Source organism: Flavobacterium sp., from assembly GCF_027531705.1.
GTDB lineage: Bacteria > Bacteroidota > Bacteroidia > Flavobacteriales > Flavobacteriaceae > Flavobacterium.
In genome coordinates this window covers 230,687-315,859 of the sequence record NZ_JAPZSP010000004.1, presented here as the reverse complement: position 1 = coordinate 315,859, position 85,173 = coordinate 230,687, and the positions used below count along the sequence as shown (strand labels likewise).

Genomic DNA, 85,173 nt, shown 5'->3' with positions numbered 1-85,173 from the left:
AGACGATCAGTTAAAAGCTACTATCAAGCTTACACCAATTGAGCCAGTTATTACAGAAACAGAAATCATCTTACAACCAATTTACTTTGAGTACAACAAAAGCAACATCACCGAAGACGGCGCCTTTGAGTTAGACAAACTGGTAAAAGTAATGCAAGACAATCCAAAACTAGTAATCTTGGCCAAATCTCATACTGATAACAGAGGAAGTGATACGTACAACCTAAACTTATCAGACAGAAGAGCAAAATCAACGGTACAATACGTAATCTCTAAAGGAATCGACAGAGCTAGAATCTCAGGAAAAGGATTTGGAGAAACAGAACCAAAAGTTGACTGCGGACAAACTTGCACCGAAGAACAATACGCGCAAAACAGAAGAAGCGAGTTCTTGATTGTGAAGTAAATTATAATATTTTATAAATATAAAAGCCTCTATGTGTTTTCATATAGAGGCTTTTTCTAAAAATTCAAAATGAATTTGTTTCATAAATTAATAAATCATTTCGTTGGAAATATTGCAATTTGGATCTTTTATGGGGGCAAAAAAACAATTGATGAAGTTGCTAAAAATGACAACTCGTTTCTAGGATTTATAATTGTAATTATTTTAGCATTTATTCTCTTTTATTCGTTTAAATAAATCATCAACTTTCCTTAACTTTACAGTTCAAAAAATTTCTAAAATGGACTTTATATACCAAGATCCGTATCCTATTTTAAAAGACGATACACAGTACAAAAAAATCACTTCCGATTACGTAAAAGTGGAACAATTTGGAGATAGAGAAATTCTAACTGTTGACCCAAAAGGATTAGAATTGTTAGCACAAGAAGCAATGAATGACGTTTCTTTTATGTTGAGAACAGCGCATTTACAAAAATTAAACAACATCCTTAACGATCCAGAAGCTACCGATAACGACCGATTTGTTGCTTATAATTTATTGCAAAATGCTGTTGTAGCTGTCGAAGGGCAGTTGCCATCTTGCCAAGATACTGGAACGGCAATTGTAATGGCTAAAAAAGGTGAAAATGTTTATACGGGTGTTGATGATGCCGAGTGGTTATCAAAAGGAATTTTCAATACTTATCAAATGAAGAATTTGCGTTATTCGCAGATAGTTCCGATTTCGATGTTTGAAGAAAAAAATTCAGGTTCAAATTTGCCAGCTCAAATTGATATTTATGCCAAAAAAGGAGCTTCCTATGAATTTTTATTTTTAGCAAAAGGCGGTGGTTCTGCCAACAAAACGTTTTTGTATCAAAAAACAAAATCGCTATTGAATGAAAAATCAATGGAAGAATTTGTTCGCGAAAAAATTAAAGATTTAGGTACTTCTGCTTGTCCACCTTACCATTTAGCTTTGGTAATTGGAGGAACTTCTGCCGAAGCCAATTTAGCCGCTGTAAAAAAAGCCTCTGCTGGTTATTTTGACAATCTTCCAACTTCAGGAAATATGGCTGGTCAAGCTTTTCGTGATTTAGAATGGGAGAAAAAAGTACTTGAATATTGTCAAGAAAGTGCTATTGGAGCGCAATTTGGCGGAAAATATTTTGCTCACGATGTGCGCGTAATTCGTTTGCCACGACATGCTGCTTCTTGTCCAGTTGGTCTTGGTGTTTCGTGTTCGGCTGATAGAAATATTAAAGGAAAAATTACCAAAGAAGGAATTTTTGTAGAACAATTAGAAACCAATCCAAAGCAATTTTTACCTGAAATACCGCCACATATGGAAAAAGCGGTTGAAGTAGATTTGAACCGTCCAATGCCAGAAATTTTAGCAGAATTATCTAAATATCCAATCAAAACTAGATTAATTTTGAATGGAACTTTAATAGTTGCTAGAGACATTGCTCATGCTAAAATAAAAGAACTTTTAGATGCTGGTAAACCAATGCCAGAGTATTTCAAAAACCATCCCGTTTATTATGCTGGCCCAGCCAAAACACCTGAAGGAATGCCATCAGGAAGTTTTGGACCAACAACGGCTGGACGAATGGATGTTTATGTAGAAGAGTTCCAAAAAGCGGGTGGAAGTATGATTATGTTGGCAAAAGGAAACCGTACCAAAGAAGTGATGGAAGCTTGCAACAAATATGGCGGATTCTATTTAGGTTCGATAGGTGGACCAGCAGCAATTTTGGCACAAGAAAATATCCTAAAAGTGGAAGTAGTAGATTTTGAAGAATTAGGAATGGAAGCTGTTCGTAAAATAACAGTAAAAAACTTCCCAGCCTTTATTATTACAGATGATAAAGGGAATGATTTCTTTGCTAATTTATAAAAAAAGAAACACGAATTTTCACGAAGATTTGTTTGCGTATTTATTTCACTAATTTGTTTTTCGTGTAATTATTAAGCGAAATTAATTTGTGCAAATTTGTGTAATTTGTGTCAAAAAAAACAAAAATATGCCTTTTAAAGAAACATTTTCTGAATTTTATAACAAAGTCAAAACCAGTTTGGATGATGGAACTTTTGCCAAATTAACGTTAGCAAAAACCATTGGAAATACTGAATTGATGAATATTTATGTACGTCCGATAATGGATGAAAATGATTTGAAATTAGAATTGAAATACAAATTTCAAAAAGAAGAAATTTTCGAAATTCATACGATTGATTCCGCTTTTACTCGGTTATTGGAATTTATAAACAATCCGTTTTTATCGGCCATTTTATTTACTACCGAATTTGATTTGACTTACAAATTAAACAAAAAACGTGCGGTAAGTATGGTAGAGCAATTTCCAAGTTTTGCTCATGCATCGCCTGTGATTATAGAGTATTTAGAATCAAAAAATTAATTAAAAAAGCCACAGAACTCTATTGAATTTTGTGGCTTTCTTAAAAAAACTAGTTTATATTCATCTCAGGAATTTCTCCTTCAATAATTAATTCGGCTTCTGTTGAAGCTATGATGTGTTCAACAGAAACTCCAGGTGCGCGTTCTAGTAATTTAAAACCTTTTGGAGTGATTTCTAAAACTGCCAATTCGGTTACTATTTTTTTTACACATCCAACACCCGTTAGTGGCAATGAACATTTTTTAAGAATTTTACTTTCGCCCGCTTTGTTCACGTGCATCATGGCTACAATTATATTTTCGGCAGAAGCTACTAAATCCATTGCGCCACCCATGCCTTTTACCATTTTTCCCGGAATTTTCCAGTTGGCAATATCGCCGTTTTCTGAAACTTCCATGGCACCAAGAATGGTTAAGTCTACATGTTGACCACGAATCATCCCGAAACTAAAAGCCGAATCAAAGAAACTTGCACCAGGCAAAGTCGTGATGGTTTGTTTTCCAGCGTTGATTAAATCGGCATCTTCTTCGCCTTCAAATGGGAATGGACCCATTCCGAGAACACCATTTTCACTTTGAAATTCAACTGAAATATCAGTGCGAACATAGTTAGCAACCAGAGTTGGAATTCCAATTCCTAAGTTTACATAATAACCGTCTTTTACTTCTTTGGCTATTCGTCTTGCAATATCGTTTTTATCTAATGCCATGCTTTATAAATTTGAAATTAGGTAAGGTGATGTCCATGCTGTTCTTGCCCCATTTGAACAAACTGTTCTCATATAAAAATCATAAGTGTAACTTCTGTTTAAATTAACAACAGGCCAACCACTAGTTGAAGCAGTAAAGATTGTTCCTGAATTTGCTGATGCCCCGTGGAGCACAACAGTATATTCAAAATTAGTGTTACCATTGTATGCCCATTGCAAAGCAACATAAGCATATGTTGAATTTAATGATTCAATTTGATGGGATAAATTGGAAGGTAAATTACATGGCGAATTCCCATTTTGATAGTTTACAGGTTCAGACCACGGACTCCACATTTGAGAATCGTTACAAAACGTTCTAACATAAAACTCATAGTTTGTATTAGGAGTAAAAGTAAAACCTGAGTGGTTTTCTGTATTTCCAGCATTTATTGTTGTCCCAGTTCCCAATGTAAATCCGGCTGGTCCATACTGAATTTGTGCATTCATAGGATAATCATCGGTATTATCGGTCCATACTAAATAACCACCACCATAAGTAAGATTGGTTGGACTATTGCAATAACTACTAATGGTTAATGCCTTTGGTGAAGACCAGTCACTAGAACTTTCAGAAGAACAGATTGCTCTTATATAAAAAACGTAAGTTGCTGACTGAGAAATTGCCAATTCTGTAATTGTTTTGGTTGCAGTTAATCCATTAATAATAAATTTGCTACCATAATCTGCTACTGGTGTAGCACTAGCTTGCTGATAGGAAACTTCATAATATAATGGAGAAGAATCAGATACAATATTAAAAACTAAAGAACCTGATTGTTGAACTACAGTAAAGGAAGTTATACTTTTACAAGGATTTGCAGTGTTAGTAGGTTCATTTGTGCTACTATCTTTGCTGCAGGCATTAATAAATAAGGAAATTATTAAAATTCCAAAAATTATTTTTTTCATTCTATTCTTTTTTAAACTTTATGCTTTTTGTCTTACCGTTCTTTGTTCAATTCTTTTTTCAAATTTTTCTCCTTTGAAAATTCTTTGAATCAAAATGCCAGGAATATGAACTTGATTTGGATCTAAAGTTCCAGCAGGAACTAGTTCTTCTACTTCGGCGATGGTTATTTTTCCTGCTCCACACATACATGGGTTGAAGTTTCTGGCTGTTCCTTTGAAAATTAAATTTCCTGCTTCGTCGCCTTTCCATGCTTTTACTATTGAAAAATCGGCTTTGAATGCGTGTTCCATAACGTGCATTTTTCCGTTGAATTCGCGCGTTTCTTTTCCTATGGCAACTTCGGTTCCGAAACCAGCTGGTGTGAAGAATGCTGGAATTCCTGCTTGGGCTGCACGACAACGCTCGGCAAGAGTTCCTTGTGGAATTAATTCTACATCGAGTTCGCCAGAAAGCATTTGACGTTCAAATTCGGCATTTTCGCCAACGTAAGACGAAATCATTTTTTTGATTTGTTTTTGTTGCAATAATAAGCCTAAACCAAAATCGTCAACACCAGCATTGTTGGAAATACATGTTAGGTTTTTAGTTCCTTTTTTTACCAATTCGGCAATGCTGTTTTCTGGGATTCCACAAAGTCCGAAACCGCCTAGCATTATGGTCATATTGTCTTCAATACCTTGAAGTGCTTCTTGAACAGAGTTTACTTTTTTGTTAATCATATTTTTGAAACTATGTTTTTTATATTTTTCACTAACTTTTATTTGTACCTAACCATTCCGATAGTCTAGCCCTGATGGAAGCGGCATCCTTTTTATTGCTTTAAGATGGAGCCCTTCGACTGCGCTCAGGGTGACAAAAGCAATAAAAAGATATAGCGTACAGCAGGATTAGCTTCTAATTATTCAATTTGAAATTCATCAATATCTTGTTCGGCTTGAATGGTATCATTTTCTACTGGCGTGTAGGCTCTTGGTGTATAACAATCAACTTTTATGGATAGATTTTCGGGTTTTTCGAATTCTTCGGTGGAAACGTTTAGTTTTTCGTCGCCATAGCATTTTTTCATAAAAATACCCCAAATAGGTAAAGCAGCTGTTGCTCCTTGACCATAAGTAATGCTTTTGAAACGAGCCGAACGGTCTTCGCAACCAACCCAAACGCCTGTTACAAGATTAGGAACCATTCCCATAAACCAACCATCAGATTGATTTTGGGTTGTGCCTGTTTTTCCAGCAATAGGATTTTTTAGTACGTATGGATAACCTGTTACTCGGTTGTAACCATGACCACCACTATCGGTACGAAGTCTATCGCCAGAACCGCCTTCGGTAACACCTTCGAGCAATTTGATAACAGCAAAAGCAATGTCTTTGTTCAATACATCATGCGATTCAGGAATTGGTTCGTAGATTACAACACCGTTTTTATCTTCTATTCTTGAAATAAATTGTGGCTTGATATAAACACCTTGATTAGCAAATGTGCTGTAGGCAGCCACCATATCATGAACGGTAATATCAACGGCTCCTAGTGCAATAGACGGTTGAACAGGAATTTCGGATTTTACACCAAGTTTATGTGTAAGTTCGACAACAGCTTCTGGGCCAACTTTATCAATCAATTTAGCTGAAACGGTGTTGATAGAATTTGCCAAAGCTTTTTTGAGTGTAACCATTCCACGATAGCGTTGATCAGAATTACGAGGTTCCCAATCTTCGGTTACGTGATGACGCCCTTTTCTTATTATAAATGGACCATCGATTATGGTGTCACACGGCGAAGCACCTAATTGTTCGATAGCTGTTGCATACACAAAAGGTTTGAATGTTGATCCAACTTGACGTGCGCCTTGCCCTACGTGGTCGTATTGAAAATATTTGTAGTTGATTCCGCCAACCCATGCCTTGATATGACCAGTTTGTGGTTCCATAGCCATAACGCCCGATTGTAGAAAATGCTTATAATATCTTATAGAATCTGTTGGAGACATTATGGTATCTCTTTCGCCTTTCCATGTGAAAACTTTCATTTTGGTTTTGACTGCAAATGATTTGATAATATCGTCTTCGCTTTTTCCTTGCGCTTCCATTTGTTTCCATCTATCTGAATTTTTCATGGCTTGCATCATCAATTTTTTAGTTTCTGCATCAGAAATATTTACAAATGGAGCATTTTTATTGCCTTTTTGTTGGGCGTCAAATTCTTTTTGTAGATTGGTTAAATGGTCAGTAACAGCTTCTTCTGCATAGGTTTGCATGCGCGAATCGATAGTGGTGTAAATTTTCAAACCATCTTTGTATACATCGTAATCTGAACCATCTGGTTTTTTGTTTTCAGCCATCCATTTTTTCATAAAATCACGAAGGTATTCTCTGAAATAAGTTGCAATTCCTTCATGATGACTTTCTGGTTTGAAATGTAAAACGATAGGTTTTTTTTCTAGTTTAGTCTTGTCAGACTCTTTTAGAAATCCGTTTTTTACCATTTGACCTAACACTACATTTCTTCTGTTTTGTACTTTTTCTATTCGGCGAACAGGATTAAATAGAGAAGGATTTTTAAGCATTCCCACAAGCATTGCGCCTTCTTCGATTGTTAAATCGCGAGGTTCTTTTCCGAAATATACCTTGGCTGCCGAACGAATTCCAACAGCTGTATTAACAAAGTCAGCTTTATTGAAATACATTGCAATGATTTCATTTTTGGTATATTGTCTTTCTAAACGAATAGCAATAATCCATTCTTTTGCTTTTTGAATGATTCTAAAAGGTAAAAATTTTGAACCTTCTCCATGAAAAAGAAGTTTGGCTAATTGTTGTGTAAGTGTACTTGCTCCACCGTTGGTTCCTAAACTCATCATGGCTCTTAGCGTTCCACGACCGTCGATACCTGAATGCTCATAGAAACGCTCGTCTTCGGTAGAAACTAATGCATCTACAAGGTGTTTAGGCAAGTCGCTATATTTTATTGAAGTACGGTTTTCGTTGTAAAATTTACCAATAGTGACACCATCGGTAGAAATAATTTCGGTTGCCAAATTTGAATTAGGATTTTCTAAATCTTCAAATGACGGCATTGAACCAAAAAGTCCCCACGATGCAAAAAGAAAGAATAAAAAGATGCCTCCAAGTCCGTATAGGAAGATTTTCCAAAATTTCTTTTTATAGTAATTAATGTCTTTTACCTGATTTGCAGTATTAGATTTTGTTGTAGCCATACGAATTATTCTAATGTTTCTATTCTAAAACCTACTTCGGTTATTCCTTCTAATTTATTAATTCCAGCAACTTTTCCTGTCTGTCTTGCTGCTTGCTTGATGGTAACTTTATGTTTACCAGCTTTAAATTTAGCACGTTCTTTATAAACCAGTTTGCTTTCTTTTACATCTGAAAAACCATCGCCAAGCAAATTACCTTCTGCATCAGCCATTTCATATTCAAGAGTATCCACTTTGGTTACACCATCTGGGTAACTCATGCTAACAATTAGAAAAATATTATTAAACGGATAATCCTTGTTATCTCTCAAATTTAAGAACAAATTGTATTCCTTTTTTGGATCGAGTTTTGGCAAATCAAATGAAACCAAAGAATCTTTATCCCAAGAATTCCCAACTGATTTATAATCGTCAAAAACTCTTTTCTTATCACAAGAAAAAAGAAAAAAGACCATCAACATAAATAAAAAATTACTTTTTAGGCTCATTTTTGTTTACAGGAGTTATTTTGTTGTTTGGATTACGATGATTTTTGTTTGGATGCTTTTGATTTTGATTGCCATTTTGTTTTAGCTTCTCACTATTTTGATTCACTGGCTTTTGATTTTGATTTGCGTTTTGTTGTGGCTTATCACTATTTTGATTCACCGGCTTTTGATTTTGATTAGCGTTTTGTTGCTGTGGTCTATCGCCGTTAGATTTTCTATTCTTGTTTTTATTGTTTTTCTTTTTCTTAGGTTGGTCAAAACGAGTTAAACTTTCTTGACCCATTGCATTATTGAAGTCTTTTACTTCTTCTTGCGTAATTTCTAAAGCAAAATCTTCTAAAGAGGAAACACGTTTTTTCTCTTTATTTTGAGCAATAATTTCTCTTACTTGATCAATTTTTAAAACATGCCAATTAGCAAAATTATCGGTGTAAGCAAACCACATTAATCCTTTGAAAATATCTTGTTTTTGACAAATTGCGTCACCTTTTTCGGTGTGTAATTTGGTTTCAAATTCTGGAAAATCTTTTAAAGCGTCAAGATAAGTGTCTAATTCATAATTCAAACAACACTTCAATTTTCCGCATTGACCTGCTAGTTTTTGTGGATTTAACGACAATTGTTGGTAACGGGCTGCCGATGTATTGACGCTTCTAAAATCGGTTAACCATGTTGAACAACACAATTCTCTTCCACATGAACCAATTCCACCCAAACGAGAAGCTTCTTGACGAAAACCAACTTGTTTCATCTCGATTCTGGTTTTGAAAACCTGCGCAAATTCTTTAATCAATTGACGAAAATCAACTCTATCTTCAGCAGTGTAATAAAAAATAGCTTTTGAACCATCACCTTGAAATTCTATATCAGAAATCTTCATTTGTAACTTTAAAGCAATAGCAATTTCACGTGCTTTTACTTTCATTGGTTCTTCTTTATCGCGAGCATCACTCCAAATATCGATGTCTTTTTGAGAAGCTTTTCGGTACACTTTAGCAATTTCGTTGCTTGTATGATTCACGCCTTTTTTCTTCATTTGAATCTTTACCAATTCGCCTGTAAGTGTTACAATACCAATGTCATGACCAGGTGAAGCTTCGGTAGCAACAATATCGCCAATACTCAAAGTAAGTTTTTCAGTATTTCGGTAGAATTCTTTTCGTCCGTTTTTGAAACGAACTTCTACACAATCAAAAGGAGCTTCGCCATTGGGTAAACTCATATTAGCCAACCAATCAAAAACGGTTAATTTATTGCAGCTATCAGTGCCGCAAGTCCCATTATTTTTACAACCCTTAGGCGCACCGCCATCAGAAGTTGAACAACTTGTACATGCCATAATTATATATGTAGTATTGCCAAAAAGCAATTTAAGTTCATAAAACGATTAATTGGTAAAGATAGTATTTTTAAAAAATAAATTCCAATAAAAAAATCCCAAATTCCAAGTTTGAAAAAACAGTTGAAATTTGGGATTTTAAATAGTTGATTTTTAAAATAGTTACTCTAAAATCTTAAATAATTTATCGGATAATCTTACTCTAAATGGTAAAATAAAAGTGACTTTATCACCTATTTTAGCAACCGAATTTTCACTACCGTTTACCATCATTTTGTCTAAAATTACTTCTTCGTTTCCAGTTGTTGGACCTGAAATTAAGATTTTATCACCTACATTTAATTCGTTATTTTCGATGATAAATAATCCAACTTGTGGTTTTGGATAATAATGTTCAGCTTTACCAACAAGTACTTTTTTTACTTTTATTTTCTGACGAATATCTTTTGGTTTTTGAGCAATCGCTAAGGATTTATCAGATAGTTCACCTGAATGTTTAAATAATAGATTTTCTGATTTTCCTTTGCGGAAGACTTTATTTCCAACTTGTTTTCCTCTTCTCAATTTCACTTGTTCTACCAAGGGCAAATGAATGGTGTCTAAACATTCTTTTGAACAACAGTTTTCCATTGCAGCTTTACAATCATCACATTGAATGAATAATAAATGACAACCATCGTTTTCACAATTGGTGTGATTATCGCAAGGTTTTCCGCATTGATGGCATTGAGAAACAATATCATCGGTAATTCTCTCGCCGAGTCTATGGTCGAAAACAAAGTTCTTTCCTATGAATTTACTTTCGATGTTTTCTTCCTTTATTTGTTTGGCATAATTGATAATTCCGCCTTCTAATTGAAACACATTTTTAAAACCTTGGTGTTTAAAATAGGCTGATGCTTTCTCACATCGAATTCCTCCAGTGCAATACATCACTAGGTTTTTATCTTCTTTAAAATCTTTTAATTGCTCGTTGATAATCGGCAGACTTTCTCTAAAAGTTTCAACATCTGGAGTTATTGCACCTTTAAAATGGCCGATTTCACTTTCGTAGTGGTTTCTAAAATCGACTACAATTGTGTTTGGATCTTCTAAAATCTGATTGAATTCTTTGGCTTTCAAATGCACTCCGATATTGGTTACGTCAAACGTTTCGTCGTTCAATCCGTCGGCTACAATTTTGTCACGGACTTTTACGGTTAATTTCAAAAACGAATGATCATCGTGTTCTACAGCTACATTCAAACGAATTCCTCGCATAAATTCATAAGCTTCTAAAGTTTCTCTAAAAGCTTCAAAGTTTTCTGCTGGAACGCTCATTTGAGCATTAATTCCCTCTTTGGCTACATAGGTTCGGCCAAGAGCGTCGAGTTGGTTCCATTGGATAAATAAATCGTCGCGAAATTTTTTGGGATCTTCAATTTTGGCATACGCATAGAAAGATAATGTAAGACGTTGTTTTCCGGCTTCATCAATTAATTGAGCTCTTTCTTCTGCGCTTAAGGTGTTATACAGTTGCATGCTATAAACGTTTAAGTGAGAAATATGTTTTGAATTCTTAATGGAAGAATTCGGGTGCAAAGTTAAAAATTTTTATTTAACCACAAAGCACACAAAGAATGCACTAAGTTCACAAAGTATAAAAAAAGAAAAAGCACTAAATTAATAGTGCTCTTTGTGCCTTCTTTGCGAACTTAGTGGTTAGAAAACTAACAGAATTCTGCGTAAGCGTCTTTCAAGTTTTCTGCAATCATTTCTGCAGGACGACCTTCAATGTGGTGACGTTCTAGCATGTGAACTAATTCACCATTTTTGAACAAAGCCATACTAGGTGACGAAGGAGGAAAAGGAAACATTTCTTCTCTAGCAGCATCAACTGCTTCTTTGTCAACTCCTGCAAAAACCGTTACTAAATGATCTGGTTTTTTTGCTCCGTCCAAACTCATTTTTGCTCCTGGACGAGCGTTTCTAGCAGCGCAACCACAAACTGAGTTTACAACTACAAGCGTTGTACCTTCCGTTTTAATTGCATTTTTCACTTCTTCAGCGCTGTATAAATCTTGAAAACCTGCTTCAGAAAGTTCTGCTCGCATTGGTTTTACCATTTCTTCTGGATACATATTTTGTAATTTTAAATATTAGATATAAAATTTTAGATTTTGAAAATCTTTCGCAAAGATAAATAGAATTCTAATTTTTAGAATCAATTCAATCATAAACATTTGTTATTCTTTAATAGACTTAACAAATCCTTCAATCGATTCTCTACTCGTTCCATTATGATTCAAATGCTTAATAAAAGCACTTCCGATAATTGCTCCCGAACCAAATTCGCAAACCGTTTCAAAAGTCTTTTTATCATGAACACCAAAACCTATTAAATCCGGATTTTGCAACTTCATGTTCTGAATGCGTTGATAATAATCAGTTTGAAAAGTAATCGCGTTTGTGCTTCCTGTAATGCTATTAGACGAAACCAAATAAATAAATCCCGACGAATAACTATCCAATTGCCTAATGCGTTCTTCTGAGGTTTCTGGTGTTATCAACAACACATTTGAAACTTGATTTACTTCACACAATTCTTTAAAATTCGAAAGATAATAGTGCAATGGCATATCTGGAATGATAATTCCGTCAACACCAACTTGTGCACATTTTTCTATGAATTCTTTTTCACCAAATTGTAAAACTACATTCAAATAACCCATCAATACGATTGGCTTTTGAGTGATATTTCGTAGCGATTGCAATTGTTCAAATAAAAGATTTAAGGTCATTCCGTTTTCAATCGCTTGCCCACTGCTTTCTTGAATAACTGGTCCATCTGCCAAAGGATCAGAATACGGAAATCCAATTTCAATCATATCAACATCGCTTTCATCTAAATGTTTTAAAATGGTAAGCGTGTCGTTCAAATTTGGAAATCCTGCCGTAAAATACAACGACAAAATGTTCTCTTTTTTGGTTTCAAATAAGTTTTGGATTCTATTTTTCATCTGTTCTGTAATTTTGTAATGTTGCCAAATCTTTGTCGCCTCTTCCTGATAAATTTACTACCACAATATCGGTAGTTTTCAATTTCATTTTATGCAAATACGCCAAAGCATGTGCCGATTCAATGGCTGGAATAATTCCTTCTATTCGAGACAAATCGTAAGCCGCTTGCATCGCTTCTTCATCGGTAATCGAAACTACTTCTGCTTTATTAGTATCATGCAAATAGGAATGAATCGGACCAATTCCGGGATAATCTAATCCTGCCGAAATCGAATGTGGTTCTACAATTTGTCCGTCATCGGTTTGAATTAAGTAGGTTTTACTTCCGTGAATGATTCCTTTTTTACCCAAAGCAATGGTTGCAGCGGTTTTTCCTGAATGAACACCCAAACCGCCAGCTTCCACAGCAATTAATTGTGTTTTTCCATTGTCAATAAAATGATAGAAAGCACCGATGGCATTGCTTCCGCCACCAAGACAAGCTACCACGTAATCCGGATTTTCATCGCCTGTTTTTTCTTTCAATTGGATTTTGATTTCTTCGCTGATAACCGATTGAAATTGTGCCACCAAATCAGGATAAGGATGCGGACCAACAACCGAACCAATAATATAATGTGTTCCAACTGGATCATTTATCCAAGCTCGGATGGCTTCGTTTGTAGCATCTTTTAACGTTTTACTTCCGCTAGTTGCAGGTTGAATTTTCGCACCCAAAAGACGCATACGTTCTACATTTGGTTTTTGACGTTCGATGTCAATTTCGCCCATGTAAATCGTGCAATCTAAACCTAACAATGCACAAGCAGTAGCTGTAGCAACGCCATGTTGACCTGCGCCCGTTTCTGCAATAATTCGTTTTTTATTGAGTCGTTTTGCTAATAAAACTTGACCGATCGCATTGTTGATTTTGTGTGCGCCGGTGTGATTCAAATCTTCTCTTTTCAGATAAATTTGCGCTTGGAATTGTTCCGATAAATTCTTCGAAAAATACAATGGTGTTGGTCGTCCAACATAATCTTTCAGCAGCAATTTGAACTCTTTTTGAAAGTCTTCTGTTGCTATGATTTGTAAATAATTTTGTTGCAATTCCAATACGTTTGGATACAACATTTCGGGTACAAATGCACCGCCAAATTCGCCATAAAATCCGTTTTCATCAGGTTGTAAAGTCGTTTTCATCGTCTTCTTATTTTTTCTATTAATTCACTAACTTCTTCAGTAATTTTTTTAGTATTTGAATCTTCTAATCTGCTATTGAAATCCAATCCTGCTAACATCGGATACTTATCAAATTTAAGCTTACCGATAGTATGAATGCTTAATCCGCCACTTAAAATAAATGGTTTTGATAAAGTATAATTTTCTAATAATTCCCAATCAAATGTTTTTCCGCTTCCACCATATTTAGGTGTTTTAGTGTCAAATAAAAAGTAATCGCAAACCTTTTCATAAGCCGCAACTTCATTAAAATTGAAATAAGGATCTACCGAAAATACTTTGATCACATTGATATTATTTTCTTTCAAAACTTCACATTCGGCAACCGATTCATTTCCGTGTAATTGAATAAAATCAAACGAAAATTGCTTTTGAATTTCAATAATTCGATTAACATCTTCATTTACAAAAACAGCAACCTTTTTTATATTTTCAGGTAATTTTTCTAACGATTTAGATGAAAAATCTTCACCAACATAACGCTTCGATTTTGGATAAAAAATAAATCCCATATAATCGGGTTGCAAGGCGCCGACTTCAAGTATATTTTTCGGAAATTTCATTCCGCAAATCTTTATTTTCATAATAATTGTTGAATTAAATTTTTACATTTTTCTGCCGGATTTTCTTCTTTCATAAAATATTCTCCCATCAAAAATCCATTAAATCCATTGGCTTGCAAAAGCTGAATAGTTTCTAAAGAATTGATACCGCTTTCAGCAATTTTTATGCTCGATTTAGGTAACAATTGCGCCAATTTTATACTGTTTTCAACTGAAACTTCAAACGAATTTAGATTGCGATTGTTGATTCCGATTAAATCAAAATTCAAATCCATGTTTTCCAAAATTTCTTCTTCATTTTGGGTTTCTAGAAACACTTCCATTCCTAATTCGTGTGCTAAATTGGTATAAGATTGCATTTGTTTTTTGGTCAAAATTTTAGCAATCAACAAAATCACATCGGCACCCATTGCTTTCGATTGAATAATTTGGTATTCATCGACCATAAAATCCTTTCGCAACATCGGAATAGTATTGTTTTTTCGAGCCAATTCAAAGTCGTTAGTTCTTGCTCCGAAAAAATCTACATCTGTCAAAACCGATAATCCAGAAACGGTTGCATTGGCATAACCTTGCGTAACTTCAACCACATTGGCATCCAAATTAATGTTTCCTTTAGCAGGAGATTTTCGCTTGAATTCGGCAATAATTCCGCCAGTAACCGAACTTTCAATGGCTTTTCTCAAAGAATGTGTCGCCGAATTAAACAATGGTTGTTCTTCTAAAAATGAAATAGAAAATTGCGCTTTTAAATTGGCAACTTCTTTTAATTTTTGTGCTTTTATAGTATCTAAAATATTCATTGAATTTCTTTTAATCGGTTAAACGAATTCTTAGCTTTCAATCCGAAAAGTGATTCTTTTGCTTGATCAAATGCTTCTTCAAAATTCAGATTTGGATGATAGGTTTGAATCGCCAAAGCAGCATTTACTAAAACCACATTATTTTGCGATTCGGTTCCTTTTCCGTCAATAATTGTGGTAAAAATCGCTGCGGCTTCTTCCAAAGTTTCGCCGCCATACAATTCGGAAAAAGTTATGTTTTTTAAACCTAAATCTTTGGCTTCTATAAAACGTTCGCCGTTGTTAGTAATCAACTTGGTTTTGTCGGTCAACGTTACCTCGTCAAAACCATCCAAACCGTAAATTACAGTGTATTGACTGTTTTCTTCTTGCAACAAATACTGATACATTCGCGCTAATTCCAAACTAAAAACGCCAGTCATTTGTACTTTTGGAAACGCCGGATTCACTAATGGACCAAGCATGTTAAAGAAAGTTTTAATACCTAATTCTTTTCGAATTGGACCAACAGCTTTCATTGCAGGATGAAATAATGGCGCGTGCAAAAAACAAATGTTAGTTTCTTCAATTTGTTGTTTCAAAACAGTTTCATCGGTTTGAAAAACTACTCCTAAAGTTTCTAAAACATTGGACGAACCAGAAATTGAAGAAACCCCATAATTTCCATGTTTCGCCACTGGAATTCCTGCACCAGCAACTACAAAAGAAGTTAGTGTTGAAATGTTAAACGTGTTTTTTCCATCGCCGCCAGTTCCACAAACATCCATCGGATTGTAAGCTGACAAATCGATTTTATGACACAAGCTTAATAAAGCTTCTCTGAATCCTAAAAGTTCGTCCAGCGTAATATTTCGCATTATAAAAACCGTCAAAAAAGAAGCAATCTGACTTGGGTTATATTTCCCTAAAGCGATGTCGGTAAGCACTTGTTTGGCTTCGTCTTTCGTTAGGGTTTTATGTTTGAATAAAGGTTCTAATATTGTTTTCATTTTAATTATTTATCCAATTAGTAAGTATCGTTTTTCCGTTTTCTGTGAGAATTGATTCAGGATGAAATTGCAATCCGCAAACATCATATTTTTTGTGTTTTATTGCCATGATATTTCCCAATTCGTCTTTGGCAAGAATTTCTAAATCATTTGAAATTTCTTCAGAAACAACCCACGAATGATAATGTCCAATCTTAAAATTTTTCGGAAGATTTTCAAATAAATAATCCTCTTTTACAATTTCAATTTCAGAAGCAACTCCATGAAGTGGTTCTGATAAATTGATTAAATCGGTGCCAAAATGTTCTGCAATGGCTTGATGTCCGAGACAAATTCCGAGGATACTTTTCGTGGAAGCAAATTCAGATAATAATTGCGGCATCATTCCAGCATTTCTTGGAATTCCTGGTCCAGGCGAAAGCACAATTTTATCGTACTGATTGATATACGAAAAATCGAGTTGATCGTTTTTGACAACATCAATTTCTGCAACACCAATTTCATAAAGTAAATGCACAATATTGTACACAAACGAATCATAATTATCTACTACAAGTATTTTCATAATTATATATTTTGAGCTAATTGAATCGCTTTTCGAAGAGCAGAAAGTTTAGTTTCTACTTCATTCAATTCACTGTTAACCTCTGATTTTGTTACGATTCCGCAACCTGCTTGATACGTCAATTGATTATTTCTGCTGACGAACGAACGAATAAAAATCGCGTGATTAAATCCGCCATTGAGTCCTATTATTCCAACCGTTCCGCCGTAAAATCCGCGTGATTGTGGTTCGTATTGATCTATTAATTGCATCGCTTTGTGTTTTGGCGCGCCAGATAAAGTTCCAGCAGGATAAGTGTCGCCCAAAATTTGTATCGGATTGTATTCAGGTTGTAATTCGGCACTAACTTTCGAAACCATGTGAATAACGTGCGAGTAATATTCGATCTTTTTAAAACTTTCAACGACTACTTTTTTGCTCGATTTACTCAAATCATTTCGAGCCAAATCGACTAACATAATGTGTTCGGCATTTTCCTTTGGATCGGCCAAAAGTGCTTCGGCTAAAAGTACATCTTGCGCATCGTCGCCAGTTCGTTTGAACGTTCCAGCAATCGGATTGATGATGGCTTTTTGGTCGTTTATTGTCAGTTGTGCTTCGGGTGAAGAACCAAATAATTTAAAATTTCCGTAATCAAAATAAAATAAATACGGTGATGGATTGATAGAACGTAATGCTCTGTACACATTGAATTCGTCTCCTTTAAATTGCTGTTTGTATTTTCTAGAAAGTACAATTTGAAACACATCGCCCACAAAACAATGTTCTTGACCTTTTTTAATGGCGCCTAAAAAATCATCATTTGTAAAATTAGATTCTTCGTCATTTTGAAGTGAAAATTTAAACTGTGTCACCGAACGATTGTTGATTATCTCCTGAATTTTATCCAAATTGGAGGTTTCATTTTCTTGCAAATGTTCTAACAAAAATAGTTCGTTGTTGAAGTGATTGAAGACAATCGTATAACGAAATAAATGGTATTGAATTAGAGGCAAATCGAAATCAGTATTGGTAAAAGTAATGTCTTCAAACAACGGAATTGCATCATAACTCGTGTAGCCAAACAATCCTAATGTTTCAAATCCGAGGTTTAAATCGGACACGGAAAATGATTTTGAAAACTGATTTAATTCGGTTGCAATTTCAATTTCTGAAGTTTGTTTTACAACAGTTTTTTTATCAGGAAAAGTGATTGTAGTTTGATTTGCATCAGCAATAAAGGATGCAATTGGATCCAAACAAATATAAGAATAGCTGTTTTCTTTGCTTTTATAATCGGAACTTTCTAACAGAAAACTATTAGAAAACTGATCGCGAAGTTTTAAATACAAACCAACTGGCGTATGCGTGTCGCTCAGGGTTTTGATTACTTTGGTTTGAAAATTATATAACATGATAATTGATTTTTTTGAGAAAAATTAGACATAAAAAAAACCCACTTGGAAAAGTGGGTTTAACAATATTGTAGAGATTTACAAATAGCAGTTACCAACCAATTCCAAAGACGGAGTTAGTCATGTGCCACCAATTTGTATTTTGTATCTTGTTCATCATAATTGGTGCAAACTTATTGAATTATTTTGTTGCAATGGCATTATTTTTTAAATTTTAACATTTGTTCTATGAAATTATTTCTTCATTCTACGCATCAATTCTTGTTCGATATCATTTAATTTCAGATTTTTAGCTTGAAGCAAAATCAAATAATGAAACAACAAATCGGCTGCTTCGCCAATAAACAAATCTTGATTGTCGTCTTTGGCTTCAATTACTAATTCCACAGCTTCTTCACCAACTTTTTGAGCCATTTTGTTGATTCCTTTTTGATAAAGTGAAGCAACATACGATTCTGAACTTGGGTTTGCAATGCGATTTTCAATTACATTTTCCAATTCGTTAAGAAAAGAAACGTTAGGTTCTGTTGCAAAACAAGAAGTCGTTCCGTTGTGGCATGTTGGTCCGTTTGGGATAACTTGAATCAGCAACGCATCTTGATCGCAATCTTCTTTTATGGAGACAACTTTTAGAAAATTTCCAGACGTTTCACCTTTTGTCCACAATCGATTTTTGCTTCGGCTGAAAAAAGTCACAATATTTTCAGTTTGTGTTTTTTGCAACGCTTCTTCGTTCATGTAACCCAACATTAATACTTGTTGCGTTTCGTTATTTTGGATAATTACTGGAATTAATCCGTTGTTTTTTGAGAAATCTACATTCATCTGATGGGAATATTTTGAGTTTTTAAAACGTTTTTTAATTCGGAAATCGGCACTTCATTAAAGTGAAAAATACTTGCTGCCAATCCTGCGCTGACTTCAGTTTTGGTAAATAAATCTATGAAATGCTGCGAATTTCCTGCGCCACCAGAAGCAATAACTGGAATTGAAACCACTTTACTAATTTCATTTGTAATTTCTAGTGCAAATCCATCTTTGGAACCATCGTTATTCATTGAAGTTATAAGTAATTCTCCAGCGCCTAATTCTTCCATTTTTTTCGCCCAATCAATAGCTAATATTCCTGTGGATTCTGTTCCGCCTTTTATGAAAACAAACCAATCATTATCTAATTTTTTGATGTCAATGGCAACGACCAAACTCTGACTTCCAAAAGCGTCTGAAATTTGCGTAATCAATTCCGGATTCAAAACGGCTGCCGAATTGATACTCACTTTATCCGCGCCAGATTGCAATAACAATCGCGCATCTTCAACCGATTGAATGCCACCGCCAACGGTAAACGGAATATTGATTTCTTTTGACAATTGCGTTACCATTTCGGCTAATGTTTTTCGCTTTTCCAATGTTGCAGAAATATCTAAAAACACCAATTCGTCTGCTCCATTTTTAGAATAAAACGAAGCCAATTCCACAGGATTTCCAGCGTCTTTTAGTTCTAGAAATTGAACGCCTTTTACGACGCGTCCGTCTTTGATATCCAAGCACGGAATGATTCGTTTTTTTAACATAATTCGCTTAAGTTTTCGATTTTTATTGTGCCTTCATACAATGCTTTTCCGATGATGGCGCCTTCACAACCTATAGTTTTTAAAAGTTCTAAATCGGAAATCTTTGTAACGCCACCACTTGCAATTAAATTTACTTTTGTTTTTTCTAAAATATTCTGATACAATTCATTAGAAGTTCCTTGAAGCATTCCATCTTTTGAAATATCAGTACAAATAACTGTTGAAATTCCTTTGGAAACGTAATCAGAAATGTAATCTACAACATCCAATTCAGAAGTTTCTAACCAACCATGAGTGGCAATTTTTCTATTCAAACAATCGGCACCCAAAATGATTTTGTCGCTTCCAAATTCAGTCAACCATTCTAAAAATTCGATTGGATTTTTTGCAGCAATACTTCCACCAGTAATTTGATTGGCTCCGTTTTCAAAAGCAATTTCTAAATCATTTCGTTGTTTCAATCCACCACCAAAATCGATTTTCAAATTAGTTTTTGTTGCAATTTGATACAATACTTTGTGGTTGACAATTTGGTTGGATTTTGCTCCGTCCAAATCCACTAAATGCAAATATTGGATGCCGTTGTCTTCGAAATATTTGGCGACTTCCAATGGATTTTCGTTGTATATTTTTTGCGTGGCATAATCGCCTTTGGTCAATCGGACGCATTTTCCGTTGATGATGTCTATTGCTGGAATGATTCTCATAATTTCAAAAAGTTTAATAAAAGTTGTTCGCCTACGCTAGATGATTTTTCTGGATGAAATTGTGTGGCGTAGAAATTATTCTTTTGCATCGAAGCACTAAACGGAACGATATAATCGCAAACCGCTGTGGTTTCTTGACAGATTTCAGCATAAAAACTGTGTACAAAATAGAAATTTTCATCGGCTGAAATTCCGCTATACAATTCAGAATTTAACTTTGAAATGTTGTTCCATCCCATGTGTGGCACTTTTAATTTGGGTTCAAATTTCTTTACAGTTGCTTCAAAAATTCCTAAACATTCTGTGTTTCCTTCTTCCGAAAACTGACATAATAATTGTTGTCCAAGGCAAATTCCTAAAACAGGTTGTGTCAAGTTTTTGATTACTTCATCCAAACCTTTTTCTTTAAGATACTTCATCGCCGAACTTGCTTCGCCAACACCTGGGAAAATTACTTTTTCGGCTTGTTTCAAAATCGTTTCATCATCGGTTACGATGCAAGAATAACCTAATCTTTCAACTGCATTTTTTACTGAAGTAATATTGCCTGCGTTATATTTTACTATTGCTATCATAGGATTCCTTTTGTGCTTGGGATGCCGTTTGTTCCGTCTTTTTGTACTGCCATTTTTATCGCTTTTGCAAATGCTTTAAAAATGGATTCTATTTTGTGGTGTTCGTTTTCGCCTTCACTTTTGATGTTCAAATTGCATTTGGCACCATCACAAAACGATTTGAAAAAGTGTGAGAACATCTCGGTTGGCATTTCTCCGATTTTTTCTCTGCTGAATTTGGCATCCCAAACTAACCATGAACGTCCGCCAAAATCTAAGGCAACTTGTGATAAACAATCGTCCATTGGAAGCAGAAATCCGTAACGAGTAATGCCTTTTTTAGAACCCAAAGCTTGTGCAAAAACATCGCCCAAAGCAATTCCGACATCTTCAATCGTGTGGTGTTCATCCACATACAAATCGCCTTTTACGTTGATGTTCAAATCGATGTTTCCGTGTTTGGCAATTTGGTCTAACATGTGATCAAAAAATCCTAAACCGGTGCTGATGTTGCTTTTTCCGCTTCCATCCAAATTGATTTCTACTGCAATTTCGGTTTCTTTTGTTTTTCTAATTAATTCAGCTACGCGCGGTTGTTCCTTTAGAAATTGATAAATGGTTTCCCAAGAAGTCGTTGATAAAGTAGCTCGTTCATTTGCTGAAGCAGAAATAAAAATCGCCTGACTTCCTAAATTTTCCGCTAATTGAATATCGGTCACTCTATCTCCAATAACAAAGGAGTTTTTTAAATCGTAATTTCCTTTGATGTACTGTTGTAATAACGCAATTCCGGGTTTTCTGGTTGGCAAATTTTGCTCTGGAAACGAAACGTCAATAATAACATCCGAAAATTGAATTCCTTCGTTTTCAAACGCTTTCATCATTTTATTTTGTGCTGGCCAAAACGTGTTTTCTGGAAACGAATCGGTTCCCATTCCGTCCTGATTGGTTACCATAACCAACTCATAATCCAATTCTTTTGAAATGCGTGATAAATACTGAAAAACCTGTGGATAAAACTCCAATTTTTCTAAACTATCGACTTGAAAATCGATTGGTGGCTCGATGATTAATGTGCCGTCTCTATCTATAAATAAAACTTTTTTCATGACATAACTAAATTTAAAGCATACAATAATTGTTGGTTTTCTCTTGGTGTTCCAATGGTAATTCTAATCGTATTTTCAACTACTGAACTTCGGTTTCGAGTAATGATTTGTTGTTCGATTAAACTGTTGTAAATGGCTGTTGCGTTTTCCATTTCGACCAATAAAAAATTAGCATCTGAAGGATAAATTTTAGTTACAAAATCCAATGCTAAAAGTGATTGTTTTAGCAACTCACGTTCCGATTTTATAAGTTGTACATTCGATTTAAATTCGTCATCGCTAGCTAGTGATTGCACTGCCGCTTCTTGATTCAATTGACTCACATTATAAGGCGGTTTTACCTTATTCATTACTGAAATTATCGTTTCATTTGCATAAGCAATTCCAACTCGAACAGCTGCCAAACCTCGTGCTTTACTAAAGGTTTGTGAAACAATTAAATTTGGAAACTGTCTAATTTTGGAAACCAAAGAAGGTTGCTCACTAAAGTCGATGTATGCTTCGTCTAAAAACACAATTCCGTTGAAATTTTCAATGATGTATTCTAGATTTTCCAATGAATTTCCTGTCGGATTGTTAGGCGAACACAAGTATAAAATTTTGGCATTTTGTGCTAAAATCGCTTCGGCATTCAACTGAAAATCTTCGGTTAATGGAATCGAGATTATCTCTAAATTATTGATGTTCGCATACACTTCATACATTCCATATGTTGGTGGACAAATGATGATTTTATCTTCGTTGGGTTCGCAAAAAACACGTTGAACCAAATCAATGATTTCATCACTTCCGTTACCAATTAAGATGTTTTCAATTCCGACTTTCTTTTGACTGCTCAAAATTTGCTTCAAGCGCCATTGGTATGGATCAGGATAACGATTTAAATTCCCAAACGGATTTTCATTGGCATCCAAAAAGATACCTTGATTACTTTTGTACTCGTCGCGCGCACTCGAATAAGGCGTAAGCGAGAGAATATTTTTTCGAATTAAATTGGTGATATTATCCATTTTGTAATTTTTTTAATCGGATGGAAACAGCGTTTTTGTGTGCGTCTAATTGTTCGGCAGCAGCCATTATTTCTATTGTTGGTCCAAGATTTTGAATGCCTTGTGATGTTAATTTTTGAATCGTAATTTTCTTTACAAAACTGTCTAACGAAACGCCACTGTAATTCTTTGCATAACCATTGGTTGGCAAGGTGTGATTCGTTCCGCTAGCATAATCTCCAGCACTTTCACAACTATAATTTCCTAGGAAAATCGAACCTGCATTTTCGATTAAATTGATTTTATCTTCAGCGTTTTCAATAGCTAAAATCAAATGTTCTGGTGCGTAAAAATTACTAAATTCGATTGCTGTTTGAATGTCTTCAAATACCAAAGCACGACTGTTTTCTAATGCTTTTTCTACCGTTGCTTGTCTTGGTAAAATGGCTTTTTGATTTTCGATTGCTTCACTAACTTTCGCTACAATTTTTTCGGAATTTGTAACCAAAATTACTTGACTGTCACCACCGTGTTCCGCTTGCGAAAGTAAATCGGAAGCCACGAATTCTGGGTCGCAACTTGCATCGGCAATTACTAATAACTCACTTGGTCCAGCTGGCATATCGATAGCTAATCCTAATTGTTGCGCATATTGTTTGGCAGCAGTTACGTATTGATTTCCTGGTCCGAATATTTTAGAAACTTTCGGAATTTCATCGGTTCCAAAAGTTAATGCTGCAATTGCTTGAATACCTCCAACTTTATACATTTGCGTTACGCCTGTCAGTTGTGCGGCATACAAAATCGCTGGATTGATGTTGCCGTTTTTGTCTGGTGGCGAACATAAAATTATGTTTTTGCAACCTGCCAATTTTGCCGGAATTGCCAACATTAAAACCGTTGAAAAAAGTGGTGCTGTTCCACCTGGAATGTAAATTCCGATAGTATCGATGGCACGACTTTCTCTCCAACAAAAAACTCCCGAAGTAGTTTCAATTTTAGTCGGAATTTCTTTTTGTGAACTGTGAAATTTCGAAATATTATCAGCTGCAACTTGAATTGCATTTTTTAAATCAGATGGAATTTGGGCAACCGCATTTTCAATTTCTGATGGAGTTACTGCGAAATTTTCTATTGATACGCCATCAAAATAATTCGTGTATTTTTTTACAGCTTTGCTTCCGTTTTTTTGAATGTCATTAAAAACAGCTTTCACGGTTTCGTTTAAATCGGCAGTGGCAACGGTTTTGCGTTTTGCCAATTCGTTCCATTGTTCTGCATTTGGATTTATGTAAGTTTTCATAATTGTAACGTTGAATTATCGAATCATTTTTTCAATTGGAATAATTAGAATTCCTTCGGCGCCGAGATTTTTGAGTTGTTCAATAATTTCCCAATAATCGTCTTCTTTTATAACCGAGTGCAAACTGCTCCAATCTTTGTTTACTAGCGGTAAAATGGTTGGTGATTTCATTCCAGGTAACAACGAACAAATTCGTTCGATTGCAGAATTTGGTGCGTTTAGCAAAATATATTTGTTCTGTTTACCTTCTCGAACGGCTTGCATTCGGAACAATAATTTATCTAAAATGGCTTGATTTTCTGGCGTCAGATTTGGATTTGAAATTAAAACGGCTTCACTTTTTGTAACTGTTGCCACTTCTTTCAATCCGTTCATTAAAAGTGTACTTCCTGTACTTACAATATCGAAAACGGCATCGGCAAGTCCGATACTTGTTGCAATTTCAACGCTTCCGCTAATTTCTTCGATGAAAACGGTGATGTTGTTTTTGGCAAAAAAATCAATCAGAATTTTAGGATAACTTGTTGCAATACGTTTGCCTTGGAAATAGTTTAAATCGGTGTAAACTTCATCTTTTGGGATTGCTAATGACATTCTACAACCTGCAAAACCTAATTGTTGAATTATTTTTACTTCTTTGTCTTTTTCCCAAACTTCATTTTCACCAAGAATTCCGATATCTGCAACACCTTGTTCAACGTATTGCGGAATATCGTCATCACGTAAGAATAAAATTTCGATTGGAAAGTTTTGGGCAACGGCTTTTAGTTTACGTTCGCCATTAGAAATTTTGATACCACATTCTTCCAGAAGTTGAAGCGATTTTTCGCTTAGTCGGCCACTTTTTTGAACCGCAATTTTTAAAGTACTCATTTTTTAATTTAGAATAAAATCTGAGTATATCACGAAGTGTATAAATACAAAAAACCCGTCTTGATATACTCAGACGGGTTTTTAATTATGTTATTTGATTAGCTTCAATACATCATTAACTCGCCTGGTTGCAAGAATGATGATGATGTAATTGAGCGATAATCGTGTTCATTGTTTTATTTTGATGGGACAAAACTAGAGATAACTTTTGGATTGAAAACTATATTTTATAAAATTTAACATTTGTAGAAGTATGTTTTATTTGAATATTCTACCAAATAATGCTCTAATGAAAAGACCTTTTGGGCATTTCCAAATCACTTGTAAATCCTCCCAAAATGTAGTTTCTTCGTCTAAGAATTTGAATATTAATGTTGGATTTCCTTTTTTGAAAAGCGATGAAAATACTTTTGAACCTAGCTCATTATTTTTAAACAAGACATCAATAAACAACAAATCATAAATCCAAAATTTATCCATTTTGTGGAATTTTGTAAAACTTGTGCTGAGCGCAGTCGAAGTGTCAGTTTCCGAGGTAAGGAAGTTGACTAATGCTTTTGATTTTTTTGTGACATTTTTAAATGTAAATCCAGTGCTGGCTTTTGTCCAACCGCCAACCGAACCAATATTTATGATGTTTTTGGTGTTGTTTTTCCAAAATTTATAACTCGACATCGGGATATTTCCTTGTTCTTTTTCGACTATTTCATAGTCAGTAATTCCTAATTTTTGGATGTAAATTTGAATTTCGTTTTCATATTCTTCTTTTGAGAGTAAGTCTTTTGAAAACAGTGTATATTCTAACAACGCTTCCGTTGTAGACGTTGGAAGAACATACATAAATCGTGTATTTCCTCTTTGTTCGATAGAAAAATCCATAAAAGTTGCCACATCTGGATTGAAAACTGCTTCTTTCGATTTTATAAACCATCCTATAAAATGTTGTTGTAAAAGAGGATATTTCGATTGGCTTTTTACAAGATTTGGATTGTAAATCGAATTGAAAATTTTATTGCAAGCATAATTTTGATTTTCTGTTTTTACAATGCAATGATTTCCTAATTCTTCAAAATCGATTACTTTTTGATTTGCAAAATGTATATTATCTTGTTTAGAAATTAAATCGAAAATGAGATTGTAAAAATCCAATCCGCGAATCATTTTGTAACGATAGTGTTGCAACTCTAGATTTCTCTGAAAATGCTCGTCAGCATAAAGTGCAACAGGCCATTCTTTAGAAATTATTTTATCAAAAAGAGAAGAATTATCCCAAAAACACCACGTTCTATCATTGCTTTTTTTTGGATTTTCGTCTAATAATAAAATCGATTTATCATTAAATTTTTCAGATAAAATCATTTCATAAACGGTCATTAAAGCCGATAATCCAGAACCTGTGAAAATGTAGTGATAGTGTTGCATCTTAAATTCTGAATGAAAATCCCAATGCACAATAATAATCGGGAGCATTTTTAGAGATTCCAAATCCTGAAGACAAATCTACCATAAAATTATTGCTTATCAAATAGGTAATTCCGCCATCTATACTATGATTTGACTTTGTATTTTGTGGTATAAATCCAAAAATCTCGAAATAACTTCCCAATTTATCTGAAATAGAATATCCAATGGCATTGGTGTAAATAAAAGTTGGTTCGGCCGAAAATCCATCCCATTCTGCACCAAGATTATAACTGAATGATATTTTATCTGATAAAGTATGTTGCATTACAAATCGAAATTCAGGCGCAAAATACTCAGTTTTAAATTTGGTTGATGCCATATTTGGTAAAGAAATATGTCCTATAAAAGAAGTTTTAGGAACAATACCTTTTTCTTCAGCCAACTTCACTTTGAAACCAATATATATTGGAGATAAGCCGTTTATTTTTTCATTGTTTGTTTCCTCCGATGAAAATTCAGTTATTAATCGTAACTCGAAATTTTCATTTACACCATATTTCCATAAAGTTGAAGGTAAAGTAAATGATTTAGAAATGGCATCATTTTTCTGAAAAGTAAATCCGGTTTCTACTTGAAACATATCTTTTGGTACAATGGCTGGTGTTTCGGTTTGGTCTGGTCTGTCGGCTTGGATGGGTTCAATAGTTTGAGAATAAATTGAAGATGAGAAGAGTAGGGATAATAGTAATATTTTGTTTTTCATAAATTAATTTTTAGACAAAACTAAAAAATATTTTAAAATAAATTGAAATTAGTATTATATTTGTCAAAATATTGATTTTAAATGACCATTTCAGAAGAAAATTATATCAAAGTTATCTATCATTTATCGCTGGTTTCTCCAAAAGGAGTTAACACTAATGCTATTGCAGGAATGTTAGATACTAAGGCATCATCTGTAACTGATATGTTGAAGAAGTTATCTGAAAAAGAGTTGGTTTCTTATCAAAAATATCAAGGTGTTACTTTGACAGAAAAAGGTTTTCATTCAGCTAAAATGATTGTTAGAAAACACCGTTTGTGGGAAGTTTTTCTGGTAGAAAAGTTAAATTTTTCTTGGGATGAAGTACATGAAATTGCTGAAGAATTAGAACATATAAAATCGGAAAATTTAATAAATAAATTAGACGAGTTTTTAGATTTTCCATCGTTTGATCCGCATGGAGATCCAATTCCGAATGCTGACGGAGAAATTAAAAAAATCAACAAATTATTATTATCTGAAGCTTCATTAAATAAAGAATATCAGTGTGTTGGTGTGAAAGATTCTTCATCAGAATTTTTACAGTATTTAGACAAACAAAAAATTGCTTTAGGTTCAAAAATCTTTGTCATTGAAAGAGAAACTTTCGACGACACTTTACACGTCGAAATTGATTCAAGAAAAATGACTTTATCAAATAAAATTGCTAATAATTTATACGTAAAATAATATGTTTCAAACAATTTTAGATTATTTCGAAAGCATTGACCCAATTTTGGCAGCTTTGTATGCCACATTATTTACATGGTTTTTAACTGCATTTGGAGCGTCATTTGTGTTCTTTTTTAAGAACATGAATCGAGTAGTTCTTGACGGAATGCTTGGTTTTACAGGCGGAGTTATGATTGCAGCAAGTTTTTGGAGTTTACTCGCGCCAGCTATTGAAATGAGTAATGGTGAAGGATTTGTGAAAGTGATTCCTGCAGCAGTTGGATTTGGTTTAGGAGCACTTTTTATTTTTGGTTTAGATAAAATTCTTCCGCATTTACACATTAATTTTCAAGAAACAGAAGGAGTAAAATCACCTTGGCAACGAACTACTTTGTTGGTTTTGGCTATAACATTGCACAACATTCCTGAAGGTTTGGCTGTTGGAGTTCTTTTTGGTGGCGTTGCCGCGGGAATTCCAGAAGCTTCAATTGCTGGAGCTGTAACGTTAGCCATTGGAATTGGAATTCAAAATTTTCCAGAAGGAATCGCCGTTTCTATGCCATTGCGAAGAATGGGAATGAGTAGATGGAAAAGTTTCATGTACGGACAATCATCAGCTTTAGTGGAACCAATTGCTGGCGTTTTAGGTGCAGTTGCTGTAACTTTTTTTACACCGCTTTTGCCTTATGCTTTAGCATTTGCTGCTGGAGCGATGATATTCGTTGTTGTTGAAGAAGTAATTCCCGAAACACAACAAGATAAAAACACAGATATTGCCACTTTAGGATTGATAGGTGGATTTATTGTAATGATGACCCTTGATGTAGCTTTAGGCTAAAAATATGTATCTTTGATTGATGAAAAAACTATTTTTACTTTCAATGTTGTTTTTCAGTTTTTCGCTTTTTTCTCAAAATTTTGAAAAAATCACAACCAAAAAATGTATTCCCAAAAAAGGAATGTATCTCAAATTGAAAAGCGTTTTCAATGACTCAAGATGTCCACAAGGTGTTGAATGTATTTGGGCTGGAGAAGTTTCGGCAATTGTAGAAATTTACAAAGACAAAAAACTAGTAGAAGAAAAAACACTAACTTTTAATTCAAAAAACCGAGAAGAAAACAACAAATGGTTTGAGAATTATTTTCCTAAAAAAATAAAAATGGTTTCAGTTATGCCGATTAGAAAAGATGGCGAACAGGTTAACCTAAAGAAGTATTTTATCAATGTGGTTTTTAGTGATTAATTACATCCACAATCATCATCACCACAATTTTTCTTAGGCTTTTTTTTACCCAAAAACTTCTGATAAAGAAAAACTAAAGCAATTGCTACTGCAACATAAACCAATATTTCTTGTAATTTCATATTGTAAAGTTAAAAATAAATTCCGCCACCGAGCGAAATAAAATTATATGACGGAGTTGCAATTTTTAAATGTTCAAATCCTAACAAAAAAAAGTAGGTTTTGCGATGAAATTTACTCTGTAATTCAAAAGCATTCACAGGTTGCATATTGATTTTGCTCCATTTTCCCGACGCCATAAAACTAATGTGATTTCCTATGAAATATTCTGCATTTAGACCATACGAAAAACCAGCTTTTTTGACTTCATTTCCAACATAAGAAGCTCCAAGTGTCCATCCTAAGTTGAATTTTTCAAATCGAATTCGGTCATAACTTAGGTTGAAATGAAATAAAGAAAGACGACTATTAGTATTTTCAATTTTATCAAATTCGTACAATTGATGAAAATCGGATTGTAAATAAAAATACTGAAACGGACGAATTTTTGCTTTCAAATGATTACCAAACAAATCATTACTGCTATAAATAAAACTATTTTCGAAATCAAAACGCATCAAACTATTTTTCACACTATCACTTTCAACACCTTTATAATTTCCTGATTTTTCGTTGTAAAAAGGATATTTTGTCAAACTGCTTTGAAGATGATTTTCATTACTATAATCACCAATAAAACCATATTTGAAAACACCATAAGTGGCATACATAAAAATTTCTACAGCAATTTCACCAAAAAATGAATTTCCAATTTCTGAGGAAGATTTTGAGCTTGAACAATTACTATTTGGTCTCGATGTGTTTTTCACGCCTTCTTTAGCCGTTAATTCTTTTTTAGATTTATCAATTTTATTTTGTCCAAATGAAATTGTGAAGCAAAAAATCAGTAAAAAGGATAGTGTTTTTTTCATAAAAGCGTTTCTTTTCTTCTATCAAAAATTTAACCAATTATTTCAAAAACTGATAAGCCAAAAGTGCTGTTAAATAAGCAAAACCACTCATAAAAACCAGTTGAATGATTGGCCATTTCCACGAATTAGTTTCTTTTTTTACAATAGCCAATGTACTAACGCATTGCATCGCAAAGGCATAAAAAAGCAACAATGAAATTCCTGTTGGAAAGTTAAAAATCTTTGAACCATCGGCGTGAACTTCTGCTGCCATTCGATTTTTTATGGTGTCTTCTTCATCGCTATGGCTACCAACGCTGTAAATAGTTGCCAAAGTTCCAACAAAAACTTCTCTAGCGGCAAACGAACTCACAACGGCAATTCCGATTTTCCAATCGTATCCTAATGGTTTTATTACAGGCTCAATCGATTTTCCGATAATTCCAATAAATGAATTTTCTAGTTTGTAGGCACTCACTTGATCGTCTAAATATTTCTGACTATAAACAACATTTTTTGTGTCAAGTTGTTGTTTTACAATTTGCTCCGCATTTTTAAAGTTTTTCCCCAATCCGTGTGAACCCAAAAACCAAAGTACAATCGACAATGCTAAAATAATTTTTCCAGCACCAAAAACAAAAGCTCTCGTTTTTTCTAAAACATTTATAGCAACATTTTTGAACATCGGAATCTTATAACTTGGCATTTCAACCACAAAGTAAGATTTCGATTTTATATTCAGAATTTTATTTAAAATATAAGCTGAAAAAATGGCAACACCGAAACCTAAAAGATATAAAATCATCAACGTTAAACCCTGCAAACTCATAAATCCAAATAATTTTTCATCAGGAATTATTAGTGCTATCAAAATGGCGTAAACTGGTAATCTTGCCGAGCAAGTTATAAATGGCGTAACCAAAATAGTGATTAATCGTTCTTTCCAATTTTCGATATTTCGTGCGCTCATAATGGCAGGAATAGCACAAGCAGTTCCCGAAATTAGCGGCACAACACTTTTTCCAGAAAGGCCAAAACGACGCATAATTTTATCCATCAAAAAAACCACACGACTCATATAACCACTTTCTTCCAAGACAGAAATAAATAGAAATAGAAAGGCAATTTGTGGAATAAAAATCAAAATACCGCCAATTCCTGGTATAATTCCTTCGCTAATCAAGTTAGTAAATTCGCCAGCTGGAAGACTATTTTTTGCATACGAAGCCAAGTTGGCAAACGAACTATCAATAAAATCCATAGGGTATTTAGACCATTCAAAAATTGATTGAAATATTCCAAACAAAATCACAAAGAAAATCACGTAACCAAAGATTTTATGAGTCAAAACTCTATCTAATTTTGCTCGAAAATCAGATGCTTTTGAACGATCGATTTTTTGACCAATTTTTAAAGTGTCGTTTATAAATTGGTACCTTTTTATAGTTTCTTTTTGCTGTAATCTTTTCAAATCAGCATGCGATTTGGTAAACGAACTTTTTAATTCTTTTCGCTCTAAGTTCAAAAAATTCACGTCTTGTGTAATTACCAACCAAAGTTTGTAAAGAAGCTGATTTGGAAACGCTTTTCTGAGTTTGTCAAAATACTCAACATCAATACTGGAAGCATTTAAACAAGGTTCAGTCGAAAGATTTTGATAATTTAGAATCAGATTTTTAATCTTTTCAATTCCAATATTTTTGCGTGAACTAACTAATGCGATTGACGTTTTCAATTCACTTTCTAAAAATGGAATATCGAGTTCAATTCCTTTCAATTGCATTCGGTCACTCATATTGACAACCAAAAGCGTTGGCAATTCTAAATCTTTTATTTGAGTAAAAAGAAGCAAATTTCTTTTCAAATTTTCAACTTCAGTAACAACAACAACAACATCTGGAAAATTTTCATCGTTTCGATTCATCAGCAGTTCAATCACCACATTTTCGTCAATTGAACTGGCATTTAAGCTGTAAGTTCCGGGTAAATCAATTATAGTTGCTTTTACATCTTCCGAAAGTTTGCAAACCCCAATTTTCTTTTCAACCGTAATTCCAGGATAATTTCCAACCTGTTGATGCAAACCTGTAAGTTGGTTAAAAACCGAAGTTTTTCCCGTGTTTGGGTTACCAATTAGTGCAACTTTGATTTCTTTTTGTGCCATTAATTTTTAGTTTCAATGACCACATTTATCTCTTTTGCCATTTCCAATCTAATAGCCACATGCGAATCGTTTACATTAAAATATAACGGACAACCAAAAGGAGCAATTTGAATTAACTCAACAGAATTACCTGGTAGACAACCCATTTCGAGTAATTTCATAGGAATTTCATCGATATTAAAATCGACAATCGTTCCTTTTTGACCAATTTTTAATTGAGCAATTGTAGTTTGCAAAGCTTTATTTAGATTGAATTAAAATACAAAAGTAACTATTTACAAAGAATTTAGCATGATATTTATCATATTTTAAGATTTTCAGCGAATGGTTCGGGCATTATCAGTTATCCATATTCCCGCTTTCCGTTGCAATCTTTTCTTAAAAAAGAAAAGGATTTCCACTGCAATCAGGGCTATTTAGCCATTCATATACTTTTTGAAAACTATTTTTCTTCGTTACAAAGAAAGTTGATGTCTTCTAAAAGTTGGGTTACATTTTTAACTTTTGGATCATTTGTTGGCTGGTCAAGATTGGTGCCGTCATAAAATCCGCGAACTCTTCTTTTGGAGTCAATCAACACAAAATTTTCTGTATGAACCATATCGTATAGTTCTTCAGGTTTCCCAGTTTTTACAGCCAAATATGATTTTCTGGCTATATAATAAATATCTTTTTTGTCGCCAGTAACCAAGTTCCATTTGCCATCAATAACACCTTTTTCTATCGCATATTTTTTCAAAACAAGAACACTATCAATATCTGGAGTTACGCTGTGTGATAACAACATAACTTTAGGATTGTTTTTTATTTGACTTTGCAACCATGCCATATTTTTAGTCATTTTTGGGCAAATAGTTGGGCAAGTTGTAAAGAAAAAATCGGCTACATAAATTTTTCCCTCATAATCTTTTTCAGTAACAATTTTGTCATTTTGATTGGTAAAACTAAAATCGGGAATGGTGTGATTGGCAGCAATATGTTGCACGGTAGAATCAACCATTTCAGGATTTACATCGCTTGGCGTATAGATTGGTAAGATTTTCTTCGGATTTAATGCGCTATAAAAAAGGGAAATTGTGATAATTGAAAAAAGCACAAAAAAAAGAATGAACAATTTGTATTTTTTTAGAGCAGCAATCATGAATTTAGTATTTTATGCAAAGGTAGAAATTAAGTAAACATTTGAATCAAACAAAAGTTAAATATTGTTTCAATGAGTAAAATTTAATTAAATTTGAAAAAATTTACACAAAATGAAAAAAACACTACTTTTTTCTCTATTTATTACTAGTTTTATAGGATTTGGTCAATTTGTTCCATCTGCACCTTGGATGAAAGAAATTAACAGAAATAACAATCAAGAAATCTCTATTGATGAATTGACAAATGAGTTCAACAATTATTGGTTAAATCACGATAAAGATAAAAAAGGTAGTGGTTACAAACCTTACATGCGATGGGAAAATCACTGGAGAAATAAGACCAATTCGCAAGGATATTTGATAACGCCACAAGAAATGTGGGAAGCTTTCAACCTAAAAAAAGCGACAAAAAAAAATAGTTCTGCTTCTGTTCCAACAAGTATTTGGGAACCAGTTGGTCCGTTAAACCATATCAATACAGGTTCTTGGTCAAGCGGTCAAGGAAGAGTAAATGTTGTTTATGTCGATCCTTCTAATGAAAACACAATTTACATTGGTACTCCAGCTGGTGGAATATGGAAATCAACAACTGGTGGAACAAATTGGGTGCCGCTTTCAGATAATTTGCCACAAATTGGTGTTTCAGGAATTGCTGTTGACCCAACCAATTCAGATATTATTTATATAGCAACAGGCGATAAAGATGCATCAGATTCTTACTCTGTAGGAGTTATGAAATCGATAGATGGTGGTTTAACATGGAATACAACAGGATTGTCGTTTACAAACACCAATACTTTTGCAGGTGATATTGTGATTAATCCAACTAACGTAAATGAACTTTTGGTTGCAACTTCAAACGGAATTTACAAAACCTCAAATGCAGGAACAACTTGGAGTCAAGTAAGAACGGGAAGTTTTTCGCAAGGAAGCATCAGACTAAAACCAAACAATCCGAATACAGTTTATGCTGTTTCTGATAATCGTTTTGTTCGTTCAACTAATTTTGGTTCAACTTTTACTACCATAACAACAGGTTTACCATCAAGCTCAAGTAGAATGTTGCTAGATGTAACTCCAGCCGATGAAAATGTAATTTACATTTTGAGTGCCAATTCTTCTGCGGGATTTCAAGGTATGTATAAATCTACAAATGGTGGAAACTCTTTTACAGCAACAAACACAACTACAGATGTTTTTGAATCCAATCAAGCTTGGTATGATTTAGCGCTAGCCGTATCAACTACAAATGCTAATGAAGTTTACACAGGATGTTTAAATGTTTGGCGTTCCTTAAATGGCGGCACTAGTTTTACCAAAAGAAATAACTGGAGCAACCCAACAAGTCCAAGATATACGCATGCCGACATACATTATCTGGGCTATTTTGGAACCAAACTTTATTGTGGTAGTGATGGAGGTGTTTATGTTTCGACAGATAATTCTAATTCATTTACCGATCTTACCGCTTCTGCACAAATAAGTCAGTTTTATAAAATTGCTGTTTCTAAACAATCTGCCTCTAAAATGGTTGGTGGATTGCAAGATAACGGTGGTCACGCATTAAGTAACAATCAATGGAAAAATTACTATGGTGCTGACGGAATGGATACTGCAATTGACCCAAACAATAGTAATTTGTTTTATGGTTTTATTCAAAATGGCGGTTCTCTATATATAAGTACAAATGCAGGAAATTCTTCTTCTGGAGGAGTTGGTTCGCCTAATGGAGAAAGTGGAAATTGGGTAACACCATTGGTTACAAATTCAATAGGAGAAGTTTTTGCAGGTTATAGTAATTTGTATAAACTTGATTCAGGAAACTGGACGCAACAAAACACAACTTCGCTAGGAATAGGAAATATTGATTTGATTACAATTGATCCAAGCAATGACAACAATATATACATTTCTGGAAACGGTCAATTATTAAAAAGTATCGATAAAGGAGTAACATTTCAAAACATTTTTGATGCTAGTATTACTTCTATTGCTATTCACTCAACAAATAGCGATATTATTTACATTACAACACAAGGAACCAATGGAGAAGTCCTAAAATCGGTTGATGGCGGATTGGACTTTACTTCTATAAGTTCTGGATTACCCAATATTGGTAAAAATATAATTGTTCACCAAGGAAGAAATGCAACAAATCCTTTGTTTGTTGGAACAAGTTTGGGAGTTTATTACAAAGATGACACAATGTCGCTATGGCAACCGTTTGATTCTGGTTTACCAAATGTTTCAGTAACCGATTTAGAAATAAATTTAGAAGATCAAAAAATAATTGCCGCAACCTACGGAAGAGGAATTTGGCAAGCAGCTATTGAAGTTGAGGTACCTCAAAATGATGTTAAAGTTCTTGAAGTTTTGAACTTATCATCAACCAATGTTGAATGTTCAAGTAGTTTAGTTTCACCACAAATCGTTGTAAAAAATAGTGGTGCAACTTTAATTAATAATGTAACTTTTAACTACAGTTACAACAGCTCAAATTACCAATATAATTGGATAGGCACTTTAAATCCTAACCAAAGTATAACAGTTAGTTTACCCGAAATAAATTTACCAAAAGATTTATACAACTTTAGTGTAACAGCAATAGCAAACAATGATGAGGTTTCTGAAAACAATTCATCAAGCCAATCATTTGTATTGAATAATGTGGGGACATTGAATGAATTGAATACTTTTGAAGCAATCGAGGACAAACTTTTATCTTATGATGAGTCAGGGTTGTTTTCTACATGGCAAAGAGGAACATCTACGAGCGTTATAAATTCTGGAACTAACAATTTGTATGCTTCAAATCTAACCGGGAATTATGACGATAATAGAAAAGCCTTTTTGGTTTCTGAATGTTATGATTTTACTCAAATGGTGAATCCAGTTATGACTTTCAAAATGGCTCATGACTTAGAAGAAAATTGGGATATTTTATATTTACAATACACAACAGACAATGGTGCTAATTGGTATAGATTAGGAGAAATGGCTCCAAATTGGTACAATAGCGACAGAACTCCAGAAACAACAGGAAATGATTGTAATAATTGTATTGGTGGGCAATGGACAGGAACTAATACAACTCTTACAGAATATTCATATTCACTAAATTCATTCTCTGGATATCCAAATAAACTTATATTCCGATTTGTTTTCCATTCCGATGGTTCTGTGACTGGAGCAGGAGTTGTTGTTGATGATTTTTTAATTTCGGGAACAAATTTAGCAACAACCAATTTCGAGCTTGATAAACTTGCCATTTATCCAAATCCATCAAACGGAATTTTTAACATTTCTGTTGGTAACATTTCTATAGATTCTATCGACTTATACGATATGACAGGCAAAAAAATTGATTTTAAAACCAATAAAGAACAAACCGTTATCGATTTAAATGCTGTTTCAGATGGTGTTTATTTTGTCAAAATAACATCAAATAATCAGTCAACAACCAAGAAAATAATAAAAAAATAGTCAAAATGAAAGCATCAAAAATTATTAAAACAACTCTTTTTGTTGGGTTAATTACTGTTTTTAATACAGTAAATGCACAGCAAAAAACACATGGAATCAATCTAGATTTAATGGACAAATCTGTTAAACCTGGTGACGATTTTTTCAGATATGTAAACGGAACATGGTTTGATAAAACCGAAATTCCAGGAGATAGAGTGCGTTGGGGTAGTTTTGATGAACTAAGACAAAACACCGATATTGATGCTTTAGCAATTTTGAAAGAAGCAACAGCCAATAAAAAACTAGATCCAAATTCTGACCAAGCAAAAGCAGTAAATGTTTTTGTAACTTATATGGATACAATTTCTCGAAATAAATTAGGTATAAAACCAATCAAACCAACATTAGACAAAATCAACGCTATCAAAAATGTAGATGATTTAAACAAATTAATAATAGAATTGCAACCTGAAGGCGGAATTGGTTTTTACAGCATGTACATTGGTGCTGATGCTAAAAACAGTACTAAAAATATCGTAAATGTTACACTCGGAAGTTTAGGTTTGCCAGATAGAGATTACTACGTTTCTGACGATGCCGATTCAAAAGAAAAACGTGAAAAATATGTGCTTCATGTTGAAAAAATGCTACAATATGTTGGTGAAAAACCAGCACAAGCTAAAGAAAGTGCCAAGAAAGTAGTAGCATTAGAAACCGCTATGGCAACTCCTAGATTAGACAGAGTAGAACGCAGAGACAGAAGAAAAACATACAATATGATGTCGGTTGCTGATTTGCAAAAACTAACACCAGCTGTTAACTGGAATAATTATTTTACCAAATTAGGTATCACAAAATTAGATTCGCTAAATGTTTCACAACCCAAATATATGACAGCGCTTCAAACTATTTTTACCGAAAATAAAGTAGAAGATTGGAAAGCTTATTTGCGTTGGATGTTGATAGACAATGCTTCAGATGTTTTGACAACCGAAATTGAAAAAGCAAATTGGGATTTTTATAGCCAAACATTACAAGGTGCCAAAAAACAAAGACCACGCGAAGAAAGGGCACTTCAAGTTGTAAACGGTACCGTTGGAGAAGCATTAGGAAAATTATATGTTGAGAAAAAATTTCCAGCGGAAGCTAAAGAAAAAGCAAACAAAATGATCAAAAATGTTTTCTTGGCTTTTGAAAATAGAATCAACAAATTGCCTTGGATGACGCCAGAAACTAGAAAAGGAGCTATTGATAAATTAAGAAAATCAACAGTTAAAATTGGTTATCCTGATAAATGGAAAGATTATTCTAAATTGGTAATCAAAAGCAAAGAAAATGGCGGAACGTATTATGAAAACATGAAGAATGTTTCCAAATGGGGTTTCAACGAAAATATTGCGGACTTAAGCAAACCTGTTGACAAAACCCGTTGGGGAATGTCGCCACAAACGGTAAATGCTTATTACAATCCTTCTTATAACGAAATTGTGTTTCCAGCAGCAATTTTGCAACCACCATTTTATGATTACAAAGCGGACGAAGCGGTTAATTATGGCGGAATTGGAGCCGTAATTGGTCACGAAATCTCTCACGGATTTGACGATTCAGGTTCTCGTTATAATGCTGATGGAAACTTGGTAAACTGGTGGACAGAAGACGACTTGAAACAATTTACAGGACTAGGTGGCGCACTAGCGTCACAATACAGTGCATTAGAACCATTGCCAGGCACTTTCGTTGATGGAAAATTCACACTAGGTGAAAACATTGGTGATTTAGGTGGTGTAAACGCCGCTTACGACGGATTGCAATTGTACTTAAAAGAAAACGGGAATCCAGGATTAATTGATGGTTACACACCAGAACAACGTTTCTTTATTTCTTGGGGAACTATTTGGAGATCCAAAATGAGAGATGAAGCCATCAAAAACCAAGTAAAAACCGATCCGCACTCACCAGGAATGTATCGTGCTTACGTACCATTGCTAAACGTTGATGAATTTTACAAAGCTTTCAACATTTCAGAAACCGATAAGTTATTCGTAAAACCAGAGGATAGAGTTAGAATTTGGTAGAAATATAAAAGCCTTAAGGATTTTCTTTAAGGCATTTTTTTATGAATTAATAAACTAGTTCCGTAAATGTCTCAAGACGTTGCGGAATTTTTTATATTTGTTAAACAAGTTTAGAGCAAGAGTTTAATATGAAATGATAAAGTGTAAAGTCTGGAGACATTTGTGAGTATATCTGTAGATAAAAATTCAAATGGAAAAACATGAGTTGTATGGATCTGTTAGCTTTTAATAATTAATTAAGTATTATGAAATCAGAGTTAAGTAAAAAAAAAGAACTTTATTGTTGTTAATTTGTTTAATTCCACTTATTGGTGCTTTTGTTGGATTAGGATTAATAATTTTAGGGTATGATAAGCTAAAAAATAAAAATTTAATACGAATTGGTATATTTGGAATTATTGCGACAATAATTTCATATTCAACTTTTTATTTCATCACAAGAAAAATAGATAATAATGATAAGCAAATAATTGAGTTAACGAATAAGACTTTATCTAAACTAAAACTGTTAATAGAAGGTTACAAAGTTGAGTATGGTATATATCCGAAAGATTTAGAATCTTTGTCAAAAGTAAATGAAACAATTATGATTAATGATCCTATATTACTTTTTAAAATGGATAACTCAATAGAAACAACTTTTGAATATGTGACAGACGGTAATACTTTTAAAATATTCTCTGTTGGAGTTGATGGAATAGCAAATACAAAAGATGATATATATCCAAAGAAATAGTTTTAGCACCTGCTAGCGCGAGCTTCTAGCTCGTGCCCACAAATGGCAAAAAAGATTAAAGATAAATAGAATTACTTTTTTGGGAAATAGTTTTATACAAAATGAAGTGTTTTAAAGATGAACTTGATTGTTTTCACGAGCTAGAAACTCGTGCAAGCATGAGAAAAGCCACAAAACAATTCAATCATTCTTCTTTAAAACCTTAACCAATCCCAAAACACTTACCATTGCCCAAGTGGCTTCGAGGATGATAAAAGGCAAATAATTGATCAAAATAGAAGCATAGCAAGCAAGTGAAGCACCTATGATATTCATGACATAAAACAGAACACCATCTTTTTTTATAAAAGAAAAAATATTCATAAAATAGGCAATCAGAATGATTCCAACACCAATCGTTCCCACAATGTCATTATAACTCATAGTTGATTTTCTTTAAATTGATAACCTAAAAAATTTTCTATTTTTTCACTCAAAATCAATTTGCCAACAGATGGTTTTGAAGTATCAAATTCGGGTAACGGCAACTTTAGTTCCATTGCTTTTTGGGTGTAATAGTCTTTTCTTGTTGGATGAAACGGAGTTACAGCATTGAAAATTTCAGCATAAATTCCTTTAGAAATAATCGCTTCAATAATTCCAATACAATCTTTTTGATGAATAAAATTAATCAGAGCATCAGGATTTTCGATGTTTTTTCTTCCTGCCAAAAAATAAATAGGATGTCTATCTACGCCAATAAGTCCACCAAATCTAACAACCGTAGTTTTAAAATTTGAGTTAGAAAACAGCAATCTTTCTGATTCTAAAAGTTGTTTTCCAGATTCGGTTTCGGGTTGAGGTTTTGTGCTTTCAGTTATTTCAGAATTAGAATCGGCATAAACCGAAGTCGAACTTACAAAAATAACTTTTTTGACAGTTGATTTTTCAATAAATGGAATAAGATTTTTAATTTTTGAAACAAATGTCATGCTGAGCGCAGTCGAAGTATTCGAGAAACCACCTCTTAGCTTCGGCGGAATATCAATAATTAAAATTTCAGAGTTTTCTAAAAAAGCATTGAAGTCGCCAACAATTTCATTTTCAGTAACAGAAATTAAATAAGAAAGAATCCCAGCAGTTGAAAGAATAGAAAGTTTGTTTTCAGAAGTTGTAGAACCATTAACCGAAAAACCTTTTTCTACTAATGATTTAGCCAAAGGAAAACCCAACCAGCCGCAACCTAAAATGCTAATTTTCATAGTTGTTTTTCAAAAATTTCTACTAAACTTTCAACATCAATTTTACAAATCTTTTGCAATTCATCAACCGTTCCATGTTCCACAAAAGCATCAGGAATACCAAGTGTTTGGATAGTGTTTTTAAAATTATTTTCAGAAGCAAATTCAATTACTGCTGAACCAAATCCGCCTTTTATAGCGCCATCTTCAATAGTGATAATCTTAGAAAAGGTTTTGCAAATTTCATCTAATAAATCGGTATCAAGTGGCTTCACAAATCCAAAATCATAATGCGCAATAGCATCAGCATTTTTCATTTTATCCAAAGCCAAACTAACATTATTTCCAATAAATCCAGTCGATAAAACCGCCACTTTTGTTCCCTTTTTCAACAAATGCGCTTTACCAATTTCAATATTTAAAAATTTGAGATTTGGAATTTGGGATTTAAGATTTGGAATTTTCCCTCGACCTCGCGGATAACGTATAGCAATCGGATGTTTCAATCCTAAAGAAGCGGTATATAAAATATTTCGTAAATCAATTTCATCATTTGGCGCAAAAATAATTATGTTCGGAATACATCTCAAATACGCCAAATCAAACACGCCGTGATGCGTTGCGCCATCTTCGCCAACCAAACCAGCTCTGTCTAAACAGAAAATAACGGGTAAATTCTGTAAAGCCACGTCATGAATCACTTGGTCGTAAGCGCGTTGTAAAAAAGTGGAGTAAATATTGCAAAAAACCACCATTCCTTGTGTTGCCATTCCAGCGGCTAATGTAACCGCATGTTGTTCGGCAATTCCAACATCGAAAGCTCTTTCAGGAAATTTTTCCATCATAAACTTTAACGAACTTCCACTAGGCATTGCAGGTGTAATTCCGATAATTTTTGGATTTTTTTCGGCCAGTTCAACCAAAGTTAACCCAAAAACATCTTGAAATTTCATTGGTAAATTTTCTTCCGATTTAGGATGAATTTCACCTGTTTTGGCATCAAATTTTCCTGGTGCATGGTATTTTACTTGGTCTTCTTCTGCCAATTGTAATCCTTTCCCTTTGGTAGTAATTACATGAAGAAATTTTGGACCTTTTACCTTTTTGAGTCGTTCTAATTCCGAAATCAATTTGGGTAAATCATGACCGTCAATTGGACCTGAATAATCAAAATTCAACGACTTAATCATGTTGTTCTGCTTCGGATTTTTTCCTTCTTTTACCGAAGTTAAATAATTTTTTAAAGCACCAACACTTGGGTCAATTCCGATAGCATTATCATTCAAAATCACCAGTAAATTGGTATCAGTCACACCAGCATGATTCAATCCTTCAAATGCCATTCCGCTTGCAATAGAAGCATCACCAATCACCGCAATATGATGTTTGTTTTCGCCTTTAAGCTGCGAAGCAATCGCCATTCCCAAAGCTGCCGAAATCGAAGTTGAAGAATGTCCAACGCCAAAAGTATCATAAGCACTTTCGCTACGTTTTGGAAATCCAGAAATACCACCAAGTTGTCGATTAGTATGAAATTTTTCCTTTCTTTCGGTTAAAATTTTATGTCCGTATGCTTGATGGCCAACATCCCAAACCAATAAATCTTCAGGAGTATTAAAAACATAATGAAGTGCTATGGTTAGTTCAACAACACCAAGACTCGCACCCAAATGACCTTCTTTTTTAGAAATAATATCAATAATAAAATCGCGCAATTCCTTTGCAACTTGAGGCAATTGAGAAATTTCCAATTTTCGCAAATCGGTTGGAGAAACAATATGTTGAAGTAAATTTTCGGACATGTAGCAAATGTACAAATTGAATTCCTATTTTTGTGTAATGGAAAACATTTTCACCGACGAGTATTTTATGAAAAAAGCTTTGCAAGAAGCCGAAATCGCTTTTGAAAAAGGTGAAATCCCCGTTGGTGCTATTATTGTAATTGACAATAAAGTGATTGCCCGAAGCCATAACCTAACCGAAATGCTCAATGATGTTACGGCTCATGCCGAAATGCAATCTATAACAGCAGCAGCCAATTTTATTGGTGGCAAATATCTTAAAAACTGTACGTTGTATGTAACTCTTGAACCTTGCCAAATGTGTGCAGGTGCTTTGTACTGGAGTCAGATTTCTAAAATTGTTTTTGGTGCCAATGATGACCAACGAGGTTATCAAAAATTAGGAACGCAATTACACCCCAAAACTACAGTTGTTTATGGAGTTTTAGCTGAGGAATCTGCTAATTTAATAAAACGTTTTTTTGCTGATAAAAGAAATAAAAATTAAAGTAAAGTTGGTACATTTATTGTGCTATGTAAAATAAAAACAATTAAAATTATGGAAGACAACAGAGTTAAATCATCGATTATTATTGGATTAGCCGTAATAATTACAGCTTTTATTTTAGGAATGGCTTTTAAAAACAGAAATGAGAATTTAGATTCGATTTCGGTAATTGGTTTAGGAACTAAAGATTTTGTTTCTGACGAAATTCTTTGGTCAGGAAGTTTTACGACGAAGAGTTTTGATATTAAAGAATCGTATAACAAAATGATTTCTGATCAAAAGATTGTGTCTGATTTTTTTATTAAAAAAGGATTTAACCCAAATGAATTTTCTTTTGGAGCAGTTCAGTTTAACAAACGTTTTAGAGAAGTAAGAATTGAGAACGCCGAAAATGCTTATAACACCAAATACGAGCAAGTTTTTGACGGATATGAGGCAACACAAACAATTTCATTCTCGGCTAAGAAAAACCCCGATTTGATGAAGAGAATTGAAGCTGTTTCTAGCAAAACCTCTGAATTGATTAATTCTGGGATTGAGTTATCTTCAAATTCTATTCAATATACTTATTCAGATTTGCCGAGTTTAAAGCAGAGTTTGATTGAAAAAGCGACAAAAGATGCGAGTGAAAGAGCGAATAAAATTGTAAATACTGCAGATGGCGATTTAGGAAAGCTTAAAAACGCAAGTATGGGTGTTTTTCAAATAACAGGTCAAGGTTCTACAGAAGATGATAGTTATGGTGGAAATTTTGACACTTACAGCAAAAATAAAACCGCAAGAATTACTGTTCGATTAGAATATGAATTGGAATAAATAGAGTTTAAATTTATAAAAATAACCGCCTTTCGTGAGATTGGCGGTTTTTAATTTTGTTATAAAATGCTTCTTATAAACTAGAAGGAAATTGAATTCTATATTTACTAATATCAACTGGTTTTAGGTTAGAACCATATTTTTTGTTTATGGCATCCATAAATGCATTTGCAATTACAGCATAACCTCTTGGACTTGGATGAACACCATCCAATGAAAAAGCACCACCAGTTACAAATGTTGATTTTACAGTGTACCCATTTGAAGAAACGCCAGTAGTTGCAACTTTTGTAAGTAATTCATTTGCGTTAACAAATGCCAAACCTTTAGAGGTTGCAACTGATTCTATTGTAGCATTAAAGGCATCAGTTGCAGCTTTTAGTTCAGCTATTTCTGTAGGAACTAAAACATGTCTATCTTGTAAAGGATAGGTAATCCCATAGGCACCAAGACCTTGTTGTAAAAGAGAGATTGGAAGCGAAGTGTTTTGTGTGCCAATTACAGCTCTAGTTGTTAGTGGAATCAAATCACCTGTTTTAGTTTGACGTGCTTTACCATAAGTTGCTCCCAAATAACTTGCTAATGCAACAAGTGTTGGATTACCACTATTTGTAGCAGCAAAAACAATTGTAGGACCTTTATCTTCAAGAGATTCGTCTATAATAAGTAATGGATTATTCGATGTTGTAGATAGTAAACTAAATCTGTCAGGGACAATACTACTTAAAGCTCCCATAAGATTAGCGTTAATGGTATTGATTGTAGCTACATCACCTGCCGAGATAGGATATACAACTGAACAATTTGGTTCGTTTGTATCTGCAAAATAAGAATTTGGATTAACTGGTTTTACAGGAATGGTTGTAAACATTGGTATAGATGTTACATAAGGGATGTTTGCGACCACACCTTTGGCTCCATTTGCAGTTAATCCATCAACTATAGCATTATATGAAGCATCAAAACCTACACCAGGGGCACCAGCTGAAGGTGTAATTTGATCTAGCGTTGCATCACCACCATTTAAGGCATAACCTAAAACATCGTTATTTCCAATCCATAATGAGAAAAATGTTGGAGTTTGGGTTGTCGCATAATTTAATACTGTTTGAGTTGGACTTGTTGCAATTCTTCCGAAATAAGGATTAGCTGTTGCATAACCAGGAATTACTAAATGAATACATTTTGCTCCGGGAACTCCTGTATTATTATAGGGACCCGAGGTAGCAATTGATGCCCCTAAAACAGTTCCAGATATTCCAGACACATCAGCTGGACCACAGCCGTTAAAAAATTTTCTTACTCCAAGTGGAGCAGGTCCTTGATTACCACTGATTGAAAATCCACCTATGTTATCAGCCATGAATGGTATCTTGAATTCTCCACCACCAACTTTAGCAAATTGTTGTGCTAGTATATTAGTGTAAGAACCAGACTGCCCGTCTTTAAACAAAGCACCATCGCTAAAGCCAGCAGTTAATGAGTTTCCAACAGAAACAAATTTTGAAAAATCGGCACTACCTGCTGTTAGTGGTTCTTCAACTACGGTTGTTGTTTCATCATCACTCTCACATGCTATAAAGGTTGCTGCAACCAAAAATAGCCATTTGAAATTTTTTATCATATTTATAAAATATTATTTTTTAAGATTAATTAAGGATTGATTGTCCAAGAAGCAAAATATTGTTGACCAATAGCACCTGCTCCTAATACTTGAGTATATTCTTTTCCTCCAAGGTTTGCTGCACCAATTTTTATAGTTGATTTCAGTTTATTGATAGTATAACTAACTTGAGCATCAATTACAGTTGCTGCATCTATCATACCGTCAACCATTGTAGATTCCCATTTGTATTCGCTATTCCATCTTGCACTTACATTAAAACCGAAGTTCGGAAATAATTTATCATTACTAATAGAACCTTTAACTCTTTGTTTTGGTGTGTTAAAACCAGCCTCGAAACTTGGGTCTTTTTCTTGGTCAAAATCAAATTCAGCATAATTATAGTTTGCACTTAATTCAAAATCTTTATATACTTTTTTAGAAACTCCAAAACCGAATCCTAATGATTTGATTTCAATATCAGTATTAGTGTAAAGTTGGTAAGCTCTAAAGTTATTAGTTAATAATGCATGCACAGACTGACCATTTAAAGTTGCAGGATTAAAAACTGGAGCATCAACGGCGGTACCATATAAAGGAGCAACTACGGTTAAATTGCCAATAAAATCATTATATATGTTATAGTAACCATTTACATCAAAATTAAAATCTTTTACACTTCCTCTATATCCTAATTCAAATGCTTTTACAGTTTCTGGTTTTACATAGTCTACGCTCGTTTTTTTCAATAATTTAGTTGCATCTGTAAGGTTGGTTGGTGCTAAAGCAGAAAATGCTTTTACTGATGCTTCTGTGTATGAGTCAAAATAAGCATCTTCACCATTTAAAATAACGCTAGTTCCTCCTGCAAAAGTTGTACTCCCTGGTATTGTAATACTTTCAGTAACATCTCTTGTTTCTGAAAATCTAGTCAAATTGTCAGGTGCAGAACCAATAAGCACAGCATTTCCAACATTAAATCCTATATATTGATCTTGTGTTGTTGGATTACGAAAACCTGTTTGAAATGAAGCTCTAAAATTATGGTCTTTATTTGCACCAGCAGAATAAACTGCAGAAACTCTAGGAGAAAAATTACCGTCAAAATTTTTAGATTTGTCATAACGAACCGAACCTGTTAATTTTAAACGATCTTCCATTAATTTTTTCTGAATTTGAGTATAAGCTCCATAATCTGTATAGTTAATTTGACTATTAGCATCTGTGTAGATTCTACCACCAGAATTTAATTCGTATAATCTATAAGATCCACCAACTTGAATTTCTGCAAACTTCACCAAATCTTTAAAGTTATAATTTGCATCTGAATGCCAAATTCTAGAATTATCTTGAAGTCTTGAACCAGTTAATACATCTGGATCTGCAATAACTTTATTGAATGCTGCTTTAAATTCTGGAGAACCAGGTTCAAATCTTGGTAACCCATTTGGAGTTAAAGGTAATCCTGAAGTAATATTGTAATCAGCAAAATTTCTAGCGATTTTATGTGCATCATCTGAAGTTGGAACTCCGCCTAAAATTGAAGCAAGTGTATAAGCAGTCGCATAATCTTTAAACCAATTTGCGTCTGACTTAGCCTGTCTGTTTATATTTAAAGCAGTAAAAGTCATGTCATAAGAGCGGCCACCATCTTCAGTAGTAGTATAACCTCTAACGAAGAAATTTTTACCTTTTAATTCCAATTTGTGTTGTTGCATTGTAAAGTTATTTAAGTAATAACGATTTGCACCTTGGTAAACAGTATTTCCTGTTCCAAATTTACTTTGCCAAATTAATTCAGTGTCACCAGCCCATGGTTTGTAGTGTAATGAAAAATCAACTTTAGCATTTTTAACAGTGTTGTCGGTTAAATCGGTTTCTTTATAACCTGTTCTTGAAACAGGTTCATTTACACCAATTGGAAGTGTAGTTGAAGCCTCATCTCCATATACATTTATTCCATTGTAACCATAATGACTTCTGTCTCTTCCAGCTACCGTTTTATCATCATAATTTGTGGCATACCAATCAGTTCCTTTCATAAAAGTAAAGTTGGCTTTTGCAGCAAATTTTGGTGTGAATACATGAGCGACTCTTACTCCATAATCGTAAAAATCATTACTTCCTGCAGCTTTTTGGCTTGTATTACCATATTTTGCATAAGCAGTAATTCCTTGACTTGTAAATGGACTTTTACTATTCATAAATAATATACCATTAAAAGCATTCGCTCCATATAGTGCTGAAGAGGCACCTGGTAATAATTCAACATTTTGAACATCAATTTCAGAAATTCCAATTAAGTTTCCTAAAACGAAGTTTAATAATGGAGATGAATTATCCATTCCATCAACTAATTGCATGAATCTTGTGTTAGCAACAGTTGCAAAACCACGAGTGTTTATCGATTTAAATGATAAACTACTGGTGTTCATGTGTACTTCTTTAAGGTTTTCTAATCCATCATAGAAGCTTGGTGACGCTGTTTTTTTGATGTCTCTAATAGACATTCTTTCAATGGTTACAGGTGATTCTTTAACTCTTTCAGGAGTTCTAGAGGCAGAAATAACTATTTCATCAAGCTCTTTTGGTTCTTCTGATTCCTTTTTTTTAGGATCTTCTTGAGCGAATGTGATACCGCAAAATAAGAACAACAGGGTAAATAATTTTAAATTCATTAGTAAAGGTTTTGTTAGTTTATTTTGCCAAATTACAAATATTTTTGATATTAATAAAAAAAGCATCAATAAATTTAAGATTTAATAGTTTATTTGAATGTATTGAATTTATTCGTAATTTTCATCATTTTGCATTAATCACAACGTTTTATAAAATTGTTTAAGATAAATATTATGCACGCCTACTAATTGCTAAAAAACTTAAATTATCTTTAATATAATTAACTATAACGATTTCGTATTTTAACAAAAAAAAGCGGTCAAAAAACCGCTTAATTATTTATAAATTACATGTTAATGATTTATTCTACAGTAACAGATTTTGCCAAATTTCTTGGTTGATCAACATTACAACCTCTCAAAACTGCAATATGGTAGGATAATAATTGCAAAGGAATTGTTGTTAGTAATGGTGTCAAAGCTTCGGCAGTATCGGGAATTTCAATTGTGTAATCCGCTAATGATTTTACTTCTGTATCACCTTTTGTAATTATAGCAATTATTTTTCCACTTCTTGATTTTATTTCTTGAATATTACTTACCACTTTGTCATAATGTCCATGTTTTGGGGCAACTACAAAAACGGGCATTTGCTCATCAATTAATGCGATTGGACCATGTTTCATTTCTGCAGCAGGATAACCTTCAGCGTGGATATATGAAATCTCTTTTAACTTTAGTGCGCCTTCAAGTGCAACAGGGAAATTAAATCCACGACCTAAATATAATGCATTAGGTACATCTTTAAAAACTTTTGCAATTTCAAGAGCAACATCATTTGTTAAAAGTGTTTCTTCTACCTTTTCTGGAATTGCTTCTAATTCTTGTAAATATCTATGAAAATCAGAATTTGTAAGTGTTCCTTTTGCTTTTGCAAGACGCAAAGCTAACATTGTTAAAACGGTAATTTGAGTAGTAAATGCTTTTGTTGAGGCAACTCCAATTTCAGGACCAGCGTGAGTATATGCTCCAGCATGTGTTTCGCGAGAAATCGATGAACCAACAACATTACATACTCCAAATACAAATGCACCTTTTTCTTTAGCCAATTTTATTGCAGCTAAAGTGTCAGCAGTTTCTCCAGATTGCGAAATTGCAATTACAACATCTTTATTAGTAATAATTGGATTTCGGTATCTAAATTCTGAAGCATATTCTACTTCAACAGGAATTCTTGCAAATTCCTCAATAGTATATTCAGCTACTAAACCAGCGTGCCAAGAAGTTCCGCAAGCAATGATTAGAATTCTATCTGCATTAAGAAATTTTTCAATATTATCTTCAACACCAGCCATTTGAATAATTCCTTGATTTGCAAGTAATCTTCCTCTGTAAGTATCTTTTATAACAGATGGTTGTTCGTAAATTTCTTTAAGCATGAAGTGATCATAACCACCTTTTTCTATTTGTTCTAAATTCATTTGTAGTTCCTGAATGTAAGGGTCTACTAGGGAATCATCTTTTATTTTTCTAATTTTTAATGGTTTGTTAAGTCTAACAATTGCCATTTCTTCATCTTCAAGATAAATTGCGTTTGAAGTATATTCAATAAATGGAGATGCATCTGATGCGATAAAATATTCATTTTCACCAACACCAATTGCAAGTGGACTTCCTAATCTAGCCACTACTATTTCGTTTGGTTTCTTTTTGTCAAAAACACAAATAGCATAGGCTCCAACAACTTGATTAAGTGCAATTTGTACTGCTTTCCCAAGTTTTAAACTGTCTTTTTTCTGAACATCTTCAATTAAGTTTACAAGAACTTCAGTATCAGTATCAGATTTGAAAGTATAACCTCTTTTTTCTAGTTCTTTTTTAAGAGGAGCATAATTTTCAATAATTCCATTATGAATAATTGATAATTCGCCTGAATTTGAAACATGCGGATGCGAATTTACATCATTTGGAACTCCATGAGTTGCCCAACGAGTATGTCCCATTCCTATCGTTCCACTTTGGTCGATTTCTTTTGCTTTTTCTTCAAGATCTGTAACTTTACCTTTAGTTTTGGCAAGTTTCATGTCTTTTCCATCATATAGCATTATTCCTGCACTGTCATAACCTCTGTATTCAAGTCTTTTTAGTCCTTTGATTACAATTGGGAAAGCATCTCTGTAACCGATATATCCAACAATTCCACACATAATTTAGGTATATTAATTAGGTTTTGTATAAAAAATTTCAAGTTTAATGTCATTCTTATTCAGCTTTATTCCTAATGGATTAATTACTGAAGATTGGGGAATCTTATTATAATATTTTTTTTCTTCGACAGACGTACTAGTTTTAACAGAAAGATTTGAAAAGTTTGTTATATCTTCTGTAATTACAAGCCCTAGTCTTACGTTTGTTGAGTCGTTGCTAATAATGTTTTTTACATGGTTGGTAATTCTAATTTTATATTTAGTCTTTCCATCTACTGCATCAACATATTTTATACCACTATGAGTGGTTTTGTTATATTTTGGTTTTGAAGAATTTACAAAAGCATCTGTATAATAATCTAGCAGCGGTCTTTTGTTAACTGCATCATATAGATAAATTCTGTTAGGACTGTCGTCAAAAGAAACTGTACTAGAAGATGTGAATATTAAATTAGCTTCGTTTATTATCCAATTTTTGTCTTTAATTCTTTTTATTTCTTGAACATAATTACCAAGAGCATCTTTTGTTGGAACTTTGCCATTTTCATCTGCAGTTCCGAATAAATCAATATAGGAATGAAATCCTGCACCGCCTTTTAATAACAAATCTGTTGTTGATAGAGCAGGAATTGAATTTGTAGGCAAACTAGCATTATACTGATTTTCAAATAGATTTAAGGTGTTTTTTACCATTTTTAATGTAATTGTCTTTCTGGTAGTATCAGCAGAAGTTAATTTGTAATAAACAACTATTTTTCCCTGAGTAAAATCTAATTGCGCCATTGCTTTTTCATTTCCAAATTGTTCTACTTTAAAGAATAAACCTTTAAAGTATTCATTAAAAATTGCGTTTGTTTCAAGTTTTGTTGCTGGAATAGCACCAATTAATTTGTTTTGAAAAAAAGCTTTATTAAGTTCTAATTTCATTCTAGGAGTAACAGGAATTGTTTCTTCAGACCCGTCTTTTAATGTGGTTGCGCCACTAGTCAGCTTGATTTCTGTTTGTTGTGCATCACTAAAAGTAAACTCATCGTTTTGGGTAACGTTTAGATCATTAAGTTTCGGGCTAACAATAGTAGAGTTAAAGTTATTAATTTGATTTGAAAAATATTTTTTTCCTAATAATGTTTCTCCGTCCAAGGTATTTAAAAAAGTACTTGTTTCATAAACCCCTAGCTTTATTTTTCCATTCCCATAAACAGAATCTAAAATGTAGGTGTCTGTTGAATTTTCTTTTAAATGACTAAAATAAGGAACTGTTAAAATAACTTGATCAATTATTGCAGTATCAGGAATATCTGGACTAACAGTTTCAAGGGCTAATTGTGTTACAAAACTTGCTGTCGTAGTTCCAAAATCAGCATCGTTATAAACTCCAAGCATATTTATGGGCAAATTATTACTCTGAACAGCAGCATCAAATTGATTGTAAGTAAAAACAGGTGTTAAATTATCTTTCTCAAATGTAAAATTATCATCACCAATAATATTTGCGCCAACTTCATTGTAATCTTTATCACAAGAAAGAGTTAGTATAAAACCAAAAACAACTAATAGGAATTTAAAAAAAGGAAACTTATTCATATATAATTTTGAAATAATAGTTTTAAAGAAGCATTTTTTTATAAAAATCGGTATATGCTTCAGCGAATTTATCTTTCGTGGCGAAAGGTAAAAAAGGTTTTTTGGAAGATTCTATAAATTTTGTTAAACTTGGCGAAAGCGCTTCTGATGCAATAATAATAGCATCTGAATGTAGTACCGAAGCTTTAATGATATTTTCATAATTAGGTGTTTCTAAATCTTTAATTGCTTCTGCTGGGATACCGTCAAACGAAACTTTATTCATTAGCTCCATGTCTAAATTTCCATCAAAAGACTGTCCGTAAACCGAAGTAACAATTTTTGTATTTGCAAATAGCGCTTCGTCTTTGTAAAAATATTTCATATAAACAGGAAGCAACGCTGCCATCCATCCGTGAACATGAATAATATCTGGAACCCAATTTAATTTTTTAACAGTTTCAACAACTCCTTTGGCAAAAAATATAGCTCGTTCATCATTATCTGGAAACAAAACACCTTCTTCGTCTGTAAAAGTAGCTTTACGTTTAAAATATTCATCATTATCGATAAAATATACTTGAATTCGTTCTCTAGGAATTGAAGCAACTTTAATAATCAATGGCATATCCAAATCGTTTACTACCAAATTCATCCCTGACAATCTGATTACTTCATGTAATTGATGTCTTCGTTCATTAATATTTCCATATCTAGGCATGAAGATTCTTATTTGTCCACCTTGATCATTAATCATTTTTGGCACATCATAAGACATCGTAGAAACCTCATTTTCAGAAAGGTAAGGAACCACTTCAGATGATACGTATAATATCCTCTTATCTTCCATATTCAAATTTACGTTTATTTATTGGCAATAAAATCAAGCAAAATTACAAAAATTTATGCAGATAGTAACTAAAAATCTTAAGTTTGCATCTTATTTAAAAAAAACGGATGCTCATTTTCAACAACCAAGTAGCACTAACCAGTCATTTAAAAGCGTTTTCTATCGATGACAAAAAGATAGGATTTGTTCCAACTATGGGAGCATTACATAAAGGTCATCTTTCATTGTTAGAGGAATCTATGAGTAATAATGACGTTACGGTTATCAGTATTTTTGTGAATCCTACTCAGTTTAATAACCCTGAAGATTTAGCAAAATACCCAAGAACACTCGATTCAGATGTTGAAAAAACAAAAGCACTTTCTAAAGAAATAATTGTTTACGCTCCAACCGTTGAAGATATTTATAATGGAAATACAGTTTCACAACATTTTGATTTTGATGGACTAGAAAATCAAATGGAAGGAAAGTTCAGACCAGGACATTTTGACGGTGTAGGAACGATTGTAAAACGACTTTTTGAAATTGTAAAACCCAAAAATGCTTATTTTGGTGAAAAGGATTTTCAGCAATTACAGATTGTAAAAAAAATGGTAAGTAAACAAAAATTACCAGTAAAAGTTATAGGCTGCCCTATATATAGAGAAGCTAACGGATTGGCAATGAGTTCAAGAAATGAGAGACTTACATCGTCTCAAAAAGAAGAGGCAAGTATCATTTATAAAACATTGTTAGAAGCAAAAATTAAATTTGGCACGAAAACTGCTAAAGAAGTTTCTGATTGGGTTGCAAAAAGGTTTGAAAACAATAAAGAGTTTGAATTGGAATATTTTCAAATTGCTGATGAAGAAAGGCTTTTGCCTTGCATAAAAAAATCTAAAAACAAGAAATACCGTGCATTTATAGCCGTTTTTGTTAACAAAATCCGATTGATAGATACTATTTCATTAAATTAATTAACTTTGCCATATGCAAATTCAAGTTGTAAAATCTAAAATTCACCGAGTAAAAGTAACAGGAGCCGATTTAAATTATATCGGAAGTATTACTATTGACGAGGCTTTGATGGAAGCATCTAACTTAGTAGAAGGAGAAAAAGTTTCTATTGTAAATATCAATAATGGGGAACGTTTTGAAACGTATGCCATAAAAGGGCAAAAAAATTCTGGAGAAATTACTTTAAACGGTCCAGCTGCAAGAAAAGTTCATAAAGGAGATATAATTATCATTATTTCCTACGCAACTTTAGATTTTGAAGAAGCTAAAACCTTCAAACCTTGGTTGGTTTTTCCAAATGAGAACGACAACACTCTGACTTAAAAATCTTTTGAAAAATCAAATTCGTAAATGGTTAACAGTTCTTGTTCCGCTTATAATAGGGATAAGTATTGTGTATTATCAATTTACAACTTTGACGTCTGAAGAAATTGAAAAGATAAAAATCAGTTTTCAAAAGGCTAATTATTTCTACATTTTTATTTCCTTGGTTATTGCAATGATTGGGCATTGGTCAAGAGCTTATAGGTGGAAATTTGCTTTAAACCATTTAGGATATTTTCCGAAATTTTATAATAATTTTTTAACCGTTCTAGTCTCCTATTTTGTTAATTTGACAGTACCGCGTTCGGGCGAAATTTCTCGAGCAGCGTTAATCAAAAAATACGAAGAAATACCTTTTGACAAAGCATTTGGAACCATTGTTGCTGAACGAATCATAGACTTACTTATTTTTTTATTATTTGTTATAATTGGGTTTGTTTTTCAATATGAAACGCTACATCAATTTCTTGTAACCAATAATGTTTCTTTTCAATCAATTATTCTTTTTTCAATTGCGTTATTTGTACTTGGAGTTGTATTTCTATTAATTTGGATATACGCCGAGTGGAAAATAATTATAAAACTAAAAAAGAAGTTTGAAGGTTTATTACAAGGCATGAGAACTGTGCTTGAAATGAAAAACAAATGGTATTATATTTTTCATTCATTTTTCATCTGGTTTTGTTATTTAGCCATGTTTTATATTGCTGTTTTTGCCTTACAAGAAACATCCGTTATTAGTTTTGACATAATTATAATGGGTTTTATTTTTGGCAGTCTTGCAATTGGTTTTTCAAATGGAGGTTTAGGTGCATATCCGTTTTCAATTGCGTTAATATTTTCACTTTACGGAATTTCTAACGATGTTGGCACGGCTTTTGGATGGTTAGTTTGGACATCACAAACAGTTTTAACGGTATTTTCAGGCATTTTATCGTTTTTATTATTGCCTATTTTAAATAGAAATAAATAAAATATATCTTGCCGTCGATTTCGTGACTATAACAATGCCACAATTCATGAAAAAACTACTTTTATTTTTTATTTTACTAATTGTTCTGCCTACTTTTTCTCAAAAAGAAGTTGAGACTTTCACGTCTGCACGACTTGGCGAAGTAAGAGAGATTACTATTAGCTTGCCACCATCTTATACCAAAGATTCAAAAAAGAAATTTCCTTTAGTTTTGTTACTAGATGGAGATTATTTAATGGATCCATTTTTAGGGGTATTAAACTATGGTACTTACTTTGAAGATTTTCCTGAAGTAATTGTAGTCGGAATTACACAAAATTACAATCACGAAAGAGAAACCGATTGCCAGACCGAAGAAGCAACAGGTTTACCAATAGTTAAGGGAAACCTCTTTTTTGACTTTATAGGGATGGAATTGCTTCCTTATATTACCAAAAAATACAGAGTTGCGCCATTCAAGATTATTGCAGGACATGACATAACGGCTGCTTTTGCTAACTTTTTTCTTTACAAAGATAATCCCGTTTTTGACGCATACATATCTATGAGTCCAGAACTTCCTGTTGTGATGGAAGAACAAGTGCCAGAACGTTTGGGACTTATTGAAAAGCCAATTTTTTACTATCAATCTGTTTGTGATGGTGATGTAAAACAAATGCAAGAAAAAATAAAAATTCTTGATGAGCAAGTAAAAGCGATAAACAAACCTACTTTGTATTATAAATTTGATGAATTTAAAAATCAGTCTCATTACTCTATGGTGTTGAGTTCAATTCCTAGCGCATTGTATCATATTTTTTCATTTTACAGGCCCATTTCTCCTCCAGAGTTTTTAGAAAAAATCGTTCCAATGACTGAGAATCAAACTGCTTATTTAATCAATAAGTATGAGATGTTAGAAAAATTATTTTCTATAAAAATGGCTGTTAGATTAACAGATTTCAAAGCAATTGAACACGGAATATTAAAAACGGGTAATCTACAAGAATTTGAAAATTTATCTGCATACGCTAAAAAAATCTACCCTAAGAGTATGTTGGCAGATTATTATTTAGGGCTAATGAATGAGAAAATCGGATTATTAGACAAAGCCAAAAAACACTATAAAGATGCTTATTCTAAGGAACCAATTGGAGAATATACCAAAGAAATGATGATGAATAAAATTTACGAATACAAAGAGCAGTAAATTTTTATGTCTAAAGTAAAAACTTCTTTTTTTTGTCAAAACTGTGGTGCTCAATATGCTCGCTGGCAAGGACAATGCAATTCTTGCAAAGAGTGGAATACCATTGCCGAAGAAATAATTCAAAAAGAAGAAAAAACTTCATGGAAACCAAGTTCTCCCGAATCTAAAAAAGCACCAAAACCATTAAAAATTACCGAAATCGATTCTGCTCAAGAAATCAGAATGGATACCTGTGATGGCGAATTAAACCGAGTGTTAGGTGGTGGAATTGTACCTGGTTCATTAATCTTATTAGGTGGTGAACCTGGAATTGGAAAGAGTACACTTTTACTTCAAATCTCGTTGCATTTACCTTATAAAACGCTTTATGTTTCGGGCGAAGAAAGCCAAAAACAGATAAAAATGCGCGCTGAAAGAATTACTTCTAAAAGCGATAATTGCTACATTCTTACCGAAACTAAAACACAAAATATTTTCAAGCAAATTCAGGAAATTGAACCCGAAATTGTCATAATCGATTCTATTCAAACGCTTCATACCGAATATATTGAAGCATCTCCAGGAAGTATTTCGCAAATAAGAGAAACAACCGCAGAACTAATAAAATTTGCCAAAGAAACCAATGTGCCTGTAATTCTAATTGGACATATTACCAAAGATGGAACTATCGCTGGGCCAAAAATTTTGGAACACATGGTCGATACAGTTCTACAATTTGAAGGCGATAGAAATCACGTTTATAGAATTTTACGCTCGTTAAAAAACCGTTTTGGTTCGACTGCCGAACTAGGAATATACGAAATGCTAGGTTCTGGATTAAGAGAAGTTTCTAATCCATCTGAAATATTGATTTCTCATAAAGAAGAAGAACTTTCAGGAACGGCAATTGCTTCTACACTTGAAGGAATGCGCCCGTTGATGATTGAAATTCAAGCTTTAGTGAGTACAGCAGTTTACGGAACACCACAACGAAGTACAACAGGTTACAATGCCAAAAGACTGAACATGATTTTGGCAGTTTTAGAAAAAAGAGCAGGTTTCCGACTAGGAACAAAAGACGTTTTCTTGAATGTAACGGGCGGAATTTCAGTAGATGATCCAGCAATTGACCTGGCAGTTGTGGCCGCTATTTTGTCTTCTAACGAAGATATCCCAGTTGGAAAAGATTTTTGTTTTGCTGGCGAAGTTGGACTTTCGGGCGAAATCAGACCTGTAAATCGTGTTGACCAACGCATTCTAGAAGCCGAAAAACTGGGTTTTGCTACCATTTTTGTATCCAAATACAATAAAGTAACTGTAAAAAACACTATCATCAAAGTGCGATTGGTTTCAAAAATTGAAGATGTTGCAAGTGAACTTTTTGGATAAAATTTATATCTTTGAAAATAAATACAACAGTCATGGATGTGCAAATTGAAAAAATGGAATTAATCGAATTGATAATCAATACCAAAAATGATTCGATTCTAAAAAAATTGCGTAGCGTTCTTGAAAAAGATAATCAATTGACTTTGACCGAACAAGAATATGAAATTATTGACCAACGCAGATCAAATCATTTATCTGGAAAGTCCAAATCGTATTCTTGGGAACAAGTAAAAGCAAATATAAAAGCTGCTAAATAATGATTTATGAATTAATAATAAAAGAAGAAGCTAACAATGAAATTATTGAAAGCTATTCGTATTATGAATCAAAATCAGAAGGATTAGGTGATAAATTTGAAATACAACTTGGGATTTATTTTGACAGAATCTCCAAATATCCATATCATTATCAGATAAAAAGGAATCCTTACAGAGAAGCCTTTTATTAAAAAATTTCCTTTCATTATAATCTATGAAATTATTGAAAACGAAGTTGTGGTGTATTCTGTTTTTAACACCAAAAGAAGTCCAAATAAAAAACCTTAACAAAATAAAGTTAAATTTGCTTACTTTCGTTTTTTTAAATCCAAATCGTAAATGCGAACTCGTAAACAGAAAATAGTTTTAACACTCAAAATTCTAGTTGTCTTTTTTGTTCTAGCTATTGGTACTTTCTATTATTTCAGAGAAGATATTCTACGAAAAGTTATCGAAAAAGTTTCTACCAAACTCGTTACCGAATATGATTGTAAAATCAACATAAAATCTGCCAAATTTGATGGTTTATCAGCTGTTGCACTTAAGGAAGTTTCGCTGGTTCCAAATAAAGCCGATACGTTGGCAAAATTTAAAGACATCAAAACCAGTTTGAGCATTTGGGGATTAGTTACTGGCGATATTCAGCTAGGAAGTTTGCAAGCAAAAGAAGGATTTATTCATCTTATAAAAACCAAAGACGGAAGCAATTATCAGGCTTTTTTACCCAAAAAATCAAAAGATACTATTTCTGATGCTAAAACCAATTATGCCGAATTAGCTTATAAATTATTAAACAAAGTTTCCAATTTAGTTCCGACCGATTTGGATATTGAAAATTTTGAATTTGTTTTTGATGATAACGGAAACATTTCAACACTTTCTACGGACAAATTGGTATTAGATGATGAAGATTTAGAAACTGTAATTCTCATAAAAACCAAAGCATTCACTCAAAAATTAAGAATAAAAGGAACAGCCGATCCAAGAAATAAAGAAGCCGATTTGCAGTTTTCAAATTTCGATAAAGGCAAAATCAACATCCCATTTATAGATGAAAAATTCGGAATTGTTTCCAGTTTTGATTCTATTCAAATAAATGTTGAAAATATCGATATGGATGGTGATGAACTTCATATTGACGGCGCAACATCCGTTACCAATCTTATTGTAAATCATCCAAAAATCGCTAAAAATGATGTAATTCTCAAAAATGTAAAAATGGATTACAAGTTTCTTTTTGGAGAAAATTTTGTAGCAGTCGACGAAGGAACAGTTGTAGAATTAAACAAAATTATTGTACATCCGTATTTGAAATACGAAAAAGACAAAAGCAAAATTTATACACTAAAAGTGCATATTCCCGAAATGGAAGCCCAAGATTTCATCACTTCATTGCCCGACGGATTATTCAACAATTTTAAAGGAATGGAAGCCGAAGGAAGTTTTGATTATACTATGAACTTCAAAATGGACAAAAGTCGTCCTTGGGCATTGACATTTAATAGTAAAATAAATAAAAGCGGTCTTAAAATTCTAAAATACGGAACAGCCAATTTGTCTAAAATCAATTCAGAGTTTGAATATGCTGCTTTAATTGATGACAAGCCACAACGTCCAATATTTGTTGGCGAAAAAAATCCTGATTATTACACTTTGGCTGAAATTTCACCTTATCTAAAAAAAGCAGTCATCACTTTTGAAGATCCTAATTTTTACAAACACAAAGGTTTCGAGATAAATGCCTTTAGAGCATCGATGGTCAAAAACATGGCTTCTAATAAATTTGTTCGTGGCGGAAGCACCATCAGCATGCAATTGATAAAAAACCTTTTTCTGAAAAGAGAAAAAACAATTTCGCGTAAAGTAGAAGAAATTCTGCTAGTTTATTTAATGGAAAATAACAGAATTGTCAGCAAAGACAGAATGTTAGAAACGTATTTTAATATTATAGAATGGGGACCAGATGTATATGGAATTGGCGAAGCAAGTCGTTTTTATTTTCAAAAAACACCCGATAACCTTTCTATAAACGAATGTATGTTTTTGGCAAGTATTGTACCAATGCCAAGAAAATTCATGAATCAGTTTGACGGAACATCTTGGAAATCGAAGTTTTCTCGTCGTGCTTTTTATATGAAAAAACTAATGCTCAAAAACGGAATCATTACACCAGAAGAAATGGATTCTTCATCCTATTTTGGAATTTCGGGAGCCGCAAGAACGTATCTAAATTCCAATGTTGCAGTTCCAATTCCTGAAGTAGAAATTGATTCGACTTCTATTGAAGAGTTTGAGTTTTAAATTGATTGCAAATTTATTTTAGCTAACGCGAGCTTCTAGCTCGTGTCTATCTTTTTTATTTGTTAATACAAGATAGAAGTTTGCACTTACACGAAAATTATAACGATTACAAATTTTTAAAAAATGGAAATTAGAGTATTTAATAATTTATTAATTAGAATTTTTGGAGGGCTACTTATTTATAATGTTTTTTTTAATTATACAATAGGTGCTGTTTTTAAGATAAATAACGAGCATACAAAACTTGAACAATTAAATTGGACGGTTATATTATTACTTGTATTATTTTTTGTTTTTTTTATTAAAAAAACAAATGCCTTAAGTTGCTTTGTATATAGAAAAAATTATTTTTTTGAGCTTAATAGTACAAACCAATACTTCATTTTAAGATTTGTTTTTTTGTCTTTTATTATCATTTCATTATCCGATTTTAGAGAGTTTTTTCATGATTTCAGTTTGTGGAATAGCATAACTACATCAACAATAATGAGTTTGTCTTTAATTTTATTTTATAAAAAAATCATTAGTTATTTTATAAATAAAATCAATTTGCCTACAAATAAATACCCAGAATACACGTTTGTCTTTGGAACAGTTACATTACTTTTTTATTTTAATTTTTTCAGAGATTTTAATTTTGGACTACCTAAGTTACATTACTTTTTATTTCATTTATTCTTTTTATTTATAAGTTTTTGCTCACCATTTCTATTCCAATTTTTTATTAAAAAAAATAACAAATTAACGAATACAGAGTTTACGTACATCTTGTTTTTTTGGATGCTTTTTTTATACAATTTACAAGAGTTTATTTTTAAACTTCCAAATTATGAGGAAGACAATATCTTTTTATTAAAAGATATTTTGTTTAATGTCATAATGCCTTTTTGCTTTTTTATTTTTTATAAATCAATAAGTAAGATTAAGTCTATTACGATACAACAATTCACATTTTATATAATTGGAATATTTATGATTTCAATTTCAGCTTATAAATATTTATATCAAGGTACTGGTTATGGTTTAAGGTATTATTATTTTTGGGTAGGTTTAATCATGTTTTTTTTGCCCCAATTAAAAATAGTATCCAAGTTTTTATCTCAAAAAAGATTTTTAGAATCTCAAAATAGTGACGAAATTGATAAATCTAATAATCCGTCTTTTTTAATTGTGACATTTTTAATGTTTTATTATTTTAATTATATACGTTCATTTCATCATATATCTAATAATAAAATCAATATTGAATCAATTTTTAGTTATTCACTACCCTTTATTATTATACTAATAGAGTTAATACTTTTGGTAAAATTATCTGGTATAAAGAAATTAAAGTCGAATGATTTAACAGATTTGATTAATGTCCTAATTATTTCAGTTTCAATAATACTTATTTTTAATTTTTCTGTTTTCAGTTTTAATAATCATATTTTTAACAATATAATAAACTTACCTATAAATAATTTTGCAATTGTTATGTTCCCAATTTTATTAACAATATTATTTTTTTCATCTAGAATTTCACAAGTCTTAAAGAAAGTTTTTACCAATCATTAATATTCTTAATGCTGGCGAGAGATTTTATCTCGTACCAATTTATTTAACGTATAGGAACGAGCTAGAAGCTCGCACCAGTGAAAGAGGTTTTATTTAAACCCTTTCAAAAAATCATCTTTATACGTTGGCGAAACCTCAATTTCTGAACCATCGTTTAGGGTTAAAGTGCCGCCTTTGTTATACGATTTTACACAATTGGAATTAATGATATGCGATTTATGAACGCGAACAAATGGATGTGGAAGAATTTCAGCAAAATGTTTCAAAAAACGACAAACCATCTTTTTGTTTCCGTTGGATAAATAAATATCGGTGAAATTTCCGTTGCCTCTTAGTCGCACAATTTCTTCCATTTTCACCACTTCAAAACCTTCTAATGTGGGCAAAATAACTTGCTGTTTTTCGGGTTTGGTTTCTCTAAAATTTTCGACAATAATTTTATTTCTATTGAAAATTTCGTGGTTCAAAAGATGCTCATGAACTTTGTTTACGGCAATAATTAATTCTTCAATACTGATAGGTTTTAGCAAATAATAAGCTGCACTTTGGTTTAAAGCCTTCAATGAATATTCAGAAAAAGCGGTTACAAAAATGGTTTCAAATTGCAATTCTTTGCATGCTTCAAGCACATCAAAAGCATTTCCAAAAGGCATTTCAACATCTAAAAAAACCAATTCTGGTTGCAATTCATGTAGCATCGGAACCGCTTCTTTTATGTTTTGAGCTTCGCCAATAACTTCGACTTGCGGACAATATTTACTCAAATAATTCTTGAGCACTTCTCTTGCCGCCAACTCGTCTTCTACAATAACGCTTTTTATTTTTTTCATCCTATTTTTTCAATCAAAGGAAAATCAATTGTTACAATGGTGCCAGTTTCGGGCGATTCTTTTTCTATAATTTGAAAAGAAATTTCCTTTTTGTACAAGTCGTTCAATAATGCAATTCGCTCTTTGGTATTAGTCAAACCGCGCGATTGATGCACTTTCTGGTTTTGGGTTTTGAGTTCGTTACTTTTGGTCAAACCAATGCCGTTATCATCAATAATTACCGCTACTTTTCCGTTGTCTAATTTGAATTGTAATAGCAACAAGCCTTTATCATCTCTATAACGTAATCCGTGCCAAATGGCATTTTCTAAATGTGGCTGAATTATCATATTGGGCACAAAAACGGCTTCGGTATCGAGTGCTTCGTCTACTTCGATTTTGTAGTCAAATTTATCTTGAAAACGCAAATGTTCTAAATCTAAATATTTTTTCAGTTGTTCAATTTCGTTGCCAATGGTGACAAAATCTTTATTAGAATTTTCCATCATATTGCGCATCAAATTGGAGTAATTGGTCAAATACTTATTAGCTTCAAGCTCTTTATTTTGCGAAATAAATTGGTTGACACTATTCAAACTATTAAAAATAAAATGCGGATTCATTTCTCTGCGCAACGACTGCAAGGCAATTTCCTTGTTTTTCTTTTTGATAGAAAACAAAGCCTTAGCAATCAATCCAAAGAAAATTAGAAGCAAACCAATGGCGCCAATCAAGAAATAATTGAAAGTATTTTTTTTGGCAATCAACTCATCTTTCAATGATTTTTCTTTTTCCAATTGATGAATTTTATCTTCGGTAACTTGAAATAATTTGGCATCAATCAAAGTAGAATCAGATTGGATAAGTTGCTCAAAATTCTTAAAAAAATCATCGTACAAAGCGATACTTTCTTTGTCTTTTCCGTGATCTTTATAATAAGCCAACAAAGCAGACAAACTTTTTTTAACTTCGGTCGAATTTCCTTTTTGCGTAGCTAATTTATAGGCATTTTGAAGTGATTTTATAGCGTTTTCAGGTTCGTTTTTCTTAAAATAAAGCGTTGCCAACGACTGCATTTGCTTGATTTGGGTGTCAAAATCTTTTTTGTTTTCGGCTTCAGCTAATAGATTTTTGTTGATGGCAATAGCTTCGTCAAATTGATTTTTGGAAGCATATACTTTGGCAATTTCATTCTTAATTTCGATTACTTTTTTCGGGCTTTCTTTGGCATAAACAATGGCTTGGTTTAGGTTTCCGATGGCATCATCTTTATCATTCAATTGCATGCTATTGGCTGCTTTTTGCACATAAGCTTCGGCTAATTCTTCTTTTCTATTTTCTTTTTCTAAAATAGAAATATTTGAACCAATGAGTTCTCGTTGCACAATTGGCGCACTTGCTTGCACTCGATTGTAATCGTTTTTATTCAATACTTCTGTTTCTTTGTCAGCCGCAGCTTCACTAGCCATTTTGTAATTGGCAGAAGCATCTTTTAGCTTATTTTGACTTTCTTGAATTTTGGCTAAACTTCTTGTGACACGAGCAATTGCAGTATTGTTGTTTAGTTTAGTATAACTGGTCAACGCTTTTTTGAGGTATTCTTCAGCTTTGGGATTATCGCCTTTTTTAATGAAATTTTGCGCTACATTTTCGTAGTTTTTAGCAATTTTAGCTTCGTCATTTGTGCTAAGTGATTCTTTTAGTTCATCGGTAGCAGAACTCATTTTTTTACTAACAGTTTTACTCTTTTTCACAATAGTGTCTTGTTGCGCCATAACTTCGGTAGGAAGCAGAAGCAACAGAAAGACTAAAGAATAAAGCAAGTTTATAAGACGCATTTTTATAGTATTATTTCGCAATGTAAAGATAATTTATTTTTAACTGCTTTTCCTATAGCTTTTACCAAGTCAAAATACTGTTTTACCATTTCTTCAAATTTGGTGGCTTTTATCGAAATAGATTTGTCCTGTAATCTTAAAAATAATAGTTATGAAATCGCCACTAACAACTTGTTTGTTGCAAACAAACACCTATAAAAATAAGGCGATACCATATATGACCGCTAACAATTAAAATTTACATATATGAAAACCACAAAAAACCTAGTTATTGCCGCTTTATTTGCATCAACCGTGAGCTTTGCCGCTTGCAATCGTTCGAATGCTAAAAATAATGAAATTCAGAATGTTTCCACTACAACAGTTGATGGAAACACCAAAATTCAAGTAGCACTTTTGCTCGACACTTCTAATAGTATGGACGGTTTGATAGAACAAGCCAAATCGCGTTTGTGGAATATTGTAAACACTTTGACAACGCTAAAATATTCGGGAAAAACGCCTACTATCGAAATTTCGCTTTATGAATATGGAAATGACGGTTTATCTCAATCTGCCAATTATATTCGACAAGTAACGCCACTTTCAACCGATTTAGATTTGATTTCAGAAAAATTATTTTCGCTTCGTACCAATGGCGGTTCAGAATATTGTGGAGCTGTTATAAGTGATGCTACCAAAAATTTAAAATGGAATGATGGAAATTCAAGCATGAAACTAATTTACATAGCTGGAAACGAAGGCTTTGACCAAGGCGGTATTAATTATAAAGAAGCCATTAGTGATGCTCTGAAAAATGATATTTACATCAATACAATTTTCTGTGGCGCGCAATCGCAAGGAATTTCAATGCTTTGGAAAGATGGTGCCGACGTTGGTAAAGGAAAATTTTTCAACATCGATTCTAATCAAACCGTGCAATATATCGCAACGCCTTATGATCAAAAAATTTCGGATTGCAATGTTAGAATTAACACAACTTATATCAGTTACGGTTCACAAGGAAATGAGAAAAAAATGAACCAAGAAGCGCAAGATGCAAATGCACAAAAACTTTCTGGAGCTAATTATGCAGAGCGTGCTGTGAGTAAATCTAAAGCGGTTTACAAAAATGATAGTTGGGATTTGGTTGATAAAATGAAAGACGATAAAGAAGCAATTGGTAAACTTAAAAAAGAAGAATTACCAAAAGAATTGCAAAATAAATCAACCGATGAAATCAAAACGATTGTAACTAAAAAAACAAAAGAAAGAGAAGAAATTCAAAAAGAAATTGCAGAATTAGGCAAAAAACGCCAAGAATATATTGATGCTGAAGCAAAAAAATCGAAAGCTCAAGACGATTTAGGCGATGCGATAAGCACATCGATAGTAACATTGGCAAAAGCCAAAGGTTATACAGTAGAAAAATAAAGGTTGGTTATTGATTGAAAAGCTACAACCGTAAAAAGTTGTAGTTTTTTATTTAATTTTACAGAAGGGAAAAACATCTAAAATATTTAATTATGACTCCGAAAGAATTGGTAAAAATCAGTAATATCATTGGAATAACAGCTATAGTATTATTGGTTTATTGGGTTTTCACATTTATAACAATTGAAGTTTTCGGGCTAAAAGTATTCCGAGAAAACATGACTGAAACTTTTTATCTAAGTGTTTTGGGAATTTTAGCATTAATGGTAGGTTCTTTAATCATTAATGTAATGTTTAATTTAACTAGAATAGCTGACAATAAGAATAGTGATAGCAATAATGTGAAGTCAAATAAGAAAATCTATTTTGCTCTGTTAGTAATTTTTCCATTAATAGCAGGTATTTTATTTGGCGGAGATTATTTAACATCGAGCAAAAAGGAAAAAATGTTAATCAAATCTGCAAAATCAATTATTGAGAAAAACGTAATAAATAGTGACAAACTAGTAAATTATAGTTTTTCTGAAAAATACATAAATGAAACAAGTAATATTTTAGAGGTTTATTCAAACACAGATAAAAATTTTCCTAGTGTAAATGTATTAGTTAAGGACATTATTAATGGTTCACCAGTCTTTTTAGGTTTCAACGAATACAAAGGAGAAAATTTGAAAGACACAATCAAGCCACAAAAAAGCGACTATATTTATAAAACAACACAAGTTGAAAGAGAATATTTAGATAAAATTTTCAGTGGAAAAAGCAAAGAAATTAGATATAGTAATCATGATGGAGAATATGAACTATTTTATCCTTACAGAAAAGGTAAAAAAGTTATTGTATTATACTTTTCTGAAGAACAACGATATGGTAAATTGGGAAGTTAAAAATAAATTTTTGATATAATTTAAAACAAACACATGAAAAAAATAATATTACTTACATTTTTGGTTTCTGCAATTGGATTTGCTCAAAAACCAATTTTTACATCGGCTAAAGTAAAAGCAGCAACGGTTTACTTCAACGCAGCTGAATTAACACAAACCACTTCGGTAAATCTTCCTTTTGGAACAAGTGAAATCGTGATTAAAAACGTGGCTGATTATTTGAATGAAAACACGGTTCAAATTGGCGCACCAAGTTCGGTTACGGTTTTGTCGGTTCAGTTTACACAAAATTACATTTCGGAGTATGAAGTTGACGAAAAAAATCCTGATACTAAGAAAGTGCGTGACAGTATTTCATATCTTCAAAAAGAACTCAAAAAAGTTGAAAACGCAAAAGATTCAGATGCCAAAACTATTGAGTTATTAGATAAAAATCAGCAAGTTTGGGGTGCAAATTCAGGATTGAATGTAACCGAATTGATGAAAATGGTCGATTATTACAAGTTAAGACGAACCGAATTAAACAATTCGTACGATGCATTTGAAGAAAAGTACAACAAATTGACATTACAATTGGCTAATTTGAATAAAAAACTAGAAGTCAACACCCAAAAAGAAGAGAAAAGTTCGCAAGGAAAACTAATTCTTCAAGTGATGAATGAAGTGGCTGGATTGGTTAATTTGGATATAAATTACATAACTAATTCAGCAAGTTGGTCACCATTTTACGATTTGCGTGCCGAAAGTATCAAAGAACCAATTAACATGATGTACAAAGCGCAAGTAGTGCAAAACTCTGGCGTTGACTGGAAAAAAGTTAAACTAACTTTATCAAGTGGAAACCCAAATCAAAATAATCAAGCACCGATTTTAAGCTCATGGTTTTTGAGATATGGAAATTATTATGATATAAGTCAAGTTAGTGTCCAAAATAAACTTCAGTCTAGAGGTTATGGAATAAAATCAAAAAATGAAAAAGCAGATATGGAAGTTGCAGCAGCTCCAGTTATGGCCGACTCATCTATATCAAATTTCACTTCTATTTCCGAAAACCAACTAAATGTTTCTTTCGATATTGATATTCCGTATGATATTATGTCTAACGGAAAAGCACATTCGGTGGCTTTGAAAGAAATCAAATTGCCAGCTTCGTATAAATATTATGCTGCTCCAAGAGTGGAGAAAGAAGCGTTCTTATTGGCAGAAATCAATGATTATTCTAAATATAATTTGTTGCAAGGTGAAGCCAATATCATTTTTGAAGGCATGTATGTTGGAAAAACAGTAATCAATCCAAATCAAACGGCTGATACTTTAAATTTAAGTATGGGAAGAGATAAAAAAATCTCTATAAAACGTGAAAAAGTAGTTGACAAATCGGGAACAAAATTCTTATCTTCTTACAAAGAACAAACTTTTACGTATGACATAACCGTTCGTAACAACAAAAAAGAAGAAGTGAACATGCTTTTGAAAGACCAATATCCGTTAAGTTCTGACAAAGAAATAACAGTTGAACTTCTTGACGACGGAAAAGCAAAAGTAAATCCAGAAACAGGAATCATGACATGGGAATTAAAACTTGCGCCAAACGAAACCAAGAAAATAAGGATAAGTTACAAAGTCAAATATCCAAAAGATAAGATAATTGATAATTTGTAAAATGTTAAAAACCTGATGTTTAATCGCATCAGGTTTTTTTATTTGAATAAAAAGCTTATTTTTACAAGACTAAACCAATAACTTATGAAAAAAATAATCTACATTAATCTGTTGTTATTATTGAATGTCTCAATAGCACAAACGCTCACTTTTCAAACATTTGCAACAGGACTTTCTGGCGCTGTCGAAATGGTTCATCCTCCAAATGATACAAGACTTTTTGTTGTGCAACAAGGAGGTCTAATACGAATTTTGAATACTAACGGAACTATAAATACAACACCGTTTATAAATCTTTCTTCTCTTGTCGTTTCTGGTGGAGAGCAAGGACTTTTAGGATTGGCTTTTCACCCAAATTATGCAACAAATGGGCAGTTTTTTGTTAACTATACACGTGCATCCGATGGCGCAACAGTTATTGCTAAATATACTGTTAGCACTGCAAATCCTAATGTGGCTAATACAGCTGGAACTATTTTGATGACCATAGCGCAACCTTTTACAAATCATAATGGTGGATGCATTCGTTTTGGATCAGATGGCTATTTATACATCGGAATGGGTGATGGCGGGAGCGGAGGCGATCCTGGAAACCGATCACAAAACATTACTAATAATTTAGGTAAAATGCTACGAATAGACGTAGACAATCCAGTAGCACCGCTTAATTATGGAATTCCACCAACAAATCCTTATGTTGGAATTGCAGGTAATGATGAAATATGGGCAATTGGATTAAGAAATCCATGGAAATTTTCTTTTAATCGATTAAATGGTGATTTATGGATTGCAGATGTTGGTCAAAATGCTGTTGAAGAAATAAACAAAGTAGCAAGTCCTGTTCCAGCTGGGCTGAATTTTGGTTGGAGATGTTACGAAGGTAATGTTCCTTATAACACTTCTGGCTGTGCGGCTATTGGAACTATGACTATGCCTTTTGCACAATATTCACATGATGAAGGTTGTTCTATAACTGGTGGATATTTATATACAGGAAGCTTATATCCAAATCTTGTTGGTAAGTATGTTTTTGCAGATTATTGTCAGAACAGACTAGGTTATGTTAGTGAGGATGGAACAATTACTTATTCTGCAAACTTTACTGGAAGCAATAATTTTACAACCTTTGGAGAAGATTTGAATGGAGAATTATACATTTCTAAAGGAAACGCAATTTTAAAAGTAGTTGACACATCAGTTTTAAGTAGTTCAAGTTTTGAAAAAGCTGGATATTCCATTTTTCCTAATCCTGCTAACAATGAATTCTTTATCAAAAATTCAAATGGTTTTTCAAATTTAAAGGTAACTGTTTTTGATATTTCAGGAAAAATGTTGCTTTCACAATCTATTGAAAATGAAAGTAATAAAATAGCAACTTCAGCATTATCGTCTGGAATGTATTTAGTAAAATTAGAAGATAAATCAGGTGCTTTTTATACAACTAAACTTGTAATAGAGTAAGAATTTATTATTTATTTAAAAAAAGATTCATGTGTAAAAGCGTGAATCTTTTTTTTGCAATTATTATGGTGCTGGATTAGGAATTAAAGCTTGAATTCTATCAATTTCGTTTAAAATTTCATCTGATAAAATCACTTCAAACGCATCAATATTTTCTTTTAATTGTTCGAGCGAAGTTGCACCTATAATAGTTGAGGTTACAAACGATTGTTGGTGTACAAAAGCTTCTGCCAATTGAACCAAAGTCAATCCATTTGCTTCGGCTAATTCTTTGTATAATTGAGTTGCTTTTGTAGTATTTTCGCTTGTATATCTAGTGAATTGAGGAAATTTTGCCATTCGGTAGTTTGGTTTAACTTCTCCCAAATATTTCCCAGATAAAACTCCGAATGCAAGAGGCGAATAAGCTAGTAATCCAACATTTTCGCGCATGCAAATTTCTGATAAACCAACTTCAAAAAGTCTATTTAGCAACGAATATGGATTTTGAATTGTAGCAATTCGAGGTAAATTATGTTTTTCACTTTCTTGAAGAAAACGCATCACACCATAAGGATTTTCATTTGAAACACCAATATGTTTTATTTTCCCTTCTTTAGTTAATCCGTCGTAAACTGTAAGCACTTCAAAAAAATTGTCTTGCCAATTAGTGTCAATTTTGGTTAATCCACGTTGACCAAACATATTCATTATGCGTTCTGGCCAATGCATTTGGTACAAATCAATATAATCGGTTTGAAGATTTTTTAGACTCAAATTTACTGCTTCATGGATGCTTTTTTTAGAAAAATCAAGTGGTTTTCGTATGTAATCCATTCCACGATTTGGACCAGCAATTTTGGTAGCAATTACTAAATTTTCTCTTTGCGAACCTATTTTTTTTAGCCATGTTCCAATGTGTCTTTCGGTACTTCCAAAAATATGTTCGTTTCCACCAATTGGATACATTTCGGCTGTATCAATAAAATTGACGCCACGTTCAACAGCATAATCCAACTGAGAATGAGATTCTGCTTCAGAATTCTGATTGCCAAAAGTCATGGTGCCAAGGCAAATTTTGCTAATTTTTATGTTGGTATTTGGTAGAAAAGTATAATTCATTTTGCTTTCAATTTTCGATTACAAAAATAGCTTTTTTGAGATGATTGAGAATAAAAAAAGTCCGTTTAAAATAACTTTAAACGGACTTTTAACATATGTTTATTTCTTATTTTCCTTTATTAGCTTCCGAAACATATTTCTCTAACGCCATTGTCATAGAAGGTGTTTCTGGTGTTGGAGCTAGAATATCAATTCTCAATCCGTGTTCTAAAGCTTCTTTTTGAGTTGTACTTCCAAAAACAGCAATTCTAGTGTCGTTTTGTTTAAAATCAGGGAAATTTTTAAACAATGATTTTATTCCAGTTGGACTGAAAAACGCTAAAACATCATAGTAAACATCTGCCAAATCAGACAAATCACTCATTACTGTTTTGTAAAAAGTTCCAGGCGTCCAATCTACTTTCAAATTGTTTAATGTTTGCGGAATATCAGCATTTAATTGGTCAGAAGATGGCAAAAGATATTTTTCTTCTTTGTATTTTTTGAACAACGTTGACATATCTACAAAGTCTTTTTGACCTACATAGATTTTACGTTTTCTATACACCACATATTTTTGAAGATAAAAAGCAACTGCTTCCGACTGGCAAAAATATTTTAATCCTTCGGGAACTTTATAACGCATTTCTTCAGCCACTCTAAAAAAGTGATCAACTGAATTTTTGCTGGTTAAAATTATAGCGGTATAATTATTTAAATCAATTTTTTGAAGTCTGACGTCTTTAGCATTTACGCCTTCAACATGTATAAAAGGTCTAAAATCAACTTTTACTTTATGCTTATTTTGCAAATCAAAGTAGGGAGAATTTTCTACTTTAGGCTCTGGTTGCGAAACCAAAATTGTTTTGACTTTCATATATTACTTTTTGTAACTAACTTTTTGTAAACCAATAGTACATGAAATAGTAGGGTGCAATTTCAAGTGCGCAAAGATACAAAATAAAATAAAACAACTTACGAAATAGTAAATTTTGATAATTTTTTAAAGAAATAATATAATTTATGAAATTTATTATCAAAAAAATACCAATTATTGAAAAAATTACAGTTTTTGTTGTGTATTTGCTATAAAACAAGACAATGTCAAGTGGCAGAAGTAGCAATCCAACATAGGTTCTATAGTTAACTTTCTGTAAATTATATTGCTCAACGAACTCTTCAATGTTAAATGATGTCGCTATAATTTTTTCTATCAAATATTTTGAAAGGATAAAAACTAATAAAAAAGTAATGATTTGAATAAATACAACCCAATCACTTTTAGACACATAGCCTAAGTGATGTAACACTAATTGAATGAAAAACGCCAATGAAATCATATTGATGATAAACATAATTACCGTAAAAGCACTCATCAAATTACTAGTGTCTCGATAAATTTTATTGTATTTATCAGAAAATAGCAGTTTCATAAAATCATAAAAACGATTTCCATAAGCAGATTTTGCAATTGCAACCATTGTTAGAGCAAACACGAAAAGAATCGTTGCCCAGTCTTTGTTTTCAATTACTCTTGGATGAAAAATAGTTTCAATCATAATGGTGCAAAATTACTAATTTTTATTGTTTATCAATCACTTTCAAATTTCAAATTGAGTAAATGAATAAAAATTGCTCTCAACATTCGATTATTATAATTTTATTATGAATCAACAATAATAAAAAGTTTATTTTTGTCTCAAATTTCTATTTCAAAATGAGCGATTGCATTGTCATAATCCCAACGTACAACGAGATTGAAAACATTGAAAGCATTGTTAGAGCAACACTTACCTTGCGTAAGCATTTTCATGTATTAATCATTGATGATAATTCGCCAGATCATACTGCCGAAAAAGTGCAGGAATTACAACAAGAATTTCAAGGCAAACTTTTTCTTGAGAAAAGATCGAAAAAATCAGGTTTAGGTACGGCTTATGTGCATGGTTTTAAATGGGCATTGCAGCATAAATACCAGTACATTTTTGAAATGGACGCCGATTTTTCCCATAATCCAAATGATTTAGAAAAATTATACAATGCTTGTCATCTTGCTGATGCCGATTTAGCTATTGGTTCAAGATATGTAACAGGTGTAAATGTTGTAAATTGGCCTTTAAGTCGTGTTTTGATGTCGTATTTTGCATCGGTTTATGTAAAAATGATTACAGGAATGAAAATTCACGATGCCACTGCAGGATTTGTTTGCTACAAAAGAATTGTTTTAGAAAGTATAAATCTCGATAAAATAAAGTTTATAGGTTATGCTTTTCAAATAGAAATGAAATACCGAACATTTGCAAAAAGTTTTCAAATAGTTGAGGTTCCAATTATTTTTACTGATAGAACCAAAGGTCAATCTAAAATGAGCAGTGCTATTTTTAAAGAAGCGGTTTTAGGTGTTATTTCGTTGAGAATTAGAAAGTTTTTTAACCGATTATAAACGTTAAAAACATGAATAAGATATTAATAAAAAATGCCAAGATAGTTAACGAAGGAACTGTTTTTGAAGGTGATGTTTTAATTGAAAATGAAATTATTACAGAAATTGCCGAGCAAATAAGTCCAAAGCCAGGATTTGAAATTATTGATGCCGAAGGAAATTATCTTATTCCAGGCGCCATTGATGATCAAGTGCATTTTAGAGAACCCGGATTGACACACAAAGCCGAAATTGCAACAGAATCTCGTGCCGCTGTTGCTGGTGGCATTACTTCTTTTATTGAGCAGCCTAACACTGTTCCTAACGCTGTTACGCAAGAACTTCTTGAAGAGAAATACCAAATTGCAGCCGAAAAATCATATGCCAATTATTCGTTTATGATGGGCGCTACCAACGATAATTTGGAAGAAGTTTTAAAAACTAATCCTAAAAATGTGGCTGGAATCAAGATATTTTTAGGTTCTTCAACTGGAAATATGTTGGTTGATAATGAAGCCGTTTTAGAAAAAATTTTCTCAAGCACACCATTGCTAATTGCCGTTCATTGTGAAGATGAAACAACAATAAAAAATAATTTAGAATTCTATAAAAAACAATATGGAGAAGATATTCCAGTTGATGTTCATCATTTGATAAGAAGTGAAGAAGCGTGTTATTTATCTTCATCAAATGCAATTGCTTTGGCTAAAAAAACGGGAGCAAGACTACATGTTTTTCATCTTTCGACAGCCAAAGAAATGGAGTTGTTTACTAACAAAATTCCTCTTGAAGAAAAGAAAATTACTGCAGAAGTTTGTATTCATCATCTTTGGTTTACCAATGAAGATTATGCGACAAGAGGCAATTTGATCAAATGGAATCCAGCAGTAAAAACCGAAAATGATAGAAATGCACTTTGGGAAGCTTTGCTGGATGATAGAATAGACGTTATAGCTACCGATCACGCACCACATACAATTGAGGAAAAACAACAATCGTATCTAAAAGCGCCTTCTGGTGGACCACTAGTGCAACATGCAATTGTGGCTATGTTTGAGAATTACCATAAAGGCAAAATTTCAATTGAAAAAATAGTTGAAAAAATGGCTCATAATCCTGCTAAAATTTTCAAAATTGAAAAAAGAGGTTTCATAAAAGTAGGTTATTATGCAGATTTGGTGATTGTAAATGCTAATTCGCCTTGGAATGTAAAGAAAGAAAATATTTTGGCTAAATGTGGTTGGTCGCCATTTGAAGGAATCAATTTCAAATCAAGAATTACACATACTTTTATTAATGGTCATTTGGTTTATTTTAATTCAAAAGTAAAAGATATTCGTTGCGGAAAACGTTTACTTTTTGATAGATAATAGTTATTAATATGAAAAAGGTTTTAGTTTTTTTGAGTTTTATCCTTTTGGCAAGTTGTTCAAATTCGGTTGTTTCCAAGCCAAAAAATTTGATTGACGAAGATAAAATGATCGAAATTTTTTACGATTTAGCTTTGCTAGAAGCAGTTAGGACACAAATTCCGCAAGAAAAGCAATATTATAAAGGACTGCCTAACAAATACATTTACAAGAAATATAAAATTGACAGTCTTCAGTTTGTAAAAAGCAATCAATACTACGCAACAGATATTACTAACTACAAAAAAATGTACGAACGAGTAAAAGAAAAACTAGCGGCTGATAATGAAAAATTGAATCCAGTTAAAAATAAAGACACAAAAAAAGTTCCTAAAGATTAGAGTAAATAATCCCAAAAATTCTCTTTATGAATTACTTGAGTTGTTTTAGGATGATATTTAGCTGTAAATGATTTTGAAAATTTAACTTTCACATTTGGATTGTATTTTATTTCAAAAGCTTCAATTTCAGTATTTTTGATTTCTAAATAATCAATTTCTGCTTGTTGTGTATTTCTCCAAAAAAACGATTCTTTATATTGATTTTCATAAGACAGTTTTTTCAATCGTTCGCTGATTATAAAATTTTCCCAAAGCGAACCAACATCATCTCTTAGTTCAATAGGATTAAAATTTTTGACAATTCGATTTCGTAAACCATTGTCCCAAAAATAGACTTTTCGACTTTTTTTAATTTCGTTATCTTGATTTTTGCTAAAGGCTTTTAAGCTGAAAACAATGAAATTCTTTTCGAGAATATCAATGTATTTTTCAATAGTTAATCTGTTTATTCCTAATTCATTAGCAAGTGAAGTTGTGCTTATTTCTGAACCGATTCTGAATGCCAACATTTGAACCAATCGTTGTAATGTTGATGATTTTTTTATTCCTTCTAAGTTCAAAATGTCTTTGTATAGAAAACCATCAACCAAATCATTGAGTATTTTTTCTTCCTTTCCAGGATTTGTAACAACTTCTGGATAATAGCCAAAAACCAAACGATGCGGAACCAAACGAGTTTCTTCTACAAAATTAGTGTGAGTTACCATTTCTTTATAGTTCAAAGGGAAAAGTTGTAATTCTTCTTTTCTGCCAACCATGCTTTCCTTGGTTTTATCGGCAAGTTCAAAAGCACTGCTGCCCGAAGCAATTATTTGAATATCAGGAAAATTGTCGACCATTCGTTTAATCAACAATCCGATATTATGAATCATTTGTGCTTCGTCAATTACGAGTATTTTGTTATCGCCAACTATAGCTTTTAGTCTATCGCCAGTGATGTTTTCAAGTAAAAGTTGTGTGTCAGGTTCGTCACCATTCAACCATAAAAAAGAATTATTCTGGCAAGTAGAACGTATTAAAGACGTTTTTCCAACCTGACGTGCGCCAAATACAAGTATGGCTTTTCCTTTGAAAAGATAAGAATCAATTTCGGTTTGTTGAATTCTTGCTATCATTTTGCATCATTTTAAAATGCAAATATATAATAATTTGATATTGGAATATCAAAAATATATAATAATTTGATATTCCAATATCAAAAAAATACAATAATTTGATATTTGAATTACAAAGTAACTTTTAAAAGTTGTTTTACTTTTCCTTTTTGCCCAATAAAAATTAATGACTCATCTATTATGAATCCTTTTGAAACTTTAAAAGGCACAGCAGTATTTTCATCATCTAAAATTTCTACAAAATCAAAATCTCCATCAGGATTGATTCTTATGATATTTAAATTTGATTTGTTTTTTCTAACTTGTCCAAACTCGATTCTGTCATTACTTAATTTTTTTATTTCTTCACCAGTATTAATAAAAAAGTAATTTGATTCATCTTTAACGATAGAAGAGTATGAAATATAAGAATCGTCATCAGTAAAAGATTGACTTTTATTAATATTCCTTGACCAAACTAACTCTCCATTTTTGTTCAATTTTAGAGATATAATATCATCACAATTAAAAAGCGTTCTATTTGTATTTGCTATATAAGTAATATACTGCTCTTCTGCATTTAAAATTAGATCGTTATTTGGTGTAAAAAAGATGTTTTTAAAAATTAAAAATTTTAATCCTTTGTCCTTTTTTTTACCATATTTATCTATCATGAATTGTTCAGAAAACGGATTGAATTTGGAATTTAAAAGATCTAAATTGTTTTGATCAAAACTAAAATAGCTTATACCTTGAAATTTATCTTCATCATAATTTGAATAAAATCCAAGGCAGGTGATTTTATCTTGGTTAAAAATAATTTTTAAAGAATTTATGTATTGCTCATTCGTTTTAATAATTTGAACTTTGGAGTTTTTTTCAGTAAACTTTATGAGTTCAAATTGATATTCCCCACCTTTTTCTTTATCCTTTAGTTCTTTTAAATAAGATTTTGATAGAAGATAAACCGATTTTGCATCGGGTGACAACTGAATGTTTTGAAATATATATTTTTTGTCATTTATTTCTTTACCAAATTCAGAATTAAACTTTAAATTCAAGTTATTATCAAAAACATACAAATTTAAATTTTCGGACTTTTTATTATTAAAATCAACTCCAATTACAAAGCCAGTTTTAGTGTTGTTGACAGTCATTGTAAAATTACTAGATAAACTGTGTTCTGTAATTGAATGTTTTTGATTGAAGTTTGCAAAAGGAGAATAAGGATCATTGTAAACTGAACTAAATTCTCCTAAATTGTTATAATTCCACAATTCTTTGGATTGATTAAAGCAGTTTTCTTCAAGGTCTATATATCCTTTATTCTTTATGTCCTCTCTGGTAATAATAAAAAGCTCTTTTTTTGATATTTTAAAATCATTGCTTAGTGAATTAGCTTGACATATATATTCTTTTCTGTTTAAGTCATAAAATATCTCGATAATACTTATTATAGAATTTAAATAGGTAATTCCAATAATAGTATTGTATTTTTCTGTATTGGAATGGTCAATTGAAAAATCAAATTCTTTTAGTAATTTGAAATCATTATTATATTTTTCTACATAAAACCCCTGATTATACTTTAAACCATTACCATTGTATGACCTAACTATAAGCAAGTTTCCTTCAGAATCTTTTTCAGAGAGAACTATATTAGATTTTTTATATTCATCTTCAAATTCCTTACTCTTTTGTATTGTATAGTTTATTTTTTGAGAAAAAACTAAACTTGACTTCAAAGAAATAAGAATAACAAATAATAATAGTTTTTTCATACTATTTCCCTTTGAAATCTGGTTTTCTTTTTTCTAAAAAAGCAGTTGTTCCTTCTTTAAAATCTTCTGTTCCGAAACATTTTCCAAAGTTTCTTATTTCGGTTTCGTAACCATCTACACCATCTTTGAAGTTGGCATTTATAGCTTTTATAGCTTTTCCAATTGCGACTGGAGAATTTCTCATTATTTTGCTAGCAATACCTTTTGTAAATTCTAAAAGTTCATTTTGTGGCACAACATGATTTACTAATCCATATGATTTTGCTGTTTCGGCATCAATCATTCCGGCTGTCATAATCATTTCCATTGCTCGACCTTTTCCGACTAGTTGAGGTAAACGTTGCGTTCCGCCATAACCCGGAATTACACCAAGAGAAACTTCTGGCAAACCCATTTTGGCATTGTCGGATGCAACTCTGAAATGACATGCCATTGCCAATTCTAATCCGCCGCCTAGTGCAAAACCGTTTACGGCTGCTATTACTGGTGTTTTTAGTTTTTCGACAAAATCAAATAATAACTCTTGACCTTTTGCTGCAAGATGCGCGCCTTCTTCGATAGAGAAATTGGCAAATTCTGAAATATCGGCACCAGCTACAAATGCTTTTTCGCCTTCGCCAGTGATGATGATGACTCTAATTTCTGGATTAGCATCTAAATTCTCCAAACCATCATGAAGTTCTTGAATAGTCGCAACATTTAATGCATTAAGTTTTGATGGACGATTAATAGTAATTTGTCCAATTCCGTTTTCGGATGTAATAAGTATGTTTTCGAAGTTCATATTTTGTTGTAATAAGTTTATCTTTTAGCCCTGATTGAAAGGAAAAACCTTTGCTTTTTTGCAAAGTTTTGGGATGAAAGCAGGAAAAAGGATTGCTGAAAATGCCCAAGCCATTCGCTTCAAATCATTTTTATTTTTCAATTATAGGAAGCGAAACTGTGAAAGTTGTTCCTTTTCCGTATTCTGTTTCAAATGTAATAGTTCCTTTGTAATTTTCGATAATGTTTTTGATAATTCCTAAACCAAGTCCCATTCCGCTGGTTTTGGTGGTGAATTTTGGTTCGAAAATGTATTCGATATTTTCGGTTTCTATACCAATTCCGTTGTCTTTTACAGTAATGTTTACATTGTTTTCAACTCGATTTACGGCAACATGAATCGATTTTTCAACTTGCTCTTCTGGAATGGCTTGAATGGCGTTTTTGACCAAATTGGTAATAATTCTAACCAACTGAGTCCTATCCATTTTGGTGATAATTTCGGCTGAATCACTTTCAAAAACAATATAATCTTCGTTGAAAATATCTAATGAAAACTCAACAACCTCAACAACATTTAGCGTTTCATTTTGTTGCGCCGGCATAGAAGCAAAGTTAGAAAAAGCAGAAGCTACCGAACTCATAGTATCGATTTGTTGAATCAAAGTTTTAGAATAATCGTTCAGTTTTTGTTTCAAATCTGGATCTTCTGGATTAAATTTTCGTTCAAAACTTTGCACAGTCAATCGCATTGGTGTTAGCGGATTTTTGATTTCGTGAGCGACTTGTTTTGCCATTTCGCGCCAAGCTTGTTCACGTTCAGATTGTGCCAACATGGTAGCACTTTCTTCTAGTTTGTCAACCATGTCATTGTACGCTTTTATCAATGAATTAATCTCTCGACTGTTGGCTTCAATTACGATTTTTTCGTTTTTTTGATTCAAGCTAGTTTCGTTGATTTTATCAGAAATAGTTTTTAGCGACTTAGTGATATAAGAAGCAAGAAAGTAAGCTAATCCAAAGGCAATCAGTAACATAAAAGCATAGACTTGACTCAAACGAATCAAGAATTCTTGAATTTCATCTTCATAAAAACTGTCGTCTTCTACATAAGGTAAGTTCAAAATTCCAAGTGGTTTGAACTTATTATCTTTGATTTGACTATAGGAAGAACGATTTTTTAAACCGTCAACATTTTTAATATCGACATATCTTTTTTCGATAGAAGATTGCACCAAACGAATGATATAGTTGGGAATTGGCGGTGAAACATCATCGACCGAAAAAGAGGCTTTTGATGATTTTAGTAACTTTCCGTTAAGACTATAAATATTGATTTCGAGGTTATGAATATCGGCAAGTTCGTGAATTTTATCTTTGAAAATTAAAGGTAAATTCTGTTCTGTTAAAGGATAAGTTGTCGTTGCTAAAACGTAGTTAATGTGTTCTTTGATAGCATATTCTTTGCGTTCCAAACGATCTTGGTGGTATCTTCGAGCTTCATTTTTAAACTGAATAACCGAAATCAAAGCCATCAACGCAGAAGCAATCAATATCAATACAATCATCGATAGGAAAATCCTAATTCGAAGCGATAGCATTGACATTTTGAAGTTTTTCATTTATTAGTTTTCAGTCTCAGTTTTCAGTTTTCAGTCTCAGCTGATTACTGCGACTGCGACTGAGAACTATTTTCTTTCCCTTATTCTTTTATAAAATTTGAATCCGAGCATAATTAAAATCGAAAATAAAAAGATTCCAATTACGCCATAAATCCAATTGAAAGCATTTTTTAAAATTACTAAAAAAACTACTGCAAATAAAATTATTGTCGCACCTTCATTCCAAAGGCGCATAAAATTGGAAGAATAGTTGAATTTGTCGTTTTGCAATTGCTTATAAATTTGATGACATTTTAGATGATACAAAAACAACGCCAAAACAAATCCGAGTTTGACGTGCATCCATGGCATTTGCAACCAAGCAGGCATTAAAATTAGTAACCAAACCGCAAATAATGTTGCTAAAACCGCACTTGGCCAAGTAATTATATACCAAAGACGATAGGTCATTATTTTGTATTGGTTTAATAAAATTTCTCTTTCTGGTGAAGGTTTTTCTTTGGCTTCAATTTGATAAACAAACAAACGAACAATGTAAAACAAACCTGCAAACCAAGTGATTACAAAAATTAAGTGAAGTGATTTTATGTAGTTGTAGAGTTCCATATTTCAGTTCTCAGTTTTCAGTTTTCAGTCGCATCTGTATACTGTGACTGAGACTGCAAACTATATTAGTTATTTTTAAAATCTTCAATCCAATTCGAAACAACACCACACCATTCGTCTTCGTCATTCATACATGGAATTGCCATGAATTCTTCGCCACCATGGTGTAAAAATTGTTCGTTAGCTTCCATTGCGATTTCTTCCAAAGTTTCTAAACAATCGGCTACGAAAGCTGGAGTTACAACAGCCAATTTCTTAATTCCTTGTTCTGGCATTTTGTTGATTTCTACATCAGTGTATGGCGTTAACCATTTGTCACCTGCTAATCTTGATTGGAATGTTTGACTGTATTTTCCTTCTGGAATTCCTAATAATTTTACCACTTGTCTTGTCGTTTCATAACATTGATGACGGTAGCAAAATTCGTGCGCTGGCGAAGGTGTGCTGCAACACGAACCATCAATAGTACAATGTGATTTGGTGACATCGGTTTTACGAATATGACGTTTCGGAATTCCGTGATATGAAAATAATAAATGATCGTAATCAAATCCTTCCAAATGCTTTTTCATCGAATTGGCTAATGCCTGAATATAATCGGGTTTGTTGTAAAACGCTGGAACTTTTGTCAACTTCATTTCTGGAAATTTTGACGCCACTAACTCATCTGCCAAAGCCCAAATTGTTGTGGTTGACGCCATCGCATATTGAGGATAAAGTGCTAAAAGCATAACTTCGGTAACACCTTTATCTTTTAATTCTTGCAAGCCTTTTTCAATTGTAATCGTTCCATAACGCATTGCTAAAGCCACAGGAACATCAACTAGTTTTTGAACTTTCTGATGCATTTTTTTTGAAAGCACAATTAAAGGAGAACCTTCGTCAGTCCAAATTCTAGCATAGGCTTCGGCTGATTTTTTTGGACGTGTTTGTAAAATGATACCTCTAACTAACAAGGCACGTAATAAAAACGGAACGTCAATTACGTATTTATCCATTAAAAATTCATCTAAATACGGCTTTACGTCTTTGGCTGTTGGACTTTCTGGTGAACCTAAATTTACTAATAATACTCCTTTCATTGTTGCAATTTTTTGTAAAAGTAACGAATCTACTTTTTTATAATTTTATGTTTATGTTTTTTTTATCGATTGTTTGATATACGAAATTTATAAGGTTAAGTATTCGGATTTATCGACATCAAATACTTTTTCGGCGTTGTCGCAAATTTTTTCTTGAACGCTGCAATAAAATGACTTCCGGTGCTATAACCAATTTTCAATCCAACTTCGTTTACATTATACGAACCAGAATCTAATAATTGTCGAGCGTAATCCATTTTGTAATCAAATAGAAATCCGTAAACTGTATCGCCATAAATTTGTTTGAAACCCATTTTTAGTCTTTTCAAACTCAATCCAACTTGTTCTGCTAATTCCTCCAAACCTGGTGGTTCTGCCATATTTTGGATGATGATTTCTTTGGCTTTTTTAATTTTTAAAACATTTTCTTCATCTATCAAAAACGGACATTGTTCTGCATTTGGATCTTCCGAACGATTGAAATACAAACTCAATAATTCGTATCCTTTACCTTTATAGTATAGATTTTTAATCGAAGGATTCAAATTATAATGAAACAACTGACTTAAAACAATTGCCATTGACGGACTGATATCGGTTTCTTTGTAATATTTTTTATCCTTATTTTCTTCACTCAAAAACGGAATATGGTCGGCTTCTGTAGAAAACAAGCCGTGAAATTTTTGAATGGATATAATTACTGAAATTACCCACGAATTTGGTGAGATTTCTAAATTCAATGGCAATTCTTTTTGTGGATTGTAAAATAAAAGCGCTTTTTCTTCTCTCAAATCTAAAGCATAATTACCATCATTGAAGACAAATTTTGCTTTTCCTTTGATGCCAAAATGAAATTGAATAAGGCCTTGATTGACATGTCTTTTCACGTGAAAATTCTCATTTCCATCATTTTGAAAACGAATTAAGGTAAAATCATTTTCAATTTTTATTTCTTCTTGTGAACCCATAGCGATATTTTTTCGTATATGATTTTGGAATCATGTCTTTTCCTTATTTAGAATTAATCTACATAAGTCATTCTGAAAGACTTGATTTCATTGCAAATTTATAATAAATAACGCTAAAAAGTCAAATAAGGTTTAAAAAATCGCACAGCGACACAAAAAGTACTTTGAGCGTTACTTTTATAAATAGTATAGTAATATTTTTGTTGAACTTTTAGGTAAAGTACAAATATGGAAAATTTTAACATGTCGAAACACGCCACTTTTTATGCATTAGGCTTAAGCTACAAAAAAGCCGATGCAGCAATAAGAGGAAAATTCAGTTTAGATGCTCAAGCCAAAGCAACTTTACTTATACAAGCCGAAGCCGAAGGAATTGATTCTTTAATCGTTACTTCTACCTGCAATCGAACTGAAATTTACGGTTTTGCACAACATCCATATCAATTAATCAAACTTTTATGTGCTAATAGTCAAGGTTCTGTAGAAGAATTTCAAGAAGTTGCTTACATTTATAAAAATCAAGAAGCTATCAATCATATGTTTCGTGTTGGAACAGGTTTAGACAGTCAAATTTTGGGCGATTTTGAAATTATTAGTCAAATAAAAACTGCTTTTAACGAAAGTAAATCTAACGGAATGGTTAATTCATTTCTAGAAAGATTAGTTAATTCTGTTATTCAAGCGAGTAAAAAAATTAAAACACAAACCGAAATTTCTTCGGGTGCAACTTCAGTTTCTTTTGCGTCAGTACAATACATTTTCAAAAACGTAGAAGATATTTCTAATAAAAATATTCTTCTTTTCGGAACAGGAAAAATCGGAAGAAATACGTGTGAAAATCTAGTAAAACATACTAAACACGAACAAATTACTTTAATAAACCGTACCAAAGATAAAGCCGAAAAATTAGCTCAGAAACTAGATGTTATTGTAAAAGATTACGCCGATTTACAATTGGAATTACAAAAAGCTGATGTGGTTGTAGTTGCAACTGGTGCTCAAAATCCAACGGTTGATAAAGCCATTTTGAATCTTAAAAAACCAATGTTGATTTTAGATTTATCTATTCCAAAGAATGTAAATGAAAATGTAAAGGAGATTGAAGGTGTAACTTTAATTCATATGGATCATTTATCGCAAATGACCGATGAAACTTTGGAAAACAGAAAACTACATATTCCTCAAGCCGAAGCAATTATTGAGGAAATCAAAGAAGAATTTATAGCTTGGACCAAAAACAGAAAGTTTGCACCAACCATTCATGCTCTAAAAGAAAAATTAAATTCTATTAAAGACGGTGAATTGAATTTTCAACGTAAAAAATTAGCTAATTTTGACGAAGAACAAGCTGAATTAATCAGCAATAGAATCATTCAAAAAATCACGAATCATTTTGTAAACCATTTAAAAGATGGTGAATCAATGGAAGAAGGAATTGAATGGATTGAAAAAGTCTTTCAGCTAGAACAAGAGAAAATATTTAATTAAAACTTTGCATCTCTGCGTCTTTGCGAGAAATTAATCAACAATAAAGTGTCTGAAAAAACAATACGTATAGGAACTCGTGATAGTGAATTAGCACTTTGGCAAGCTCACACGGTTCAAAAACAACTCAACGATTTAGGTTACAAAACCGAAATTATAGCCGTAAAATCGCAAGGTGATATTATTCTCGACAAACCGCTTTACGAACTAGGAATCACCGGAATTTTCACCAAAACTTTAGACATTGCAATGATTAACGGTCAAGTTGATATTGCCGTTCATTCGATGAAAGATGTTCCAACAGCACTTCCAATTGGAATTGTTCAAGCAGCCGTTTTGGAAAGAGCTAATATTTTAGACATTTTGGTTCACAAAGGAAACTTAGATTTTTTACAATCTAATGGAACAATCGCCACAGGAAGTTTGCGTCGTCAAGCCATGTGGTGGAACAAATATCCAAACCATAACGTAGTCGATTTACGCGGAAATGTAAATACCAGAATGCA

General features: G+C 32.7%; 79 protein-coding genes (1 of these 79 running past the window's edge). 29 read left to right on the top strand and 50 right to left on the bottom strand.

The window, feature by feature from the left end; all coding sequences use genetic code 11:
- The 3 genes from O9267_RS02190 to O9267_RS02180 all read left to right on the top strand — a co-directional run.
- Positions 1-406: OmpA family protein (locus O9267_RS02190; protein WP_298175509.1), on the top strand; the 406-nt coding region annotated here is incomplete at its 5' end.
- Positions 407-686: 280 nt separating this feature from the next.
- Positions 687-2,288 carry a fumarate hydratase gene (locus O9267_RS02185; RefSeq protein WP_298175508.1) on the top strand — a complete coding sequence of 534 codons (1,602 nt, stop codon included), beginning with the start codon at positions 687-689 and terminating at the stop codon, positions 2,286-2,288.
- A 127-nt stretch (positions 2,289-2,415) separates the two neighbouring features.
- Positions 2,416-2,811, top strand: a complete 396-nt coding sequence (locus O9267_RS02180; RefSeq protein WP_298175507.1) for a hypothetical protein — start codon at positions 2,416-2,418, stop codon at positions 2,809-2,811.
- A 49-nt stretch (positions 2,812-2,860) separates the two neighbouring features.
- On the opposite strand, the gene O9267_RS02175 is transcribed toward O9267_RS02180, so the two are convergent.
- The 25 genes from O9267_RS02175 to O9267_RS02055 all read right to left on the bottom strand — a co-directional run bounded on the left by O9267_RS02175 (position 2,861) and on the right by O9267_RS02055 (position 27,327).
- Positions 2,861-3,520: a CoA transferase subunit B gene (locus tag O9267_RS02175; protein WP_298175506.1), complete on the bottom strand. Its 660-nt coding sequence runs from the start codon at positions 3,518-3,520 to the stop codon at positions 2,861-2,863.
- A 3-nt stretch (positions 3,521-3,523) separates the two neighbouring features.
- A complete protein-coding gene (locus O9267_RS02170; protein WP_298175505.1) occupies positions 3,524-4,471 on the bottom strand; it encodes a hypothetical protein in 948 nt (315 codons plus the stop codon).
- An 18-nt stretch (positions 4,472-4,489) separates the two neighbouring features.
- Entirely contained in the window at positions 4,490-5,191 is a 702-nt protein-coding gene (locus O9267_RS02165; RefSeq protein WP_298175504.1) for a CoA transferase subunit A, read from the bottom strand.
- A 179-nt stretch (positions 5,192-5,370) separates the two neighbouring features.
- Positions 5,371-7,689 carry a transglycosylase domain-containing protein gene (locus O9267_RS02160; protein ID WP_298175503.1) on the bottom strand — a complete coding sequence of 773 codons (2,319 nt, stop codon included), beginning with the start codon at positions 7,687-7,689 and terminating at the stop codon, positions 5,371-5,373.
- 5 nt (positions 7,690-7,694) lie between these two features.
- Positions 7,695-8,177, bottom strand: coding sequence for a gliding motility lipoprotein GldH (locus O9267_RS02155; RefSeq protein ID WP_298175502.1), 483 nt, complete (start codon positions 8,175-8,177; stop codon positions 7,695-7,697).
- The gene (ricT, locus tag O9267_RS02150; protein ID WP_298175501.1) at positions 8,161-9,516 is read right to left on the bottom strand and encodes a regulatory iron-sulfur-containing complex subunit RicT; all 1,356 of its coding nucleotides are present in this window, start codon (positions 9,514-9,516) and stop codon (positions 8,161-8,163) included. The genes O9267_RS02155 and ricT overlap by 17 nt, the downstream gene beginning before the upstream one ends.
- A gap of 162 nt (positions 9,517-9,678) precedes the next feature.
- On the bottom strand, positions 9,679-11,037 hold the full coding sequence (locus O9267_RS02145) for a rhodanese-related sulfurtransferase (RefSeq protein WP_298175500.1): 1,359 nt from the start codon (positions 11,035-11,037) through the stop codon (positions 9,679-9,681).
- Positions 11,038-11,225: 188 nt separating this feature from the next.
- The gene (locus O9267_RS02140) at positions 11,226-11,636 is read right to left on the bottom strand and encodes a BrxA/BrxB family bacilliredoxin (protein WP_298117920.1); all 411 of its coding nucleotides are present in this window, start codon (positions 11,634-11,636) and stop codon (positions 11,226-11,228) included.
- 105 nt (positions 11,637-11,741) lie between these two features.
- Complete coding sequence (gene trpA / locus O9267_RS02135; RefSeq protein ID WP_298175499.1) at positions 11,742-12,515, bottom strand: tryptophan synthase subunit alpha; 774 nt, start codon at positions 12,513-12,515, stop codon at positions 11,742-11,744.
- Positions 12,505-13,698 (bottom strand): tryptophan synthase subunit beta, encoded by a 1,194-nt coding sequence (trpB, locus tag O9267_RS02130; protein WP_298175498.1) that lies wholly within the window; start codon positions 13,696-13,698, stop codon positions 12,505-12,507. The genes trpA and trpB overlap by 11 nt, the downstream gene beginning before the upstream one ends.
- Positions 13,695-14,321, bottom strand: coding sequence for a phosphoribosylanthranilate isomerase (locus O9267_RS02125; RefSeq protein WP_298175497.1), 627 nt, complete (start codon positions 14,319-14,321; stop codon positions 13,695-13,697). The genes trpB and O9267_RS02125 overlap by 4 nt, the downstream gene beginning before the upstream one ends.
- Entirely contained in the window at positions 14,318-15,103 is a 786-nt protein-coding gene (locus tag O9267_RS02120) for an indole-3-glycerol phosphate synthase TrpC (protein WP_298175496.1), read from the bottom strand. Before O9267_RS02120 ends, O9267_RS02125 begins: the two co-directional genes overlap by 4 nt.
- On the bottom strand, positions 15,100-16,092 hold the full coding sequence (gene trpD, locus O9267_RS02115) for an anthranilate phosphoribosyltransferase (protein ID WP_298175495.1): 993 nt from the start codon (positions 16,090-16,092) through the stop codon (positions 15,100-15,102). Before trpD ends, O9267_RS02120 begins: the two co-directional genes overlap by 4 nt.
- A 1-nt stretch (position 16,093) precedes the next feature.
- Positions 16,094-16,657: an aminodeoxychorismate/anthranilate synthase component II gene (locus O9267_RS02110; RefSeq protein ID WP_298175494.1), complete on the bottom strand. Its 564-nt coding sequence runs from the start codon at positions 16,655-16,657 to the stop codon at positions 16,094-16,096.
- A 2-nt stretch (positions 16,658-16,659) separates the two neighbouring features.
- Positions 16,660-18,051, bottom strand: a complete 1,392-nt coding sequence (locus tag O9267_RS02105; RefSeq protein WP_298175493.1) for an anthranilate synthase component I family protein — start codon at positions 18,049-18,051, stop codon at positions 16,660-16,662.
- Positions 18,052-18,285: 234 nt separating this feature from the next.
- Positions 18,286-18,876: a bifunctional phosphoribosyl-AMP cyclohydrolase/phosphoribosyl-ATP diphosphatase HisIE gene (gene hisIE, locus O9267_RS02100; RefSeq protein WP_298175492.1), complete on the bottom strand. Its 591-nt coding sequence runs from the start codon at positions 18,874-18,876 to the stop codon at positions 18,286-18,288.
- The gene (hisF, locus tag O9267_RS02095; RefSeq protein ID WP_298175491.1) at positions 18,873-19,625 is read right to left on the bottom strand and encodes an imidazole glycerol phosphate synthase subunit HisF; all 753 of its coding nucleotides are present in this window, start codon (positions 19,623-19,625) and stop codon (positions 18,873-18,875) included. The genes hisIE and hisF overlap by 4 nt, the downstream gene beginning before the upstream one ends.
- Entirely contained in the window at positions 19,619-20,332 is a 714-nt protein-coding gene (hisA, locus tag O9267_RS02090) for a 1-(5-phosphoribosyl)-5-[(5-phosphoribosylamino)methylideneamino]imidazole-4-carboxamide isomerase (RefSeq protein WP_298175490.1), read from the bottom strand. Before hisA ends, hisF begins: the two co-directional genes overlap by 7 nt.
- Positions 20,329-20,907, bottom strand: a complete 579-nt coding sequence (hisH, locus tag O9267_RS02085) for an imidazole glycerol phosphate synthase subunit HisH (protein WP_298175489.1) — start codon at positions 20,905-20,907, stop codon at positions 20,329-20,331. Before hisH ends, hisA begins: the two co-directional genes overlap by 4 nt.
- Complete coding sequence (hisB, locus tag O9267_RS02080; RefSeq protein ID WP_298175488.1) at positions 20,904-21,995, bottom strand: bifunctional histidinol-phosphatase/imidazoleglycerol-phosphate dehydratase HisB; 1,092 nt, start codon at positions 21,993-21,995, stop codon at positions 20,904-20,906. Before hisB ends, hisH begins: the two co-directional genes overlap by 4 nt.
- Positions 21,992-23,005 (bottom strand): histidinol-phosphate transaminase, encoded by a 1,014-nt coding sequence (gene hisC, locus O9267_RS02075; protein ID WP_298175487.1) that lies wholly within the window; start codon positions 23,003-23,005, stop codon positions 21,992-21,994. The genes hisB and hisC overlap by 4 nt, the downstream gene beginning before the upstream one ends.
- The gene (gene hisD / locus O9267_RS02070; RefSeq protein WP_298175486.1) at positions 22,998-24,287 is read right to left on the bottom strand and encodes a histidinol dehydrogenase; all 1,290 of its coding nucleotides are present in this window, start codon (positions 24,285-24,287) and stop codon (positions 22,998-23,000) included. The genes hisC and hisD overlap by 8 nt, the downstream gene beginning before the upstream one ends.
- Before the next feature lie 15 nt (positions 24,288-24,302).
- Positions 24,303-25,160, bottom strand: a complete 858-nt coding sequence (gene hisG, locus O9267_RS02065; RefSeq protein ID WP_298175485.1) for an ATP phosphoribosyltransferase — start codon at positions 25,158-25,160, stop codon at positions 24,303-24,305.
- Positions 25,161-25,418: 258 nt separating this feature from the next.
- Positions 25,419-26,630, bottom strand: a complete 1,212-nt coding sequence (locus O9267_RS02060) for a lycopene cyclase family protein (RefSeq protein WP_298175484.1) — start codon at positions 26,628-26,630, stop codon at positions 25,419-25,421.
- On the bottom strand, positions 26,584-27,327 hold the full coding sequence (locus O9267_RS02055; protein ID WP_298175483.1) for a transporter: 744 nt from the start codon (positions 27,325-27,327) through the stop codon (positions 26,584-26,586). The genes O9267_RS02060 and O9267_RS02055 overlap by 47 nt, the downstream gene beginning before the upstream one ends.
- 81 nt (positions 27,328-27,408) lie before the next feature.
- Between O9267_RS02055 and O9267_RS02050 the strand changes: the two genes are divergently transcribed.
- From O9267_RS02050 to O9267_RS02040, 3 genes are read left to right on the top strand one after another with little or no spacing between them, the layout of a single operon-like run.
- A complete protein-coding gene (locus tag O9267_RS02050; RefSeq protein WP_298175482.1) occupies positions 27,409-28,056 on the top strand; it encodes a metal-dependent transcriptional regulator in 648 nt (215 codons plus the stop codon).
- A gap of 1 nt (position 28,057) precedes the next feature.
- Entirely contained in the window at positions 28,058-28,876 is an 819-nt protein-coding gene (locus tag O9267_RS02045; protein ID WP_298175481.1) for a ZIP family metal transporter, read from the top strand.
- A gap of 19 nt (positions 28,877-28,895) precedes the next feature.
- Positions 28,896-29,282, top strand: a complete 387-nt coding sequence (locus O9267_RS02040; protein WP_298175480.1) for a hypothetical protein — start codon at positions 28,896-28,898, stop codon at positions 29,280-29,282.
- Here O9267_RS02040 and O9267_RS02035 read toward each other — a convergent pair.
- The 5 genes from O9267_RS02035 to O9267_RS02015 form a co-directional block, all read right to left on the bottom strand.
- Positions 29,279-29,404 (bottom strand): FeoB-associated Cys-rich membrane protein, encoded by a 126-nt coding sequence (locus tag O9267_RS02035; protein ID WP_298175479.1) that lies wholly within the window; start codon positions 29,402-29,404, stop codon positions 29,279-29,281. The two genes, O9267_RS02040 and O9267_RS02035, sit on opposite strands and share 4 nt — an antisense overlap.
- A gap of 9 nt (positions 29,405-29,413) precedes the next feature.
- Positions 29,414-30,253, bottom strand: a complete 840-nt coding sequence (locus O9267_RS02030; RefSeq protein ID WP_298175478.1) for a hypothetical protein — start codon at positions 30,251-30,253, stop codon at positions 29,414-29,416.
- A gap of 37 nt (positions 30,254-30,290) precedes the next feature.
- Positions 30,291-32,396: a ferrous iron transport protein B gene (gene feoB / locus O9267_RS02025; protein ID WP_298175477.1), complete on the bottom strand. Its 2,106-nt coding sequence runs from the start codon at positions 32,394-32,396 to the stop codon at positions 30,291-30,293.
- Positions 32,396-32,632 carry a FeoA family protein gene (locus O9267_RS02020; protein ID WP_298175476.1) on the bottom strand — a complete coding sequence of 79 codons (237 nt, stop codon included), beginning with the start codon at positions 32,630-32,632 and terminating at the stop codon, positions 32,396-32,398. Before O9267_RS02020 ends, feoB begins: the two co-directional genes overlap by 1 nt.
- Before the next feature lie 206 nt (positions 32,633-32,838).
- Positions 32,839-33,537 carry an SCO family protein gene (locus O9267_RS02015; protein WP_298175475.1) on the bottom strand — a complete coding sequence of 233 codons (699 nt, stop codon included), beginning with the start codon at positions 33,535-33,537 and terminating at the stop codon, positions 32,839-32,841.
- Between the two features lie 112 nt (positions 33,538-33,649).
- Between O9267_RS02015 and O9267_RS02010 the strand changes: the two genes are divergently transcribed.
- The 3 genes from O9267_RS02010 (at position 33,650) to O9267_RS02000 (ending at position 39,814) form a co-directional block, all read left to right on the top strand.
- On the top strand, positions 33,650-37,021 hold the full coding sequence (locus tag O9267_RS02010) for a T9SS type A sorting domain-containing protein (protein WP_298175474.1): 3,372 nt from the start codon (positions 33,650-33,652) through the stop codon (positions 37,019-37,021).
- Between the two features lie 5 nt (positions 37,022-37,026).
- On the top strand, positions 37,027-39,078 hold the full coding sequence (locus O9267_RS02005; RefSeq protein WP_298175473.1) for a M13 family metallopeptidase: 2,052 nt from the start codon (positions 37,027-37,029) through the stop codon (positions 39,076-39,078).
- Between the two features lie 280 nt (positions 39,079-39,358).
- Positions 39,359-39,814 (top strand): type II secretion system protein GspG, encoded by a 456-nt coding sequence (locus O9267_RS02000; protein ID WP_298175472.1) that lies wholly within the window; start codon positions 39,359-39,361, stop codon positions 39,812-39,814.
- Positions 39,815-39,994: 180 nt separating this feature from the next.
- Here the strand turns inward: O9267_RS02000 and O9267_RS01995 are convergent, their stop codons facing one another.
- The 3 genes from O9267_RS01995 to O9267_RS01985 are packed head-to-tail and all read right to left on the bottom strand — an operon-like array spanning position 39,995 to position 42,836.
- Positions 39,995-40,237 (bottom strand): hypothetical protein, encoded by a 243-nt coding sequence (locus O9267_RS01995; protein ID WP_298175471.1) that lies wholly within the window; start codon positions 40,235-40,237, stop codon positions 39,995-39,997.
- Positions 40,234-41,055, bottom strand: coding sequence for an SDR family NAD(P)-dependent oxidoreductase (locus O9267_RS01990; protein WP_298175470.1), 822 nt, complete (start codon positions 41,053-41,055; stop codon positions 40,234-40,236). The genes O9267_RS01995 and O9267_RS01990 overlap by 4 nt, the downstream gene beginning before the upstream one ends.
- Positions 41,052-42,836: a 1-deoxy-D-xylulose-5-phosphate synthase gene (locus tag O9267_RS01985; protein WP_298175469.1), complete on the bottom strand. Its 1,785-nt coding sequence runs from the start codon at positions 42,834-42,836 to the stop codon at positions 41,052-41,054. The genes O9267_RS01990 and O9267_RS01985 overlap by 4 nt, the downstream gene beginning before the upstream one ends.
- A 37-nt stretch (positions 42,837-42,873) precedes the next feature.
- On the opposite strand from O9267_RS01985, the gene O9267_RS01980 reads away from it, so the two are divergent.
- Both O9267_RS01980 and O9267_RS01975 read left to right on the top strand, forming a co-directional pair.
- On the top strand, positions 42,874-43,323 hold the full coding sequence (locus O9267_RS01980; RefSeq protein WP_298175468.1) for a nucleoside deaminase: 450 nt from the start codon (positions 42,874-42,876) through the stop codon (positions 43,321-43,323).
- A gap of 51 nt (positions 43,324-43,374) precedes the next feature.
- Positions 43,375-44,139 (top strand): SIMPL domain-containing protein, encoded by a 765-nt coding sequence (locus tag O9267_RS01975; RefSeq protein ID WP_298175467.1) that lies wholly within the window; start codon positions 43,375-43,377, stop codon positions 44,137-44,139.
- Positions 44,140-44,212: 73 nt separating this feature from the next.
- On the opposite strand, the gene O9267_RS01970 is transcribed toward O9267_RS01975, so the two are convergent.
- From O9267_RS01970 to O9267_RS01950, 5 genes are all read right to left on the bottom strand, one after another.
- Positions 44,213-45,763: a G-D-S-L family lipolytic protein gene (locus O9267_RS01970; protein WP_298175466.1), complete on the bottom strand. Its 1,551-nt coding sequence runs from the start codon at positions 45,761-45,763 to the stop codon at positions 44,213-44,215.
- A gap of 29 nt (positions 45,764-45,792) precedes the next feature.
- Positions 45,793-48,420: a TonB-dependent receptor gene (locus O9267_RS01965; RefSeq protein ID WP_298175465.1), complete on the bottom strand. Its 2,628-nt coding sequence runs from the start codon at positions 48,418-48,420 to the stop codon at positions 45,793-45,795.
- A gap of 302 nt (positions 48,421-48,722) precedes the next feature.
- A complete protein-coding gene (glmS, locus tag O9267_RS01960) occupies positions 48,723-50,567 on the bottom strand; it encodes a glutamine--fructose-6-phosphate transaminase (isomerizing) (RefSeq protein ID WP_298175464.1) in 1,845 nt (614 codons plus the stop codon).
- Positions 50,568-50,579: 12 nt separating this feature from the next.
- Entirely contained in the window at positions 50,580-52,151 is a 1,572-nt protein-coding gene (locus tag O9267_RS01955; protein ID WP_298175463.1) for a DUF4270 domain-containing protein, read from the bottom strand.
- A 22-nt stretch (positions 52,152-52,173) separates the two neighbouring features.
- The gene (locus O9267_RS01950) at positions 52,174-52,980 is read right to left on the bottom strand and encodes a glycogen/starch synthase (RefSeq protein ID WP_298175462.1); all 807 of its coding nucleotides are present in this window, start codon (positions 52,978-52,980) and stop codon (positions 52,174-52,176) included.
- Positions 52,981-53,087: 107 nt separating this feature from the next.
- On the opposite strand from O9267_RS01950, the gene panC reads away from it, so the two are divergent.
- The 9 genes from panC to O9267_RS01905 all read left to right on the top strand — a co-directional run bounded on the left by panC (position 53,088) and on the right by O9267_RS01905 (position 61,945).
- Positions 53,088-53,936 (top strand): pantoate--beta-alanine ligase, encoded by an 849-nt coding sequence (gene panC / locus O9267_RS01945; protein WP_298175461.1) that lies wholly within the window; start codon positions 53,088-53,090, stop codon positions 53,934-53,936.
- Between the two features lie 13 nt (positions 53,937-53,949).
- On the top strand, positions 53,950-54,300 hold the full coding sequence (gene panD, locus O9267_RS01940; protein ID WP_298175460.1) for an aspartate 1-decarboxylase: 351 nt from the start codon (positions 53,950-53,952) through the stop codon (positions 54,298-54,300).
- A gap of 7 nt (positions 54,301-54,307) precedes the next feature.
- Positions 54,308-55,273: a lysylphosphatidylglycerol synthase transmembrane domain-containing protein gene (locus tag O9267_RS01935; RefSeq protein WP_298175459.1), complete on the top strand. Its 966-nt coding sequence runs from the start codon at positions 54,308-54,310 to the stop codon at positions 55,271-55,273.
- Between the two features lie 46 nt (positions 55,274-55,319).
- Positions 55,320-56,462, top strand: a complete 1,143-nt coding sequence (locus tag O9267_RS01930) for an alpha/beta hydrolase-fold protein (protein WP_298175458.1) — start codon at positions 55,320-55,322, stop codon at positions 56,460-56,462.
- 6 nt (positions 56,463-56,468) lie between these two features.
- Complete coding sequence (gene radA / locus O9267_RS01925; protein WP_298175457.1) at positions 56,469-57,830, top strand: DNA repair protein RadA; 1,362 nt, start codon at positions 56,469-56,471, stop codon at positions 57,828-57,830.
- 11 nt (positions 57,831-57,841) lie between these two features.
- Positions 57,842-58,087 (top strand): hypothetical protein, encoded by a 246-nt coding sequence (locus O9267_RS01920; protein ID WP_298175456.1) that lies wholly within the window; start codon positions 57,842-57,844, stop codon positions 58,085-58,087.
- Complete coding sequence (locus tag O9267_RS01915; protein WP_298175455.1) at positions 58,087-58,278, top strand: hypothetical protein; 192 nt, start codon at positions 58,087-58,089, stop codon at positions 58,276-58,278. The genes O9267_RS01920 and O9267_RS01915 overlap by 1 nt, the downstream gene beginning before the upstream one ends.
- 148 nt (positions 58,279-58,426) lie before the next feature.
- A complete protein-coding gene (locus O9267_RS01910; RefSeq protein ID WP_298175454.1) occupies positions 58,427-60,388 on the top strand; it encodes a transglycosylase domain-containing protein in 1,962 nt (653 codons plus the stop codon).
- Between the two features lie 123 nt (positions 60,389-60,511).
- The gene (locus tag O9267_RS01905) at positions 60,512-61,945 is read left to right on the top strand and encodes a hypothetical protein (RefSeq protein ID WP_298175453.1); all 1,434 of its coding nucleotides are present in this window, start codon (positions 60,512-60,514) and stop codon (positions 61,943-61,945) included.
- Positions 61,946-62,034: 89 nt separating this feature from the next.
- On the opposite strand, the gene O9267_RS01900 is transcribed toward O9267_RS01905, so the two are convergent.
- Positions 62,035-62,775: a LytTR family DNA-binding domain-containing protein gene (locus O9267_RS01900; protein WP_298175452.1), complete on the bottom strand. Its 741-nt coding sequence runs from the start codon at positions 62,773-62,775 to the stop codon at positions 62,035-62,037.
- Positions 62,772-64,592: a histidine kinase gene (locus O9267_RS01895; protein WP_298175451.1), complete on the bottom strand. Its 1,821-nt coding sequence runs from the start codon at positions 64,590-64,592 to the stop codon at positions 62,772-62,774. Before O9267_RS01895 ends, O9267_RS01900 begins: the two co-directional genes overlap by 4 nt.
- 246 nt (positions 64,593-64,838) lie before the next feature.
- Between O9267_RS01895 and O9267_RS01890 the strand changes: the two genes are divergently transcribed.
- The 4 genes from O9267_RS01890 (at position 64,839) to O9267_RS01875 (ending at position 70,015) form a co-directional block, all read left to right on the top strand.
- Complete coding sequence (locus tag O9267_RS01890; protein WP_298175450.1) at positions 64,839-66,005, top strand: hypothetical protein; 1,167 nt, start codon at positions 64,839-64,841, stop codon at positions 66,003-66,005.
- 92 nt (positions 66,006-66,097) lie between these two features.
- Entirely contained in the window at positions 66,098-66,892 is a 795-nt protein-coding gene (locus O9267_RS01885) for a hypothetical protein (protein WP_298175449.1), read from the top strand.
- A 33-nt stretch (positions 66,893-66,925) separates the two neighbouring features.
- Positions 66,926-68,554: a DUF4139 domain-containing protein gene (locus O9267_RS01880; RefSeq protein WP_298175448.1), complete on the top strand. Its 1,629-nt coding sequence runs from the start codon at positions 66,926-66,928 to the stop codon at positions 68,552-68,554.
- Positions 68,555-68,638: 84 nt separating this feature from the next.
- Positions 68,639-70,015 carry a PQQ-dependent sugar dehydrogenase gene (locus O9267_RS01875; protein ID WP_298175447.1) on the top strand — a complete coding sequence of 459 codons (1,377 nt, stop codon included), beginning with the start codon at positions 68,639-68,641 and terminating at the stop codon, positions 70,013-70,015.
- A gap of 63 nt (positions 70,016-70,078) precedes the next feature.
- Here O9267_RS01875 and O9267_RS01870 read toward each other — a convergent pair whose 3' ends face one another.
- The 3 genes from O9267_RS01870 to O9267_RS01860 all read right to left on the bottom strand — a co-directional run bounded on the left by O9267_RS01870 (position 70,079) and on the right by O9267_RS01860 (position 72,654).
- Positions 70,079-71,116 (bottom strand): aldo/keto reductase, encoded by a 1,038-nt coding sequence (locus O9267_RS01870; protein ID WP_298175446.1) that lies wholly within the window; start codon positions 71,114-71,116, stop codon positions 70,079-70,081.
- 106 nt (positions 71,117-71,222) lie between these two features.
- Positions 71,223-71,972, bottom strand: coding sequence for a uroporphyrinogen-III synthase (locus O9267_RS01865; protein ID WP_298175445.1), 750 nt, complete (start codon positions 71,970-71,972; stop codon positions 71,223-71,225).
- Between the two features lie 16 nt (positions 71,973-71,988).
- Entirely contained in the window at positions 71,989-72,654 is a 666-nt protein-coding gene (locus O9267_RS01860; RefSeq protein ID WP_298175444.1) for a DUF4271 domain-containing protein, read from the bottom strand.
- 158 nt (positions 72,655-72,812) lie between these two features.
- On the opposite strand from O9267_RS01860, the gene O9267_RS01855 reads away from it, so the two are divergent.
- From O9267_RS01855 to O9267_RS01845, 3 genes are read left to right on the top strand one after another with little or no spacing between them, the layout of a single operon-like run.
- Positions 72,813-73,538, top strand: coding sequence for a polyprenol monophosphomannose synthase (locus tag O9267_RS01855; RefSeq protein WP_298175443.1), 726 nt, complete (start codon positions 72,813-72,815; stop codon positions 73,536-73,538).
- 11 nt (positions 73,539-73,549) lie between these two features.
- On the top strand, positions 73,550-74,887 hold the full coding sequence (locus tag O9267_RS01850) for a dihydroorotase (protein WP_298175442.1): 1,338 nt from the start codon (positions 73,550-73,552) through the stop codon (positions 74,885-74,887).
- 11 nt (positions 74,888-74,898) lie between these two features.
- Complete coding sequence (locus tag O9267_RS01845; RefSeq protein ID WP_298175441.1) at positions 74,899-75,267, top strand: DUF4296 domain-containing protein; 369 nt, start codon at positions 74,899-74,901, stop codon at positions 75,265-75,267.
- Here the strand turns inward: O9267_RS01845 and O9267_RS01840 are convergent.
- From O9267_RS01840 to O9267_RS01810, 7 genes are all read right to left on the bottom strand, one after another.
- Complete coding sequence (locus tag O9267_RS01840) at positions 75,264-76,382, bottom strand: ATP-binding protein (protein WP_298175440.1); 1,119 nt, start codon at positions 76,380-76,382, stop codon at positions 75,264-75,266. The genes O9267_RS01845 and O9267_RS01840 overlap by 4 nt on opposite strands.
- Before the next feature lie 110 nt (positions 76,383-76,492).
- Entirely contained in the window at positions 76,493-78,142 is a 1,650-nt protein-coding gene (locus O9267_RS01835) for a hypothetical protein (protein ID WP_298175439.1), read from the bottom strand.
- A 1-nt stretch (position 78,143) separates the two neighbouring features.
- Positions 78,144-78,926 (bottom strand): enoyl-CoA hydratase-related protein, encoded by a 783-nt coding sequence (locus O9267_RS01830; RefSeq protein ID WP_298175438.1) that lies wholly within the window; start codon positions 78,924-78,926, stop codon positions 78,144-78,146.
- Positions 78,927-79,056: 130 nt separating this feature from the next.
- On the bottom strand, positions 79,057-80,472 hold the full coding sequence (locus tag O9267_RS01825) for an ATP-binding protein (protein ID WP_298175514.1): 1,416 nt from the start codon (positions 80,470-80,472) through the stop codon (positions 79,057-79,059).
- A 120-nt stretch (positions 80,473-80,592) separates the two neighbouring features.
- Complete coding sequence (locus O9267_RS01820) at positions 80,593-81,132, bottom strand: CopD family protein (RefSeq protein ID WP_298175437.1); 540 nt, start codon at positions 81,130-81,132, stop codon at positions 80,593-80,595.
- A 65-nt stretch (positions 81,133-81,197) separates the two neighbouring features.
- Positions 81,198-82,214, bottom strand: coding sequence for a ferrochelatase (hemH, locus tag O9267_RS01815; RefSeq protein WP_298175436.1), 1,017 nt, complete (start codon positions 82,212-82,214; stop codon positions 81,198-81,200).
- A 95-nt stretch (positions 82,215-82,309) separates the two neighbouring features.
- Positions 82,310-83,182 (bottom strand): AraC family transcriptional regulator, encoded by an 873-nt coding sequence (locus tag O9267_RS01810; protein ID WP_298175435.1) that lies wholly within the window; start codon positions 83,180-83,182, stop codon positions 82,310-82,312.
- Positions 83,183-83,410: 228 nt separating this feature from the next.
- Between O9267_RS01810 and hemA the strand changes: the two genes are divergently transcribed.
- Both hemA and hemC read left to right on the top strand, forming a co-directional pair.
- Positions 83,411-84,670: a glutamyl-tRNA reductase gene (gene hemA, locus O9267_RS01805; protein ID WP_298175434.1), complete on the top strand. Its 1,260-nt coding sequence runs from the start codon at positions 83,411-83,413 to the stop codon at positions 84,668-84,670.
- Positions 84,671-84,715: 45 nt separating this feature from the next.
- Positions 84,716-85,173: the beginning of a hydroxymethylbilane synthase gene (gene hemC / locus O9267_RS01800; RefSeq protein ID WP_298175433.1), read on the top strand. Its footprint extends 469 nt past the window's final position; the window shows 458 of its 927 coding nt (coding positions 1-458); its start codon is at positions 84,716-84,718; the stop codon falls past the right edge of the window.

What these genes read in the sequence shown, in the direction of transcription:
- O9267_RS02185 (WP_298175508.1), top strand. Translation starts at nt 687, where the DNA reads ATGGACTTTATATACCAAGATCCGTATCCTATTTTAAAAGACGATACA.
- O9267_RS02180 (WP_298175507.1), top strand. Translation starts at nt 2,416, where the DNA reads ATGCCTTTTAAAGAAACATTTTCTGAATTTTATAACAAAGTCAAAACC.
- O9267_RS02175 (WP_298175506.1), bottom strand. Translation starts at nt 3,520, where the DNA reads ATGGCATTAGATAAAAACGATATTGCAAGACGAATAGCCAAAGAAGTA.
- O9267_RS02170 (WP_298175505.1), bottom strand. Translation starts at nt 4,471, where the DNA reads ATGAAAAAAATAATTTTTGGAATTTTAATAATTTCCTTATTTATTAAT.
- O9267_RS02165 (WP_298175504.1), bottom strand. Translation starts at nt 5,191, where the DNA reads ATGATTAACAAAAAAGTAAACTCTGTTCAAGAAGCACTTCAAGGTATT.
- O9267_RS02160 (WP_298175503.1), bottom strand. Translation starts at nt 7,689, where the DNA reads ATGGCTACAACAAAATCTAATACTGCAAATCAGGTAAAAGACATTAAT.
- O9267_RS02155 (WP_298175502.1), bottom strand. Translation starts at nt 8,177, where the DNA reads ATGAGCCTAAAAAGTAATTTTTTATTTATGTTGATGGTCTTTTTTCTT.
- ricT (WP_298175501.1), bottom strand. Translation starts at nt 9,516, where the DNA reads ATGGCATGTACAAGTTGTTCAACTTCTGATGGCGGTGCGCCTAAGGGT.
- O9267_RS02145 (WP_298175500.1), bottom strand. Translation starts at nt 11,037, where the DNA reads ATGCAACTGTATAACACCTTAAGCGCAGAAGAAAGAGCTCAATTAATT.
- O9267_RS02140 (WP_298117920.1), bottom strand. Translation starts at nt 11,636, where the DNA reads ATGTATCCAGAAGAAATGGTAAAACCAATGCGAGCAGAACTTTCTGAA.
- trpA (WP_298175499.1), bottom strand. Translation starts at nt 12,515, where the DNA reads ATGAAAAATAGAATCCAAAACTTATTTGAAACCAAAAAAGAGAACATT.
- trpB (WP_298175498.1), bottom strand. Translation starts at nt 13,698, where the DNA reads ATGAAAACGACTTTACAACCTGATGAAAACGGATTTTATGGCGAATTT.
- O9267_RS02125 (WP_298175497.1), bottom strand. Translation starts at nt 14,321, where the DNA reads ATGAAAATAAAGATTTGCGGAATGAAATTTCCGAAAAATATACTTGAA.
- O9267_RS02120 (WP_298175496.1), bottom strand. Translation starts at nt 15,103, where the DNA reads ATGAATATTTTAGATACTATAAAAGCACAAAAATTAAAAGAAGTTGCC.
- trpD (WP_298175495.1), bottom strand. Translation starts at nt 16,092, where the DNA reads ATGAAAACAATATTAGAACCTTTATTCAAACATAAAACCCTAACGAAA.
- O9267_RS02110 (WP_298175494.1), bottom strand. Translation starts at nt 16,657, where the DNA reads ATGAAAATACTTGTAGTAGATAATTATGATTCGTTTGTGTACAATATT.
- O9267_RS02105 (WP_298175493.1), bottom strand. Translation starts at nt 18,051, where the DNA reads ATGTTATATAATTTTCAAACCAAAGTAATCAAAACCCTGAGCGACACG.
- hisIE (WP_298175492.1), bottom strand. Translation starts at nt 18,876, where the DNA reads ATGAATGTAGATTTCTCAAAAAACAACGGATTAATTCCAGTAATTATC.
- hisF (WP_298175491.1), bottom strand. Translation starts at nt 19,625, where the DNA reads ATGTTAAAAAAACGAATCATTCCGTGCTTGGATATCAAAGACGGACGC.
- hisA (WP_298175490.1), bottom strand. Translation starts at nt 20,332, where the DNA reads ATGAGAATCATTCCAGCAATAGACATCATCAACGGAAAATGCGTCCGA.
- hisH (WP_298175489.1), bottom strand. Translation starts at nt 20,907, where the DNA reads ATGATAGCAATAGTAAAATATAACGCAGGCAATATTACTTCAGTAAAA.
- hisB (WP_298175488.1), bottom strand. Translation starts at nt 21,995, where the DNA reads ATGAAAAAAGTTTTATTTATAGATAGAGACGGCACATTAATCATCGAG.
- hisC (WP_298175487.1), bottom strand. Translation starts at nt 23,005, where the DNA reads ATGGATAATATCACCAATTTAATTCGAAAAAATATTCTCTCGCTTACG.
- hisD (WP_298175486.1), bottom strand. Translation starts at nt 24,287, where the DNA reads ATGAAAACTTACATAAATCCAAATGCAGAACAATGGAACGAATTGGCA.
- hisG (WP_298175485.1), bottom strand. Translation starts at nt 25,160, where the DNA reads ATGAGTACTTTAAAAATTGCGGTTCAAAAAAGTGGCCGACTAAGCGAA.
- O9267_RS02060 (WP_298175484.1), bottom strand. Translation starts at nt 26,630, where the DNA reads ATGCTCCCGATTATTATTGTGCATTGGGATTTTCATTCAGAATTTAAG.
- O9267_RS02055 (WP_298175483.1), bottom strand. Translation starts at nt 27,327, where the DNA reads ATGAAAAACAAAATATTACTATTATCCCTACTCTTCTCATCTTCAATT.
- O9267_RS02050 (WP_298175482.1), top strand. Translation starts at nt 27,409, where the DNA reads ATGACCATTTCAGAAGAAAATTATATCAAAGTTATCTATCATTTATCG.
- O9267_RS02045 (WP_298175481.1), top strand. Translation starts at nt 28,058, where the DNA reads ATGTTTCAAACAATTTTAGATTATTTCGAAAGCATTGACCCAATTTTG.
- O9267_RS02040 (WP_298175480.1), top strand. Translation starts at nt 28,896, where the DNA reads ATGAAAAAACTATTTTTACTTTCAATGTTGTTTTTCAGTTTTTCGCTT.
- O9267_RS02035 (WP_298175479.1), bottom strand. Translation starts at nt 29,404, where the DNA reads ATGAAATTACAAGAAATATTGGTTTATGTTGCAGTAGCAATTGCTTTA.
- O9267_RS02030 (WP_298175478.1), bottom strand. Translation starts at nt 30,253, where the DNA reads ATGAAAAAAACACTATCCTTTTTACTGATTTTTTGCTTCACAATTTCA.
- feoB (WP_298175477.1), bottom strand. Translation starts at nt 32,396, where the DNA reads ATGGCACAAAAAGAAATCAAAGTTGCACTAATTGGTAACCCAAACACG.
- O9267_RS02015 (WP_298175475.1), bottom strand. Translation starts at nt 33,537, where the DNA reads ATGATTGCTGCTCTAAAAAAATACAAATTGTTCATTCTTTTTTTTGTG.
- O9267_RS02010 (WP_298175474.1), top strand. Translation starts at nt 33,650, where the DNA reads ATGAAAAAAACACTACTTTTTTCTCTATTTATTACTAGTTTTATAGGA.
- O9267_RS02005 (WP_298175473.1), top strand. Translation starts at nt 37,027, where the DNA reads ATGAAAGCATCAAAAATTATTAAAACAACTCTTTTTGTTGGGTTAATT.
- O9267_RS01995 (WP_298175471.1), bottom strand. Translation starts at nt 40,237, where the DNA reads ATGAGTTATAATGACATTGTGGGAACGATTGGTGTTGGAATCATTCTG.
- O9267_RS01990 (WP_298175470.1), bottom strand. Translation starts at nt 41,055, where the DNA reads ATGAAAATTAGCATTTTAGGTTGCGGCTGGTTGGGTTTTCCTTTGGCT.
- O9267_RS01985 (WP_298175469.1), bottom strand. Translation starts at nt 42,836, where the DNA reads ATGTCCGAAAATTTACTTCAACATATTGTTTCTCCAACCGATTTGCGA.
- O9267_RS01980 (WP_298175468.1), top strand. Translation starts at nt 42,874, where the DNA reads ATGGAAAACATTTTCACCGACGAGTATTTTATGAAAAAAGCTTTGCAA.
- O9267_RS01975 (WP_298175467.1), top strand. Translation starts at nt 43,375, where the DNA reads ATGGAAGACAACAGAGTTAAATCATCGATTATTATTGGATTAGCCGTA.
- O9267_RS01970 (WP_298175466.1), bottom strand. Translation starts at nt 45,763, where the DNA reads ATGATAAAAAATTTCAAATGGCTATTTTTGGTTGCAGCAACCTTTATA.
- O9267_RS01965 (WP_298175465.1), bottom strand. Translation starts at nt 48,420, where the DNA reads ATGAATTTAAAATTATTTACCCTGTTGTTCTTATTTTGCGGTATCACA.
- glmS (WP_298175464.1), bottom strand. Translation starts at nt 50,567, where the DNA reads ATGTGTGGAATTGTTGGATATATCGGTTACAGAGATGCTTTCCCAATT.
- O9267_RS01955 (WP_298175463.1), bottom strand. Translation starts at nt 52,151, where the DNA reads ATGAATAAGTTTCCTTTTTTTAAATTCCTATTAGTTGTTTTTGGTTTT.
- O9267_RS01950 (WP_298175462.1), bottom strand. Translation starts at nt 52,980, where the DNA reads ATGGAAGATAAGAGGATATTATACGTATCATCTGAAGTGGTTCCTTAC.
- panC (WP_298175461.1), top strand. Translation starts at nt 53,088, where the DNA reads ATGCTCATTTTCAACAACCAAGTAGCACTAACCAGTCATTTAAAAGCG.
- panD (WP_298175460.1), top strand. Translation starts at nt 53,950, where the DNA reads ATGCAAATTCAAGTTGTAAAATCTAAAATTCACCGAGTAAAAGTAACA.
- O9267_RS01930 (WP_298175458.1), top strand. Translation starts at nt 55,320, where the DNA reads ATGAAAAAACTACTTTTATTTTTTATTTTACTAATTGTTCTGCCTACT.
- radA (WP_298175457.1), top strand. Translation starts at nt 56,469, where the DNA reads ATGTCTAAAGTAAAAACTTCTTTTTTTTGTCAAAACTGTGGTGCTCAA.
- O9267_RS01915 (WP_298175455.1), top strand. Translation starts at nt 58,087, where the DNA reads ATGATTTATGAATTAATAATAAAAGAAGAAGCTAACAATGAAATTATT.
- O9267_RS01910 (WP_298175454.1), top strand. Translation starts at nt 58,427, where the DNA reads ATGCGAACTCGTAAACAGAAAATAGTTTTAACACTCAAAATTCTAGTT.
- O9267_RS01905 (WP_298175453.1), top strand. Translation starts at nt 60,512, where the DNA reads ATGGAAATTAGAGTATTTAATAATTTATTAATTAGAATTTTTGGAGGG.
- O9267_RS01900 (WP_298175452.1), bottom strand. Translation starts at nt 62,775, where the DNA reads ATGAAAAAAATAAAAAGCGTTATTGTAGAAGACGAGTTGGCGGCAAGA.
- O9267_RS01895 (WP_298175451.1), bottom strand. Translation starts at nt 64,592, where the DNA reads ATGCGTCTTATAAACTTGCTTTATTCTTTAGTCTTTCTGTTGCTTCTG.
- O9267_RS01890 (WP_298175450.1), top strand. Translation starts at nt 64,839, where the DNA reads ATGAAAACCACAAAAAACCTAGTTATTGCCGCTTTATTTGCATCAACC.
- O9267_RS01885 (WP_298175449.1), top strand. Translation starts at nt 66,098, where the DNA reads ATGACTCCGAAAGAATTGGTAAAAATCAGTAATATCATTGGAATAACA.
- O9267_RS01880 (WP_298175448.1), top strand. Translation starts at nt 66,926, where the DNA reads ATGAAAAAAATAATATTACTTACATTTTTGGTTTCTGCAATTGGATTT.
- O9267_RS01875 (WP_298175447.1), top strand. Translation starts at nt 68,639, where the DNA reads ATGAAAAAAATAATCTACATTAATCTGTTGTTATTATTGAATGTCTCA.
- O9267_RS01870 (WP_298175446.1), bottom strand. Translation starts at nt 71,116, where the DNA reads ATGAATTATACTTTTCTACCAAATACCAACATAAAAATTAGCAAAATT.
- O9267_RS01865 (WP_298175445.1), bottom strand. Translation starts at nt 71,972, where the DNA reads ATGAAAGTCAAAACAATTTTGGTTTCGCAACCAGAGCCTAAAGTAGAA.
- O9267_RS01860 (WP_298175444.1), bottom strand. Translation starts at nt 72,654, where the DNA reads ATGATTGAAACTATTTTTCATCCAAGAGTAATTGAAAACAAAGACTGG.
- O9267_RS01855 (WP_298175443.1), top strand. Translation starts at nt 72,813, where the DNA reads ATGAGCGATTGCATTGTCATAATCCCAACGTACAACGAGATTGAAAAC.
- O9267_RS01850 (WP_298175442.1), top strand. Translation starts at nt 73,550, where the DNA reads ATGAATAAGATATTAATAAAAAATGCCAAGATAGTTAACGAAGGAACT.
- O9267_RS01845 (WP_298175441.1), top strand. Translation starts at nt 74,899, where the DNA reads ATGAAAAAGGTTTTAGTTTTTTTGAGTTTTATCCTTTTGGCAAGTTGT.
- O9267_RS01840 (WP_298175440.1), bottom strand. Translation starts at nt 76,382, where the DNA reads ATGATAGCAAGAATTCAACAAACCGAAATTGATTCTTATCTTTTCAAA.
- O9267_RS01835 (WP_298175439.1), bottom strand. Translation starts at nt 78,142, where the DNA reads ATGAAAAAACTATTATTATTTGTTATTCTTATTTCTTTGAAGTCAAGT.
- O9267_RS01830 (WP_298175438.1), bottom strand. Translation starts at nt 78,926, where the DNA reads ATGAACTTCGAAAACATACTTATTACATCCGAAAACGGAATTGGACAA.
- O9267_RS01825 (WP_298175514.1), bottom strand. Translation starts at nt 80,472, where the DNA reads ATGATTGTATTGATATTGATTGCTTCTGCGTTGATGGCTTTGATTTCG.
- O9267_RS01820 (WP_298175437.1), bottom strand. Translation starts at nt 81,132, where the DNA reads ATGGAACTCTACAACTACATAAAATCACTTCACTTAATTTTTGTAATC.
- hemH (WP_298175436.1), bottom strand. Translation starts at nt 82,214, where the DNA reads ATGAAAGGAGTATTATTAGTAAATTTAGGTTCACCAGAAAGTCCAACA.
- O9267_RS01810 (WP_298175435.1), bottom strand. Translation starts at nt 83,182, where the DNA reads ATGGGTTCACAAGAAGAAATAAAAATTGAAAATGATTTTACCTTAATT.
- hemA (WP_298175434.1), top strand. Translation starts at nt 83,411, where the DNA reads ATGGAAAATTTTAACATGTCGAAACACGCCACTTTTTATGCATTAGGC.